The sequence below is a fragment of the Bacillus sp. TCT6 genome, from assembly GCF_056033845.1.
This window is the reverse complement of the sequence record NZ_JBVYHX010000001.1, coordinates 996,544-1,111,886: the sequence shown is the minus strand read 5'-3', so window position 1 is coordinate 1,111,886 and position 115,343 is coordinate 996,544. Positions and strand designations below refer to the sequence as shown.

Genomic DNA, 115,343 nt, shown 5'->3' with positions numbered 1-115,343 from the left:
GGTCAATTGTTTATTCGCCTTATTAAAATGCTAGTTGTTCCTGTTGTATTCATTTCTATCGTACTTGGTGCTGCCGGCCTTGGAGATCCGAAACAACTTGGAAGAATCGGTTTAAAATCAATTTCATTCTTTCTCGTAACAACTGCGGTTGCCATCTCTATAGCGGTTACATTTGCACTTATTATAAAACCAGGAGCTGGCGGTAATTTTAAAACAGAAGGTCTTAAGTATGAAGGTGCAAAAACTGAAACATCTTTCGTCGAAACATTGCTAAATATCGTACCAGATAACCCAGCAAAAGCAATGGCTGACGGAAACATGTTACAAATCATTGCCTTTGCCGTATTGATTGGACTCGGTATAGCTATTTTAGGAAAACGAGTTCAAGGTATCCATTCATTACTTGAACAGGGCAACGAATTAATGATGTATCTTGTTAATCTCGTTATGAAATTAGCCCCAATTGGAACATTCGGTTTGCTCGCTTCATCCGTTGGTAAAATGGGTCTTGCAGGCGTCGCTGCGATGTTCAAGTATATGATTGTCGTTATGTTAGTACTCATTATTCACGGGGTCTTTGTATATGGCGGCCTATTAAAGGTATTAGCAAAAGAAAGTATCGTCCGGTTCTTTAAGCATTTCGGACCGGTAATGGCAATTGGCTTTAGCACATCTAGCTCTAATGCATCTCTTCCATTTGCAATGAAAACCGCACAAGAGAAGCTTGGAGTTCCAAAAGCAATCAGCTCATTTGTACAACCACTCGGTGCAACGATTAATATGGATGGTACCGCTATTATGCAAGGGGTAGCAACTGTATTTATCGCTCAAGTATACGGAGTTGAACTTACATTACCGCAATTAGCTATGGTCGTATTAACTGCTGTACTAGCTAGTATTGGTACTGCTGGTGTACCAGGTGTTGGACTTGTAATGCTTACAATGGTTTTAAATCAAGTAAATCTACCAGTAGAAGGTATCGCTTTAATTATTGGTATTGACCGTATTCTAGATATGTCAAGAACAGCTGTAAACATTTCTGGTGATGCAATTTGTGCAATGATTGTCGCAAAATCAGAAGAAAAATATAATACTGATCAATCGGCAGCATCTTAAATCAAAAAAGGAGTGAATATATTCACTCCTTTTTTGATTTACTTCCTTTTTTCGAACGATATTCTTTCCCTTTATTATCATTACCAGTTTCAAATTCAGTGCTAAATTCCTGATTAAACTGGCCGGACTTTGGTGATCCTTGATTACCGCTCCCTTTACTACCGTTACGATTCGTCATATTTCTCCCTCCCTTCCTTGTATTAGTAGTATGGCGCTCTATCTTTTTTCATACACATTTTATTTTTTAACATCTACTACACACGAAAGAAGACCTTCCATATATAAGGAAGATCTTCTTTTTCATCACGTAAGCGTTTTCTTGTTTATAATCACTTAAATAAGTTTTTTGGAAATCGAAATCATTACACTCATTTCATCTTCTGAAAGTGCAGAGAATCTTTCTTGTAAATATTGTTTTTTCGCATCTTCCATTTTCGCAACTAAATCTTTCCCTTGTTCTGTAATCTCTAAATACACAACTCGGCGATCCGATGTAGAACGTGAACGAGTTACAAAACCTTTATTAATTAATTTTTCTGTAACAGCTGTAATATGACTATTCGACACATTTAATTCATTTGCTACACGCGATACCATTTCTTTATTCGTACGATTTAATATTCTCAGGACGATGAATTCATTCCACGGTATGTAACCACCGAATATTTTTCCGATATCATTACGCAATGTGCGAAACATAGCAAACACATTTGTCGATAGTTCTTCCATTAATTGCTCTCGATTTTGAGACAACTTTGACAGCTCCTTTTATTTCATTTAGTTAAATAAAAACCTTATTAATAATTTTACATGAAATCTTACTTTTTGTCACCTTATTTTCCCATAATTCGTAGTTTTTTAATAGGTATTTCATGATAAAATGAAGTTAACTTCCAGAAAAAGGGGGTATTTTAATGCATGAGGAGGAGAAATTCTCAAATCTCAGCCTAAAAGATAAAACGATTATCACTAGTATTATTGCTCTTTTTCTCATTATCGTTTTTGCATTTATATTTTTTGTATATGTAGGAATCTTTCAAATTACAGGTATAGAGTATAGTTCACGTACTGCGTTACTTCTCTTTTTTTATTAATCACTTTCTTAGACAGTATTACATTTTTCATCTTCAGTTTCTTCAAAGCGCTGCTATATCCACTGACACAAAACATGCCAAATTGGATTTCTATTACTCTTTTCTCGTTCATTGAAATTACACTAGATTGGTTCGTCATTCATACTGCTGATAATTGGATAGAAAGCGTACAAATGTCCAACACAGCTGAATTATGTGTCGTACTATTCTTTTTCCTCTTAAATAAATTATTAAGTGACGAGAAAGAGTAAGAATACAAGCTTTTCTATATAAAAATTGGTACAATGAAAGCAAATCTTACTAAAGAGGTGTTAATTATGAACTTACAACAATGGGCTGATAAAGGTATGTCCTTTGATACATATGTGAATGAAATGCAAGTAAACCAATACGAGCTACTACACATTTACAATAACTTTTTAATTCCAAATGAATTACTTCCTGTATTAGAAGAACGTCAAAATGACGGCTGGCGTGTTATCGTATTAACTGCTGATTGGTGTGGCGATGCTCTTTTATGCGTACCTGTTATGAAACGAATTTCTGAAGTTGCAAATATTGATATGAGTTTATTAATTCGCGATGAAAACTTAGAATTAATGGATCAATATTTAACAAATGGAACAGCACGTGCGATTCCAATCTTTATTTTCATTGATAAAGATGGAAATGAACAAGCCGTCTTTGGACCACGCGCTCCAAAAGTACAAGAATTAGTAACTTCAATGCGCGCTACATTACCTGAAAAAGAAGATCCAACATTCGAAGAAAAACAAAAAGAAATGTATGCTAATTTCCGTGCTACATTAGCTGATGATACTTCTCTTTGGGAGCATGTAATGGAAAATATGGTGGAAAAAATAGTAAAATAAAAAAAACCTGCCGAGCTCGGCAGGTTTTTTTATTACATAATGAAGAAATAGAATACCGCAGCTAAAATGAAACGATAGTAAGCGAACGGTGTTAGTTTTACACGAGATAATAATTTCAAGAATGAAACAATTGCAAGCATCGCAACAACGAATGCAGTTACAAATCCTGTTACAAATAGCGTTATATCTGCTGAGCTTAATACATCCCAGCTTTTAATTAAATCTAACCCACTTGCAGCTACCATCATCGGTACCGCTAAAATGAACGTATATTCAGCTGCCGCTGTATGCGACACGCGAGCTAATAAACCACCACTGATTGTAGAACCAGAACGAGAAAACCCTGGCCAAAGAGCTAAACATTGGAACATTCCAATTGTAAATGCCTGTTTATATGTGATTTCATCTAACGTTCTTGCTGTACTTGGTTTTGAAAACTTCTCAGCAACAATCATTAAAATACCACCGGCTACTAAGCTAATAACAACTGGTCCTGGACCAAATAAAACCTCTTTAATAGTGCTATGGAATAATACGCCAAGTACCCCGGCAGGAATCATCCCGATAATAATATGTAATAAATTTAACGATGGTCCGTCTGTTACTTTTCCTATTCCAACTAACGACCATAGACGCTTCCAGAATATAACAACAACTGCTAAAATCGATCCCAATTGGATAACAACTTCGAAAACTTTCGCTCTCTCATCTTCAAATCCAATTAAATGTCCTGTTAAAATCATATGTCCTGTTGATGATACTGGTAGAAACTCTGTTAACCCTTCAACAGCACCCATGATTAAACCAATTAACCAATCAGCCACAAGTAGTGCCTCCTTAATAACAAATAATATGTAATTTTTTCACACCTTATCATAATACCTTATCCCTTTTCAAAGTGCATCCTTTTTTTATTGGTTTCATATGTTGTAGGCGCGTATTTCTTTTCTAATCTTTGATTAAATTGTATGATAGTAAGAGTTTGTTTTTTTATACGGAAAGGGGATTTTATGAAAGAAACTACTTCATTCTCACAAAAGTTAAAGCAATTTGTATTACTATTTTTTCCGATTTTCGTAACGCAAATGTCATTATTTGCGATGAGTTTTTTTGATACAACAATGTCAGGACATGCAAGTCCAACTGATTTAGCAGGTGTTGCAATTGGAACAAGTATATGGCTTCCAGTTAGTACGGGATTAACAGGAATTTTAATGGCTACTACTCCCATTGTTGCACAGCTCGTTGGATCCAAGAAAAAAGAGGACGTTCCCCACGTTGTCATACAAGCAGTTTATTTAGCAATTTGTGCTAGCTTCGTTGTTATCCTCATCGGTTTCTTCGTCGTTTCACCTATTTTAAACGGCATGCGCTTAGAAGAACCTGTGGAACGAATTGCAGCTCAATTTTTAAGTATTATCGCAATAGGAATTATACCTTTATTCACGTACACTGTTTTACGTGGATTTATTGATGCATTAGGAAAAACTCGAACAACGATGATTATTACATTACTATCATTACCAATTAACGTAATATTAAATTACCTATTAATTTTTGGTAACTTCGGTTTCCCAAAGCTTGGTGGTGTCGGAGCAGCAATTGCTTCCACTGCAACATATTGGTGCATTTTAATTATTACAGTCATTATTATTCAGACGAAAGAGCCTTTTGCCTCTTTTAACATTTTCAAACAATTATATCGTCCTTCTCTTTCGAGTTGGACAGCATTCTTAAAGCTTGGCGTCCCTATCGGATTTGCTATCTTTTTTGAAACAAGTATTTTCGCTGCGGTAACGCTTATGATGAGTAATTTTAGTACGACAACTATTGCAGCTCACCAAGCAGCTATGAACTTTGCTTCCTTGTTATATATGACTCCGCTAAGTTTAGCAATGGCAATGACTATTGCAGTCGGATTCGAAGTCGGAGCAAAACGTTACGATAATGCAAAACAATACGGACTGATTGGAATTGGATTAGCCCTTGCCTTTGCTTTGTTATATTCGATTCTTCTCTACTTCTTTGATAATCAAATTGCTTCTATTTATACGACAGATGCAAAAGTTCATCATTTAGCAAAAGAATTTCTTATCTTTGCGATTTTATTTCAAATTTCAGATGCAATTGCAACCCCTGTACAAGGAGCTCTGCGTGGTTATAAAGATGTAAATGTTGCTCTAATTATGACTTTAATTGCTTATTGGATAATAGGTCTACCACTAGGTTACATACTAGCAACGTATACAGAATGGGCCGCAAAAGGCTATTGGATCGGTCTTATTATCGGTCTAGCATTTGGCGCTGCCTTCCTACTTATCCGTCTCTTTCAAGTACAACGAAAATATGCAACACAAAACAGCCGCTAATAATAAAGCGGCTGTTTTCTTTATGCATATTTTTTCTTGTAACGTGTAATATAATGAAAAAGAAAGGTGGGTACATATGGACGACAAAGAAAAAAAGCAATCATTCGATGAAGAATTTGCCCCTGAAATTTCACCTGGATATCGGCAAGATGTACATAAGCCACCTAAATATAAAAACACTTCGTTTTTAATGGGCATTACCATTTTCGCTGCTGTATTACTCATACTTATCATTTTCGTTTATTTTTGATGAAAGGTGCCTATTATATGAAGAAACAAAATTCGAATCGTTCAAAAAGAACTGTTAAAACACAAAAAGGATATGCAGGAGATTCTGTTCATACACTTAAACAAGTCGAGCAAGGAAATTTATATATTGCTCAAAAAGAACTTGGTCAACAAAATGAAAATCTTTAAAGGCCCTTGATTCCTTGAGGGCCTTTTTATTCCGCATTAAGTAGTACACCCCCAAATGTTCTATTGAGCAATGAATTTCCTTTATTGTACGCGCTGCTTTTGTTCTAGCACCATAAATATATTATTAACCTTTACAATTTTCACTTCATAATTCAATTTCATTTTGCTTCTCTTACCATTTTCAGTACCCGCAACGTACGCTACAGCTTGATAAAGAAAACTCTCATCGGTCTCTTCACGTATCTCCTCGTTTGTAAATTTATACTCTAAATCTTGAAAACGATTTGGATAATAATTTCCCATTAATTGTTCATACCCTCTATTTAAAAATAGTTCTTCACCTTTTCGTTTCACATCTTCTTTATTAGTAAACTCAAACACTGATAGTTGCTCGGTCACAAAATGCTCTCCTACCTTTTTCATTTCATTATGAGTTAAATTTTCTATACTTTTGTTCTTTAATTCCTTATTTAACTCGTACTGATCAATCGGTTTAAAGGTAGCAAAAACCTTCTCTTTATATGACCAAAACAATACAAAAGCGATACATAGAGAAATGATTAACAATCTTTTTTTCGTAATACTCCCGCCCTTCTTCATAATGATAGCTATATTTTAACATATAGAAAGAAAATTCTGATATCATAAAGTAGAATAACTTAACTCAGAAACGAGGAACAATTATGGACTCTTACAAACATTATATAAAAGAAGCTTTGCCTAATCTTTCTATACGTTCATATAAACAAAATAAAGGAGGATGGGATAATGTAGCAGTTATAGTAAATGATGAGCTACTGTTTCGTTTCCCGCGAAAACAGGAATATGCAATGCGAATTCCGTTAGAAAAAGAACTATGCACAATTCTCACTCAATCACTACAAGAAATCAAAGTTCCACAATATCACCTAATTTATAAAAATGAATCTGATGAGGTTCCTCTTTGTAGTTACTATACTCTCATTCATGGTGAACCATTAAAAACAGAAACAATTGCCACGCTGGAGGATACAGAGCTGAAAGCAATTATTACAAAATTAGCTACTTTCCTTGCGGTACTACATAGTATTCCTTTAAACCAAGTTACAACGCTATGTTTCCCTATTAGAAAAACATGTACCTACTGGAAAGAGCTACAAACAAAATTAAACCAATATCTCACTACTAACCTTACTTCATTACAGAAACTAGCCTTAAATCGCTTATTTGAAAATTTCTTTGCATGTTTAGCTACATCCACTTTTCAAAACACAATCATTCACGCTGATTTTACACATCATCACATTTTATTTAACAAGCAGAACAAAAGCATTTCAGGTGTTATCGATTTTGGTGATGCGCAAATTGGCGATCCTGCTTTTGATTTTGCAGGACTATATTATGATTTCGGACATGAGTTTACTACATCTGTATATGAACAGTACAGTACACTTATTTCTCATCATGATCCATTACTCATTCACCGCATTACTACCTTTTATCAATACAGTCCTTTACTACATAATATTATTTATAACTTTGAGTCAGAGAATGAACTCGAATTCATTACAAGTACAGAACAGCTAAAAACGATATTACAGGGATGAGATTACATTCTCTCCCTGTATACTCTTTCCTCATACATCATTAACTTTTTATCCATTTCAACAATAACTTTATACAATTGAAATGCCTGTAAGATTTGCAGTTGAATTTCAAAAGGAGCATTTTGTTCTTTTAACCATTGAAATACTTTCGTTTCATCTTTCATTGATTATTCCTCCCTTTATCCCGCTATTTGCGGGCAGTAAGACCCCCACCTCAAAATTCAGCGGAAGCAAAGAAGTTAGGTGGGGGTCGGGCTGCCCGTTAAAGCCCGATTGGTTAAGGCTAATAATCAGTGGGTGATGAACAAAACCCCACTAATTAAAATTTCACTTTATTAAAATCTGCTACAAATATACCGTAAATGATGAAAAGCTTTTCATGTCAATAACAAAAAAGGATGCAAAGTTGCATCCTTTAATGAACTATATTTTTCTTCTGTTTCGCTTCTTTCTTTACTTCTTCCCTTTGGCATTCACTACGAAACGCACAACTTATACACTCAGAACGAAAATGACGCTCAGTATAATGCTCAGGTTGCTGTAACATTTCTTTCATTCTAGATAAATCAGCCATTCCAGTTATAATATCTTCTTGTTTCGGAATGTACTCATACTTAGTTCCTTCTATTAAATTAATAACTTCAATTTTTCCTGGAAGAACGCCGAAAGCTTTATAACTGAATACTGTCATTAGCTTCTGACAAAGAGCAAGCATTTCCTCATCCGCATCGACAACATACTTTTTAATTACAAACGACTCAGCATTCCACTCACCAACTTCAAATGTCAATGACATGTGGACACCTAACTCTTCCATATATGTTTGAAACTTCTCGTATAAAAACAATGGTGGTGTCTGACTATCATCCCTTTCAACAAACTGTAATAAGTGATCCGTTAGCTTCGCTAATACAATATAGTACTCCGTCTTCGAAGCAAACATATTAATCCTTACTTTTTTCCAATACTTTTCTATTAATATTAAAAGTACAATTTTCGTTTGTTGACCCGCAGGTAGCGTGTAATACTCGTTAATAATTTGATTCACAATCATTTGCGCTATTTGTTGCCATTCAAATGAAGAAGGTTCTCTTCTTTTTATATGACGAAAATAAAATTTATGCGGACACCGCATAAAATCATACAAATGATAATCTGTCATCGTTTTGATTGAGATTTTCTCATGCACTTGCTCTTCAGCTCCCTTCTGCCATTAAGAAAGGTGTTTTACAAATTTAGCTCCAAACTGTAAACATTTTTCTACATCTTCATCTTCTGGCGTTAATTCTACTTTTAGTCCTTCTAACACAACTGCTGCTCCGCGCTCTTGTAGCTTTTCTATTAAAATGTCAACCGCCACTCCGTATTTCGGATAAGCCGAATCACATGATCCGAATACGGCCGCTTTTTTCCCAGTTAAATCAATAGAATCCATTGCATCATAAAAATCTAAGAAATCATCAGGAAGATCACCATCTCCCCATGTGTATGCACCTAAAATAATTCCATCATACTGTTCCAATATAGAAGCTTCTGGTGAATCCATAATATCAATAACTTCAATTTCATTTTCTGTTTCACGAATTACGCCGGCAATATGGTCAGCCATTTCCTCTGTATTTCCACTCATACTTGCAAAAATCATTACTAACTTACTCAACTGAACCTCTCCCTTTACTTTGTATCTCTTTTTCTGTTTGAATGCTCTTCTTCTCATCTACATATTCAGACCGAATTACATTTCGTTGCCATTCCATATGCTGATCAACATCTTTATTTTTATCTTTTAATCCCCTCCGTAGAAGGTGAAATTTTTTTCTCATTAACATGTCGCATCCATCCTATTGATAATAATTATCAATTTCAACTATATTTAGATTAATTGACATTGATTATCAATGTCAACAACTATTTTTAAAAAAATGATTAAAATGTACAAGCTTGTCCGTTAGCTATTCATATACTATAAATGAGCATAGTTCTTTCTCAGCCCTCTCTGACGGAAAGAAATAAAAGCAACTGCGATAGAGCGCAGTTGCCTTTTTTTGTTTTTCTATGATTTTAGTAATCTTATAGTAGTCTCTAAGAATAGCTCCACTCCACAAATTAATGCTGATTCATCCACGTCAAATTTCGGATGATGATGTGGATAACAAGTATATATATTTTCATTACCTGTTCCTAATTTAATGAAACAACCGGGTGCTTTTCTTAAATATGCTGAAAAATCTTCCCCACCCATAGAAGGTTCAAGCTTAACAACACGCTCATTCCCAAACAAATGTAGTGCACTTTCTTCTACTATTTTCGTAATATATTCATCATTAATAACCGGATCATATCCATATCGATACGTATATGTATACGATCCTCCATGTGCTTCTGTAATTCCTTTCACAATTTTTTCGATTTTCCCTTCTGCTTCTATTCTTAATGTTTGATTAAAAGAACGTACAGTTCCCATTAAAGTTGCTGTACTTGGAATAATATTATCAGCCATTCCCCCATGGAACTGCGTAACTGAAACGACTCTTTGCATGAAAGCACTTGTATTTCTTGATACGATATGTTGTAAATTTGTAATAATCTGTGCTCCGATAGCAATAGGGTCAATCGTTTCTTCTGGACGTGCTGCATGTCCTCCTTTGCCTTGAATCTCAACTGTAAATACGTCTGGAGCTGCCATCATTGGCCCATACGCAATACCTATCTTTCCGCTCTCCAATCCAGACATAACATGTAAACCTATTACATAATCAACACCGTCCATAACGCCCGCCTCGACCATTTCTTGTCCACCACCAGGGTATGCTTCTTCTGCATGCTGAAAGAATAGACGAACTTCCCCTACAAACTCTTCCTTCATATTTGATAACATCTCTGCTGTACTTAATAAAATAGCTGCATGAGCATCGTGCCCACATGCATGCATCACTCCTTTATTTACAGACGTATAAGATTTCCTTGTCTCCTCTTGGATTGGTAAAGCATCTATATCAGCTCGAATCGCAATCACTTTCCCTTGCTTCACGCCTCTTTTAATTGCTAGTACACTATACTTCGTCGGTCTCGTTACTTCAAAAGAAGAAAACGAGCATAATGTATCATATATAAATTGCGAAGTTTCTTTTTCATGAAATGATAATTCCGGATACTTATGAAAATGCCTTCTCCATTTCACGATATTTTCTTCCGAAATTAGACTCTTCCACACTCTATTCATGATAATTTCCTCCTTTTCAAAAGAACTAGAAATTTTAAATTTTACTCCGTCTTAAATGATTAATAAAAGCAAATACTGCATTTTTACGTATTCTTATAGTCCACTTTTATGTATTCACACAATCCACTTTCTATTTACATATCAAACCCATTACAAATTCATGCTGAATGTAATATAATTGCTAAGTTAGGGATTTTCTTTTTTAGTATTTAGTGCTAATATCAGAAAAGAGCCTTTTGACTTATTTTTACCTAAAATGTGGGATTTTGTTTTTTTCACAATAATGTAGGACATGATACCTACAAAGAGCTATTATTTCATTAAGAGAGGGAAAGACATGGAAAGATTAAAAGAGATATGGTCTCGACCACTCACACAATGGGTTGCAAAGACGGTTTATTATCTTGCAATTTTATTTGCATTACTTTGGTTGTATGGATTCCATGATACAAACACAAGTACATTTATTTACAATGAATTCTAGGGTGGGAACGTTATGAAGTTATTAGAACTAATTGAAAAGTGGGCTATTGAAACGCCTGATCAAACTGCTTTTGTTTGGCGAGATGCGAAAATTACGTACAAACAATTAAAGGAAGATTCTGATGCGTTAGCACATTGGATTTCTTCTGCGTATCCAGATGATCGTTCACCAATTATGGTGTATGGCCATATGCAACCTGAAATGATTATTAACTTTTTAGGATGTGTAAAAGCTGGACATGCTTATATTCCTGTAGATTTATCTATCCCAGCTGATCGTGTACAACGTATCGCTGAAAATTCTGGTGCGAAATTACTTTTATCGGCAGCAGCAGTAACTGTAACTGATTTACCAGTTCGCATCGTAAGTGAAGACAACTTAAAAGATATTTTCTTTACTCATAAAGGGAACACTCCAAATCCTGAACATGCGGTAAAAGGTGATGAGAACTTCTACATTATTTACACATCAGGAAGCACAGGTAATCCGAAAGGGGTTCAGATTACTTATAACTGCCTTGTTAGCTTTACAAAATGGGCTGTAGAAGATTTTAACTTACAAACAGGGCAAGTATTCTTAAACCAAGCACCTTTCTCATTCGATTTATCTGTCATGGATATTTACCCATCATTAGTAACAGGTGGTACACTTTGGGCAATCGATAAAGATATGATTGCGCGTCCAAAAGACTTGTTTGCTTCTTTAGAGCAATCGGATATACAAGTATGGACTTCCACACCTTCTTTCGCTGAAATGTGTTTAATGGAAGCATCCTTCTCTGAGAGTATGCTACCGAACATGAAAACATTCTTATTCTGTGGTGAAGTATTACCAAATGAAGTAGCTAGAAAATTAATTGAGCGTTTCCCAAATGCAACAATTATGAATACGTACGGTCCAACAGAAGCTACTGTCGCTGTAACAGGTATTCACGTTACAGAAGAAGTACTTGATCAATACAAATCACTTCCAGTTGGCTATTGTAAATCAGACTGTCGCCTTCTTATTATGAAAGAAGATGGCACGATTGCACCTGATGGTGAAAAAGGTGAAATCGTAATTGTCGGTCCAAGCGTAAGCGTTGGATACTTAGGAAGCCCTGAATTAACAGAAAAAGCATTTACTATGATTGACGGTGAGCGTGCCTATAAAACAGGCGATGCTGGCTATGTAGAAAATGGTCTTCTATTCTATAATGGTCGTCTTGATTTCCAAATTAAGCTGCATGGTTATCGAATGGAATTAGAAGAAATTGAGCATCACCTTCGTGCGTGTTCTTACGTTGAGGGAGCAGTTATCGTTCCAATTAAAAAAGGTGAGAAATACGATTATTTATTAGCGGTTGTTGTTCCTGGAGAGCATTCGTTTGAAAAAGAATTCAAATTAACATCTGCAATCAAAAAAGAACTCAATGAGCGATTACCAAACTACATGATTCCACGTAAATTCATGTATCAATCTTCTATTCCAATGACACCAAATGGAAAGGTAGATCGCAAAAAATTATTGAGTGAGGTTACAGCATGACCGCATATGGATCATTTTATTTTTTCGCTATAGTGGGCATTTTATTAATACCTACTATCATAGCTGGATTAAAAGGTAAAATGTTGCGTAAATATAATGCCGTTTTAACATTAGTCATGCTTGCTATTATCTTCTCAGATAAACCAAAGCAAGCAATGATGTTAGCTGCATTTATTATTTGGCAATATGCCCTTATTAAAGGCTATTTAATTTTAAGAAAACAAAATAATAGTACATTCACATTTTGCATAGCTGTTATTTTATCGATTTTGCCTCTTATTTTGGCAAAAATCGCACCATTTGCATCGTTATTACCTGAGTTAAAACTTGTTGTTTTTCTAGGTATATCTTACGTAACATTCAGAGCAGTTCAAATGGTATTTGAAGTTCGTGATGGTTTAATTAAAGAGCTTTCTTTCTTTAACTTCTGGGAATTCGTTTTATTCTTCCCTGCAATTTCAACAGGACCTATCGATCGTTACAGAAGATTCCAAAAAGATATTCAAAAGCCACCTAGCGCTGAAGAATATCAAAATTTACTATATACAGGACTAAATCGTATTTTCCAAGGTTTCTTGTATAAATTTATTATTGCTTACTTAATAAAGCAATATTGTATGGATCCAGCATTCGCTCAACACGATACAATCTTTTCAAATATGATTTACATGTATAGCTATAGCTTATATCTATTCTTTGATTTTGCTGGTTATAGCTCTTTTGTAATTGGTGTAAGTTATATGATGGGAATTAAAACGCCAGAAAACTTTAATAAGCCATTCCTTAGTCGTAATATTAAAGACTTCTGGAACCGCTGGCACATGAGTTTATCATTCTGGTTCCGTGATTTTATTTACATGCGTTTCGTCTTTTTTGCAACGAAGAAAAAGTTAATTAAGAACCGTTACACAATTTCATATATCGGTGCATTTTTAAACTTTTTCATTATGGGAATTTGGCATATCCAAGGAAGCGCTGTTGCGCAGTATATTATTTATGGTCTATATCATGCCGCACTGTTTATTTTATTCGATATTTTCGAACGAAAAAACAAGAAGCATAAGTTTTGGCCAAACACTAAATTTACACGCATCCTTGCGATTGTAATTACGTTCCACGTTGTATGTTTCGGTTTCCTAATCTTCTCTGGACACCTTAACAGATACTTTTAATGCACCCTTCTTATTCCATTAAGAAGTTGCACATATAATATATTTCGGATATAAAGGAGATTTTAAAAATGGCAGAATTCAAAGAGCAAGTATTAGATATTTTAGAAGAAGTATGTGAAAACGATATTGTGAAAGAAAACTTAGATGTTCAATTATTTGAAGAAGGTATCCTTGATTCTTTCGCTGTAGTATCTTTATTAGTTGAATTCCAAGAGCGTTTAGATATTGAAGTTTCTATTTCTGATTTTGACCGTGACGAGTGGGCTACACCAAACATGGTTATTAAAAAGTTGGAAGAAATCCGATGAACAAAGCAAAATTTGGTCCGATGCTTTTAGCATTGGCCCTTTTTGCTGTATTCTTACTTATTCCAACGCGCTTCCTACTTCCACTTTTAAGTGATGAAAAAGTAGAACAAGCTGCTACTTCTTTAAAAGAAGAAAAAATTCAAAGTATGATTTTACAGCAAAAGATGTTAGCAAATCCAAAATATCTTCCGATGTACGGTTCATCGGAATTCGCACGTATGGATGCTTTCCATCCATCTAATTATTTTAAAGTAAAGCCTGAAGGGTTCACACCATTCCTTCTTGGACGCGGCGGAACACAAGACCTTGTACATGTGTTAAACTTCGCATCTACAATGGATCAATTGAAAGATAAGAAAATGGTATTTGTTCTTTCTCCGCAATGGTTTGTACCACAAGGTATTGATGAAACGCACTTTGCACCAAACTTTTCAAAACAACAAGGTTACCACTTCATTTTCAACAATGATTTAAAACCTGAAATGAAAAAACAAATTGCAAAGCGTTTATTAAACTTTGAGATTGTAAAAAAAGAAACTTTATTAAAAATTTCACTTGAAGGTATCGCTTATGATGATACGAAGTATAAAGTAAAAGCACTTGCTGCTAAACCTTTCGCTTATATTTACCGTAACATTTTAGATCGTAAAGATTTATTTACAGCCATGTTTAATATTAAACCGCACAAAGAAAAGCTTGACCCTTCATTAAAACAAATGAACTGGGAAGAGGCTCGTAAACATGCGGATCAAACAGGTGCAGTGGAATCTGGATCTAACGAATACGGTATTGAAGATGATTATTTCAATAGCAAAATTAAGAAAAAATTAAAACAACGTGAAGGTTACTTAAAAAATGATGCTTATGACCAATCGCCAGAATATGAAGATTTACAAATTGTACTTGATTTATTAAAACAATCTGGTGCAAAACCACTCTTCATTTCTGTTCCTGTCAAAGGTCCTTGGTACGACTACGCTGGCTTCCCAAAAGAACGCCGCGAAGCATACTATAAGAAAGTTCATGAGCAAATTGAAAAAGCTGGGTATCCAATTGCCGACTTCTCAAATCATGAATACGATAAATACTTCTTGAAAGATCATATGCACTTAGGTTGGAAAGGCTGGGTTTACATCGACGAGGCCATCCAACAATTTTATAAAGCAAACTAATGAAAAGACCGCTTGAATTACTCAAGTGGTCTTTTTGTATATATTTTGTAATTGCTCGATTGCATTCTCCGCTTCTTTCACAACTCGCTCCACTACATGCTGAGCTGATTCGATTCGAGCTAATGATGCTGCCTGTCCTGCCCAAAGTGACATATATTCTTCCTTATTTTGCTTCGCTGCCTCTTGGCGTATTTTAGAAGTTAATACGTTTTGCACTGGATACATCGGAAGCCCTTCTTCTTTTCCTTCATGTCTCTCTATAAATTCATTCCGAATACCGCGTGCATATTTCCCGGAAAACGCACGAGTTACAGTTGTGCTCGTATCTGTACTATGTAAAACCGCTTCTTTATACACATCGTGCGTAATACTCTCTTCACTTGTTAAAAAGGCTGATCCCATTTGAACACCTTCTGCTCCTAGTGCCAATGCCGCAACAAGCCCTTGTCCGTTCATTACACCACCTGCTGCGACAATTGGGATATGCGGAACAGCCCCTACTAACTGAGGTATTAACGCAAACGTACCAATCATAGCATCTCGTTCTTTCCCAATAAACGTTCCTCTATGCCCTCCTGCTTCGCTACCTTGCCCAATAATAATATCTACTCCTAGCTCAGCAAGTACTTTCGCTTCCTTCACATGGGTAGCTGTTCCAATGACTTTTATTCCACTTCTTTTTAAATCATTTATTTCTTCTTTTTCTAACGTTTGAAATGCAAAGCTAACGACCGGTACTTTTTCATCTAATAGCACTTGTAATTGTTCCTTATAGCTTTTTGGAAGCTTTAACGTTCCTTCTACTTCTATACCTAATTCTCTATTCACTCCGCTTAGTAATACTTTCGCCTCATTTACCTTCTCTTCTTCTATTTGTATCTCTTTCGTTACAAGTAAATTAACACCGAAAGGCTTATCTGTTAGTTCTCTTATTCTATAAATCGCTTCACGAATTTGTTCTGGGCTCATATAGCCCGCTCCAAGCGTCCCTAATCCTCCGCTATTACTTACTGCTGCAACAAGTTCTGGCGTCGTAATCGCGCCTGCCATACCGGCTTGAACAACGGGATACTCAATTTTTAATATGTCTGTTACTCGACTTGTAAACATCATTTTCCCTCCTATTTCCCTTATATCTTCTTTATTTGATAAGCTTTCCCCTGCTTTTGCAAGGGTTGAACTTCATATGAAGCGAATATATTGAAAGAGAAGGAGGCTGAGCTTAATGATTTATCCAAATGCATTAAAACAAGGTGATACAGTAATGATCATTGCACCATCTGGTCCACCTACAATCGAAAATGTATTAAAAGGTGTGAATGTATTACAAAAGATGGGGTTATCCGTAATAATCGGGAAGAGCGTTTACGAGAAATATGGATTTTTAGCCGGAAGTGATCAAGTTCGGCTTGACGATATACATGAAGCATTTACAAATAATGAAGTAAAGGCCGTTTTCTGTGCACGAGGTGGTTACGGAAGTGCTCGTCTCCTCCCTCACATTCAATATGAAATCATTCGGCAAAACCCTAAAATCTTTTGGGGATATAGCGATATTACAGCTTTACATACTGCTGTTTCACGTTATGCAAAGCTTATAACATTTCATGGTCCGATGATTGAAGAACTAGGAAAAGGTATTGATTCCCTATCTTTATCCTCTTTCAATCAGCTATTTCATCCGTATTCAACCATTTTATCTGCATCAGAATGTATCGTACCTAGCTCTCACAGTACAGTTACAGGTACATTAGTTGGAGGAAATTTAGCTGTGTTAACGAGTATAATTGGCTCGCCCTACGAGATAAATACGGACAATACACTTTTATTACTTGAAGACATTGGTGAAGAACCGTACCGCATTGACCGTATGTTAAATCAGCTACTTTTATCTGGAAAGTTTAATGAATGCAAGGGCGTTATTTTCACAAGTTGTCACGACTGCACTCCTTCAAAGCCATCTCAATCATTGCAAACAATATTATATGAATATTTCGCACCATATCATATACCTGTCCTATTCGGTTTACCAATTGGACATATAAGTCCAAACATCGGTATTCCACTTGGAGCTACAGCGACAATAAACACAAATAATAAAACAGTCTCTATTTCTTCTGGTATAGCCACTCCATGTTCAAATTAAAAAGGAAAAGCGATTACGCTTTTCCTTTTACTTATAATAATTAAAAATTCGTCCAGATGCGATATCTGCAATTTCTTCTGGAATAAATGTTTTACTTATATCAGTGCCAACATTTAATACAGCTGTAGCATCTTTCTCAATGCTACCAAATAACTCTTTCCCACGTATCGTAATAAGGGGCGTTCCTTCTGGCAACACATCTTTTACAAATTCCATTTGTGTAAAGAACGGAACGATCCATCTACCTTCTCCTTGGAAATGACGCAAACGAAGTATTCCTTCTGTTGCCCCGTCCTCTGCTTCTAGTGAACCAGCAACATAAAACTCAGTAGATAAGAGCAATTCATAAAATTCCTTTTGCTTCTGTTTATCATCCCCTGCTACAACAAGTACCTCTTCTAATTTCTTTACTGAAATTTGCTCCATATGATGCCACCCCTATTTCAAAATGATTGTACTTAGATTATACGAAATATTCTTATTTTTTTCTACATAATTCGCAATTATTTTTTCAAAATAATTTTAATGCTTCTTTTGTCGTCACAATCGTAGCAAACTCTTCATGTAAATTTACAAGTGTCATATTGTGAATATCTTCTGCACTATACTCTTTACCATCTAAACCTTTACGGTTAAAAGTAGCCGTTGCATCACTCACTAAATACGTTGTAAATCCTAAATTCCCTGCCATTCGTGTCGTAGTTTCCACGCAATGATTTGTCGTTAATCCTACAACTACTACTGCATTACATTTGTCCTCTCTTAATTGCTCTTCTAAATTCGTCCCAATGAACGCGCTGTTAACGAATTTCTGAATAACCACTTCACCAGGTAGTGGTTGCACTTCTTCTTTAAAGTTTACCGTTTCCCCTCTCTCATAAAACATTGACCGAGCATCTTCTTTATTTACATGTTGAATATGAAAAACTGGTCGTTTCCTTTTCCTCCATTCTGCTAACAAAATTCTCATGTTTTCTTCAGCAAAAATATTATTTCTCTCGCCCCAATCTTGTAATTGAAATGCCTTTTGTACATCGATTATGATAAGTGCTATTTGATTTGTCATCATTTCCTCCTTAATTTGGCTGTAATTGAAATAGAAAACCAAGTTGTTGTGACGCAGTAATAAAGCAAACATAGGCGCAAAGCTCTACAATTTCTTTTTCTGTCCAATATTGTTTTAATGCGTGAAACATAGTATCATCTATCGCTTTTCGGTCATGAACAAATGTATGCGCAAAAGTAACGGCTACACCAATCTCCTCTGCCTTTTGCACATCATCAGGTCTTCCCTTTGCCATACAGTACGGACATTCATTCCCATACGCTAATGTTCTTCTCACTTGCTCCTTCAACTCTGCTGAAAGAATTCCTTTATTGTACAGTGTATCCTCTAACGTACTCCACGAATGTAATATATCCGAATTATGCCCTAATAACTTTTGAAACTTTGTATCTCCTACATTTGATAATGAAATTCTCTCCATCATTTCCCCTCCTATTTCCTTCTGTTTTATTGTAAAATAAATAACGTTCACTTTACATTTCATATGAATCTTAATTTATATTTTCCCTTTACAAAAATCATTATTTTACTGGAGGTATATTTACAAATGCAACTAGACCGTGTTGATCGAAAAATTTTAAATGAATTATATAATGATAGTCGCCTTTCTATGCGTGAATTGGCGAAACGAGTAAACTTATCTGCTCCGTCTACTGCAGAACGTGTTCGTAAACTTGAAAGTGAAGGCGTTATTCAAAAATATACAATCGATATCGACTATAAAAAAGCAGGACTAGTTTTAGATTGTATTTTAGAAATCACTTTAAAAAATGGTGATACAACACGTATGCAACAGTTTATTCAGTCTTATCCATCTGCAAGTTTTTGTTACCGAGTAACAGGAAGCTTATGCTACATTGTAAAAATTTCTGTTCCTTCACTCGTTGAACTTGAAGAATTTATCAATGATGTTTCTTCATATGCAACGACAGTTTCTCATATCGTATTATCAGAAGTATCTCTTACTCCTGATATTGAACATATCTTCCCAGAAGATTAATTTATTTTTATTCATAAAATATAAAAAAACCCCTTACAATAAGAATAAAAATAATATATTATGTATTAAAATACATAAAGTTCGAGAAAGGGGCTTTACATTGAAAATCTGGTTTTATGAAAAAACGGCACAATTAGATGACTTACTTGGTATTTGGGACAATGTTCCGACCATCCCGCGAATTGGTGAAAAAGTGGAGATTTTAAAGACAGTCCGTACTGTTACAGATATTAAATATGTAAAGAACGGTAATAATTTTCGTATAGAAATTATTACAAATTAAAAAGTAGCTCCTAAGGAGCTACTTTTTAATTATCTATTATGTGCTTTCTTTATAACGATTTTATCTTCTTCTACTGATACTGTTACATAATCACTTTCTTCTAACCGAAGCTTATTTACAACCTCATCTGGTAACTCTATGGCCATCAATCTATCGGTTACGATCACTTGACTATACACTTCATTTTCTTGTGATGAATTCACTACTTTTTGCTCATTTATAAAACGTACTGGTGGCACGCCAACTTCTTTTACTGTACGCCATTGTTTCCAAACATACGGAATTAACCATAGTAATCCAACAACTGTAAGACCGATACCAATCCATAAATTACTTTGCGCTTGTAATTCAGTAATTGAGATTGTACCACTTTCTTCTCCACCGAAAAATTGCATACTTGTTGCAATCAAATTATTTAGAGCGTGCACAGCTATATTCGTCCATATATTTTTTGTCTTTATGTATAAAAGGCACATAACGACACCAAACATGAACGCACCAATAACATCAAAATGTCCTAGGCCAAAAATAATTGAAGATATAATTACAGCTTTTTTAATTCCCCATTTATGAGCCATTCGCTGTAAGAAAAATCCCCTAAAAATAACCTCTTCCATAATAGGTGCTAACACACATGCTGAAATGAAAGTAAATATCGTCATATATACGTTACTCGTATTAATAACATTTCCGTCTTCTAGCATAGTAACTAAGAAATTCGGTAACGTATGTGCTAATATGTAAAATTGAATCTGAGATATGCCAACTGAAAAAATCATCCCCATTATCGTTGCTAATACAATTAATCCCCAAGATAAACGTCCTGGCTTATCAAAAAAACTGTTAAATACAACATTATTTTTATTTGTTTTTACGTATAGCCAAAGTAACGGAAATACAAAAAATACAGTTATTTGTGAAATAACCTCCATCGTATTCTCAGAAACATTTGCTAGACCTAATGGTATCATTATAAGGAACACCCCTATAATCATCCATCCAAAAAAGCTACGTAGCCTTATACTTGAAAATGCATAGTGCACATGAAACACCCCCAAAGATAGTAAAAAATAAAGTAAAACTTGAATCAATATTTTATAGGCGTCCTTTCCTTATAAATAATTGGATAACTAAATTACAATATGAATCTAGTTGAAATCCTTCCTATTTTTCTCAAATCATTTCAAACAGCATGGCTCTTAAAATACCATATCGCTGTTCTTCAAGTTGCAATCCAAGTGAAATTTATGTAATAAAAATCCCCGTTTTTACAAGCGGGGATTTCTTTTATTATAATACGTCACGTTTTTGGAATAATGCACTTGATGCTACAAGTAACACAACAAAGTATGCAGCTACAAGTAATAATGAAGTTGTAAACGTAAATTCTGTAAATGTTGGTTCTACTCCACCACTAATTAATTTATTACTGTCGTAAGCTCTTAAATCCAAATGGAAGAATACTACAAACTTCGCTACACCTTTTGCAAACATCATTAGTGCCATATTAATTGCTCCTTGTAAGAATAATAGGAACATCGTAATAATTAATGGTAATACAGACTTTCTAAATACGTTTGCTAAGAAAAATGCAAGTGTTGCAAAGAAAAATGGCGATAGCAACTGATATAATATTGTTTTCAAAACAATTCCTAATGTTAATTCAGTTTTACTACCGTCCATTACAATTAATCCAATAATCATGGCAATTAACGTACTAGCAAATACAATAAATAACATCGTTAATAACACTGTAATATATTTAGAAAATAAAACTGTCATTCGTTTTCTTGGACGAATTAATAATTGTTTAATCGTTCCTTTTTGGAATTCATCTGTAATTGTACGAGAAGCTGTTGTAATTCCAAAAATCGTTGTGAATATCATAATTAAGCCGATATCTGAACTTACAAAATCTAAGTAAGATCCACTTAAACTACCAGCTTCACCCCATTTCGCCAGTACTACAGCTCCTAAAATCTCCAATAAAGCAATGACACCAATTAAAATATACATACCTTTTTTCGCATGTAATTTTAAAAATTCATTTTGAATTAATTTAAACATTACGCTTTCACTCCCCCAGTAATCGCTAAGAACTCATCCTCTAACGTTTTATTTTGAACAGTAACTCCGTATACAAGCACATCAGCATGAACAAGTTTTTTGACAAGTTGCGGAATGTTTTCTTTTGTTACAGATGCTACAATCACATTCCCTTTTGCTTTACCTTTAATAATTTCATTCGCTTTCTGAACTTCATCTACTTCAAACGCCACAACGACTGCCTCATCATGCTTCACTTTTTCATGTAAGTTGTACTCTTGTACAAACTCACCTTGTTTAATAATAACAACGCGATCACACATTAATTCAATTTCACTCAATAAGTGACTTGATACGATTACAGCAATATTCTCTTCTTTCGCTAAACGTTGTAAATAATCACGAATTTGGCGAATACCAGCTGGATCTAATCCATTTGTCGGCTCATCTAAAATTAAGATTTTCGGCTGATGAAGTAATGCTTGTGCAATTCCTAAACGTTGTTTCATACCAAGTGAATATGTTTTCACCTTTTTATGAATCGCATGCTCTAATTCAACAAGCTTTACAATCTCAGCAATGCGCTCTTTACTAATTGGAGTGATGGCCATGTTCGCAAAATGCTTTAAGTTTTGCATTCCTGTCATATAATCATATAGTTCAGGATTTTCTACAATCGCTCCAATTTGCTCTAGTGCCTTTTCACGCTCCGAGCGAATACTATGTCCACAAATTGTAATATCGCCCTCTGTCATTGAAATAAGACCTGTCATCATACGGATCGTCGTCGTCTTACCGCTACCGTTCGGCCCAAGGAATCCGTATACTTCTCCTTCACGAACCTCAAATGATAAACCACGAATAATTTCCGTTCCACCAATCCTTTTTCGAACATTCTCTAACTTTACTACTACGTTTCCCAATGCTGATTCCTCCTTTAGACTTCTAGTTTTTTATCGACTATGTAAGCAATTACATATATTATTAGAGCACTAACCATTACCATGAAACTTATATTAAAAATGTTAAATCCATTTTCTTGAAACATATTAATAAACAGACTCTTGCTTTCACTATGATATTCTACTCTTCGTAATACTTGGAAAGCTGGAGCTAATTTTCCTAGCAAGGTTGTCGCTAAAGTAATCGCTATATTTATTACTAGGAAAATAATAACGATTAGTATATTTTGCGCCTTTTTCTTTTTCGTAAGTAACTTTACTAGAGTAATTACCAATATGATTTGTAAAACACTAAACAAAAACTCAAATAAATCGCTTATCGTATATATTAAATTATTAATTATGCCTACTTGCATAATCTCTTTTGCTTCTACATATACAGAAGTCGTAGGAAAAGCTAATACATAACTTACGTAGAAAAGAATTCCACATATCCCATACCATATAGCCATTGCGATAAATGAGAAAATAAGCATAGAAATTACATATTGTTTCCCAGATATTGCTGTAAGTCTTAACATTGGATTAGTTAGTAAGCGTGAATATGATTTCATTGTTTGTATAAACATATAAACAATATAAAAGAAAAATATAATCATAATGATTCCAAATATACCCTCTTGTCTACTGATAGCCGCATCACTTTTTCTTACAATCATTTGTGAAAATAACACAGCTTCAATTAGCACAAAGAATAAAAAAGTAACAATATATCTTTTCTTATTTACATTCCATAAATAGGAAAGTACTGACTTCACTTACTAAACACCTCCTTAAACAATTCATGAACTGCTTTTCCTCTCTGAAAACGAATTTCTTCTACATTTTCATATAGAACCATTTCTCCATCTTTTAAAAAGATCACTTCATCAAAAATATTTTCAATTTCATTTATTAAGTGAGTGGAAATTAATATCGTACAATCTTCCCTATAGAACTGTAGAATTAGATCCAATACATGTTCTCTAGAAAGAGGATCTATCCCGCCCAATGGCTCATCTAGTACATATAGCTTCGCTTTTCGAGAAAACGTTAAAATAATCTGCAGCTTCTCAACCATACCTTTTGACAATGCTGTAATTTTTTCTTCTAGCGGTATTTTAAATTCTGCAATCGTATCTACCGCTTTTTGAATATCGAAGTCTTTATAAAAATCCCGGTAGAAAAATAAAGCGTCTTTTACAGTCATCCAATCATCAAAGATTGGCTTATCGGACATAAATGAAACGATTTCTTTCGTCTGTAATCCTACCTTTTTACCGTCTATTGTGATACTGCCTTCAGAAGGGTGTTGCAAGCCTGCAATCATTTTCAATAACGTCGTTTTCCCGCTCCCGTTATCTCCAACAAGCCCAACGATTTTCCCTTCCGTAATCTCTATGTTTAATTCACGGATCACTGCTTTTAATCCGTATCTCTTCCATAAGTTTTCTATTTTTAATAGCTCTGTCATTGGCTCTCCTCCCTCTTATCATGCAATGAAGAACGAAGAATTGTAAGAATTTCTTCTTCTGAAAAACCTAAATTTTCCATTCCATCTATAAAAGAATGAAGTAATTCTTTCGCCATCTCTTTTCGCAGCTCCATTATTTTCTCCCCTTCATTCGTTACATACCGTCCCATTCCTCTACGTGTTACAACAACTCCATCCCGTTCTAGCTCTTGAAATGTACGCTGAATCGTATTTGGATTCACTTGTAATTCACTCGCTAATTCACGGACAGAGGGAATTTTATCACCAGGCAATAACTGTCCTGTTACGATCTCTTTTTTTATGTATTCCATTACCTGAATGTAAATTGGTATATTTGGAGAAAACTCTATTTTCATTTCTTCCCTCCTTTTGTATCGGTGTACTAGTTAAATAATACACTGATACAAAAAGTTTGTAAATACCCATTTAATTACAAAAAGTTCTATCCGTTAACCGAATAGAACTTCCCAAACATAAATCGCTATATAGAAATAATAGTGTTATGTAAACAAAATTATAAAGAAAAGCTGTCTTATCAATGAATAAGACAGCTTTTCTTTATAATCCTATATTAAAAGTTAAACACGAAGTCATCGTCAGCTAACTTTTCAACGTTCGTTGCTTTTACGTAACCATTTCCTTTTACAGAGAAGAAATCATGGTTTTTCGTATCTGTACGTAAACCATTTAAAACGATTGGGTTAATTTCTTCTTCTTCAAACTTCGGCTCAAGTCCTAAGTTCATAAGCCCTTTATTCGCATTGTAACGAACGAAACGATTTACATCTTCTACAAGACCGATAGAAGTGTAAATTTCTTCTGTATAAGCCATTTCAATTTCATATAGTTCCATTAATAACTCTTGTGTTTCTTTTTGCACTTCTTGTTGCTCTTCTGCAGAAAGTTCTGCGAAGATTTGTTGTGCTAAAATACCGACGAATACGCCGTGAATTGACTCATCACGAATTATCAAGTTAATAATCTCACCACTTGCTGTTAGTTTTCCTTGACCAGCTAAGTAAAGCGGATAGAAGAATCCACTATAGAATAAATAACTTTCTAAGAACACACTTGCTACCATTGCCATATATAGCTCTTTTTTCGTTACCTCAGGCTTTAACAAACGACGATAGTAACCAGTAATAATACCGGCCTTTTTCTCAAGTAATGGATGATTGTCTACCCAGTCAAAAATATCATCAATTTCTTCTTCAGTAGCTAACGTTGTAAAGATATGACTGTAACTCTTCGCATGTACTTCTTCCATAGCTCCCATGAAAGCTAATACACTTTTAGCTTGTAAATTTTCAAGATGAACAAGTACAAGTGGCATTCCTTCGCCACCTTGTTTCGTATCTAAAAGTGTTAAACCACCTAATACACGCTTATAAGCAATTTGCTCTTCTTTCGATAATTGCACCCAAGTATTTTTGTCAGACGAAACCGCAATTTCTTCTTCTGTCCAAAACTGAGCGATGTTTTGCTTCCAAAACATTAAACTAAAATCATCTTCTTTTTTGTTCCAGTTTACCGCACGCATTAAATCGCCCCTTCTCTAAATATGATAACTAAGCATGAGCAGGGTTCAGAAAACCCTGCTCATCATGTCTCACTTTTTATATTAAACGGTACAAGCCACACACTCTTCCACGCTTAATTTACGTGTTCTCGTATAATACAGACTCTTTAAGCCTTTTTTATGTGCATAGATGTAGTAACGTGCTAATTCACGTGTTGAAATATCACTATTAACGTAAAGAATTGTACTAATTCCTTGATCAATATGTTCTTGAATTTCTGCGATTAAATCAATTAATTTAAACTGATTCATATCGTAAGAAGATTTATAGTACCAGAACGTATCTTTTGATAAATACGGCATTGGATAATATGTTGTCGCGTTCGCATATGTTCTTGATTCGATTTGACTTACGATCGGCATTACGCTTGAAGTTGCATTTTGAACGTAACTGATTGATTGTGTTGGAGCAATGGCAAGACGATATGAGTTGTATAAACCATTCTTTTGCACTTGCTCTTTTAAACTTGTCCAATCTTCTTTTGTCGGAATATGAATTCCTTCAAATAGTTGCTGAACTTTTTCAGTTACTGGGCTGTAATCTGTCGTTTCATACTTTTCGAAGTATGTGCCATTCGCATAATCAGATTTATCGAAGTCTTTAAATGTCTCGCCTTTTTCTGTAGCGATTTCCATACTTTTCTCAATAGAATAGTAATTTAACATCATAAAGAATGTACGAGCGAATTCTTTCGCTTCTGCACTTTCATAAGCGATTTTATTTTTTGCTAAATATCCGTGTAAGTTCATTGCTCCAAGTCCAACTGAATGAAGCTCGTCATTTGCTTTTTTCACAGTTGGTGCATTCGGAATAATCGTCATATCAGAAACAGCTGTTAAAGCTTCCATTCCCGCATGAACTGCTTCACGAATTTCTTTATTTTCCATTACGTTTACGATATTTAACGATCCTAAGTTACAGTTAATATCACGACGGATAATGTCATCTGTACCGTAATCATTTATTTCTGAAGTTTCTTGAAGCTGGAAGATTTCTGTACATAAGTTCGACATCTTCACAGTTCCAATATCCTTCAATGGATGTTGATTATTTGCATTTGATTTAAACATTAAGTATGGGTAACCAGACTCAAGCTGAATCATAGCGATTTTAATAAGCATATCACGTGCACTAATATCTAGTGGCTTCTTCTTCACTTTCGGATTGCTCATTAATTCATCGTACATTTCATCAATGTCAATATCATCTAAATGCTTGCCATATTCTTTATAAACCGTATAAGGCGCGAAAACATGGAAAGGTTCGTTTTTCTCAGCAAGCTCAAAGAACTTACTTGGAACGATAATTCCGATTGATAGAGACTGAATACGGCTCTTCTCATCGGCATTTATTTTTTTTGTATCAAGGAATTCAATAATATCCCAATGGAAAATGTTTAAATATACTGCGCCGGCACCTTTTCGTTGGCCAAGCTGATTCGCATATGAAAACGAATCTTCAAGCAATTTCATAACAGGCACTACACCACTTGCAGCGTTGTCGATACCTTTAATTTGCTCACCACGTGCGCGTAGCTTAGATAAGTTTAAGGCTACTCCCCCGCCGATTTTCGATAATTGCATCGCAGTATTAATGTTAAAGCCAATTGAATTTAAGCTATCGTCCATCTCTAACAAGAAACAAGACACCATTTCTCCTCTTCTGCTTCTTCCCGCATTTAAAAAGGTTGGTGTCGCTGGTTGGTAGTTTTGTTTTACAATCATGCTTGCGAATTGTTTTGCCTTCGAAACATCACCGCGTCCTAAGTATAATGACACAATTGCTACACGATCTTCATAGCTTTCTAAGTATTGTTTTTGATCATTCGTTTTTAACGCATAATCTTTGTAGAACTTAGATGCTGCCATATAAGATTGGAACTCGAAGTTTTCACCATAAGCGATGTTATATACTCCCTCTACTTCCTCCAAGCTATACTCGTCCAGAACGTTGTAATAGTAATCATGTTCTTTCATATACTCCATTCGCTCTGCCACGCTATTAAAAGGAACGGTATTCTCTCTAGCTTCTTCCATAAAGACTTCTAATGCCTCTTTATCTTTATGAAGCTGATAAAAACCGTCCTGCATTTGCGTGATTTCATTATTCAGTTCAATGTGTCGCAATCTCCCGCACCCTTTCCTTAAAATATTCTACATCGTTATTTGTTCCAGATAACTCAAATTTTGATACAATAGGCACTTCATATTTAGTAGAAATCTTGTCAGCACTTGCACCGAACATGTCTCCCCAGTTACGATTGCCGCTTGCAGATACGCCTTTTAATTTTTCATTATTGCGCTCTAAAAAGTCTAAAACACGTTCTGGTACATTGCCAAAACCTGTTGTATACGTAATAAGAATAAAGTCTTCATCTATTACTAGATCTTCATCAATTTGAACGGCCGGCATATTTAATTTGTGAATGAAACGCTTCACGTTTCCTGTCATAGAATCATATGCAACTAACATTTCCGACCCTCCCTCTCAAATCTATATTCTCTATATGTTGTTCTTGATTTCTCTATATATTGTATTACGTTTCAAAATAAGACACAAGATATATGTATAAATTCTTTCTTTTTTTAACTTTTACTTTTCGACATGATAGCCGTTTTTTTTCAATACAATGACTATGAAACAACATTCTAAAACTCATGTCAATAAAGTGCTTTTCAAAAAAGTTGTCAACGAATTTAATCTTATTTTAAAAAAAGTTAACAATATATTTTGTCATAAAACGGTAGATGCTGAAGAAATATATTTCTCCAGCATCACGCAAAAAAGAACAGATATGAAACTATAATCTGCTCTAAAAAACGATTACATTTATCAAATTTACCTTATTAAATATATTATACATATACTTTCGTTTTTCGTTACATACTAAAAGATAACTATTATAGAAAAAGATTATTATTATGGAACTTCAATTTATTTATGAAAAGTTTATTCAGAGTGCTCAATACGCAAAATATCTTTTACAAATATGTGATGTGGATTTTCATCTTTATCAAGCATTGTACATACAGGAGCCTCTTCATCAAAGTATACAATCATTCCTTCTACGTACTGATATGTATGTTGAACTTGTACAGTTACTTTAATTTCTATCGCTTCTTCATATGCTCTTTTTATTTTCTGAAGCATTTTTGCTGAACATTTTCGTTTCTCTGGATACATAACCATTCCCATAAATCTATTGCCGGCTCTATCTTTCCACATATAATCCCAATGTGGTAAAATGCCTTGTTTAAAATCGCCCATAATTCCCCTCTCCTTTATCTTTTATTTATCCCGCATTAAACGTTCGATTGGTGTCGGCTACTAATCAGTGAGGGATGCCCTGCTGATCAAAATTCCCCTTTATGAACGTGGCGTTTCTGAATATGTATAAATCACTTGCCCGCCTCGTTGTGCGTTACCAATGAAATGCTTAAAGTCTTCTCTATTTACAACAACTTCTCTGAACGTATAAAATACATCTTTCGTAACAACATACTCCGTTATTTCACCATTTTTCAGCTGATCTAAAATTGTATTTGCTAATTCTTTATCCATGTATTTCACCTCTCTGCAATATTTTATTTTATCGTATATTCTATAGGTCAACAACTGTAAAATTATCCCGCTATTTGCAGGCGGTCCGATTAGTGTTGGCTACTAATCAGTCGTGGAATGAACAAAAGTCTTACTGATTAACGTTTCATTTTATCTCGTTGTTATGCCATGATTTTATTTTCGTTATTTCGCAAACAATATCGTTTTACTATATGTCCACTAAATATCATATACTAACATAGCTACTTCTCTATATCAAACATTTCGGCATTCAATTATGCAAAGTTCCATACCACTATGCTACAATATACAAATAGAACTAGGAGGGATACTATGATTCGGAAAGCAAAAAAGACAGATGCACTGGCAATAGCTCCTTTATTGTATAATGCTCTGCATGAAATTGCTGAAAAAATCACAGGTAGCACAGTTAAAGCAGAAGTATTACTAGGACTTGAGACATGGTTCTCAAAAGAAAATAACCGTCTGAGCTACGAAAACTGTTTTGTCTATGAACAAGACGAGAGTGCAGTTGGAATTATTGTCGCTTATCACGGTAGTGAAGCAACACAGCTTGACGCACCAATTGTACATCACTTAAGAGAATTACATAAAGATGAATCAATTACGTTAGAAAAAGAAGCTGAGCTTGATGAGTATTACATTGATACATTATCAGTTTCAAGTGCACACGGCGGAAAAGGTATAGGTTCTAAATTAATTGAAGCTGCCGAAATCTATGCAACTGAAAAAGGGCATGAAAAAATCGCTTTACTTGTTAATTTAGAAAACACACGCGCCTATTCACTATACGAAAAGTTAGGTTATAAAAAAGATGAAATTGTTATGCTAGTAGGCGAACCTTATGCTCATCTCGTAAAAACATTAAACGTCAAAATTTCTATATCTTAAAAAGAAAGCACACGATTTATATAAATCGTGTGCTTTTATGTTAAATTCGTATTTAATATATTTCCATCCATCGCCTCGTGAAACGTATATGTTGTACATCCCCATGGCTTTCTATGCAAAATAGGAGAACCAGACCATCCCATTGCCCTCAGCTCCGTTCCAATCATCGAATTAAAATACTTATGACCTACAAGAGCAATACTTCCATGTACGAGAGCATAACGATGTAACAGGTAAGCCGCTTGCCTTGCCCTCTCTCTTACTTCCTTATAAGACTCAACATCTTTATGGTAGCCAAGTATCCATAATGTTCGTCCAATGAACATCCATACCTTAATTGTGCATTTCAACCACTTCGGAGCAAAAAAGCATGAAGGAACTTCAGCTTCTCTAAAAAGAGAATTTTGCATAAAAGATAAAGAATCTGTCAATTCAGCTGCTGATTGTACAGCACGCCTTTGATCACTTGTTAAGACAAATTTCGCTGCTTCAATTGCCTCTATTGTTTCTATCGGCATTTTAGCTTTTTGTATCATTGATTCGGAATCATACTGTTTCATCCATTCGTGAAATGAATTAATTGTCATCGGTTCTCTTATACGACCTAAACAACCATGACGAATAAAAGAAATCTTCATTCTTTTCACTCTCCATTCATCACTTACGAACTCTATTATGCACTAGTTCTAAATATCATACCACGCAAGAAAAGAAAGTTATATACCTTTACATCTCCCCACCACTATCATGTGTTATCGAAGCATGGGTACCATCCATCCCATCAAAATATGTATTCGTATCATATTGACGAATCTTTTTTAAATGCATATAAGAAAATAAAAATAAAATTAAAGCTATAACACTCCCCACAAATTCAAACATCATTTTACCGCCTCTAATTTCTCCCACTTCAGCAGGTTATTCTACTTTTTCATTATACCTCGATATAAAGATTTCCGCATTTTTGCTATTTTTTCAAATAACATGGATTTTCTACATATTTTCTTACAAAAAGTGAATTTTTTTCGAATTTTTACTTTGGAAACATTTACAAAGTAGGAAATATGGTTCAAAATAGGAGGAAATAAAAAAACCCAAATTTATTCTTTTTTTGGGAAAACTGTAACAAGGAGAGTTGCTTATGCAGATCGCAGAAACTGGAGATATCATCGAATTTAAAGGTGGAATGCAAGGCCGTGTTCAAAAAGTAAATCAAAACTCTGTTATTGTTGATATAACAATTATGAAGAATTTTAGAGAACTAGATATGGAACCTCTTACAGTTGTAAGTCATAAAAACTATACTGTCATTAATCAAAATGCATAATATAATAGAAAGAAAGGGCCTGTATAGTATACAGGCCCTTTCTTTCTATTAACGATTATCAATTGTTTCCGGATATAGATCGTGGTTCATCATGCGGTAGTCAGCCATTTGTTCATACTTCGTCCCCGGGCGACCGTAGTTGCAGTATGGATCAATTGAAATGCCACCACGTGGTGTAAATTTCCCCCATACCTCAATGTAACGTGGATCCATTAATTTAATTAAATCGTTCATAATAACGTTCATGCAATCTTCGTGGAAATCACCATGATTGCGGAAACTAAATAAATACAACTTTAAAGATTTACTCTCTACCATTTTTTGCTCTGGAATATAGCTAATATAAATTGTTGCAAAATCTGGTTGTCCTGTTTTCGGACATAAACTTGTAAATTCAGGACAATTGAATTTTACAAAATAATCACGGTTTGGATGATTATTATCAAATACCTCTAATATTTCTGGGCTATATTCAAATAAATATTTTGTATTTTGATTTCCTAGTAATGTTACATCTTTTAAATCTTCATCTAATCTTCCTGTCATTTTAAACATCCCTTCTCATTATACGCCGCGTTTATTTCCCCATACTAACGCATGAAGCTGGGGCAATACTTTTGCATCATTCATCTCTTTACAATTTACAGCTTTATCAATCAGCCACTCATACTTATCTAATAATTTTTTAATAAGCATTGCATCATCCACTGTTTTTGTATCATCGTTTCCTACTTGCAAGAAAAATGGTACATCTGGATAACGTTCGTGCATCTTAACTGCATATTCAAAATCATGATCATCGAATACTACTACTTTTAAACTAATATCTTTTCCTGCTAGTTTCTGAATAATAGCATCTAACTTCTGAAAATCTGTTTTCATCGTCGAACTTGGTGGTTTTGGAGAAATTGTTACTTCATCAATTTGAAGTAACCAATCTTGCCATTTACTCCCTTGAGTTTCAATTGCCGTCCGCATTCCATTTTCTTTTAATATAGAAAGAAGAAACTCAATATTTTTCAGCAATGCCGGATTCCCGCCTGAAATCGTAACATGAGAAAATTTTTCTCCTCCAATTGCAACAAGCTCATCCCAAATATCTTCTGCTGTCATCTGTCTAATTTGATTTTTAGCTGATCCATCCCATGTAAAAGCAGAATCACACCAAGCGCAGCTATAATCACAACCAGCCGTACGGATAAACATTGTCTTTTGCCCTACAACCATTCCTTCACCTTGAATAGTCGGACCAAATATTTCTAAGACAGGGATTTTACTCATCGAGCATCCACTCCCGTCTTACTTCCGCATAACTAGTCGGCGTCTCAAATAGACGAACAAATTCTACGCGAGCTCCTTTATATTCGTTCACTCGATTCTCTTTAGTTAGTGCCTCTGCCATCTTTTCATAAATCCAAACGACCATATTTTCAGCAGTCGTATTCATTGCAGGTAACGTTTCGTTTAAATAACGATGATCTAAATAAATTTCGATTTCATTCTTCCAAATCTCTTTTATATCACCAAAGTCAATTGCAAGTCCTATTTCATTTACATATCCACTAATTCCAAATACAACTTTATATGTGTGACCATGTAAGTTTTTACATTTCCCTTCATAACAGTGTAAATGGTGTGCTGCATCAAATGTAAATTCCTTGCTGACCATTACTCTTTTATTATGGTATTTGAGCTGTTTACGCTGAATATCCTTGTCCATTTTTTGCAAATTTTCTACGATGCGAAATCCAAAGAAATTATCCATTAGTTGTTCGCTCCTTCGCGTTCTTGTAGGTACGTATCTAATCCTGCTTTACGAAGTTGGCACGCTGGACATTCACCGCAACCATCACCAATGATTCCGTTATAACATGTTAATGTTTTTTCTCGAACAAACTCAAATGCTCCAAGTTCATCTGATAATTTCCATGTTTCAGCTTTATCAATCCACATAAGTGGCGTGTGAATGACAAACGGGTAATCCATGGATAAATTTAAAGTAACGTTTAACGATTTCACAAACACATCACGGCAATCTGGATAACCACTGAAATCAGTTTCACATACACCCGTTACAATATGACGTGCTCCAACTTGTTTTGCTAATACAGCAGCAAATGATAAGAAGAGTAAATTTCGTCCATCTACAAATGTCGATGGCAATTCACCTTCTTCATGTGTAATCTCCATATCCGTTCTCGTTAACGCATTTGGAGCAAGTTGATTTAATAGACTCATATCTAGTACCGTATGCTTTATTCCTAGCTCTTTTGCAATTTTCGCTGCACAATCAATTTCTAGCTTATGACGTTGATTGTAATTAAACGTTACAGCTTCTACCTCTGCAAACTGCTCTATTGCCCAAAATAAACATGTTGTACTATCTTGTCCTCCACTAAAAACAACAACTGCTTTTTCTTTTTTCATTTCACTCATTCTCCTTCTCTACTATAAATAAGAAGAAAGAACGTTCTTGAACTGTCACAATAAAAAAACAAAACAATACCTAAGGATATTGTTGTTTCCATAGTTTTTTATAGAGGGAGTTCGCGAACCTCTCCCGCGCGGTGCACGGAATTTCTTCTTTCATTGACACAGCTTATTGTAACATATTGTATACTAGCGTAAAAATTTCTGATTTTTCCGCTATTTATTATTTCATTTCTTTCATTTTATAGTATGATTAATTTAATATAAGAAGAGAGGAGGCATCCCACTGAAATCCTTTATTATTTATCTCTTTTTAAATATATTATTCATCCTTATTACAATGCTCGTATATCATTTATTTTGGAATCAAAAAGGGAAACGCTCTCCTAAATTAAATTCAGCTATATTTATTGTATTGTGTTGCCTCGCTACCGTACTCTGTATTACATTTGCAGCAAAAACAAATAATGGTTTTCAATTTGATATGCGCCATATTGTATTAATTGTCGGTACATTAACGGGAGGGCCTATTGCTGGTGGTTCTATCTTAGTTGTATTAAACATATATCGCTTACTATTAGGTGGGGTAGGTGTTTTCCCATCTCTTATCGGTTCTGTTCTTCTATTTATTGTTCTACTATTAACATATAAATTTTTCAATCGAACTTCTAATCGTATAAAAATAACACTTGCTATTATCTACAGTCTCACATACGGATTTAGTTGGATACCTTTCTTTCTTTCAAAGGTTACAAATAAGACTGATTATATACCGCATATTATTGTATATGAGTTATGTTCAATGCTTGGTACGATCCTAATTTTATATTTACTACACATATTACAAACTCAAGTTCGTCTCCAAAACGAACTTATAAATGCTGAAAAGTTTCATTTAATTGGTGAAATGGCAGCGTCTATCTCTCATGAAATTCGCAATCCATTAACTTCAACGAAAGGGTTTTTACAACTGTTACAATCAGATACATGCACTGAGCAGGAACGAAAATTATATATCGACATTGCCATTAACGGCATCGAACAAGCAAATCATGTTCTTACAGATTATTTAACTTTTGCCAAACCAAGCATTGAAAAAGAACAAACATTACAGTTAGAAGAAGAATTACTACATGCATTGTCGTTAATTACACCGCTTGCTAATTTAACAAATGTACGTACTCATTATATAAAGCAAAGCACTTCTTTTTTTATCGCTGGAGAAAAACAAAAACTAAATCAATGTTTATTAAATATTTTAAAAAATTGCATTGAGGCTATGCCAAAAGGCGGTGATCTTTATTTCACATTAGTTCCTGATCATAAGCATATTCAGTTATATATAAAAGATACAGGAATCGGTATGGATTCAGAACAAGTAAAACGTCTTGGTTCGCCTTTCTATTCAACGAAAGAAAAAGGCACTGGACTTGGAATGATGGTCGTATTCAGTGTTGTTCAAGCTATGAACGGAAAAATTGATATTATAAGTGAAAAAGGAATCGGTACAACCTTTTTATTAACTTTTCCACTCATACAAAAAACGTGATGAAATAATCATCACGTTTTTTCTGTTCCTTCAACTAATTCAGCAAAAGCTTTCACTTTTCCGTGCGGTTGTTGATTTTCTTTACGCGCTTTCCAGGCGCGCTCCTCTTCTCGCTTCTTCTTAGACATATTTTTTCAACTCCTTCTTTTCTTTCTCCATGTAGTATTCCAAAATAAGAAAGAAAACTATGCACATATCAAAAAAGAAGTGGTTTCCCACTTCTTCCACTTTAGCGTTGCAAAATTGCATGTTTCGCCTCTTTTAACTGCGTAAGATGTCTTTGTTCATGCAAATCAAGAAATTGAACCCATTGATACAAATTCAGATCATTAAAAACAGGATGCTTTAATCCATTTTCAAATAGATCTTTTTCATCTATAACACTATGAAGCGCGTGTAATAGTTCTTGTCGTGAATGTTCTAGTAATTGAATTCCTTGCTGTTTTTTCATTAAAGTTTCTGTTGGTTGCATTTGCTGAGGAGCTTCTCGTTTATGTGTGCGATCAAGCGTAAGTTGGAGGTCTTTAAATGGAGTCATGTTTCTTTCGTTTTTTTGTAAAGCATATACAAGGGCAGACGTGACAGATTGTTCAACTAAATGCAAGTGGTGTAAAATTTGAGTAATACTCCATTTATCACGGCGTGGCTTTACATTCACTTCTGTATCATTTAACATTTCAATTTCTGATAATAGCGTGCTTCGGGTAGACTGTAATGAGTTTACTAAACTTTCTAAACTCACATCCATATTAGATTGAAGCATACTTGTTCCCCCCTTTTGTTGGTGAAAAGAGGTGCTCCTTATTAGAAACACCTCTTTAGTATTCTGAATTTTCTTTTATTATCTCATCATTTTCCCATTATGTCGATGTTAAACATGTGAAAAAAAGCGCATGTTTTTTACAATTTTGTGTCGTCAATCGCATGTAACCATGCTTCAATTTCTGTAATAACACTTTTCACACAGCCTTCAGCAAATGGTGATGTTAAATTTGCAACTTCTACTAATTCTAAGAACGATTTACTTCCACCTTGTTGGCACAGATTCACATAATCTTCCCACGCCTCTTGTCTATTATCTCTTGCACGTTTCCAAAATTGTAGCGCACAAATTTGAGCAAGCGTGTAATCAATATAATAGAAAGGTGAACTATAAATATGCCCTTGACGTTGCCAAAAACCACCGCGCTCTAAATAATCATTATCCTCATAATCACGATGCGGTAAGTATTTCTTCTCTATGTTACGCCATGCTGTCTTACGCTCTTCAGGTGATGCTTCAGGATTTTCATATACATAATGTTGATATTCATCAACTGATACGCCATAAGGTAAAAACAGAAGTGCTGAACTTAAGTGAGAGAAGTAATATTTATCTGCATCTTCTTCAAAGAATAGCTTCATCCATGGCCATGTAAAAAATTCCATACTCATAGAGTGGATTTCACACGCTTCATATGTTGGCCAATTATATTCTGGAATTTCAAATTTACGACTTTCATATACTTGGAAAGCATGACCTGCTTCATGTGTTAATACATCAATGTCACCAGATGTTCCATTGAAGTTTGAGAAAATAAATGGCGCTTTATAATTCTCAATATATGTACAATATCCGCCACCAGCTTTTCCTTTTTTCGCAACTAAATCTAATAAATCATTATCTAGCATGAAATTGAAAAATTCATCTGTCTCAGCCGATAACTCTTTATACATCGTCTTTCCATGATCAACAATCCAATCCGCATCTCCTTTTGGAGTTGGGTTCCCTGTAGCAAACTCAAAGTTTTCGTCGTAATAAGCTAACTTCTCTACACCGATACGTGCTTGTTGTCGCTTTCTTAATTCCGTTGTAACGGGAACGATATAATCCAGCACTTGCTGACGGTAATTAGCCACCATCTCCGCATTATAATCTGTACGGTACATTCTTGCATATCCAAGTTCAACAAAGTTTTTGAAACCTAAAGATTTTGCGATTTTCGTTCTCACTTTAACAAGCTCATCATAAATACGATCTAGTTCTTCCTCATTTCCAGCTAAAAATCCGTAGTATGCTTCACTTGCTGCTTTACGTTCGCTTCTTTCTTTTCCTTGCATAAACGGAATCAGTTGCGATAACGTTCTTTCTTCTCCAGCAAAGTCAATTTTTGCAGATGCTAATAACTGTGTATATTGCGACGATAATTTATTTTCTAATTGTAAATCTTTCACGACTTCATCTGAATATGTTTTTAAATCACATTCTGCTAGAGCAAATAATTGTTTTTCATAATACGCCTCTAATTCTTCACGAAATGGAGAATTAATGAGTGCCTTATAATATTTTGTACCATATCCTTGTACAACTGGAGAGAATTCATCAAAGAAATCCTGCTCCTCCTTATAAAAAGTATCCGTCGTATCAACAGAATGGCGAATGTAACAAAGGTTTCCCATTGTACCAAAATCGTTGCGAATTTCATTAATTGAATGAATGACTTGTTTTTGTTCTTCTACAGTTTTTGCGTTATCAAACTTCTCTAAAGCAACAGTAAATTTCTCTTTTAACTCTTCAATATTTGGGCGTTTATATTCATAGTCTTTAAATGACATGAACGAGCCTCCTCTCCATTACATACCTTTACTATAATTCAATACGTATTCCCGAATTCCCTCTTAATTTTCAACAAAATTCGGCAGTTACTACCCTGAGTTCATTGCAAATAAAAAAGCCTTGGATTTATTTATCCAAAGCTCCTTTGGAACATATTATTATTTTTCATACTTCCCAATTTTTTTTAATAGATCAAGTAATTCATCTTTTTCATCTTTCGTTAACATTTCAAAAGACTGATGTATAACTTTCTCATGCCCCGGAAAAATAGAAGCAATAAAGTTCTCGCCAGACTCAGTTAATTGCGCGTAAATAACACGTCTGTCATTCGGGCATGGGATTCTCTTTACTAATCCCTTTTTCTCCAGCTTATCTACAACATATGTAATGCTGCCACTGGCTATTAAAATGCGCTCACCAATTTGCTGGAGTGGTTGACCGCCTTTATGATATAGCAGTTCTAATACAGCAAATTCCGTTGGATTTAACCCGTTACTTTGTATAGATTTATTTGTAGTATCCATAACAGAACGATGTACACGAGATAATGCAATAAATACTTTTAAAGATTGAGAAATATCTTCTCGTTCATTATTTGATGTCATACAACTTTCAACCCTTCACTTAAATTCTCAGCAATAAAAAGAAAATGCCACTTCATACTTCATGTGAATTCCGAATGAGCATTCACTCATCCATTTCCTCTCCCCTAATATATTAAGAATCATTCTTGAATAAAAACATGACAATTTTAACATAGTTTATATATAATGATAATAAAAAAAGAAGGAGTACCACATTTGAAAGTCAAATTCCAAAGCATAATTATATATATATTGCTTGTTATCCTACCGACAATAGGGATTGGTGCTACATTTTATTCGTATCATACATATAAAATGAAACAGGAAAACAAATTATCCGCTCATACAGTTCTCTTTTTATATAGAGATTATTTAGATCATCATCTTGGTGAAGCAATTTCTGCTTTAGACATGCTTGCAAAAGTTGTAGGCACCGAGACTGGTAATATAAATGGCATTAAACAAATTGTACATGATACAGATGGAAACGATGCACGCTTTTCTGGTCTATATTACGCTACACCAAAAGGGGTCATTACAATCGCATCTGAAGATGAATCAAAGCCCGTAGATGTTTCAGACCGTAAATATATTCAAGACGTGCTACAAACTAAAAAAACCACTGTATCATCAGTCATTACTGATCGCGTTCTTGGACATAAAGCTATTATGATTGCTGCCCCCATATTCAATAAACAGAAGGAGCTCTCAGGATTATTATTAGCTAGTTTACGCTTTGATTACATTTCATCTTCTTTAAATGCCATTAAACCACAATACCATTTTGAGGTAACTGATAAACATGATGTAGTTTTTCTAACCGATGATAATAATGACACAAGTGATACGCATTCTAATATGCTTACTACTCCACTCCAAAGATTAAATTGGAAGGTCTCTGTTTCACCATTACCTATTCATCAAAAAAACTTATACCAGTGGGTTGCAATAGAGTGTATCGCTACTTTATTTTTAATGTCTATTTTATTTTTACTTGCTCAATATATGTTGTTAAAACGTCAAACAAAACTTGAAAGACAACAAAATGAACTACAGAAAATTGAATTAGTTGGAACTTTTGCAGCAAGTACAGCACACGAAATCCGTAATCCTCTTACTGGAATTAAAGGACTCGTCGCTCTATTAAAAGAGAAATATAAAGATGAACAAGATCAGTTCTACTTTTCCGTAATTGAACAAGAAATAGAGCGAATCAATGAAATTGTAAGTGAATTTCTTATTCTCGGCAAGCCAACCGCCATCATCGAACAAACATATGACGTAAGAACAATTCTAAATGAGGTAGCATTAATTATTCAATCTGAGGCGAATTTACATAACATTGTATTCCATTTACATTTGCCAGACCATCCTGTTCATATCCGTTGTTCGAAAGACCATATGAAACAAGTGGTTTTAAACATTACAAAAAATGCAATTGAGGCCATGACTTCTAGTGATACACTAACCATTGTAGTAAAAAACAATGAAACACACGCACAATTGCAGATTACAGATACTGGAAAAGGGATTCCGCAACATATTCAAAAACACCTCTTTCATCCGTTCTTTACTAATAAAGATACTGGAACAGGTCTTGGACTTGTCATATGTAAACGAATTGTAGAGATGTATAATGGGCATATTTTTATTGACAGTACAGAAAACGAAGGAACGACAGTTCATATCGAAATTCCGTTACACATAGTATAATTATCCTTATCCTATAAGGGTAATTATACTTATTTCATAAAACCAGCGACAAGCATTCGCCAAAAATTATTTGATTTTCCTTCATACCCGATTTGGAAAATTGGTATTTTTATAATTGAAAACCATTTCGGTGTTTGTTTTTCTTTATAACACTGATATTGTAAAATAAGCTTGTCCAATTCTTGACTAACTTGAATTGTCTCCCTACTATTTAGCCCACTTGTTAATCCTAGTTGAATCATTTCTTCACGTTTCATATGAATATCACGTGAAAGCTTTTCTAATGTGTACTTCCTTTTTACAGTAAACATCCATATCCCCCTTATTATACTTCCATGCTCTCAACTTCACTTCTCCATTGACCTTTTTAACTACTTAATCATATACAAATTTGAAGAATCAGAAATTTTAACATTTTCTCCCTGTAATTTACAAATCTTTACCCTCACTTTGAGAATTATTACAAATTATTCTATCTTTGTAAATACATTCGCAATAATAGACATTTTTTTCATCTTCTTTTTTTACAAATTCTACGTAAACCGGGGATTCTTAATTTTCCACCTACTTTTCTTCGACATTTTTTGTTTAATTTATATAAAAAAGCAAAACATAATGATGATTGATAAAGTGAAACTTTAATCAGTGTTTTTTGTTCAGCCCCACTGATTATTAGCATTCACCAATCGTGCGTTTATAGGCAGTGAATCTCCCACCTATCCAACCCAATGTTGAGGTGGGAGTCTTACTACCCACAAATAGCGGGATAACAATAGAAAGGAAATATTTATATGCGAAAATATACGATTACATTGTTCATCATTGTTTTGTTTTTACCGTCCTTCTTATTTCCTATTCAAGCAAATGCTCATACGAATAAAGTTGCTATTGTCATTGATGATTTCGGCAATAATATGAAGGGGACTAATCAAATGTTATCACTTCCCATTCCGCTCACTGTTGCTGTTATGCCTTTTCTTCCTTCCACAAAAGAAGATGCAATAGCCGCCCATAAAAAAGGCCATGAAGTTATTATACATATGCCAATGGAACCTATTAAAGGTAAAAAAGAATGGCTTGGACCGAAAGCAATTACAACCGATTTAAGCGATGAAGAAATAAACAACCGACTTGAACAAGCGATTCAAGAAGTTCCGCATGCAATTGGAATGAACAATCATATGGGGTCAAAAGTAACAGCGGATGAAAGAATTGTTCGCCTTATACTTGCTGCTTGTAAAAAACACGGTTTATTTTACTTAGATAGTAAAACTAATCCTAATAGTGTCGTCCCAAAAATCGGAAAAGAATTAGGAGTTCCTATTATTGAAAACCAACTATTTTTTGATGATGTGTATACAGCAGGACATATTTCAAAACAAGCCCAATTACTCATCAAAAAAATTCAAGAAAAACCTATTATGGTAGCTATCGGGCATGTGGGCCCCCCAGGTGAAATTACATCACGCGTTATTGAAACTTCTATCCCTAAAATTCGTGAGCATGCAGACTTTATTTTTTTATCTGATCTAGCATTATCCCCGCCTCCTGTTTCAAAATAAAGTTTATTACTCACAAAGAAAAGTACCTATCTATATATAACAGATAGGTACTTTTCTTTTTAACTTAAATATAATCTACATGACTCACTCTGAATCCTTTTTTCTCTATTTTTCCGATTAATTGCTTTAATCTTGTTTCATCTAACTCATCTGATATATTTACAATAACGCGGCGGATATATTGATCACCGTTATCGAGTGTAAACAACCCACCGATATTATATGCTTTTAACAATGTCCCAAGCTCTTTAATCGTTCCTTTACAATCTTGTGTTGCAATTGTTAATATATAACCACCTGTCCGCATACCAAATGAATCTTCAATAACATCAAATATATTCGAATGCGTTAACATACCGACAAATTCATTATAATCATTTAGCACGGCTAAAAACGGAAGCCGACGAATCACATAAAAGGCTCTGAAGAAGGAATCCTTTTCAAAAATAAATGCATTGGAATTGTCAAGTATATCTCCTGCACTTACATGCTCTAATCCGCTATTGCATTTTTTTTCTAATAAATCTACTTTATAAATAATCCCCGTGAATTTCTTCTCATCTTCTGCTAATACCGGGATGGCTCGAAATCCCGTTTTGTTCATCGTTTGCAGTGCCTCTTCACCAGAATCATTTATTTTGCAAAATGTTACTTGCTGCTTTGGCAGAAAATGATATTTAACTCGCAAAATATGTTCCTCCTTACATGTCAACATGTAATCTATATATAATAAGGAGACCTATATTTTATGAGTGAAATTATTTTTAAAACGCTTTCATTTATTTATTAACTTGTGGCCATATCACATTCATTTTTATATAACAGAGCTTCTTGCGCCCTTAATCATTAATAATTTCACATGATAGTTCATTAAATATTCTATACCCTCTAGCCATTTTTTCGCTTCTTCTGGCGTTTTTCCCCACACAATCATGCCGTAATTATGAACAAGAACTACTCCTCCACCTTCAATGAAATTCGGAACATTGCTTTCTAATAAATCAGCGAATTTTTTTTCATCTTCTACAATTGGAATGGTCATTTCTGTTATACCTTCTTTTCCGAAAACACGTTCCACACTGCGTTTATCGAACGTTACTTCTCCTTCTTCTCCATATAACTCTGATATTAAATGACTATCTACAGTCTGCACTTGTAAAATACATCCTGCACTACTTTTTTTATAAATATCCGCATGCATAAATGACTCTGCAGCTGGTTTTTCTTCATTTTCAAATACTGACTCGCACATGCAATTTACGACAATAAAATCTTCTTCCGAAAATAGCCCTTTATCTCTTCCCTCAACATTTACTAAAAATGTTAACGGCTCTTTTGACGTACATAGCGACAAACTAATTTTGGTACCATAAAACCAATCACGAAGTGCCAATTCAGATTTCACATCTTTTAATTCATTCCATTTCTTCAGAAAAAATAACATTTCGTCACCCCCGGCATAATATTCATATAAGGTTCGAATCCTTTCTATGTAAAAGGAATATTTTTTGATTATTCCAAAAATTTAATTGAATTATCACATGAGAATGCTTTTTTGTCAATATAGTTTCGCGGTTCTTCTTTAAAATAGGCTATTCATATGTCTATACTCCTATCTATTGCCTATTTCATTTTGTACATAAAAAAATGCACTATTCTTTAATTAAAGAATAGTGCATTTTCCTCACTTTTTATCCCGCTATTTGCTAGGCAGTAAGACCCCCACCTCAAAATGCAGCGAAAGCAAAGAAGTTAGGCAGGGATCGGGCTCTGCCCGTAAAAGCCCGATTGGTGAGGGCTAATAATCAGTGGGGGATAAACAAAACCCCCACTGATTAAAGTTTCACTTTATTTCTTTATTGCATTATATAAAAACTGTGCATATTGTTCACGTGTTACGAAATTATCTCCTAAAAAATTCCCTTCCCCGTCACCTTTTGATATTTTATTATCTACTAGAGCTTTCACATATCCTTTCGCCCAATGGCCATTTGGTATATCTTTGAAATTCTCTGCACTATTTTCATTTTCTTTTAACTGAAATACTCTTTGTAGTACTACTGACATTTCATATCGAGTTAATACTCCATCTGGACGGAATATATCATTTCCATACCCTGTCATAATACCAGCTTGAACCACTGCATCAATAGCCGTTTCATACATATTTCCTTTCGTATCTGTAAATGCCGTTTTTGGTTCTAGATTATTTTCTAATTTTAAATACCTTTGTATTAGAAGAGCTACTTGTCCACGAGTAATGTTATCACCAAATCCAAATTCACCATTTCCATAGCCTATAAATAACTTTTCTTTCGCTAAGTAATTAATTGCTTCTTCTGACCAATGTCCCTTTGGTACATCTTTAAATTCTACCACTTCTGTTTTCTCATCTTCTTTAGATGTATTACCGTCTTTACTTTCTACTACATTTTGAATAACAGACCCTGTAAAGAAGATTCCTGTATCCGCAAATGGATCTTTCACACCAAATTCATATACTTTCTCACCTGGTGTACTCCATTTCACTACACCATTACTATACGTACCGTTATCGCTCTTCAGACGAATTTTCGTAGAAATCTCACCATCTTTTTCATATATAGGTACTTTTACTTCTTTATTTACTTCTGTTTCCTCTAAAAATACTTTTTGGTTTTGGACATTGATATAAGCCGTCTTACTTAGTTCTATAACTGGTCGGACATCACGGATTTCATTTGCAACAAAACTTAGAAATACTAATTTTTTCAAATTGCTCACTGGTGATAAGTCTGTAATATAATTCGCTTCTAAATCAAGCTTTTGTAAGTTTACTAGACTTGATAATGGAGTAATATCTTTTAATTCATTATTGGGTAAATCTAATTCTGTAAGCTGAGTCATTTTAGCAAGTGGTGTCACATCTTTAATTTGATTTTTCCCGACAAATAATTTATTTAATTGATTCATTTGATCAATACCCGATAAATCTTTAACATTATTACGCGTTAATACTAAATCTTTTAAAGGTAATGAATATAACGGTTTAATATCTTCAATTTGATTACCTGCTAAAGTTAAGTATGTTACATTTTTTAAAGCACTTAATGGAGCAACGTTCTTAATTTTATTATTTGCTAAATTCAAGTAATCTAGTTGTTCCATTTTTGCTAATGCTGTTACATCTTCTATTTGGTTGCCTGATAGATATAAAGTTTTTACATTTTTCATTTCAGTTAGTGGTGCAACATTTGTAATTTTATTATTACTTAAATCAAGAGACTCTAAATTATTCATCTTAACAAGTGGCGTTACATCTGAAAATTCATTACCACGCAAAGCTAAATGATTTAATTGCTTTAGGTTCGCAAAGAACGACGGATCTTTTATCTTTGCATTCGCAACTGTTAAAGATTTTAAATTTGGCATATATTTTAATGCACTATAATCAAGTATCTCGTTTGTATTTAAAAACAAATCCTTTACTTGTAATAACTCTTCTTTCGTAATTGGTGTATTTAAATCTTTTCTATTAAATACTTTTTTATTAACAAGTTCTCTTAATTTGTTATCTGTTATCATGTTTTGATTATCAACTGGATTATCCGTTTCCGTATTGCCTGAATTAGAGTTATCATCTGGTTTCTCTGTTTCTTTGTTACCTACAGTTGGATCTTTAATTTCAAATTGAACTTGATATTTGTGATCATATCCAATAGCTGGAATAAGTATATGCATTTGCATATTGTGCTTCTTCTCAAACTCGCCAATTTCAAATTGAACTACTTTCGTTCCATTCTTCCTCTTATCTTCTGACAAAACTTTCACATCATGAAATACACCAGGCTGGTTTCTATCTTCTATTCTAAGATATTGAAAATAATCGCTATCTTGCATTGTTACAGTGACAATTTTTTTGCCAGCTGCAATTGTTACTTTAGGATCTTTTATATATTGAGAAACCATAGATGGCTCGTCTTTTTGATCCTTATATATTTTAATCTCAGTATCATACGTGCGATCACTCGCTGCTGCTACCGATTGATTTGCTTCAACTTTTAGTGCTGCTAATGCTGGAGTAGAGTACGTAGCAAATGGAATTGCTAATGTTGTCGCTACTACTAGCGCCTTCATATAATTTTTTTTCAAAATAATATCCCCTATCATATATAATTTTTATAATTGATAATACTTATCAATTATCCACAAATAAATGATAATGAATCTCATTATCATTGTCAATGAGAATATTACATTAAATTTATATTTTTAAAGATAAATAATAAAAAGCCCTTTATTCAAAGGGCTTTTTTACCTATCGTATGAAGAATTTCACTTTTTTCCTTCTCATTGATGACACCGATTTTTTGCAAAATATTCGCGTACAATACAAGTTTATTATATATTCGTTCTGACATGTTCTCCCTTCTTTCCTTCGACCAACTTTTTTTGTATTGGTAAATTATATGAAAGAGATGAGAAAATGTGTCCACTTTTTGCATAAATGCAAATCTTTTATTTTACGATTTACAGACAATAAAACTCCCTCCTAAAAATTAGGCGGGAGTTTAGGTACTTTCACTGTATTTAACAAACTGTCCACTGAATATTATGCTTCATAAGTTCTTCTTCAAAACTATATGGCATTTTTTTATCACAAATTACATGTTGAATACGTGAAAATGCTGCTATACGATAATTCCCTTTCACGCCTACCTTCGTATGATCACATAAAATATATGTTTTCTCAGCTAATTTCATCATCGCCTCTGACAATTTCGCTTTCTCTAATTCAAAGCTGGAAACTCCAAAACTAGGTAATAGCCCATCAATCGAAACGAACGCTTTATGAAAATGGAATTGCTGTATTACTTGCTGAGAAATAGACCCTGATACACGCGAATGCTTTGGAGATACTTTTCCACCTATAAATAAAACTTCACCGTGAAACATCTTTTTATTAATAGAAGAAATTAATTGTGTTGCGACTGGAAATGAACTTGTTACAATCGTTAAGTTTTTACGATGAACAAGGTATGGAACCATTTGAAGCGGTGTACTTCCATCATCAATTGCAATGACATCACCATCTTCTACAAATGTCGCTGCTTTATAACCAATTCTTTTCTTCTCTTCTATATGTAGCATTTCTCTTTCTAACATTGGTGCCTCTACCCCAGCGCCTGGAAGTTGAACAGCTCCACCATACACTTTTTTCAACTTCTTTTCACGATCTAATTCTTCTAAATATCGACGAATCGTTTCTGTTGATACAGCAAATTCTCTCGCTAATTCTGAAACCTTTACTTTCCCTTTAAATTCTACCTTTTCAAGAATGGTTCGCTTTCTTTCTTCTCCTACTACAGACATAGCTTCACCTCATTTATATCTCCCTCATAAACTTCCTTATTTATACAAGGTTGTAATTTTCTTTATAAGCAGAAACTTTTTCATGAATATGAATACCGCGCTTTGCTAGCTCATCAAAAATCAATTGTGGATTTTCAAAAGCTTCTTCAGGCGTAACAACACCCACCCTATTTACATTTCCATTTGCAATTAACTCTGCAGCAATCCCAAATGGAATACCGACGTTTCTCGTATAAGCTCTTAATTTTTCCCATCCTACAACAGAGCCATCAGATAACGGATGTGTATGATATAATACATGTCTTTGCTTCTCATTATTTTTCATACCTATTACTTCTACATGAAGTGCATAACCATAAACCTCTGTTTCTTGTCCTTCTTTCGATTGTAATAAATACTGCGAAATACAATCCATAATACCAATTTCTTTCCCATTTATTTCAATCTGATCATTACGCAATATGCCGTAATCATATAAAGCATGTACAAGTTGCATATTTTGCTTTGGCCAAGTTCCTCTCGTCTCTATCAGTTTGATACCTTTATTTTCTAGTGCCTTTGCTAACGTAATTGTTTCAGAATGCGGGATTATATACTGCGTTGTCTTACCATAAGGCGCTGGCAATTCTATTTCTCTTGGACGCGCAAACGGAAGTACTTGCTTAAATTCACCATCTTCATACACTGTACGCGATGGTAAATGTGGATCATATTCATATGTCGTTGTCTCTGTAATTGATGCAGAAAAAGCAATCGGACGATACGAACCGTGACTTACGCGGATCGTATCTACAGTATCCAGTTGATTTGCTGCATGCATTGCCATCATTTGCGTTACACCTGGCGTCATGCCAAATCCAGGTAAACATGTTTTTTCGTTTTGAACAAATATAGCATGCGATTCATTTTCTTCACCAAATCCATTTAAGTTCACACCGTGACACCCTGCTTCTGCAATACAGCGGGTCGACAATCCGTTTAGCTTTATCGTCGTACCGTCCATTACAATGTCATAACCAATCATTTTTGCAACCGTATCCTCATGATTCGTTACATCTACTTTTACAAAATCAACACGAGGATCGTTGAGCCATTCTACTACTTTACGGCCCTCTTCCTCGTTAAAATCAGCTACTGTAATCGTCTCAAAAGATGAAAATTGAACTAAATCCAAAATAGCTTCACGACAAATTTTACCTGCTCCACCTAAGCAAAATACTTTCATCCAATAACAGCTCCTTTAGCAATACTATCAACTAAGCGATTAATATCTTCTTCATGTACATCACCGATATTTCCAATGCGAAACGTATCTACTTTCGAAATTTTTCCAGGGTAAATAACAAATCCATAACGCTTTAATTCGTTATATAACTGTTGAAACTCGAACCCCTCTTTTGGATAAATGAAAGATGTAATAATAGGAGATTGATATTTCTCATCTACTAGTGGCTTAAATCCGATTTCTCCCATTCTATTCACTAGTAGTTTTTGATTGTTGTAATATCGATTGTAACGCGCTCTCACTCCCCCCTCTTTTTCTAGTTCAAGTAGTGCTTGATAAAAAGCATGTACAACATGTGTAGGTGAAGTAAAACGCCATTTCCCATTTTGTTTTTCCATCGTTTCCCATTGATCATATAAATCAAGAGATAAAGAACGTCCTTTTCCTTTACACTTCAATAATTCATCACGTTTTGCGATTACAAATCCGAATCCAGGAACCCCTTGAATACACTTATTTGCACTACTAATTAAAAAATCAATTTGTAAATCAGCAATGTCTATTTCAATCCCGCCGAAACTACTCATCGCATCAACAATTGTAACCTTTCCATACTGCTTTCCTAATTTACATACATCTACAATTGGATTTATAATACCTGTCGTTGTTTCACAATGAACAACTGCAATATGCGTAATCTCTTTATCTTCTTGCAATAACTTTTCTACTTCTACAATATTAGTAGGTTCCCACTCTTCTGTTTGACTGACCACTACATCAATCTGTAACATCTCTGCCATTTGCACGATGCGCTTACCGTACGCACCATTTGTACAAACGAGAAGCTTCCCATTTGCCGGAATAACAGAACCAATTACTGCTTCAACTGAAAACGTACCGCTTCCTTGCATTAACACTGTTGTATATTTCTCTTCTTCCTTCGTCGCTAACGATACAAGTTTAGCTCTTACTTCTTGCACCATCGTATTATATTCAACATCCCACGTACACCAATCGTATAGCATAACTTCTTTTACTGATTTTGTTGTCGTTAATGGTCCTGGTGTTAATAATAAATAGTGATTTTCATTCATGATCCAGTGCCCCTTTTATGAAATAATTAGTTCTTGTTTCTCGATATGTTCTATTATATTTTCGAGCTCCTGCATCGTTTCAATCGTAAAATGAGCCCCATTTTCAACAAACCGATTACGAACTACTTCTATTTTTTCACGAAGCTCTACCGAATCCATACTCTCCACTTCCTCTTCCGTTAAACCGAGCTCACTACTTCCAAGAATTACACCAACTGTCCACATTCCAGCATTTCTACCTTCTTTCATATCTGATACTGTGTCCCCTACTTTTATCATATGATTCATCGGATACACATCAAGTTCCATTGCATTTTTATAGCACATCCATGGATATGGACGGCCTGCTGGAACATCATCTGGCGTAACAAGAAAATCAGGTTTATATCCTTGTAACGCTGCTTCCTTTGCAACAATATCCATCATTTCTCTCGTATAACCAGTTGTTGAACCGATTTTAATGCCTCTCTCACGTAAAGAAGCGATTACTTCTTTTACCCCCTCAATCGGCGTAGCATAACTTGGCAAAATAGAAAAGAGAATTTCTTCAAACTCTTCATACATCTCATGAATGTCTACTTCTGTTGGTAATTGACCGAAGACACGCTTCCACTCATCCGCAATACGAGGCATTTCTGTTAGTGCCCTTACATGATCTATTTTTAATAATCCCATTGGCTTACGTGCTTCTTCTACTGTAATTTCAACGCCGCGTTTATGAAAAATCTTCATGAATACTTCTAGTGGTGCAAAACATCCGTAATCAACTGTCGTACCTGCCCAATCAAAAATAACTGCTTCAATTTTCATTCTGTCCATCACCCTTCTTATTTATCTTTTTTGCCATTGCGAAGTTCGGTTACGAAGTGCTTTCGTTCCCCATTCATATACAACTCTCACTACAATATTTGTAATAACAATAAGTACACTCATTGCAGCTGCTGGCGCTACATTTCCTGCATCATCCATATTTACGATTGATACGGCAGCTAGTTTAAAATCAGCTGCATATAAGAATACAACTGCTGACACAGTTACCATCGAATTTACGAAGTAGTACATCACCATTTCTAAAATTGCTGGTAAACACATTGGTACTGTTACTCTAAAGAATGTTTTATAAAACGGAATACCCATTGACTGCGAAACAAGCTCAAACTCACGGTCTAATTTCTTTAAGGCAGTCGTTGCCGTGACAAATGTTACAGAATAAAAATGAATGATATTTACTAGTACTAACACAGCGATTGTTCCGTATAAAGAATGAAACGGATTCGTTACTGATAGTCCCAGAATTTGAATCGTTGGTTGACTAAAGAAAAAGACATATCCTAATCCGAGTACTAAACCTGGTATCGCTAACGGCACTATAGAGAAAAAGTAACCTGTTTTTCTAAAAAATTGTAGCTGGTCTATTTTCTCAATTGCATATGCGAATACAAATGTTAAAATCGCCCCAATAACTGCTGTAACTGCTGAAACAATTACGCTATTTTTAAATGCTTCAAGTCCATCTCCTGTTAAACTCGAAAAATTAAAATGCTCAAATGTAAAACTCATATTATATGGCCATACTTTCACACTTGCAGCAATACCAACTGCAACAAATAATAGAATGATCATAAGTGTAATTACACTACAATATATGAATGAGATTACATCTCTTTTCTTATTAGCTATTATTCTGTATGGTACTGCTTTTGAAGATAAGAAATTCGCCTGCTTTCTTTGCGTAATACGATCAACTACAAATGCGAATATAGCTGGGATTAATAAAATCATTCCGACAGTTGCACCCATCGGCATATTTTGCTGTCCAATTACTTGTTTGTATACGTCAGTAGCAAGCACATTATATTGCCCACCAACAATTTTTGGTGCCCCAAAATCAGTAAAACTAAGTGTAAACACAACAAACATTGCACTAATTAATCCGTACTTTACACTAGGTAAAGTAACCGTGAAAAATTGCTTTGTTTTACTCGCCCCTAACATATTAGAAGCTTCATATAATCGATAATCAGATCCTTGAAAGGCAATTAGCAATATAAGAAATGCTTGCGGAAATGTATACATAACTTCAGCTATTACAATTCCTACTGGTCCATATAAAGGGATTTGTATACCTTCAAATAACCCAAACATCCCTTTCGTTACTAGCCCTTGATTACCAAATAAATATGTAAGTGCTATACCGTGCATCATCGTTGGTGCGAACAATGGTAATAACGCTACATACTGAAATACACGCTTTCCAAAAACATTCGTACGGGCAATTGCATATGCGTAAACGAATGCGATTGCAACTGAAATAATTGTTGTTGCGCCCGAAATCCATACTGTATTTTGTAAAGACTGAACTAAAGTTGGTGTTGTGAAATATTTACTGAAATTCGCTAAACCAATGAAAACTCCATCTTTATTATAAAAAGCTTGTGTAAATATTTGTAATAGCGGCAATACAAGTATGATAAGGAAGGAAAGGATCATACCGATAATTACGAGCCTTTGGATCCATTCCTCTTTCCCAATACTTCTCTTAATCTTTTTTTTCGTACTTTCTACCTTATAGTTTTCTAACATCTCCATCTATACAATGACCTTCTTTCCATATGACAACATATGATTTTCTGAGAAAGAGATTTGAATCGGCTTTCCTTTTCTAATAGCGGTTGCTTCTACTTCTGATGCTAATATATCCACTACAATTTTCTCATTATAAAGGTGTGTGTTTTCTTCTATGACTCGCACTTCCGTCCGATATACGGATCCGCGAAATTCCATACTTTCCACAACTGTTTTAATACCTTCCTTTTGTACAATTGTTACATGTTCAGGACGAATTGCATGTTCTTCGTTATTTTTCGAAAAGAAATTAATAGAACCAATAAAATCTGCCACAAACGGATTGGCTGGTCTTTGATAAATCTCCTCTGGTGTTCCAATCTGCATAATTTCCGCATGATTCATTACAACAATTTTATCAGCCATCGTTAATGCCTCTTCTTGATCATGCGTTACCATAATCGTCGTTATTCCTATTTCCTCTTGCAAATCACGCATTTCTCTACGTAATTTTTCACGCACTTTTGCATCTAAAGCTGATAACGGCTCATCGAGTAACAAAATATCTGGAGACAGAGCGAGCGCACGTGCAAGTGCTACTCGCTGCTGTTGTCCACCAGACATTTGAGCAGGATATTTATCTTTTACATTCAGCAAATCTACAAGTTTTAACGCATCTAGCGCTTTCTCTTTCACTTCTGCTTTCCCATATTTTTTTGTCTTTAAGCCGTATTCAATATTTTCAAGTGCTGTTAAATTCGGAAATAAAGCATACGATTGGAAAACCATTCCGAAGTTTCTCTTTCCAGGAGGCAATGCTGTAATATCTTTTCCATTCACAGCTATACTGCCAGTCGTTGGTTCCTCTAGTCCCGCTAAAATGCGAAGCAACGTCGTTTTCCCACAACCACTTGGGCCTAATAAACAAACAAACTCATTTTTGTTCACAGTAAAAGAAATATCTTTTAACGCTGTAAATGCATCAAACTGTTTTTGAATGTGTTGAATTGATAAATATTCGCTCATTTTTCTCTCTCCCACTCACTTACTTTTTCGGTTCTGCTTTTTGACCAAACTCTTTTTCCCATTTTTCTAAAATTTTGTCACGATTTTCTGCTGCCCATTTAAAGTCATTCTTTTTATATAATTTTTCAGTAACATCTTTCGGGAATCCCTCTGGAAGTTTATAGTCATTTTTAATTGTCGCAAATCCATTTTTCTCAAAGTATAACTTCATTACATCATCAGTAATTGCCCAATCTAAAAATGCTTGCGCTAATTTATCATTTTTCGCATTATCTTTCTTAATAAGTGCGTTCGCTTCTACTTCCCATCCTAATCCTTCTTTCGGCAGTACAACTTCAACTGGGGCACCTTTTTGTTTTTCTTTTAAAGCACTATAAACCATTGATACACCGACTGGATATTCACCTGCTCCTGCTAATTTTGCTGGTTTTGATCCTGAATGCGTATAACTTGCCATATTATCATGAAGTTTCTTCATGTAATCCCAGCCTTTATCTTCACCCATGATTTGTAGCCATGCAGAAACTGTTAAAAACCCTGTTCCAGATGATGCTGGATGTGGCATAACAAGTGTTCCTTTATACTCTGGTTTCGTTAAATCTTCATATGATTCTGGCATCGGTAAATTTTTCTTCTTTAATTCTTCTTTATTTACAGCAATCCCCGTCATAAATGCAGTATTTCCTACCCATTTTTCAGGTTGCTTATCATCTTTAAATTGCGGAAGAACACGATCTGTTCCTTTTGGAGAGTATCCTTTTAACATATCTTTTTTATCTAAAGCTAATAGACTTGATGCCGCAGTTCCCCATACAACATCTGCTTGTGTATTTTTCCCTTCAGCTAGCAATTTCGCAGTAATAACTCCTGTTGAATCACGTACAATGTTTAATTTCACATCAGGATATTTCTTTTTAAAGGAATCAAGATAAATTGGTACAAGCTCTTCTTCAATTGCTGTGTAAACAGTTAATGATCCAGATAATTTTTCATCTTTCACTTTCGCTCCAGCACTTTCTTCCTTCTTTGCACCACACCCCATTAATAACGAAAATACCATTCCAGTCGCTACAGCTTTAAAGATTGTTTTTTTCACTGTTTCTCTCTCCTTTTACAAATCTTATGTACAACTCAAATATAAACAACTAGTGTAAAAGCAGTATTAAACCAACATTAATCTTTTGTTTGTTGTTTGTTTTTGTGTAATACGTTGCTACTTCTATGTTTTTTCGCATTTTTCTGCTAATAGAAAACACTAAATTTACAAATAATTAAAAAAACCTTTATAATCCCACAAAAAAATGAGGCGTTTGTAAAAACGCCTCATTTTTGTTTCCCTTTTTTTGAATTACGATTAGCATACTTTGCGCTATTTTCTCCTTCATACTCTAATGCAAATTCTGCATCCGGTAAGCTTTCTTTCGGAGTTTTATTATTATTGATTGCCGCATTTTGTTTTACTTTTCTTTTTACCAATACATTCACCTGCTCTCAAGAAATCACTTTCTACTCTAGTTTGAAACAATTTAAAATAATTATTACTGGCAAGTGTTAACAAGTACATAAGAGGCGTTCGATGGAAATACTACGTATGAAGAAATCATTATAAAAAGGAGCGATGATTTTGAAGAAAAAAGAAAAGATTCAATCACCAATTTTAGACGAAACGCTCCCGCATCAAATGAATTTTCCATCTTTTAAAGGAACAGGAAAAACGATGCAACAACCTTTTGTGAATCCATATGATGTTGTAATTGGAGACAGTAAATATAATTCCGAGAACAGTCCACTTAACAATTGGAGTGATGAAGTAGATCCTGCCATTATGGCTGGTGATGAGTGGATCCATCCTACAAATGATATTGGGTGGATTTCAGAAGAAAATCAAGAGTTGCTAAAAAACGAATCAGATAATAAAAATGAAGCTTTTATGCATCCACAATTTGGCATTAACGACTAAAAAACCATTCTACCTAACATAGGTAGAATGGTTTCATACTATCCAATAATAATCCGTTCTTTCGGGTATTTATAGCGAGGTGGTTGTTCCCTTCCACCACTAGCTAAAATAAATGTTAAAATACCAACGCGTCCGATAAACATAAGCACAATGAGTACAAGTTTCCCAATAGTTGTTAAATCAGGCGTAACACCTGTTGATAGTCCTGTCGTTCCGAAAGCAGAACAAACCTCAACAATTAAGCTCATAAGCGGTACATTTTCCGTAATAGATAAAACGAATAGCGCAGTAGCACATAACAAAATCCCCATCGTCATAACGACAGATGCTTTCAGTACATCCTCTTCATGTAACTGACGTTTGAAGACTCTAACTGTTCTACCGCCCCTTGCAAAGGTGTATAGTGACAATATACTAACAGCAAATGTTGTTGTACGTATTCCGCCCCCAACCGAACTTGGAGATGCCCCTATAAACATTAATATACTCATAAATAAAAGCGTCGGTTGTGACAATTCACGTATATCCATTGTAGCCAGTCCACCACTTCGCGTCGTCACAGATTGGAATAATGTATAGAAAACTGTTTCATGCCATGACTTTCCTGCTAAAAACTGATTTCGTTCTAGTAGAAAAATCATAATTGTTCCAACGATAACGAGTGCAAAAAATGTCGTTGTCGTCAATTTTGTAAATAACGAAAAGCGGAATAGTTGCTGTCGCCTTTTACTAAAGAATTGTTTTACTTCCATTAACACCGGGAAGCCAATCGCTCCTAAAATAATAAGCAACATATGAATCATTTGCACAATATAATCTTTTTTGTACGGAATTAGTGATTGTCCAGTTAAATCAAATCCTCCGTTCGTAGTTGCACTAACAGCGGCAAAGAAACCGTGGAAATAAGCTTCTTGCCAAGTTGGAAAATAAAGTAGAAATCTTGTACCTAATAGTATTGCTCCAATAAGTTCTATCGAAATAATTACAATTAAAATAGAACGCATCAATTCTACAAGGCCTGATAAATTCCCTTGATTATGATCTGCCATAATGAGTCTTCTTCTCTGCAAACCGATTTTTTTCCCCGTTATAATCCAAACAAACGTACCAAGTGCCATAATCCCTAAGCCGCCTAATTGTAAAATAAGGGCTAAAACAATAATTCCTGCTGTAGTAAACGTATCTGAAATCGTAATAACAGACAGTCCCGTAACACTTACCGCACTAACCGATGTAAAGAGGGCATCTATAAATGTCCATTTCACACCAGCCTTCGTAACAAACGGTAAACTAAGCAATATTACCGATACAACTACCGCTAATAAATAAAACAAAACGATGAGTTGTACAGGACGTAATTTTTGTAAAAACTTTTTTATATCTCTCATTCCATCACTTCGCTACCTTTTTTCTATCGATTAAATAAAGAAAAATCTTTACTTTCTTTATTTGTAAATAACTGCTCAAATAATTTGGCAAAGACCATTCCATATACAGTTCCATTACCTCCATACGGCAATGCGTAAAACAAATTATGTATCTTTTCGTCTTCTTTTAAAATGGGGAGACCATCATGAGTACCACCAAATGCGGCTGCCCAATAGTAGTCTGCCTGTATATTTTTATACTGCGGGAACAGTTCTTTTACAATATTAATAAGGATATCACGCTTATGCAATAATTTCGTATCACCGATTGTTTGAATTTGCATCGCTTCATCTAATCCGCCTACAATAATGCGGTTTCGATACGTTCGAAAATATAAGTAGGGCCGTGCCGTTTCCCAAATTAACGATCGCTCATGCCAGCCTTCAAACTGATCTATTTCATTTGTTACAATTGCATAAGAAGTTTCTACTGTTGTATTCTTTTCTTTCTTTCCAAAAAGCGCTTCATAACCTGTCGCCATAATAATATTCTTTGCTACAATTTGATTTCCTGTTTTCGTGTAACAAATTAAATCATTTTGGTGTTTTTTTATATGTATTGCCTCTGTATGTTCATATATATTAGCTCCCATTTGGTTTGCTTTATGCAAAAAACTATGCGCTAGTAAATACGGATTCACCTCAGCATCACCTTGCATATATAACGCTGCTTGTTTTGCAAAAGAATAACGTTTCTTAATATCAGCTTCTGTAAAATATTCAACTGGAAATCCATAATTCTGTAACGTATTATATTCCTCTTGTAAAAATGAGACATCCTTACTTTTACTTGCATAATATAAACTATTTCGCGGAATAAAATGGGGATCAATATCAAGAGTCGGTATAACCTCTTCCATTGTTCTTAGCGCTTCATAACAAAGCTTATATGCTCGTACCCCTTTTTCTTTACCAAATGTATGGATAAGAGAAGTTAACGATTTATCATGAAGAAATTGTAGTAAACCTGTATTAGCAGCTGTGCTACCACACGCAATTGCTCTTTTTTCAATAAGAGTAACACTCATACCAATTTTCGCTAACGAATGCGCTATATGAGCACCTGCTTCGCCACTTCCGACTACAAGTACATCACATATCATATCACTTTCTAACGGTGGATAACAAGGTACAGAAACTCCTGTATTCCAAAACAACTTACCGGTCATAAGTTTCATAATCATACTCCTAAAATATAAATTTCTCCTTTCTATGTTTTGTTATTTTCCATAAAAAAATCCAACTAACATAGGCTAGTTGGATTTTTTTATTTTTAATTAGAACGCTCTTCAAGCCAATTTCCAATCGTCGGATATGTTTGTTTTACAGCTGTTCCACCGTAAACAATAGACATATGCCCTGTCGGTAAACATACATATTGTTTATCTGTGCTAGAAATATGGTCTAGTAACGCTTCTACTTGACATGGCAAAGCGATATGATCACGTTTCCCGGAAATATTTAAGACATTCGCCTTAATATTTGCAAGGTCTACCTTTTGTCCGCGAATAACAAGTTCACCCTTAACCAGTTTATTATTTTGATAAAAATCACGAATCCACTGTCTGTATGATTCACCTGGGAACGGAATACCATCACCAACCCACTTTTGAACCAATCTCCAGCTTTCGACGAAGCGCTCATTCTCTGAACGATCTACTAAAGCAACATATGGACCAACAAAGTTCGTAATTGGTTTTAACATTTTGTTTCCGAAATCAATCATTTCTGGCGGAATATTTCCAAATGTATCAACCGCTTTATCTAAATTGAAGTATTTCTCATCTAATAAAGGACCATACAATCCTGTTTCAGAGAAATCAAAAGGACTTGTCATGAAAATTAAATTACGAATTGGCATGTGCGGATGAAGTGCTGCATAAATGGAAGTTAGCGTTCCACCCATGCAATAACCAAGTAAAGAAATCTCGTCCGCTTTTGCAGTTCGCATTACTTTTTTTACTGCTTTTGCAATATAATCAAACACGAAATCATCAAATTTCAAATGACTATCTTCTAAACCAAATGTGCCCCAATCAAGCATATACACATCAAAACCACGATCCACTAGATATTCCACTAAACTATTTCCAGGAGTTAAATCCATAATATATGGTTTATTAATAAGAGCATATATTAACAGAATTGGAACTCTTTGTGTTTTTTCTTGTTTTGGAATGTAGCGATAAAGCTTCGTCTTATTCTTCGTCCAAATAACCTCTTTCGGCGTTAATCCTACTTGCGGCTCTGGTTCACGTAATAAAATTTCACTCGCCCTTTTCACTCGGCGGTATGCTTTTCGGTACTCTTCTGGGTATAGCTCTAATTGCTTTTCCCATTCTGTTGCGAATGTAGTCATTTTCCTATCTCCTTTTTGGTCGATTTCCTTCTAAAAAAAGAAGTGCATTCCTGCTATGGATATGCACTTTTTTCTTACTTCATTACATATATAATCCGCCGTTAATGTTTAATTGCTGACCTGTGATATACGCACCGTCACGGCATAGGTATACTACACCTTTTGCAATTTCATCAGCTTGACCAAAACGTTTTTTCGGGATTTTTGCAACGATTTTTTGACGTACTTCTTCTGGTACTTCTGCTACCATTTCAGTATCAATAAATCCAGGGCAAATTGCATTTACAGTGACATTTGTTTTTGCAAGTTCTAACGCTAATGATTTTGTAAATCCTAACATACCCGCTTTTGCTGCTGAGTAGTTTGTTTGGCCAAATCCACCTGCTTGGCCAATAATAGAAGAAATGCTAATAATTCTTCCTTCTTCCGCTTCCGTTATGTATGGAAGAACCGCGCTTGTCGTATTAAATACGCTACTTAAATTCACGTCAATTACGCGCTCCCAATCTTCACGATTTAACTTTTTGAATGTACGATCTCTTGTAATACCAGCATTATTAACAAGAATATCAACTTTACCAAAATGATTCACAGCTTCTTCTACAAGTCGGTTTGCATCTTCTACTTTAGAAACATCCGCTTGCACTGCATAAACGTCATGTCCATCTTTTCCTAGTTCATTTACTAAATTTTCAGCTGCTTCTTTACTGCTATTATAGTTAATAACTACTTTCGCTCCCTCTTGTGCTAATGCTACTGTAATTGCTTTTCCAATCCCTTTTGCTCCACCTGTTACGATTGCTACTTTGCCATTTAATTGAACCATTTCTTTTCCCCCTTAAATGAATTTGTGAACGATTGTTATGAATCATTTTGGTACTCATACTGTAGAGTCCCTATATAATTATGTTTCGCCGTTTACACGTGAAAGAGATTCTCCCTCTCTCTTTTACCTGTTATAAACAAGCGCTTTTATCATTTTTTATTTTCCGGCTTATTCGCAGGCTTTATCTCTTCTTTTACAGGTACTTGTAGTTTAGCTAGTACTGCATTTTGCTTTTCTAGCAATTCTAAAATTTGATCTACTTTTGTTTCAAGCGTACGAATATCTTGTTTCACTTTCGTCACATCACGCTTTAATGTAGGAGCTTGTCCTAAAGAATCTACTTTCTCCTCTAGAAACTCCTCAATGTTATCTACTTTATTTTCTAAGTTAATAACAAGCGTAGCCACTCTTGCGATATCCTCTTTCGTCGGCACATTTACTTGTTCTAAATAGTTTTTTGTCGTATCATTTAATGCTTTTTGATAAAACAAATTCAAATCTAGAACGCTGCCCATCCAAGCAGAATATTCTTCTGTTTTAATTGTTTCATTGAGCGCTTTTCCCCAAAATGTTTCGGTTTGTTCATAAGCATTTTTCCATGCTTGTAGTGGATCGAATTTTTGATCAATCACTTTACCTACACTCCCTTTTTCGTTTTTGAAACAATTCAACCTATTCACTATTTTCTAATATTCTGAATAAAACTTCAAGTCTATATTTTATTTTTTTCTATTTTCTAACAAATGTGTTGACTTTAAAAACAGATAGGTGTAAATTGCACTTATAAGCAAAAAATTCCATCTAACTGATTCATGAGGTGATGCACAATCATGCTACAAAATGAACCAGAACAACGCGAAAGTTTGGAGAACAACCAAGCGAAACAACCAAACTCCATGCCAAAAAACTTCTTAGTTCCCTTCTTACTTCTCTGTCTAAAAGACTGGAGTCTTCATGGTTACAAACTTATTCAAATGCTAATGGATATCGGCTTTTCTTCTGTTGACCAAGGTAATGTTTATAGAACACTACGCAAATTAGAAAAAGAAAACCTTATTTCTTCTACTTGGGATACAAGCGATGGAGGGCCGGCAAAAAGAATTTATTCTTTAACTGAATATGGAGAGCAATATTTAACAACATGTGCGACTTCTTTTGAACATTATCAAAATATGTTGCGAACGTTTTTCACGTTATACACCAATGCATTCTTTCCATTTTCTACTTCTCCAGAAAAGGATGAAAAGGATTCTTCATCTTCACCTGGTGGTACAGCAGAGTAATCTGCGTTCACAATATGCAAAAAAACATTTGGGGGTCAAACAATGGAAACTAAACCATACGAATTAGTCGATGCATTTTGGAAAAACTGGTCTCAATCACTTTCCCTTTTCTCTTCAGCTGGAAAACAATTAGAGCAACTTACTTTAGAAACATTAAAACAACAACAAGACGCTTTGCATAAATTAACATCAGGAGTAGATGAACTAGAAAAAGAACTACAACAACTCACTGCTCAGTTCAATAACCAATATACAGATTACGTGAAACAATTAACTGGAAACTCCTTAAATGATCAAATTAACGAGTGGCAAGACAAGTGGAAGGAACTTTCTGCTCATATGCAGCAACTTACTGTTTCTCCTACAAAAACATCTTTGTCAATCCTTACACAAACAAGCGGTCAATTTGAAGAAACAACAAAACAATTTATTGAGCAACAACAATTACAACGTGAAGAGGCTCAAAAACAGTTAGAGGGTTTTTTGGAAGAGTTCAAGTCAAAACAGTTGGAACTCGCAAAAAAGTTCGAGGAAAATTCAAAAAATCTATTTACTTCCATCAAGTAAGAAAAATGTGGGAGCTAACTGCAGCACAAACAAAACTCTTTCTTCCTCCTACTACATCAAGATGGCTAGCATTTTTCGATATGGAAAAGAAGGAGGACAAAATGAATCCATTTCAAGAAGCACAAACTGTTCCGGAGCTTCGTTATGATGAGATTCAAGTCGGTGATCAAGCATCCCTTACAAAAACAATTACGGATGAAGATGTTATCAATTTTGCAAAATTGACTGGAGATGTGAATCCTATTCATATTTTAGATTCTTTTGCAAAAACAACAATGTTTAAAGAACGTATTGCTCACGGTATGCTCGTTTCGAGTTTTATTTCTACCATCCTTGGAACGAAACTCCCAGGCAAAAATACGATTTATTTATCCCAAAATGTTTCATTCCGTGCCCCTGTCAAAATCGGTGATACACTTCGTGTTGTGGCAGAGGTTATTAAGAAGCGTGACGATAAAAAAATCATTACGTTGCAAACAAACATATATAATCAATCAGATGATATTGTCGTGGAAGGAACAGCGACAATACTAAAAAAAGAGTAGCAAATTTGCTACTCTTTTTTCTATCCAAGAACTTCTAATCGCACCGATTACTTCCGCGTATGACTACGTCATTTCCACATAAAATAACGTTACCAGTTTAGATAAGAACTTAGCTGAACTGGACTACTCATAAGGATGTGTATCAACATGGTAAAAACAAACAAATTATTAGTTCCAGGTGCAGAGCAAGCGCTTGAACAATTTAAATATGAGATTGCACAAGAATTTGGTGTAAGCTTAGGGTCTAATACAGCATCTCGTTCTAACGGTTCAGTTGGCGGTGAAGTAACAAAACGTCTTGTTGCTTTAGCACAACAACAATTACGTGGATAATAATATAACATATGGCTTAGAGGCAGATATTCTCTGCCTCTTTCTATTTTCAACATACATAATAGTGCTTTTTCACATACTAATCAAAGCAAAATGAAAGGAGCGATATGTGAAATGAAACGGATTAATATTAGCATGAGCCCTCCCCGCGTTCTTACTTTATCTTTTCTTCTATTATCAGTTGTCGGCACATGCTTATTAAAACTGCCCATTGCTACGACAACGTCCATTTCATGGCTCGATGCCTTATTTACAACCGTTTCCGCTTGTACTGTTACTGGGCTTGGTGTTGTAGATACCGGAAAAATGTTTACTTTATTTGGACAATGTGTCATTTTAGCGCTTATACAAGTTGGCGGGCTTGGCATTATGAGCTTTGCTGTCTTAATTGCGATTATGCTCGGAAGAAAAATCGGTCTTCAAAACCGTATTTTATTACAACAAGCATTAAATCAAACGAATATCGGCGGCGTCATCCGTCTTGCCAAATCGTTATTTTTATTCTCTTTTACAGTCGAATGTATCGCTACTTTAATTCTTTCTTTTGAGTGGGTACCAAAATATGGGGTTACCAAAGGGATCTATTATAGTTTTTTCCATTCAATCTCAGCCTTTAACAATGCTGGTTTTTCTGTGTGGAGCGATAATTTAATGTCCCATTCTCATAGCATTCTTGTCAATTTCGTCATTTCCTCTCTCATCATTTTAGGTGGAATAGGTTTTACAGTAATCGTAGACATAAAAAGAAAGAAAAACTTTAAAAACCTTACACTACATTCAAAACTTATGCTTTCTTCTACTCTAATCGTCAACATTATTGCTACCCTTTTTATTTTTATATTCGAGTTCCATAACTCCCTTTCTATGAGAGGTTTTACCCCATTTGAAGAAGGAATAGCCTCTTATTTTCAAGCAATTTCAACGCGAACTGCCGGGTTTAATACAGTTGATATTTCTACATTGTCAAAACCTTCCCTCCTATTAATGATGCTCCTTATGTTTATTGGTGCTGGTAGCGCTTCAACGGGTGGTGGGATTAAGTTAACAACATTTTTAATCATATTTTTTGGCGTATTTAAATTTCTACAAGAACAAGAGGATATTGTCGTATTTAAAAAGTCCATTAAAGATACTCTCATTGTCAAATCATTAACTATTACTATTATTTCCATTTCATTTATCTTTTTTGCTATTTTAATTTTGAGTATTACTGAGCGAGTTCCTCTATTGATGAGTGCTTTCGAAGTATTTTCAGCATTTGGGACTGTTGGCCTCAGTATGAACTTAACACCCCACTTAACTATAATCGGAAAAGCTATTATTATCTTTATGATGTTTTTTGGGAAAATGGGTCCTTTAACATTGGCTTTTTCATTTGCTCGTAAAAAGAACCGGAAAATAAAATATCCGAATGAAGATATTTTAACAGGTTGACAACCGTAGAAATTATCCATATAATGAGAATACAATAGCATATCTCCAAAGGGGAGTAGCGTCCAAGAAAATTTCTTGGAAACAAAGTCGTCATTACGTAGAACTTAGTTCTTCCGGCTTTGTTGGCATTTTCATTACATATGTCTAGCAAGACCTTTGCCTATTAACGGCAGAGGTCTTTTTTGTATTCATTTCCAGATTCTTCCAAAGTTAATAGGCAGGAGTATGGGGAAACTAAATAGTGGGGAAATTCTTCACTTATTTAGAACTTATAGAAATGAGAGGAGAATGTACATGGATGTATCATTATTATTGGAGTATGGTTGGGTATTACTCATCCTAATTGCACTTGAAGGAATTTTAGCGGCTGATAACGCTCTTGTTCTTGCAATTATGGTAAAACATTTACCAGAAGAAAAACGAAAGAAAGCACTATTTTATGGATTAGCGGGGGCATTTGTTTTCCGATTCGGATCGTTATTTATGATTTCGTTCTTAGTCGATGTATGGCAAGTGCAAGCAATCGGTGCCATCTACCTTATGTTTATCGCTGGTAATCACTTATTTAAAACGTATGTTAAAAAGAATACGGATGAAGAAACTGAAGAAAAAGAAGCAAAGAAAAAACAAGAGAACTTTTGGTGGACTGTATTTAAAGTTGAGGTTGCTGATATCGCCTTCGCAGTTGATTCAATTTTAGCTGCTGTTGCACTAGCAATGACTTTACCAAAAACAGGATTAGGTACAATTGGTAGTCTTGATACTGGGCAATTCGTTGTTATCTTTGTGGGTGGACTTATCGGATTAATCATTATGCGATTTGCAGCAACTGCTTTCGTACAAATCTTAAAACGTAAACCAGGACTTGAAACTGCAGCATTCTTAATTGTAGGTTGGGTTGGTGTAAAGCTAGCAGTTTATACATTAGCACACCCTGCATTAAATGTAATTCCACATTCATTCCCAGAATCCACTCCGTGGAAGCTTACATTCTGGATTGTATTAGTCGGAATCGCAGTTGGTGGTTGGTTCTTCTCAAAAGAAGTAGAAGTAAAAGTAGAAAAGAATTTAGACGAAAAAGCGCTGTAATTACAGCGCTTTTTCTTTTTGCTTTCTTCCTCTCAATATCCAGAAAAAATTCCATTATACTATCTTTTGCAAACGCTTTCTCAATATATGTATGTCCTTTTTGTGAAACATTGCACAAACTTATTGAAAGTGAGAACAATTCCATGTACTTTATTCATATAAGGAGTATTTATAGAAGATTTACTAAAGGAGCGTATTACTCATGCTAGAACAAGGACTAGATTATGTTGTCAAACTGGCTAAAAGCAAAAAGAAAATGCTAGATATAAACCCAATGCAATATTTCATTCGTGCTGCACTTGCGGGTATTTATATCGGTTTTATTATTGTACTATGTTTTAAATTAGGTAATTTTTTTCACATTGCAGATTCACCAGCAACTTATTTAGCTGCTTCTATGTTTTTCGGGATTGCTCTCGTACTTATTATATATGGTGGTGCTGAATTGTTTACTGGAAACACAATGTACTTTACTGTAGCAACTTTAAGAAAGGAAACAACGATTTCTGATACACTGCGTAACTGGGTTGCTTGTTACGCAGGTAACTTAGGTGGCGCGTTATTCTTTGCCTTACTATTTTACGCAACTGGAATTTTTGAAGCAATTGATCACGGTCACTTAATGAGTAAAGTCGTTGAAGGAAAGATGAACACACCTACAATGCAGTTATTCTTTAAAGCCATTTTATGTAACTGGCTCGTATGTCTTGCTTGCTTCTTACCTTCTCAGGTCAAAGGTGACACAGCAAAAATAATGGTCATGATGCTACTTGTTTTCACATTCTTCTTATCTGGTTACGAACATAGTATTGCAAACTTATCACTCTTTGCTTTATCTTTAGTTTCACCGCATCCTGAGACAATTTCTTTTTCAGGTGCTATTCATAACTTAATTCCTGTTACAATCGGTAACATTATTGGCGGATCAGTATTTGTCGGTATGGTATACCACTACTTAACTAAGAAAACACCTGACGTTCAACAGGAAGAAACTGAAATCGCAGCAGCTCAACAAGAAGAGATTATTCCTTTACAAGCACATATGAAACATTAAAAACTCCAAAGTTTTACTTTGGAGTTTTTAGCTTCCCACATATTTAACAACAAGGTGAGGATTAATTTCTCCTTCTTCCTTTCCCTTATCCAATCTTTGTTTCATCTTATGCATACCGATGATATCATTCGTATGAAGGTGAATTTCATTTACATATAACCCTTCTGTACAAAAGGCTTCTACAAAATCTAGTCCACTTTTTTCTCCCCATCCCATATTAAAATCAAGGGAAAGAATATTCACACCATAATCCCGAACCATTTGTAAGGTACATTCTACTGTAGTTGCCGGCACATACCCGAACGGACAACTTCTTTGATCATCCATATATACGTTCATTTTCTATTCCCTCTCTACTTTGAATATGCGACCAATACATAACATATTGCCCCAAGGCTAATAAAAGGACCAAATGGAATGGGCTTTCGTACTTCTATACGCTTTAATACGATCCCAATCCCGAAAAAACAAAGACTAAAACAAGATGCTAAAAATAAAATGATAAAAACTCCCTTCACTCCTACTATAAACCCAAGCAACGAAAGTAGTTTTATATCTCCACCGCCAAGCCCTTCTGGATACATCTTTTGCATGCAATATAACAAAATGAATATAACACCACTACCAACTATACTATCTGTCCAAGTAACTAATTGTACAAAAACACTTTCGAGAATGAGTAAAACGGCAAATGAAATTAAAATACAATCAGGAATTAACATATATAAGTAATCTGTAAGTGAAATAATAAGAAGTAGCGAAAAGAGGGATAAAATGATAATAAGCTCTCGTTCTATTCCAATCATATACACGGTAAGAAGAAATATACTTCCTGTTATACATTCAAATGCTACATACATAATCGGAATTTGCCTCTTACAATTCGTACAACAGCCTCTTTGTATATAAAATGAAATGATGGGGATTAGTTCTTTTGGCCTTAGCACATATTTACAATAATGACAATGTGAACGCGGGGTAATGATAGACTCCCCTAATGGAACCCTCATCGCAACTAACATAAAAAATGAACCAAACACCATCCCTGCTAACAGTGCATATAAATAAGTGAACATCCCTTCCTCTCCTTTCCCAAAAAACATAGCAAAAAAAGGAGAGAACTTCTACTTCATATTATCCATTATTCTACTAAAAAAGCAGGCCATTTTCTGGCCTGCTTTCCCCTCTTTTATACGATGAAATATATTGCTTTTAATGGTCCATGTACTCCGACAACAAGATTCATCTCAATGTCAGCCGAGTTACTTGGTCCTGTAATAAAGTTAATACAAGATGCCGCTGTCTCGCCATCTTCTACACGTGAGTTCATATCCTGAACTGCTTGTGTAATACGAGGCACAAGTGTTTCACGTGGAATAATAGCTAAATATACAGTCGGTAAAAAATGTAAAGAACGTCCTTGTCCTTTATGACTTTGTACAACAATTGTACCAGATTCAGCTAATGTATAATCACTAAATGCAATACCAATATTCGCTTTTTCAGCTAAACGCATATTTCCGTCTTTTCTCTCTGGATCCCATACGTTTACTTCAACGTCTCGCTTTGGAAGTTCTTCTTTAAATAAAGATGTTAAACCATATGCATCAAAACGCTCATCCGCTGATAATAAAATAGGTCCTCCGCCGTTTTCCATGATTACTTGTTGAAGGTCTTCACGTAAACGTTCATTTGTCGTTTCTACTACAGTTGTATGAATGTTTGTACATTGATTTTTAAACACTTCTAGTAATTCTTCTTGTGAATAATCTTTTAACGTTTCTATATTCACATTACTTTTCCATACTGGACGCTCTACACCTTCTGTTTTACGCGCGCGCCCAAGTTCTTTTGCAATGTTATCTAGAAAGGCATCACGGTTTTGAATTAATCCTGTCATTATTTATCCCCGCCTTTCTTATGATCTTTATACCAATCACGGAATCGTTCTTTACTTGGAGCTGGGAATTCACGAATATCCGTCCAGTTTTTAAGTGGCCCAACACCTTTTGATACACGATTACCAGATGTAAATGGACTCATTGCCGCTGGTGCCATTTTTGAACCCATTTTATATAAAGCAGCTGAAGAAGCACCCATACTAAACATTTTCATCGCTAGTTTTTCTGCAAGTGGTGCACGACCTTCTTGCTCAACGATGACTTGACGATGTTTTAATAATAAATCATGCAATGGAATTTTTACTGGACAAGCTTCTGTACATGCTCCGCATAAACTAGATGCATAAGGAAGCTCTTTATAATCATCATATCCACCTAGAAGCGGTGTTAATACCGCGCCGATTGGTCCTGAATAAATCGATCCATATGAATGTCCACCAACGTGACGATATACAGGACATACGTTAACACAAGCAGCGCAACGAATACATTGTAATACTGAACGGAATTCAGATCCAAGAATTTGAGAGCGACCATTATCAACAACAACTAAATGGAATTCTTCAGGTCCATCAACTTCCTCTTCTTGAATTGGTCCTGCTACTGTTACATAACTTGTTAATTTTTGACCTACTGCACTACGACATAGTAAACCAACTAAAACATCTAATTCTTCCATTGTCGGAACCATACGTTCCATACCCATTACTGCAATTTGTGTTTTCGGAATTGACATAACAAGATCTGCATTACCTTCATTCGTTACTAAACAAAGGGAGCCCGTATTTGCAACAGCAAAGTTACAACCAGTTACACCAATTTCTGCATCCATAAATTTCTCACGAAGTTGTTTACGAACAAACTTTGTCATTTCATACGGGTCATCAGAATTTTCATAGCCTAGCTTTTCTTTAAATACATCGCGAATTTGCGTTCTATTTTTATGAAGTGCAGGTGCAATAATATGTGAAGGTGGATCGTTATCTACTTGCAAGATATACTCTCCTAAATCACTCTCTAACACTTCACAGCCAATCTCTTCAAGCGCATGGTTCATACTGATTTCTTCTGTTACCATCGACTTTGATTTTACTACTTTTTTCGCTTGTTTCTTTTTGGCGACGTCTTGAATATACTTTGCTGCTTCCTCTTTCGTCTTCGCAAAGTACACGTGTCCGCCTCTTTTTGATACATTTTCACTTAACTGCATTAAGTAATAATCAAGATTTTCTAACGTATGTTGACGGATTTGTTCACCTAGTTCACGCCACTCTTCCCAGTTTCCTAATTCATCTGCGGCTTTTAAGCGATTCGTATATAAGCGCGTTTGTGCCGAAGATACTGCTCCGCGCATAAACGAATCTTGAATTCCATCACCAACGCGATCATTAAATTTTTTCTCACTGATTTTCATAGACATAGCTTATGTTCCCCCTTCATGAGCGACTATTCAGTACCTCAGCAATATGCATTACTTTTACTTCTTTTCCTAAACGCTCAATACGTCCGCCAATGTTTAACAAACACCCACAATCTGCACCGATTAAATAATCTGCACCTGTTTCCATTACACTATCTACTTTTTCATCTACCATTTGCTCAGAGATTGGAGTCATCTTAACTGAAAACGTTCCCCCAAACCCACAACAATTTTGCACGTTTGGCAAATCTCTCACAGTTAATCCTTTTACATTTGATAATAAAATCCCTGGTGCTTCTTTTACTCCGAGCATACGTGTCATATGACATGATTTATGAATAGTAGCTATCCCTGATAAACTTGCACCAACATCTGTAACTTTTAAAACATCTACAATAAACTGTGTAAATTCATAAGTTTTATCAGCAACTTTTTGTGCACGTTTAGCCCACTTTGGATCATCTTTGAAAACATGCGGATACTCATGAAACATTGTCGCACACGAGCCAGATGGTGTAACAATATATTCTGCATCTTCAAAAGTTTCAATCATATGTTTCATCGCTTCTTTTGCTGCTTCTACATGGCCGCTATTATAAGCAGGCTGACCACAACAAACTTGTGCTTCTGGAAATTCAATTTCACAACCTAAACGCTCCAACACTTCAACTGTTGCTTTACCGACATTTGTTTCAAACATATCGACTAAACAAGTAACAAATAAAGTAACTTTCATAACTATTACTCCCCCTTTTTACAACTTCGCCAACAAACATATGGTCATCAGATGACTGAGTAGAGAAGAAATAGGCTCAACCATGGCCTATCCTCTCCCTCTCCTAAAGAAAACGCTTACTTAATCTTTCTCTATTTTATCAGAAAATTAAATTTTTAAAAGATTAAATTACGAATTTATATCGTTTTTACCTGTGACAATATGTTCTACATTTGTTAAATGATCTAGCATTGCTTGCTGCGCTAATTCTACATCTTGTTTTAACACCGCATCATATATAACTTGATGCTCTTCTATAAGTCGTTCTGATGTCGTTTGTTCACCATATAAAATAATGCGTCTTGATTCACCAATTGTTTCAGCAATCATCTCTGAAACATGATTCATGAGTTCAAGCAAAATGTTATTATGCGAAGACTCTGCAATTCCCATATGAAATTGAAAATCAGCTTTTTCGCCAGCCTTTTCATCTCCAATGCTCTTTGCCATTTCATCTAACCAATGTTTCATATTTTGTAAATTATCTTCCGTACGTTTTGCCGCCGCTACTCGAACTGCCCCCACTTCAAGCACCTTTCGTACTTCTAATAAATTCAAAATATCTTCTTTCTTCATTAATAATCTATTGTTTAATGATTTTGTTAATGAAGAAGAATCGAAGTTCTTCACATATGTACCTTCTCCTTGTTTCATCTCAATTAAGCCCATCGCTCTTAGCGCACTTAGCGCTTCACGAACAGCAGATCTGCCAACTTGAAACTGCTCAGCTAATTGATGCACAGGGAGTAGTTTGTCACCAGGTTTTAACGTACCATTTTTAATCATTGTTAAAATAGCTTCAGATACTTCTTCGTAAATTTTTTTCGGTTTAATAGATTTGTACTCCAGTTAAATCACCTCAGTATCTTCCAAACAACAATTGAAACGATTTATAAGAACTTTGCATCATAACTATTTTAGACCGAATTGATAAGAAGTACAAATGTTTTGTTCATAAAATAGTCAAATTTCCGATATTTATTACATATTAATTTATATTTTTACGTATAAAGTGAAACTTTAATCAGTAGGTTTTTTTTCATCCCCCACCTAACTTCTTTGCTTCCGCTGAATTTTGAGGTGGGGGGCTTACTGCCCGGCAAATAGCGAGATAAATATTCCCTTCAATATAAAGAACATGTCCTAAAAATTAGAACATGCCCACCTCATCCTGTACATTCAGTTTAATAATAACCGTTGTTCCCTTATCTTTTTCACTTTTAATTTTCCACTGTCCACCATGTATATGAACAATTTGTCTCACAATAGCAAGGCCTAAACCTGTTCCACCATGTTGACGACTTCTCGCTTTATCAACTCGGTAAAAGCGCTCGCCAAGATTTTCTAAATGCTCTATATCAATGCCAATTCCTGTATCTTTTATTTTTAATTCACAGTAATCATCGATTTGCTCTAAAGTTATAACGATATTTCCTTTTTGATTTGTATATCGTATCGCATTATCTAACACATTATGAAGCACTTGTTGCATACGATCCTCATCAATCATGACAATGACCTCTGGATTTAAATTGGTTGAAATATGAATTTCCTTTTCTATAAACTTAATCTCATACGTATCTAATACGTCTTCAATCAGCTGTGAAAAAACGATAGGTTGCTTCTTTAACGGAAAGTGCTCACCTTCTAATTGTGCTAAGTCTAACAAGTCATGAACGAGACGCTGCATACGACCTGCTTCTTTATGAATTAGCTGGGTTACTTTTTCCTGCTGAGCTCCCTTTGCAACACCATCTAAAATAGCCTCGCTATACCCTTTTATATAACTAAGTGGTGTTCTAAGTTCATGCGAAACATTTGCTAAAAATTCCTTACGCTTTACATCTTCTGTTTCTAATGAATTTGCCATTTTATTAAATGCTTTTCCTAATCGTCCAATTTCATCCTCTGAAGAAACTGTAATCCGCTCCGAAAAATCTCCCGTAGCCAAATGATTTGCAACCCGCTCCATTTGCGAAAGTGGCTTCGTAATTGCAATTATAATTTTTCTTCCAACCCATATCGTAATTAAAATCATAGCAATTGCTAGTGGTGCTAAAATAAGACCCATATCATATATTAAGTCTTTTATACTTTTTAAAGGAATATAAGAATATACAATTCCGACTAATTTTTTATTTTCCAATACAGGGATGACAACCCCCATAATATTACGTTCAAAATGTTCTTCATATCCTATCTTTGTCACAGTTTTCCCATCTAATAGCGTTTGCCTATCTCCTTCACTTATAAGAGAATGATGATGCACATCAAAAGGTAAACATGCACTTAAATCACGCGGATTAGACACGAAAAGAACGTCTGAACTAGATATTTGATCAAATGATCTTACTTTCCCTTCAAAAATTGATATTCCTTCGCGCTTATCATACTGAGCAGCAAGATTTTTCCCTTCCATTACTAATGAACCTTTTAAATTATCAACGTATAGTTTTTCATATGAGTATAAAGATACGAAATAAAGAAAGGACACTGTTACACATACTGCACACACTACTGTAAGCCAAAGTTTTTGTACCATCGTAAACATACGTTACACCTCGAATTTATAGCCTACACCCCAAACAGTTTGAATGTAGTTTCCACTTTCTCCAAGCTTCAAGCGCATCGTTTTCACGTGCGTATCTACTGTTCTTGTACTTCCCGCATAATCATATCCCCATACCTTTTCAAGTAATTGTTCCCGGCTAAATACTTGTCCTGTATGCTGACAAAGAAAATATAGTAAATCAAACTCTTTTACTGTAAGAGAAATCGGCTCACCATCCGCCTCTATTCGTCTACTTTTTTCATTGATAAGAATTGGTCCAAATTGAATCTCTTCTTGCTGTTCTTGCTTTGTATATCTTCTTAACACAGCTTCCATACGGGCAACCAATTCACCAGGACTAAACGGTTTTACAATATAATCATCCGCTCCCATACGTAAGCCGTTCACCCTATTCCACTCTTCACCTTTTGCGGTTAAAAATATAATCGGCACATCTGACGTTTTTCTAATTTCTTTACAAACTGAAAGTCCATCCATTTCTGGCATCATAATATCTAATACAACGAAATCATAATGATCTGTTTCTAGTTTTTTAAGAGCCTCTTTTCCATTTTCAGCTTCTCCCCACTCATATCCGAAGTTGTCCAAATACATTCCAACAAGCTGCCTCATATCACTTTCATCATCTACAACTAGCACTCTATATTTATTCATTATCCTTTCCTTCCCTCTCTATGAGTTGAAACGGTCCTTTTCCGACTTTAATTGTTTGTTTTATTTTCAAATTCTTCATATCCATAACGCACACTTCATCACTATCATAACTTGCTACATATCCTTCTGCTCCGCTCTCCAAAAATGCAAATGGATTCGATCCTACTTCTACAGAAGCTATTTCTTTATATGTGCTAATATCAAACTTTCTAAGTGTGTTCGAACCATGACTTAGTGCATATACGTACTTACTATCCTTCGTTATATTCACAGGCATAAATGGAGCGTGTAAAGAGCGCACCATTTCTCCCCCCTGTAAAGAATACACTAACACTTTCTCATTTACTTGATTTCCATCACCATGTCCGCCAATCCATATTTCTTTCCCATCAGGACTAATCGTTGCTCCGGTTGATGCTGGCGGAATCATAAAGGATTGAACAACTTCTTTTTTCTTCGTATCAATTGTCGTTAGTTTCGTATCATAAAAGTTTAGTACAGATAACCGATTATGATACTCTACCATCGTTATAGGACCTTTTCCTGTTGAAACATTTCCTGTCTCTTTCCCATTTATCGTAAAGAACCTTACCTTTTGAACATTTTGATCGGCAGCAAATAATTGCTTTTTATCTTCTGATACGACCACATTTACAATGCCCTTTCCAGTTTTATATTTTTCCACTTGCCTTCCTTCCGCCAATGAATATACATACATATATTCTAATTGCTTACCGTATACAAGGATTTCCTCACCGTTTGGAAGCAGTGTGATTCCGGCCATTGGCTCATTTAGTTCCCATGTCGTGATTAACTTTTTATTTTTTTTATCAATAAAACTAATGCTGCCTTCTTTTATATTCGTTGTTATAATAACATTTTTATCTTTAGCAATTGGTGTATATGAACTTCCTTGACACCCTACTAATAGAAATAAAAAACAGAGAAGAAAAACATACTTTCTCAAAAGATTCCCTCCATCTTCGGATGATTTCGTTATAATTGTAAAATAACAAATAAATGTGTGGAAAGTGTGAAATTTTCCTTTCTTACTCAATTTACATATATAATGTACAACAAATAGAATTTGAGGTGTGTCAATTATGCTATTTCCTGATTTAGCGAATAAAATTGTACGAGAAGTACGCAGACTAATTACAGAGAATATTATTATTATTAATATACAAGGCGTTATTATTGCAAGTACAGATACAGAAAGAATTGGTCAATTTCATGAAGGTGCACTCCGCTGCGCTAACCAAAAGAAAACTGTCATCATTACAACAGAAGATGAAAGGCAGTTGCAAGGTGTAAAGGCTGGAATGAATCTTCCTTTATTATTTCATGACGAAGTAATTGGTGTTATTGGAATTACAGGAGAACCTGAAAATATTTCACGCTATGGAGAAATATTGCGTAAGATGACCGAGTTATTAATTCATGAAAACTACTTTTTAGAGCAACTAGAACTTGAGCACCGTTCTTATGAAGCTTTCGTCTTTGATTGGCTTCAAAATACAGAATGGTCTCCAAGTTTTCTCGATCGCGCCAAAACACTTGGCATTGATTTATATAAGAAGAAACAACTTATTTTGTTTTCTATTGGAAAAAATGACACGATGCTCCAGCGTAAAATATGGCAACATATACGCAATATATTAACAAAAGAGCATCTATTTGTTCGGTGGGGAAATGATCGTTTTATTTTATTTACAGCGATGAGCTCCAACGAGCAAACATACCAATTTTTAAAACGATTAAAACAAGAATGCGAAGCTTTATTTTCTATTCCTTTATATATCGGGATTGGACAAACAGTTACCCCAAACAATATGAACATATCTTACGAACAAGCATTACGTGCTCTTTCTGTATCATTGGAAACGAAACAAATTGTATTTAATGAAGATTTACGTTTAGAAATGTGTTTACAAGATATTTCTGCCGAAACGCGTGAACAATTTCTAGAGCGTACCATCGAAAACTTACTATCATCTCCTGAGCTTATGCACACCTTACGCTTATTTATCGATTATAACCAATCTTATAAACAGACAGCTAAACAATTACATATACACATTAACACATTACATTACAGGCTAAAAAAGATTGAAGAGCATACAGGACTTGATCCAAAACAATTCAAAGACTTAAACGTTTTATACTTCGCACTCCTCCTATTAGATAATCATACAAAAAAGAACGATAAAACAGATTAATCTTTAGATGATTACACATAGAAAGAATCCCTTTACTTTTTTATCATTATAATGAAAGCACTGTTACCACGTTGTTTATTATAACTAAACACGTTAACAGTTTGAGGGGGATTTCCAATGTTAGAAAAGCAAATTATTCATTCATTCGTATCTATTGTTGGCGAAGATAATGTAGATACATCCAATATGGGGCGTTTAACTTATAGTTATGATGCCACTCCAAACTTCCAAGCAATGCCTGATGCAGTCATTGCCCCACGTAATACAAATGAAGTAGCTGAAGTGTTAAAGGTATGTAACACTCACAAAATTCCTGTGTATGTTCGTGGGTCTGGAACAAATCTTTGCGCAGGAACATGTCCACTTGAAGGCGGTATCGTCCTTATTTTCCGCCATATGAACAATATTTTAGAAATTGATGAAGAAAACTTAACAATTACTGTACAAGCTGGTGTCATTACACTTGATATTATTAAAGCAGTAGAAGAAAAAGGTTTATTTTATCCGCCAGATCCAAGTTCGATGAAGATTTCTACAATCGGCGGCAATATTAATGAAAATTCAGGTGGGTTACGCGGCTTGAAATATGGCGTAACACGTGATTATGTAATGGGGCTTGAACTTGTCTTACCAAATGGTGATATTATTCGTACTGGCGGCAAATTAGCAAAAGATGTAGCTGGTTACGATTTAACTCGTTTATTTATCGGCTCTGAAGGAACACTTGGCGTGGTAACAGAAGCGATATTAAAACTTGTTCCTATGCCCGAAACAAAGAAAACAATGCTTGCACTCTATGAAGATATTAATGAAGCTGCACGTGCTGTTTCTTCTATTATTGCAAATAAAATTATTCCAGCAACTCTGGAATTTTTAGACCAACCGACAATTGAAGTAGTAGAAGAGTTTGCACAAATCGGTTTACCTACAGATGTAAAAGCAATTTTATTAATCGAACAAGACGGCCCGCCCGAAGTAGTCAATCGAGATATTGAAAACATGGCTAACGTTTGCCGCTCTATGAATGCAGTTGATGTTCGCATTGCAAAAGATGAAACGGAAGCAGATGCACTTTGTACCGCTCGCCGTAGTGCACTATCAGCGCTCGCACGATTAAAACCTACTACAATATTAGAAGATGCAACTGTACCACGTTCACAAATCGCTCCGATGGTTGAAGCTATTAATGCCATTGCAAAAAAATATAATATTCCTATTTGTACGTTTGGACACGCTGGTGACGGTAACTTACATCCAACTTGTATGACAGACGCTCGTAATGCAGAAGAAATGCACCGAGCTGAACAAGCTTTTGCTGAAATATTTACGAAAGCAATTGAACTTGGTGGCACAATTACTGGTGAACATGGTGTTGGTGCGATGAAAGCTCCATATTTAGAAATGAAATTAGGTAAAGAAGGTATTGCAGCTATGCAAGGAATAAAGCAAGCTTTCGATCCAAATAACATTATGAATCCTGGAAAAATGTTCGCGAAAGACACTCGAAAAAGAGTGGTGGTTGAGCGATGACCACATTAAATAAAGAAAATATTCAAAAAGAATTTAAAGAACGATTAAGTGAAGATGAATTACTAAACTGTATGCGATGCGGTTTTTGTTTACCTACTTGTCCTACCTACATTCAATCCGGATATAAAGAGTCACATTCACCGCGCGGACGTATCGCATTAATGAAAGCTATCGTTGATGGTTTAATCGAACCAGATGAAGATGTTGAAAATACATTAAACGTTTGTCTTGGTTGCCGTGCTTGTGAGCCTGTTTGTCCATCTGGTGTAAATTATGGACATTTATTAGAAGAAGCTCGTGATATTATTAATCAAAATAAAAAATTCTCAATGCCAGTGAAAGCTGTTCGAAAAGTCGTTTTTGAAGGATTGTTCCCCCATCAAAATCGAATGAGAACATTAACAGGACTAATTGGATTTTATCAACGTTCTGGTTTACAAACACTAACACATAAAACAGGTATTATGAAGTTATTCCCTGAAACACTTGCAACGATGGATCTCATTTTGCCAAAAGTGCCAAAAATGAAAGCAATGAAAGATCGTCCTTCATTTTTACCTGCAGAAAGTACAAAGAAAAAACAAGTTGCATTCTTCACAGGCTGCTTAATGGATACTATGTTTTTAGAAACAAATAACGCAACGATGAAACTTCTTCAATTAGCTGGTTGTGATATCGTTATTCCGAAAACACAAAGTTGCTGCGGTGCATTGCATGGACATGCTGGTGAAAAGAGTGGAGCAAAAGAATTAGCAAAGCGAAATATAAAGGCATTCGAAGATTTAAACATCGACTATATTATTACGAATGCAGGTGGTTGCGGAGCTTACCTCGTAGACTATGATTATCTTTTAAAGGATGATCCAGAGTGGGCTGAACGTGCTAAGCAGTTTGTTTCTAAGATTAAAGATATTACTGCTATACTAGTAGAACTAGACTTCCATAAGCGAACTGATTTACGACTCACGCAGCAAATTATTACGTATCAAGACTCTTGTCATTTACGCAATGTTATGCGCACAGCTTCTGAACCTCGTATGTTACTAGAGGCTATCCAAGGTGCAACATATCGTGAAATGAAAGATGCGGACCGCTGCTGTGGCTCTGCTGGTATTTACAATATTGTTCATTCAGAGTTATCAATGGAATTTCTAGATTACAAAATGGACCGTGTGCATGAAACAGACGCAGCAACCATTGTTACTGCAAATCCAGGTTGTTTATTACAAATGAAATTAGGAATTGAGCGAGAAGGGCTTTCTCATAAAATGAGAGGAATTCACATTGTAGATTTATTATTAGAAGCAATTGAAACTAACTCGTAACATACGTAATAATAGGAAAACGGCTATCTCCTTCGTCTATGTAAAGAGATAGCCGCTTTTTTGTCTGCTACAACATTAAAAATATGTTACTTTATTATAAAAAAGAACAACAGAAACATTACAGTTTTGTAAAAATCAATCCATTATATTCCTCAAAAAATCGCTCAAACCATTGATACAATAGGATTCTTTATTTTCTATTTAGGTAAATTTATCCAAAAACCCCTCTTAAAATCAAGTATAAAAACACTATAAATTCCTTTTATACTCTATATTTCTCTTATTTTTGCTCACTTCTTCTCTTAGGATAAATTAGGTAATTTTAAAGTCTATGAATTTTTTTCCATCTTTTTTCTCGCAAATTGTATGCTACGATGAATTTGTCAGTCAGACAGGCTGTCAAAAACAAATCGTGTGAAAACAAATTAAAACTTTATATAGGGGGACACACATCATGAAAAAGCGTGTTTTATTATCTGTAGCTGCTGCAACAGCTCTTACTTTAGGAGTATCTTCTCTAGATGCACAAGCTGCAACAGTACAACCATCTAACATTAAGGTTCAAAATATTCAGCATTCAAAAGTAATGATGAAACAAATGAACCAACAAGAATTACAAGCATTCTTACAATCTATGGGCGTTGAGTCATTAGCGCAATGGCAACAAGGAAACTTCCAACCAAATTGCATTATTCCTGGTCAACAACCTACTGAAAATGTTGTAACTGAGCAACCAACAGCTAAGCCAGAAACTCAAAAGCCTGCTGAGCAAAAGCCTGCTGAAGAAGTTCAAAAACCAGAAGCTCAAAAGCCTGCTGAAAACAACAATACTCAAAAACCTGCTGAACAAAAACCTGCTGAGCAAAAGCCTGCTGAAGAAGCAAAATCTTTAAGCGAGTTCGAACAACGTGTTGTTGAATTAACAAACGCTGAGCGTACAAAGCAAGGCTTACCAGCACTAAAAATCGATACTGAATTAAGCAAAGTAGCACGTATTAAGTCTGAAGACATGCAAAAAAACAACTACTTTGATCATAACAGCCCTACATACGGGTCTCCGTTTGACATGATGAAGAAATTTGGTATTTCTTATACATCTGCAGGTGAAAACATCGCTCAAGGCCAACGTACACCTGAAGAAGTAGTACAAGCTTGGATGAACAGCGCTGGACACCGTGCAAACATCTTAAATAACGGCTTCACTCACATCGGTGTTGGTTATGTAGAAAGCGGCAACTACTGGACACAACAATTTATTACAAAGTAAATAGATTAAAAGAGTCTTCTCATAATGAGAAGACTTTTTTTCAAGTTTCATAGCTTTCTATTATGTATGAATAGAAAATATAGAACATAAACAACATAGATCCACAGCTTATTACACTAAGCAATATATAAAATCCCCACTCTAAGTTCAAAAACAATGAAAACAATATGCCACATGCCATCACTTGAAAAATCCGTCTACTTACTAAACGAATTTTTTGTAATTTAATTGGATCTTTTTCTTTGCCTTTTATTTTCTTAAATTCTTTACTCAGCATAAAAAGAAACATACTAATCCCAATCGTTAATCCTGTTTGAAAGAATATAAAATCTCCAAAATTAATCAAGAGAATAAGCATATGAATAAACAACATAAATAATGTAATTTTCTTTATAAATCCGCCTATAATACAATGCTCTCTTTCATTAAACTTAAATATATTATGTGAAATAATATACAAAAATCCATATGAAAAAATAATAAAACAAGGAATAAATGCTACAACAACTTGTTTACTCATAAACTCGTTTGGCTCACCATTTACGTTCCAATGTACTGCCATACGATTTGGTAAATAGGGGTAAAGACATAGAGTAACTAAAAGACAAGCGAAAAATATCCCAAGTACATACTTATATTTGATCAAGTAATTCTCACCTCTCTTTTCTCTTAACGGCTTCGCTTCTTTTAGAGAAATCCCTGCAAAAATCTACTTTTTTCAAATTAAAACTTATACTTTACGCATTTTCTTTTTGAAATTCTTTTATTTTATTATTTAATTTTGTAGGAAACGGCACATCAACTTCAATCGCTTCTTTCGTAATTGGATGCAAGAAATTTATCTTCATCGCATGTAATGCTTGACTGGACATATATTTTGTTTGCCCACCATATAATACATCCCCAACTAGTGGATTACCATTATGACTCATATGAACACGAATTTGATGCGTTCTACCCGTTTCTAATTGTAACGTTACGAAAGTCGTGTTTTGCTTCTTAAAATACTTTTCTACTTTATAATATGTGATAGCTTGGTCACCTTTTGGAGAAATACGACGCCTTGTAGCATGATGGCGATCCCTTCCGATAGCAGCATCAATCGTTCCTTGTTTCTTCTTTACTTTCCCTTCAACGAGCGCTGCGTACGTTCTTTTAATTTTTCGTTCCATTAATAAACGATCCATAATTGCACCAGCAATTCTATGCTTAGCAAACACGACACCACCTGTCGTATCTTTATCTAAACGATGAATATGACGAACCTTCGTCTCTAAACCTTGCATTTGAAAATGAAAAGCAACAAGATTTGCAAGCGTCCTGTTTCCACCTTTTTCAGCAGGATGTGTGTCCATTTGCTCTGGTTTATTTACGATGAGTACGTGATCATCTTCGTATACTACATGTAATTCACCATATTCTGGATCTACACCGTACTCTTCCTCCGCAAACATATGAACTTGTAACTTATCGTTCTCTTTTAAAAGCTCATTCCATCTTCTTTGTTCCCCGTTAACCGTAACACCTTTTTCCATACGAAGCTGATGTAATAGCTTTTTCGGTATTTCCCATTCTACTTTTAATACCGATTCAATACTTATACCATTCCATTTAGCTGGAATGGTAATTTCACACCATTCGCCCTTTTTCTTTGTTTCCATACTGTTTATCACCTTATTTCTATTGATTCTCTCATTGTAACGGAAAACACACTTTGATGCACCGTCAAAAATAGAGGACAGTCTTATAATAGACTGCCCCTCAAGCTCTAAGCCTTTTCATTTCTAACAATACTTCTTCAGCTTTTTGTTCATACGATAAATCTTTAAAGAAATCTGCCAACCTTTTATAATCATTGTAAGCATCTAATAAATCGTCCATCCTTTCTATTTTCATCACTTGTTGTTTTTGTTTCATTTTTACTGGATAACGATAACCTGATACTTCTTGTATTTTGTAATACTCATCCTCTACTTGAACGACCTTTACAAGTTCTTCCTCCTCTGCATCCATCGTATACCCGTCAAATTCTCTAAGTAGTTCATAAATGATATGAGTCCATTCATCTTTTGGATAAAATCCCTTTTCTAACCGATAACCGACAATGCGATACATATGCCCATCGTTTTCTGCAAACTGTACTGTATCATTTAACTTAAACTTAAAATAACGAAACATTGCCTTCACCTACTTGTATGTAATGTTCTTATCACATACTATTTGCAAAATGTAGGTCTTGCTATTCATAAAAAAATGCTCATCAATATGATGAGCATTTTTTTATGATGACTTTTCTCGTTTTTTTCGAAATGGCAACCACCAGTTCCAGTCTCCAAATAACTTCATTAAGCTTGGTACGAGCATAAGACGAATAATTGTTGCATCAAGAAATATTGCTAATGCGACGCCAAGCCCCATCTGCTTTACTGGTAAAATATCAGTAAATGCGAATGCACCCGTTACAACAATCATTATTAAAGCAGCTGATGTAATGATTCTACTTGTTGAAACGAGCCCTTCTAACGTTGCTTGATCGTTATCTCCTGTTTCTTCATAGAGCTCATAAATGCGTGAAATAAGAAATACTTCATAATCCATACTAAGCCCAAATACGAGGCCAAAAATGAAGATTGGTAAGACAAACAGAACCGGACTCGCTTCTAAACCGAAATGACCACCTTCAAATAACCAAACAACAATTCCAATAGTTGCACTTAAACTAAGTATATTCATAATAATTGCCTTAATTGGAATGAGTATAGATCGGAATGCAAATAATAATATAACAAAGGTCGATCCAAATATAACAGACATACCAATTACAACTTTATCTTTAATTTCATCTTCTAATTCTTGTTGAAACGTCGTCATTCCGCCTAGATAATACGTAACATCCGTTTCTTTATAGTTCTTTTTAAAGTCACGCACCCACTGTTTTGCAGTCTCTGTACGTGGTTTTGTTTTCAAAAAGACTTCTATCGTCGTCTTATTCCCTTTCGTGTATGCTTCAAATACAGGAGTTAGTTTCGCTGACTCTGGCGACTGCAATATTCCAACAACTTGATCTGCTTTCATTCCAGTTAACCCGTCGTATAAACTTCTTACTTCATGTACTTTCTTATCATCTTTTAACTTTTGAACGAATTCTTCTATCTTTTGTAGACTTTCTTTTTCTTTCATATCTTCTTTCGTCTCTACAACTAACATAACATCAGCGTGTGTTTTGACAGTTTCATTAAATGCTTCTTCATACTTTTCATATGCAATCCTTGTATCACTCTTTTCAGGTAAAGCTTCAACACCAGGGAACTGCAAATTAGCTGTACGTAACGGCAATAAGCAAATAACAATAAATGTTGTAACAACAATAATCATTGCGATTGGATGTTTCATTACAAATTGTGCAAATTTACGCCATGCTTTTGCCGGCGTATGTGCTACTTGATTCTTTTTTAATATTCTTTTACCTATTAACGATAATAGCGCTGGAAGAAGTGTGAGTGAGAATAAAATACTCATAATCACAACAATCATTCCGCTAATCGCGACAGATTGAATATAATCTATCTTAAAGAAAAACAAACCTGACAACCCAACAAATACGCATAATCCTGAAAATACAATTGCACGTCCTGCCGTCTGATATGTAATTGCTATCGCTTCTTTTACCGTTCGTTTAGCAACTTCCTCTCGAAAACGGTTCACAAATAATAGCGCAAAATCAATAGATAGTGCAAGTCCAATCATCGGTGCAACGTTTAACACGAAAATAGAAAGTTCTTTATCCACACCGATAAAATACAATATACCCATCGTGCTAATAACACTAAGCGCCCCATTCAAAATCGGTAAAATTGATGCCAAAAGGCTACCAAACGAAAATAGTAATACAAGAAACGCAATTGGTAATCCAATCATTTCTGCTACTTTTAAATCATTTTGCGTTCTTTCATTAATCTCTTGATTAATTTTCGGAAATCCTGTAGGTGTTACTTTTAATGCTACATTACTTTCTTTCTCAATCTCATCAGCAAATTGTAATGTCTTTTCCATTCTTTCTTTATTTGTTTTCCCGGAAAATAAAATTGTCGCATAACCGATATCACCTTGTAGCATTTCTTTATTTTGGATTGGGTGATGGAAAGATTCATAGTTCTCTTTCTCTTGAACATTCTTTACAATTTCATCTATTCGTTTTTTAAATTCCTCATGCGAAGCATCTTTATTTTTCTCAAAAACGAGCAGAAGCGTATCTTGAGACCTCTTAAAATCTTTATCTAAAATTTCTTTTGTTTTTTGATAGTCGCCTTCCGTTTGGAAACCGTCACCACCTAATACTCCCGGTAGCTTTGGAGCAAAAATCCCAAGTGCGATTGCGAGCAACAGTAACGCTACAATTACTGTATAACGAAATTGATACAAAAAAGCTCCTAACTTGCCCCACTTATCAACTTTATGAACATTTGTCTTCACACATTTTCACCTACTTTAAATAATTCAATTGTCACTTATACTGTATCATATCTTTATACAAACAAAAAACGCCTAGGAACACTATAATGATAGTTTTTCCAGGCGTTTTTTCTATCTCTCTTTATTAAACCCCAATCTCTCAGTAAGTAAACGATGATAGTAAATAGCGATAACTAACAAAATACCACCTACGCAGTAACCAGCTAAAATATCAGTTGGGTAATGTACATTTAAAATGACTCTACTTAATCCAATCGATAGAATTACTGTGCCCATCAAAATCGTTGTGACACATTTCCCAGCTATGCTTTTCAAATTAGCAGCAATGATATAAGCAAGAAATCCAAATGTCATAATTGATAGCATTGCATGTCCACTAGGAAAACTATATCCAAGTGCATCTAGCGCTTCATTTAATGACGGACGTTCTCTCTGTACAATCTCTTTTATCCCTTTATTCACAAGATGTGTTATTAAAATTCCCAGTGGATACACAATCATCGTAGCATAATAACGCTTCTTCCAAAAAACAAGCAAACTTATAACGAGCGTAGCGACTATCCCAATTGCTGATCCCAATTTTGTAAAGTACGAGAAAAATGTAAGGGAACTCTCCGTTTGTAGCCCTTTTACTAATCCACGGACATATGTATCCATCACGGTAACGCCACCTGCATGTACGCGCCAAGCAACAATACCAAATACAGCAAATAATAAAGCAATACACATTATCTCATATTGATGTAACTTCTTCTTCAAACGATTTCCTCCTACTATGAAAAAATGCGATTTCTACTTTAGAAACCGCATTTCCTTACTTATTTACCTTTTGTTTTTAGCTCTGTCCAGTAACGATCATAGTCTTTTAACTTATCATCTACATCAACAAGCCATTCTGTACGATCTAACTCTTCTTTCGTTAAGAAAATCATGTGATTATCACGGTATTCTTTACTATGAAGAGGATGAGCTTTTTCATTTGGATTACTGTAACCAATTGACTCGTAGTTTTTCACACTTACTTTTTCATCTAGTAAGTAGTTCATAAATTTCTCAGCAAGCTCTTTATGTTTTGCACCTTTTGGAATTGCTAACGTATCAGCCCAAATTGTGCCGCCTTCTTTTGGTACAACGTATTCTACATCTTTATTATCTTTTGCGATAAATGCTGCATCTCCAGACCAAACTGTTCCGATCCAAGCATCTTCTGTAATGAATTTTTGTTTAATGTTGTCTGTATCAAATGCTAATAAGTTTGGAAGCAGCTTCTTTAAATCATCTGCTGCTGTCTTTAACTCTGCATCTTCTTTCGTACTGTTTGAGAAACCGTGCTTCTTAAGACCCATTCCTAATACTTCACGAGAATCGTTTAGTAACGTTACATGTCCTTTATATTTCTCATTCCATAAGTCAGCCCAGCTTGTAGGTGCTTCTTTCACATACTTTTTATTGTATGCAATCCCTGTTACACCCCAAGTGTACACTAAAGAATATTTATTCTCTGGATCAAACGCCGGTGTTTTGAAATTAGAAACCATGTTTTCGATATTTGGGATATTCTTTTTATCTAACGGCGCTAATAAATCCATTTTCGCCATTGTTTTAACCATGTAATCAGATGGCTGAATTAAATCATACTTTGCGCCACCAGCTTGTAATTTCGCAAGCATTTCTTCGTTACTTGCGTACTTATCATAGTTAATTTTCACATTATATTTCTTTTCAAAATCTCTTAGCACTTGCTCATCAAAATTGTCAGCCCAGCTATAAATATTTAATTCTTCTTTTTTTTCACCACAACCAGCAAGTACACCAGCAACAAGGCTAAAGCTAATTGCTGCGCCAGCTATTCTTTTCATTAATTTCATCGGTTTATTACCCCCTCGTACTTTCTATATCATTCGTATTATAAAGGAAGGTGTCCTCCAGAGTTTTCTTCACCATCTGCACCTTTGTTACGAAAGATTTCAGATAGAACCATTAATCCTACGATAGCAACAATTAAAATTGTAGAAAGAGCATTAATTTCTGGTGATACTCCGCGCTTAACCATACTGTAAATGTATAATGGCAATGTTGTTGATCCTGGTCCTGATACGAAGAAACTAATTACAAAATCATCAATTGATAATGTGAATGTTAATAATGCTGCCGAAATAACTCCCGGTGCAATTGCTGGGAACGTTACATAACGAAACGTTTGCCAAGGCGTTGCTCCTAAATCATTTGCAGCTTCTTCTAAGTCACGTCCCATACTTGAAAGACGCGCAGCTAAAATAACAACAACAAACGAAATACTAAATGTAATATGTGCAATAATAATCGTTGTTTGTCCAAGTTCCATTCCTAACTGACTGAAAAGAATTAGTAAAGATAATCCCATTAAAATATCAGGAATTAAAATTGGTAAATATACAAGGCCATTAATAGCCCCTTCGAAACGATATTTATAACGATGTAAAGCAATCGCAAAGAATACGCCAAGTACCGTTGTCACAATCGTTGTTATAACTGCAATCGTAATACTATTTACAAATGCATCAATAACATCTTGTTTTTGAAATAAATCTGTATACCAATGGAATGTAAAACCTTCCCACTCCGCATTAATGCGAGAGTCGTTGAAAGAATAGACCATTAAAACCATCATTGGAAAATACAAGAATAACAAAATTAACCAAGAATAAGAAACTAAAAACTTCTTCATCTTTGCCTATTCCCCTCCGTTCTCATTATATTTATATACTTTCGTTGCACGATAATATAAGTAAATTAACAGAACAGAGAATAGAACAACGATAATCGATAACGCAGATCCAAACGGCCAGTCACGTGCACCTAAGAATTGGTTTTGAATAACGTTTCCGATTAATGCTACTTTCGATCCGCCCATCACGTCTGATACAACAAACATTCCGATAGAAGAAACGAATACTAAAATAGAACCAGTCGCAATTCCTGACATTGTCATCGGCACTGTTATATTCCAAAATGCCTTTATTGGTGTTGCTCCTAAATCATAAGCCGCTTCTAGCTTACGCTTATCTAGCTGCTCAATTGCTGCATACACTGGTAAGATCATAAATGGTAATAAAGAATAGACCATTCCGAGTATTACAGAAGGGGTATTATATAATAAATTTAACGGTTCACTAATAATACCAAGCTTTAATAACAACGTATTCACAAGGCCTTGTGAACGTAAAATAACAATCCATGCGTATGAACGAACAAGAAAGTTAATCCAAAACGGGATCGTTGCCAATAATAAAAGAATAGAACGATATTTGCGGTCAACAATTGTAATTGTATACGCAAATGGATAACCAATTAATAAACATATTACTGTAGTAATAACTGCGATTTTAACAGTTTCCCATAATGTCCCTAAGTACAATGGATCAAACACACGGGATATATTCTCCAGCGTAAATTGCATTTCTACTGTCCCGTAAGCTCCGCGCTGCATGAAGGCGAATCCTAATACGAATACGAGCGGGATTAGGAAGAAAATTAATAACCACGCGACTGTAGGTAGTGCGAGTAATTTCCCTTTTTTCAATTTAAGGTCACCTCGTCCTCTTGCTCCCAGCCTACATATACATTATCTCCAATGCTCCACTGCGCTGCCTCTTCAGCAGTTTGATATGCCATTAGTAATTCTGATGTTTTCTCATCACGTACATAAAGCTTCTCCATATTTCCGACAAACTCTATATCTTCAATATGTCCAAGATGGTATTCTTTTAAAATTGGTTCTTCAACCGAACGTACTTTTACATTTTCAGGGCGAATTGCTACATAGCCTTCCCCGTTTTTCACAATATTATTTTCACCGATGAATGTCGCAACGAACAACGTTTTCGGCTTATTATAAATTTCTTTCGGCGTTCCGATTTGTTCGATATGTCCTTTATTCATAACCACGATACGATCGCTCATGCTCATTGCTTCTTCTTGATCGTGCGTTACGTATATGAACGTAATTCCTAAATTACGTTGTAAGTTTTTCAATTCACGTTGCAAGTCTTTTCGTAACTTAAAGTCAAGCGCTCCAAGTGGCTCATCTAATAGTAATACACGCGGATTATTTACAATTGCTCTTGCAATTGCAACACGCTGCTGTTGTCCACCAGAAAGCTTCGCAGGTTTACGATTACGGAACTCAAGTAACTGCGTTAAACGCATTGCCTCTTCAGCACGCTCTTTCTGCTCTGCTGCTGATACTTTCTGCATTTTCATACCAAAACAAATATTCTTCTCCACTGTCATATGTGGGAATAGTGCGTAATGTTGGAACACTAGGTTCATATGACGCTTATATGGCGGTAAATCGTTAATTCTTTCATCATCTAATAAAAGATTCCCTTTAGTTGGAGTTTCAAATCCTGCGATCATACGAAGTAAAGTCGTTTTCCCGCAGCCACTCGGCCCTAAAATTGTTAAAAACTCTCCCTCTTTAATATCTAAAGAAAGAGGTGGGATAATCACTTGATTTCCAAAATGTTTTTCAACTGCTTCAACTTTAATAATCTTTTTCATTTTCCCGTCCTATCTACCTTAAATTTTAAATTTTTATATTCATGAATAAATATTTATGTTCTATAGACTATTTTTTGTTTCGATCCAAACAAAAATGGTTATTTAGCAAGCGTTCGTTTCTATTCTTTATGTAGTATGTTTGATTCATTTTCGCATGATACATAACGTCGAACAGAAAAACCCCTTCCATTGCGAAGGGGCTATTATCATACGGCTGCGCCTACTGATAAACACCATCATCATTTTAACAACTTTCGTATGAATTTTAAAGCACTTTTTGTAGAAGAGTAACGAATTTTCATGTCGAATGCTGTAGATTGGGCTAAAATGCTTTTATAATGTGAAAAAGTCCGAAAACTTTCTTTCCCATGATAACCCCCTAATCCACTACTTCCAACACCCCCAAAAGGTAAATATGGCGTGGCAAGATGATAGACAACATCATTAATACAGCCTCCACCATATGAAATATTACTCGTCACTTTCTTTTGTACTTCTTTATCTTCAGAAAATACATATAACGCTAACGGCTTCGGATGTTGCTGAATTGTGCCAATTACATCTTCTATATTGTCGTACTCTATGATTGGTAAAATCGGGCCAAAAATTTCATCTTCCATAACAGCATCTTGCCATGTAGTATCCGCTAGTACTGTCGGCTCAATATGTAATGTATCTTTCTTATAGTTTCCACCAATTACGACTTGACCATCTTGTAAAAATCGACATAATCGTTCAAAATGACGCTCACTTACAATACGCACGTAATTTTCATTTTGCAAAGGTTCTTTACTATACTGCTCTGTAATTTCATGTCGCATTGCCTCAATTAGCTTTTCTTTCACGGAAGAATGCACGTACATATAATCAGGCGCTACACACGTCTGCCCTGCATTTAAAAACTTACCCCAAACAATTCTTCTTGCTGTCATCTCTATCTTTGCATCTTTATGTACAATACAAGGACTTTTCCCGCCAAGTTCTAACGTAAGCGGCGTCAACTGTTTCGCTGCTGCTTCCATTACAACTTTTCCAACGCCAACACTACCAGTAAAGAAAATATAATCAATCGGTTCCCTCAGCAAAGATGTACTCTCTTCAACGCCACCTTCTACTACCGCTACAAGCTCTTCTGGGAATAACTCACCTAACATTCTCTTAAGCACTTTTGAAACGCTTGGCGTTAACTCTGACGGCTTTAAAACGATTGTATTTCCAGCTGCCAGTGCTCCTACAAGTGGTGCAATTGCTAATTGGAACGGATAGTTCCACGGTGCAATAATAAGCGTAACACCATACGGTTCTGGCACTACTTTTCCTTTTGATCCAAAATGAGTCAGTGCTGTTCGAACTCGCTTTGGTTTACTCCACGATGACATATGTTTCAATTGAAAAGAAATTTCTTTTAATACATATCCAACTTCCGTTGTAAACGACTCGTGAACTGACTTATTTAAATCTAATTTCAATGCCTGAAATATTTCTTCTTCAAAACGCTGAATGCCTTCATAAAGCCTCTTCAAATTATTCTTTCTCATTTCGATGCTTCTCGTATGCCCTTTTAAAAAATATTCCTTTTGCCTACTTACAATAGAGGAAATACTCATTCACTCACCTTCTCCCACTATTTTTATCCAGTTCTTTCATTATTTATATAGACTTCATATATAATAAATTTCTATTCTTAAAGTTACATTATATATGACTTTTTCAACTATATAAAATTCATTGCTCACAAAAAAACTACCGAAAGAAAATCTCTCGGTAGTTTCACAGTATTAACGATATAAACGAACAGCACCTGCAGAATTATCATCAGCTTGTCCTACTACTTCAAACTTCAGACCAAGCTTCGGTAAAATACGTCCTGCATCTGGAATCTGTTGATTAATATACGTTTTCGAATCATCAAACTTCGCTACACCCGCTAAGCCATCATACGTATACGTTCCACGCGTTGGAGATACAACTTTCCAAGCTGGCGTTTTATCGAATGAGAATGCCGCATCAGCGATTTGGAATCGTGTACTACTATCAATTGTTGGTTTACCATTTAAAGTTCCTACAATTGCTTCTGGATGAGAATCAACTACACCAAGGAAACCATGTCCTGGATGTAAACCAACCCAGTTATCTGCGTAAGCTGAGTCTGCATACCATACAACCATACCTGAGTTATATTCTGGACCGCGAGCAAATTTCAATGCGCTATCTGATCCAGTATGGTTTCTCCACTCTACGTAGTAGTTATGTTTTTTCTTCTCTGTTCCGCTAGATACAACGAAACCATCTAATTTTAATTGTGGTGTACCTTCAGCATCATCTGAGAATGTAACTTTACCATCTACTGTTAATGACGCATTATCAAGTAGGAAACCATTTAATGCTAAACCACCATCCGTAATGTACTCAAACGTTAATTTTACTTTTTTACCTTTGAATTGACTTAAATCATATGATTTGTCAATCCATTTTCCATTTGTCGAATCTGCATTTCCACTATTTGCTTTCTCGCCAAGTCTTTCAATTAACGTTTTTTGACCATCTTCTGTTACAGCATGTACTTCAAGGAAATCATACTCTGCTTCGATTTCATATAACGATTTGAAATCAAATTTCGCATTCGTTGCATTCGTTAAATCGAACAGTGGTGTTTCTAACGTTGTATGAAGATTATCACCTTTTGTGCTGTAGTAATACTGCTTACCAAATGCTGGTGCAATTGTTTTTACATCTTTATCTGGTAAGTTAACACGAATCATACCTGGACGGTTAGATTTCGTAACACTTTGGTCTAAATATGTTGCTAGACCGATACCTTTATTTAATTTCTCGTAATCTACTTCTACGATATTTGCCCAGTTACCACCAATTGTTTTTTGGAAAAACTCTTTATTTTGTGGTGAGAAACTCGTTGGTGTTGTTCCAGCGATTTTACCAGCCCAGCTGCCGCCACTCATAACAGACCAAGCTTGAATTGGCTCACCATGACCCGTATAGTCTGTATCATACTCATCTGGTAAACCTAAATCATGGCCATATTCATGCGCGAATACACCAACTGCGCCATCTTCTGGTTCAATTGTGTAGTCGAATGCTGCCATCTTTCCGCCCCAATACGGAACTTTCGCTTGTGTGCCTTCAATTGCGAATGGTTTTGGTCCAACTGTCCAGCGATGTGACCAAATTGCATCATCACCTAATTTACCACCGCCAGCTTCTTGTCCAACACCCGCATGAATAATCATTAAGTGATCGATTAAACCGTCTGGTTGATTTTGATTTCCATCACCATTTACATCGTATTGATCGAACTGATCAAACTGTGATAAATCAAGACCGCTATCTACAGCTGCTTTTAATGCATCTTTTACTAGATCACGTGGTCCTTTTGGTCCTTTATTATCATGACCTGTAGCAGCATCTGCACCATAATCAGCAGCTTTACCAGGAACTGTTAACCATTTTGTAACTGTTCCGTCCACTGTGTAACTACCACCGGATTGCTCTTCGTAATATTGTTTAAATGTTTCGATTTTGCTTCCATCCTCTAACGCGAATGGCTCATCACCGAATAACATTTTTTCATAGTGTTCTTTGTTAAAGTCTTCCGAATACATATAACCAGGTTCTTTATCGATGTTGTTATGTTTAAAATCAGCGTACTCTACAAGTAAAACAAGTACCTTATCTTTACGAACATCGCCGTTATATGCTTTTTGTTTTGCTGGAGAAGTTGGTACTTTACCATTTAGTCCGCCTTTAACTGGTCCTGTCGCTGCAGGTGTCCCTGTTGCTGGCTGATTTAGTTTTTCTTTCGTATCTGCTTTCGCATCTTTCACTTTCTTTAAAAAGTCAGATGCTTCTTTCGTAAGTTGATCCCCATTTGTTGCTTCTTTCCCAGGATTTTCACCCTTTTTGTCCTCTACATACTTTTCAACAGCTTTCTTTGTTTCTTTCTCTGAAGCTGAAGAATCAATTACCCCACGTTTTTTCAGTGCATCTGCTAAACGCTCTTCTGGAATTAAATGATCATCCACTGGGCTCGTAGCTGTTTTATTCACAGGTGTTTCAGCATATGCCGATTGAGTGCCAGCTCCGAATGAAAGGCCTAATACAGCTGTCAAAGCGATTGATGACAAAACTTTGAACGGTTTCTTGTTCATCCCTTATTTCCTCCCCTAATAAATAATATGTATTACAAATTAAATTTTATTAAAAATTCAATATTTTTTCAATATTTAGTCATATTATGTAATGTTTTTAATATATTTGTAAAAATTTCATAGTTAGCATACGGATATATCACAATTCAACAATGTTTTCTGAAAATATTGAAAGTTTTTATCGAACAATTTATAATTTCCATAGAGGGAGTTTAATGGGGATTTTATCTTTGTTTCATCTACAAAGTATTTGATAATTCACTATATAAAACACAAAGTCCGATTGCATTATCATGTATTCTGTAGCAGCAATTATGACCGATAATTAGGGAGGAATTACATTTGTACAAAGATAAGACAGACGCACTGGATCAAGAATGGATTGATTTAATACTTGAAGCTCTAGATGCTGGTATCGCCATGCAAGACATCGAGCAATTTTTCCAACGTATGAAGCCATCCAGTCAGGCTCAATAGGTTTGTTCTTTTTAACGAAGTTTATGTTATAATAATGACATCATAAGACAACTACATATTGATAGAAAGGTGCGCAAATATGATTGGAGAACGTATAAAACGCCTTCGTTTACAAAAAGGTATTTCATTAACTGAACTTGCCGAAAAAGCTGGCGTTGCTAAATCTTACATTAGTTCTATAGAACGAAATTTACAAAAAAACCCTTCCATTCAGTTTCTTGAAAAGATCGCAGCAGTTCTACAAATTCCAGTTGATACTTTACTTCATGATGAAACAACAAAGGCAACTAACCTAGACTCCGAATGGACACAACTCGTTAAAGATGCAATGAACTCTGGTGTCTCCAAAGAACAATTTCGTGAATTTCTTGAATTTACAAAGTGGAAGCAAAATCAAAAATAATAATAGAAAGAAGTGCTTACAACCAGCACTTCTTTTTCTTTATAAAAAAAAGCGGGAATACCCGCTTTTTTATTATTTTTCTTCCCCAGCTTCTTGGTTAGCATTGAATGTCCATTCTAAATTCAATGTATCACCTTGGAAGATATTTTGGTCTTTTCCATCATCTACAAATTCAAATTGTACCCATAGATAATCCTCTGTACCAGCTGCTAATCCACCCTTTTCTCCCCACTCAGGAGCAAAGATGTCTTTAGCTAAAAGATCTGGATCAACTTTTTGTAAGTCTGCTAAAGTTGTTTCGTATACAGGCTCACTTTGTTTATCCCAGTTCCAAAGGAATTTTACTTTAACGTGCTTACCAAAGTCTTCACCAGCATTATCACCTTTTGCATCTTTAACAGTATACTTTGTTGCTAATTTAACGTCTTTAATAGTTAACGAACCGCTGTTTTGTAATAAGAACTCTTTCTTAACAGAATCCCCTGGTTTTAAATCTTTAATATCTACAAGCGTCTTAGGGTTTAATGTAAGGTCTAACGTCCCAGCTGCAAATGTATTGTTTGATACTTCTTTATCGCTAAAGAATGCAAATGTTCCTCCACCAATTAAAGCTAACCCCAATGCTGCTGATGCAACTCCCATACCTAATTTCTTTTTCAGACTCACAATCAATTCCCCCTAGCTTTTTTTTATATTTTTATCACTTATTTTTCAATAAGAGATGTAAAGAAAACTATATTAGCTTAGCTAATATGTGTTCTTTTTTAAAAACCTTATGTTCATTATAACGAACAACCCTATATAAACACAACACATATTTATTAATATTTTCAGTTATTTTTATTTCTCAATATTATTTAGATTTTTCAGAAAAAAAGAATGATGATTTATATCTTTTTTCACACTCAAATGCATTTAATACTATAAGAAAAAAGAAAAACAAAGAGGTGAGGGCTAACGTTCCCTCACACTCATATAAATATTACTAGTTTTGCTTATTCGTTCATTATCTCTTGCACCACATTCTTGTTTTCCAGCCGTTTCACTACAGCAGTTACTCCGCTTTTTTCTGTTCTTCTGCTTTCTTTTGCTCTTCTACTTTCTTTTGCTCTTCTACTTTCTTTTGCTCTTCTATTTTCTTCTGTTCCTCTACTTTCTTCTGTTCTTCTGCTTTCTTCTGTTCTTCTACTTTCTTTTGTTCTTCTGCTTTCTTTTGTTCTTCCGCTTTCTTCTGTTCTTCTACTTTCTTTTGTTCTTCTGCTTTCTTCTGTTCTTCTGCTTTCTTCTGTTCTTCTACTTTCTTCTGTTCTTCCGCTTTCTTCTGTTCTTCTACTTTCTTTTGTTCTTCTGCTTTCTTTTGTCCTTCCGCTTCAATTGCAACGTTTAATTGTTGCTGAAGAGCCTGAATTTGCTCATCAATAGCTTTCAAGCTAATTTCTTTCTCAATATAGTCATGTTTCTCTTTGATACTGCGAAAGCCTTCATTTACATATACGGACACTTGCTGCATCGACTCATCTTTATTTACCTTTAATTCTTCTTGTATTTGATTGTAAGGAGCCTCTATTTCAGTATATACATTTTGCAGAGCTTCCTTCTCAGCAACAATTTTCTCACGCCCTTGTTGCCATACAGAAATCGCCTGTTTTATTTCTTCAATAGAAGTTGCTTTCGATTTCCCCTTCATCGTTCCATACTCACGCTCAATAAACTGTTTATGTTTCTCAGATTGCTCTTTTAACGTATTAACTGTTTTCGGAAATATAATTGCTGTAGAAAGCGTCGCTTCCACTTTCGTTTCATGAATGAACACCGCTTCTGTATACGTCATAATTTGAGATCCTAAATAAAACGTAATAGAACACATACACGGCAATATAAGCATCTTTTTAAAATTCCGCGGTCTTTTCAGCATCTTAATCTCCCCCATCGAACATTACGTTCTTTATACAGAACATTATCTATATTATAGTAAAGAACTATTAAAATTGATAGACAAATACTAGAAAAATAGAAAAAGGGCTATCCATGTGATAGCCCTTTTTGTTATTATCTTTCTTCACCTGCTGTTTGTTGTGCATCAAACGTCCAATTTAATTGTAACTTATCGCCTTGGAATTGATTTTGATCTTTTCCATTATCAACGAACTCAAATTTCACTTTGAATTTATCAGATTTACCTGCTGAAATACCTTTTTCATCCCAGAACCAAGCCGATAAATCATTATCTACAGCTGTAAGTGTGTCACCTTTTAATTTATCTAAAGTAGTTTGTTTCACAATTGTCTCATGCTTATCTACATTTTTTAAGAATGTTACTTTAATATGTTTACCAAAATCATCTTTATTATCTTTCTTTACATCTTCTACATTATAATCTGTTTTCAGTAGAACCTTTTTAATATCTAAAGAGCCTTTATTTTCTAGTTTAAATTCTTTTTCAATTGTATCCCCAGGTTTTAAATTCGATACGTTAACAACTGTTGATGGATTTAATGCTAAATCCAGTGTCCCAGCCGCAAATGTATTGTTTGACACTTCTTTATCACTGAAAAACGCAAATGTTCCTCCACCAACTAACGCTGCTCCTAGTACTGCTGATGTAATACCCATTCCTAATTTTTTCTTTAAAGTCATGTCCATATCCCCTTAATATATATTTGTTAACTTCCTAAACGGAAAGTATAACCAAACGAACTAGACGGATTGTTCTACTTTTTTATCTTTCTTTTCTCCGTCAATACTACGAATAGCACCAAAAATAGAAATCGCGGAATAACCAAGTAAAAAGACTCCTGGAATAATAAGAAGTAATGCTGCTCCCGCTTTTGAATTCGCATAATTCAGTAAATACCCAACATACGGAACTGTAATATCTGCATACTTTCCAACTACATTTTCTGCAAGTACTGGCTCTAAATCTGGTCCGTTGTTGTTATCCCCTTTTGTTTCATACACTACTTTTCCATTTGTATCTTTTACACCGATAATACGGTGAGTGATAATTTTTTGATCTTTCTCTTTAAAGGTAATAACATCACCTTTTTGATATTTAGAACCATCTTTGTTTGGTTCTATTGCAATGATTGATCCTGTTAAAAACGTTGGCTCCATTGATCCTGAAAGAACGCTCTTAAATTGATATCCCATCACTGTGGGATCACCACCGCTCGCTTTTGAAGAAATAACTACAAAAGCTAAAAACACCATCAATGCAAATAAAACAAATGAGATCGCGTTGCTAATTACCTTCCAAATTAATTTCATCGACTCTCTCCCTCTCCGTTGTTTTATATTATTTGAAGTATGCAATGTTCATTGCGTTCTTTAACAAGAACACAAGTAAATGATATAACGAACTTTAGGTTATTGCAATAAGAAAATTTACAATTATTAGTTAAAAGTATTTTTAGCATAGAAAAAGACTGTGATAAAATCTCCACAGCCTTTTTACTAATACGTTATTTTTCTTCTGTTTTCATTCCTTTTGTATTTCGGCGTAGCACTACATATAAAATGGCTCCAAATAGTACAAGTGCGCCTACCCCAACACTTATTACTTTCACATTTGACTCTTTTTCTTCTGATACAATTGTATCTTTTTTAGGCATCGCAAAAGTGACATCTTCTGTTGAAAGAACATTTACCGTCGCAATTGTTTGATTATTTTTCGTAATATCAACTGCACCAACTACCTCACCACGATGAATTCCTTTATGATACAAAGATTCTTTATCTAATGAAGCTGCCCGGAAAATAGTTTTCACATTTTTCCCTTCATCTTTCTTAAGCATAAGTTCTGCACTTTTTTCAAGTTCACTATTAATATCTTTATTTAAATATGTTGTTTTTTGATGCCAACTATGTTTATCTAGTACAGTTTGCTTCACAAATTGACCAAAAGAATAGTCCGCCATCTGCTTCAAATCTTCATAAATTTCAGGTCTTTGAGAAGCCATTACTACATTTATAATACGATTTCCATCTTTCTCATTTAATAAAACAAGTGTATTACGCGCTTCATTCGTAAACCCTGTCTTACCGCCAATGCTATATGGATTTTCAAAAAAATTAGATTTATTAAAAATAGACACCGTCTGCCTAGACGTCGTAACTGTCGTTCTTTTCGTATTCATCGCTTGTAAAATTTCAGGATAATTTTGCACACCTTTCGTAATCATAGCCATATCATATGGCGTCGTATAATGATTCGGATTATGCAATCCATTCGGTGTTACAAAGTGACTATCTCTCGCTCCTAATTGCTTCGCTTTCTCATTCATCATATTGGCGAAATTTTCAACACTCCCGCCAATCCGCTCCGCAATCGCATACGACACATCATTCGCACTCAGCACCATTAAAATCATAAGCGCAGTATTTCTATTAATTGTCTCTCCAGGTTGAAACTCAATTTGATAATTACTCTTCTCTTGATCTAATGCTAATTGTGAAAATGTAAATTGATCCTCTGGCTTTGTATGCTCCATGAGTAGAATCGCTGTTAACACTTTCGTCGTACTAGCAGGATATGCGCGGTGATATGCGTTTTTGTCATACAAAACATCTCCTGTTTTCGCATCAATTGTCGTTGCAAACTGACTAAAAACATTTGGTCCTTCCGCAGGTGGTGGTGCAACTTGTTCTGGATTTACTCCAATATTCGTCTCAGCACGCAATGTCATAGGTGTCAACAAAAACAAACAAATAACTGTAATAAAAACCAAAATTTTCTTAAAATTTACCATATGACTCTCCCTTTTCCATTTAATCCCTTAACAAAATAATATATCTACCAATCATATGTAATTTGTATTAAACTGGAAGAAATTTCACTATTTTTTACTATATCATATTTTTACGATAAAGAACATAAATATACAATAAAAATAAGAAGGAATTACTCTTTCTTATCCTTCTCATCAATCAACGAATCTATTAACTTTTGACTAGCTTCCTCGGGCGTAATCTCATCCGTTATCCCCATAAACGACCAACCTTTAGAATCAACCCACTCAACAAACTCTTGTAAAAATTCATCATGTGTAACATCCACATCAAGAATCGATCCATTAATCGAAATCGTTCTATTTCTAGACACGCGCATCTTGAACGTTTTTCTTACCATTACAACTTTTCTCCCTCTACTCCTGAATATTTATAAAATAATCTTGTATCTCTGTTATACATGATTTTCAGTAAATTGTAAAAAGGATATATTGGCCAATTTAAATAGTAAAAATGAAAATCTCTTACCTACGTAAACGTAATACGGCATACAATTGCTCATAAATTATTAAATAAATTCATAAAAACATACAGTTTAAAACATAATTGAGTAAGCCATTCTAGTGTTTTGGAAGATATTATCTAAAATAGTATACTAAACGGATAAAGGATATTTGAATACAGAAACTGAGGCTTTCTATTTAGCTGGACTCTTAAGTGGTAGACTTAGAGACTGATGCCGAAATTCATATTTAATTTCTATTTCTGTACATAATATTGTAAGAAAGAAGGTAGTACTGTGAAAACAACAGAAAATTTTACTGACAGGGCCGATATATATGCACAATATCGTCCTAGTTATCCTAATGAATATATTGATTACTTACTTTCAGCTAACCAACTGAAAGGAAATCCGATTGTAGCTGATATTGGTTCAGGTACGGGTACGGGGATATTTAGCCGCCAGCTGCTTGAAAGTGGTTTACATGTTATTGGAGTTGAGCCAAATGATGATATGAGGAAGATGACTGAGCAATCGTCAAAACTATATTCTCGTTTTCAATCCATAAAAGCAACTGCTGAAAATACCACTTTAAAAGAAAATAGTGTAGATTTAGTAACTGTTACCCAAGCATTTCATTGGTTTGATAAAGAGGCTTTCAAAATCAAATGCCAACGAATTTTAAAACAAAAAGCAAACGTTGCTCTTGTTTGGAATAGTAGAGATTTAACTAGTCCACTTATTAAAGAGAACGCAGAAATTTGCCACATCAAATTCAAATGACTTTCGTACAATAAAGTAGAATATATTAGAAAACACCTTAAAATGAGGAGGAACTCAATGGCGCGTTGTACGTATTGTAAAACGAAGTGGAAAGTAAAAGACGTATGGTCGCTTCTCATAACATTTGAAAAAGATTGTCCGTATTGTTTTGGAAGACAATATATGTCTAATGATACTTTTCATCAAGCTAACGCCGCTTTACCACTGTTATTTTTATGCCCTTTAATTGTTGATTTAAGCGATGAAAATCCTTTAGATAAATACCGGAAATAATATAACGGCTACATTCAAAAACTACTTTTCACTGAATTTTCTTCTTATCATTATCCCTTCATACATTACTAGCATAATCGCTTATACTTTCCCTTTTGAAGATTCCGTAGCCCAGCAGGAATAGCGTCCTCTGAACAAGGTTTATCAATTATGACTAAAAAACAGTGATATATGTATACTGTTAAACATAAAAAATTAGCATTAGGTTCCAATCAAATATTAATTGAAACTCAGCACCGCTTGTATTCTGTAATTCAGAATACAAGCAGTGTTTTTTATTATGCATTTTTGCATACAGTATGATTTTCTCTTGTAAATAGATAATAATGGTATATAATAAAATCAACGTTTTACCAATAAAAGGTAATAAAAAGCAGTGTGATAAGTAAATAACCAAAACGTATTAACAGATTTGCTCTATGTAAATCATGATACATATATGGAATCAAAACTATGAAATTATATGTAGAGGTTAGATTACTACAAGATGAAAGATTCATAGCGAATACACTCGAGGAAAAAAGCGTTCGATTAGATTAATGTTATAAAACTACTTAATGTGGTATCTATGGAACGAATTGAGAATATACTTAGGGGGAATTTCAAGTGAAAACATTTGGTAAAGTATTATTAACAGGAGCTTTAGCTTTAGGTGGTTTAACAGCTATGAACATTGATACACCGAAGGCACATGCTGACGGAGCAAGCGAGTTCTGTCGTTATATTTGTGGTCCTAGCGAAACGGTGAACGGTGTTACAGTTCAGGTACACTCTACACAAGTTACTTTTGGTAACAGCGTAATTGCAAGAATTACAAATGACCGAGCGGAAGAAATTCATTACAATGTCAGCCTTGAAAAGAAATATGGCGATAGATGGGGAGAATTTGAAACCAACTTCCGTTGGCAAAATCAATGGGTCCCAGCTGGAAGCAATGATGAAATTGCAACTTTCACAGGATATGGCGATGATATTTATGAGGATGGAACATATCGTTATAAAGTCGAAATAAAAGACGCTGACGGTTCTATTGATACAATTTACACAGCAGGAATGACAGTTACAGGGCGATAGCTCATGACTGAGTTCCATTATTTATGATTTTATTTTTGATAATATCATTGATAATTGCGGTAATATTATTATTAAAATAAGCTCTTCGGAGCTTATTTTTTTATATAAAAATTGGAATGATAATATTCAGAAAATTACATCTTTACACTATTAAAGTTTGTTGCTATTATAGGAATACATCAAATGTTACAATATTCAACAGATTATACAAATCCTCCGATTACACGAATGAAATGAAAACACATTGCTGGTGGTAATATTTATAGTTGGGATCCCGTAGCTCAGCAGGGAGAGCGCCACCTTGACAGGGTGGAGGTCGTGAGTTCGATCCTCTCCGGGATCATATGAAAAACCCCTTGATAGTCAAGGGGTTTTCTTTATGTAGCAAATAAATGATTATTATTAAAACTAAATTTTTTCCCTACTTCTTTTCTCCATTTTGGAGAAAGACATAAATTATATTAATCATCGCTCTGCGTTGTTCGCTAGAACTCGATTCTTTACTCTCTTTTGAGAGCTTTTTAAAATTCTCTTTGAAAAATAGCCTAATACGGCAATTTTTATATTTATTTATATAAATTTCTCAACAAAAAAGATCTACACAGTTTAACTATGCAGATCTTTGTAAATTTAAGTTTAAAAATGAATAGACGAATCCTATTTTTGCCCTAACTTGATTGCCTTTTTGATATTACTAAATGCACCTTTACCATATATTAATACGCCACCGCGGTAAACACGACTCGTTAAACCAATCATTATACATATTGTTGCGATTAGAATCCCTAATGCTAGCGCAATCTCCCATACTGGGATATTAAGGAATCCAATTCGTACAAGCATAACTATAGGAGTAAAGAAAGGTACATAACTAGTAATGGTAACAACCATGCTGCTTGGATTTGACATTCCATAAATTGCAATATACAAAGCAGCAAGTAACATAAACATCAGCGGCATAACAGCTTGAGAAGATTCCTCTATACGCGTAATGATAGAGCCAAATAGACAAGATAATGAGCCATATAATAAGAATCCTAATGTGAAGAATAGAATCCCATAAAACACTAGAGTTGGAGCAACAGAATTTAAATCAATACTATTTAAAATATCATTTTTCGAATCATTAATTGCTGTTTTATATCCAACAGTTGCGACCAAGCCCCAAATTATGATTTGCGTAATACCAGCCAATAATGTCGAGAATAGCTTCGCATATAAATGTTTGGTAGGCGAAATACTTGAAACAACTAACTCCATAACACGAGAAGATTTCTCTGTTGCAACATCTGTTGCTAATTGTGCAGCATACATTAATATCATTAGATAATTTAGCATGATAAAGACATTAATTAAAATCCCTACACCCTCAGTATGTTCTCCATCTTTAACCTTATCTGAAACCGTTTTGGTATGAATTTCTACTGGCGTTGTTAACACCTTTAATTCATCTTGCGATAGATTCAATTGCTGGGCGAAGTTAGAAGATTGTATTTGAGATAAAATCGTTTGAACCTTGCTAACATCTTGCTGATTTACATCCGTCTCAGTTATATACGTAGCCTTTAATTGTTTATTATTCAATTCCTCTACAACGATTGCATATGTATAATCACCATTTTTAACACCTGATTCTGCTTTTTGTTTATCCGTGCTACGTTTAACTTGTATCTTACTATCGACATTTTTAAACACTTGATGAATGGTTGAATATAATTCTTCTTTTTCTGTTACAACAACAACTTGATCGTCCTCGTTACCTGCAAACAAGTTATAAATCTTGTCAAAATTCATCAATCCTATAATTAACATAGAAACTATTATTGTAATAGCAAAATATGATTTTGATTTCACTTTAGATTTATAGTTTTGTAAAAAAATTGTCCAGAAACTACTCATTTTGTGCACCTACTTTCGCAATAAAGATATCATTTAATGTAGGCTCTTCTACTGCAAACTTTTTAACATACCCTAATTTTGTTATCTCTTTAAATAAAACATGTGACACTTCTTCATATGAAATTTTAAGAGTAACTGCATTTTTACGTTTCTTCATACTTTCTACACCTTTTATTTCTTTCAAATGGTCAAAGTCATGATCGCCAACGATTACAACGTTCTTTTTACCAAAATCACTTTTAATTTTGGCAATGTCACCCTGAACAACAGGTACACCTTTGTGCATAATACAAATGTGTTGGCATAACTCTTCCACATGTTCCATACGATGTGAACTAAAAAGAATTGACGACCCTTGTTTTTGCATATCAAGAACAGCGTCTTTTAACATTTCAACATTTACTGGGTCTAAACCACTAAATGGTTCATCTAAAATTAAGAGTTCAGGCTTATGTATAATCGCTGTTATCAGCTGGATTTTTTGCTGATTCCCTTTAGAAAGTTCTCCTACCTTTTTGTTCAGATGCTCAGTAATATTAAAACGCTCCAGCCAATAGTGAAGTTCTTTTTCTGCATCTTTACTTTTCATGTTCTTTAGTTTTGCAAAAAAGTTAACTTGTTCTTTGACAGTCATTTTCGCATAAAGACCACGTTCTTCTGGTAAATACCCAATTTTATCTGTAACACCATAATTTATAGGTTTACCATTCCATGAAATGGTCCCACTTGATTTCGATAAAAGTCCAAGTATCATTCGAAATGTAGTCGTTTTACCTGCTCCATTCCCGCCCAAGAATCCAAATATTTCACCTTTTGGTATCTCGATATTCAAATTATTCACTGCAACATGCTCGTCAAATTTCTTTGTTAAATCTTTAATTAGTAAACTCATTATCCACACCCTTAAATCCCAAGATGATTTATTTATACAATTGTATATCCATAGTCAACCACAATATTTTGCCCTCTAATGGCATCGCTTTTATCAGACATTAAAAATAAAATGACATTTGTTACATCTGAAATTTCAACAAATTTTCTATATGGAATCTTTTTTAATAACTTATTTCCTTCAAAGGACTTCAAATAGCTTTCGTTATTATCGTTTATGCTATAGGACAGTGAATTGTATACCACTGTAATGATTCATTTTTTATCTTTCAAAAATGAATCATTACCAACAAATGTTATATTTCGCATTATAAGGTTAGCATAAGATTTTAAATATTTAATATGCAATTCTGCATATTTTAATACTCTCAATTATTTACATAGTGTTTGACCATCTTTATTTAAAGCAGCCCCCACATTTACAAAATTCACTTAAAACAAGAATTTGTTTATCCATACTTTTTCTATAATTTTTCATGGAAGAACTGAAATTAATTAGTACCCCTGTTAAACACCTAAATCTGATACTTAAACTAACTAATCTTCCTCTAATAAATTGTTTTCTTATTTAACTTCACAATTAATAGTATCCAGCAGGCATAGTCACAACATCTTCGTACACCTCCTCATTAAAGCTGAAGGAACACTAATTAAAATCTGGTCCAGAAATTTTACCTTTCTACGTTACAGGATCCGCATAAGAAAACATAGAATACAGTACCTCCTCTGTTACAACTAGCTTTATGTCTTGAATTCAAAAAACATAATATCTAATTTATATAATTATTTTCGTGAGTTCAAACCTCTCCAGGTTCATAAAAAAGAGACACCATATCAACCTTCTACGTGATATGGTGTCTCTTTTTTATCTAATTCAATTACTTCCCACCAAACATCTTCTCCAAAGACTTTGCATTGGCAAACAATACTTCTTTCAAGTTATCGTCAGCAACGATTTTATAGTCGCCATCTTTGTCTTTCTTTAAGTTCAATGTAACTTCGCGAGTTGCCATTGCTGCATCTTTATCCGTTAAGTTTTTGATGATAGTTGAGGTCATTGTTTTTTCAATCGCTTTTTCAGATTGTTCTTTGTCTTCGCTAAATGCGCTAGCGAAGGCCATTGGCATAACTTCTCCCACTGCTTTTGTTACAGCAACGGATAGATCAGCAGATGTAATTTTCACTTTCACTTCTGCTTTGTCATCCTTTTTCGATACTTCTTCTAGCTTTTCAAATTTAAAGTTCTTTGTAATTGCACTTAGCATTGCTTTTGCCTCAGCATCATCTGTTTTTTCATTTAGTTTATTAAATTCCTTGTCACTCTCAACAAATGTACGAGCCTTTTCTACATCACCTTTTTGTATCGCTGTTAAAAATTCTTCTGTAGTATCTTTCGGATTTGCACACCCTGCTAAAACAACCGCTGTTAATCCTACTACCATCATTAATAGCAATAATCTCTTTATCTTTTGCACGCTCATTCTCCTCATTATCTTTTCTAGTAAGTCAGTATCATACAATATTATGAAACTGACATTACAAACATTTTTTAGTATAGCATTTATATGATTAATTTTCTATTAATTCCCAAAAATATAAAGAGCCTTGCAGCATTCCTACAAGGCCTCTCTTCTATCAATCTGTATCCGTAGCACAAATGAACCACATTTTCTGTTCCCTACTACCATCCATATAGTCCGATCAAAGATCATAAGCGATAACCAAAGTGATATATTAATAGCAGCAAATAATAAATATAAAATGAAGTCTCTCTTTTGTAGTGCCCCTCTATTCATTACAATGTAAAATGCACCGATAGGAGGCAAAATAAAGCAAAGGAAAAAGTTTTTCTTAACAACCATAGATACGCAGTTTCTTTCTGCATATGAATCCCCTTTTCATCATAATACTTGCTTCAACATCGGCCTCACTACCCTATATTCATCACTATAAGCTTCCTTTATGATTAAAGGCGGATATTCACTTTTTTCTTCCTCAATCATTGTAAACACTTCTGTTTTCTCTTGTAATGTATTAGATTCTCTATTTTTAGTAGGGTTTTTACTTGTTTTAATTTTCTTTGTTACTTCGCCAAGTTTTTGCCCAACTTCTTCTACTTTGGCAGGTTCATTCGTAACATAGTATTCTTGTTCGTCCCATACTAATATAGGTGGCACTTGTTCTCTTTTGTTACATATTATATAAGTAGTACTAGCTACAAGTAGTATACAAGTTAATAAATAGAAGATAGTTTTTTTATTCATATACTACACTCCTTATCTATCAGTTCATTGGATTATATAACACAATTTATTTACAGTAAATTGATTTAGAGGTAATTTTTAGGTTTAACAATAAAGAAAAACCTTACCGAAGTAAAGTTCCGTTTTTACATTCTATAGTGACTGATTAATTAATACGATCATTACAATAATCGCTATAAGCATAACAACTAAACAGCCGATTAATTTATAAAATCCTCGCTTCGTTAATGTCCCACCTTGAACATCTTTACGAATAAATAAGAATACGGCTAAAAATAATACAAGCCCAATGCCAAAAGCATACATCATTTGCATATGTTAATCTTCCTTTCTCTCTTCCATCTTAATATCTTTTTGCCAAAACAACAAATGAGATAAAGACGGTACTCATCGTAAGTGCCATAAGTATATTCAATAATTCAGTAGCAGATAGTGTAAGTATTTTTAAGTTTAAGCCAATAGAGAAAAGAAGATAATATACTGTTAATGCAAAAAAGGTTACAAACATTCCTTTATAACGAATGAGTTTCATTCGCTCATCTTTTTCTTTAAATTGTGGGTGTAAGTAGCTTAGGCAGAAACTCATAATCATCATCCCAAGCAATGGATACGTTATAGCCGGCGGTGCAGAATGCGTCATTATACCTGTTAATATCATAAATCCACTCATAAATAGAAAGATAATTCCCATGATTACAAAGTACTTTTGTGAATAGTTCATTCTTACTCCTCCCCTTCTTTTCCTTCATAAATAAATACATGTTCTATCGTTGTCTGAAATGTTTTTGCTATTTCAAATGCTAGCGGAAGTGATGGATCGTATTTCCCTTTTTCAATTGAGATAATGGTTTGTCTGGAAACCCCGAGTTTCTCGGCCAGTTTTTCTTGAGATAGTCCAAATTTCTTTCGGTATTCGACCATTTTATTTTCCAAGGAAATTTCTCCCTCCTTCCATATATCGAGTATATATGTAAAGTAAACTTTACGTCAAGGTTCCTTTACATTTATTTCAATCAGTTTTCGTTCTATTTATAATAGAAGAAACTTGTTCGATTTCAGCACGTCTATTTTGTAATAAAACATGGAACACTGTATGTAATCGTTACTATATTTCCTCCTCACTTTTTTAAAAATTTAATATCTTCATATTTGTTTTATCCTTTTAAAATATTTCATTCTCTGCTTTATTAGATGCAATGTGTTATTTGTTTTACGGTGTTTTTTGGCATATTTATAGAAACTAACGGGTTATAAAGCATTTTTTATGTTTAACCACTTTTTTTGTAGAAATCCTTCATTTTCCTTTCGATATTTAACACTATCGAAATAAAGTTTATGGTAAATTCATAATTTTTTATTTTTTATACTATATTCCGTTATATTGTTGTATAATATCTATGAAAGCGCTTATTATTTCAATATACATAATTCGAATCAACTTTTATCAAAACATTCCAATGATTATACTTATATTTACATGTAACAATTCTAGTTTTCAATGTAGGTATACCAAATATATCCACCCCATTTTTCTGTAAAATTACTTTATAAAGTGAAAGATTAACTTGGGTGATAAGTTATTGTGAATGTTTTTTTAAAAAACAGATAAGTAATAGTGTTTGGTATTATGTAAATTATTGTAATAACATAAGAGTAAAGAAAACATTTACATTGATTATTGGTTCATCAATTATTGAAAAGAGCAAAATGCACCTTTTGTATGGAAAAGGATTATATGCATTGGGAGGTTTAAACAAATGACGAGGAAGAATACAACGACAAACCCTTGGGCCAAGTTCCACGGTCCGAACCTTGGTTATGTGATTGAACAGTATGATCTTTACGTAACTGGAGCAGGTTCTGTTGATCCGGAATTACAAGAGCTTTTTGAAATTTTTGGAGCTCCTTCGTTTCAAGATGATGTCGTAACAGGGGACAACACAGCAACACATTTTTCTCCTCAAAACACAGGTAACATTGAAAAAATTCTTAAAGTCGTTCAACTTGTTGAGCAGATTCGTTCTTTCGGGCACACGTTGGCTCACATCAACCCGATGGAAGATGCTGCAAATGGACAATCTCTTCTTGAGAAAGCAATGAACGAACTGAGCGATGCTGACTTGAAAGCGATTCCAGCGAAAACAGTATGGCAAGATGCACCAGAAGGTATTCACACTGCACTTGATGTAATTCATAGATTAAAAGACGTTTATACAAAATCTTTAGCTTATGAATTTTCTCATATACAAGATAGTGAAGAACGCACGTGGTTGCATCAAATGGTGGAATCAAATTCATTGCGTCAACCACTATCAAATAAAAAACGAACTGCTCTTTTAAAACGTTTAACAGCTGTTGAAGGTTTCGAGCAATTCTTGCATAAAACATTCGTTGGGCAAAAACGTTTCTCTATCGAGGGCGTTGATATGCTTGTGCCTGTTTTAGATGAAATTGTTCTAGAAGGTGCTAAGAACGGCGTAGAGGATGTCATGATTGGTATGGCTCACCGCGGTCGTCTAAGCGTACTTGCTCACGTATTAGAAAAACCATATAGTCACATGTTTGCTGAGTTCAAACATGCAAAAATAGAAGGCGCAGTAGCCAATTCTGGCTGGACTGGCGACGTAAAATACCACCTAGGTAGAGAACAAGTCGTTAGTAACGAAGAAGTTAGCACTCGCGTGACATTAGCAAATAACCCGAGTCATCTTGAGTTCGTGAATCCTGTAGTAGAAGGTTTCGCACGTGCTGCTCAAGAGAATCGTAAAAAATCTGGTCTTCCAGATCAAGATATTTCAAAATCATTCGTAATTTTAGTTCATGGTGATGCTGCATTCCCTGGTCAAGGTATTGTATCTGAAACGCTCAACTTAAGCAGATTGAACGCGTATCAAACAGGCGGAACGATTCATGTTATCGCAAACAATGCAGTTGGTTTTACAACTGATAGCTATGATTCTCGTTCTACGAAATATTCAAGTGACCTTGCAAAAGGTTTCGATATTCCGATTGTTCACGTGAACGCTGATGATCCAGAAGCTTGTCTTGCAGCTGCTAACCTTGCGATTCAATATCGCATGTTGTTCAAAAAAGACTTCTTAATCGATTTAATCGGTTACCGTCGATATGGTCATAACGAAATGGATGACCCAGCGGTTACGCAACCACAAGTGTACAAAAAAATTAAAAATCACCCAACTGTAAGAGCAATTTATGCAGATCAATTACAAGCTGCTGGTGTTCTAAATGCAGATGAGGTTGAAACAATTACTCAGTTTACGCAAGAACAATTAAAATCAGATTATGCACAAGTACCGCCAGCTGATACGAGCGATGCAACAATTCACGTTAAAGTGCCAAATGTTGTTGCAAAAGGCATTCAACCAATTGATACTGGTGTTGAGATTGACTCACTTCGTGCAATTAATGAAGGTCTACTATCTTGGCCAGAAGGCTTTAACGTATATCCGAAAGTGAAGAAAATTCTTGAGCGCCGTAAAGATGCTTTAGAAGAGAACGGTAAAATTGAATGGGCACTTGCTGAGTCATTAGCATTCGCTTCTATTTTACAAGAAGGTACGCCAATTCGTTTAACTGGTCAAGATTCACAGCGTGGTACATTTGCGCACCGTCATATCGTATTACACGATACTGATACAAATGAAACATATTCACCATTACATCGCTTACCAAACATTAATGCATCATTCTCTGTTCATAACAGTCCGTTATCAGAGGCTGCTGTTGTTGGTTACGAATATGGTTATAACGTATTCGCTCCAGAAACTCTTGTTATGTGGGAAGCGCAATATGGTGACTTTTCAAATACTGCGCAAGCATTATTTGATCAATATGTTTCAGCTGGAAGAGCAAAATGGGGTCAAAAATCTGGTTTAGTTCTTCTATTACCACACGGTTATGAAGGTCAAGGACCAGAGCACTCTAGTGCACGTCCAGAGCGTTTCTTACAGTTAGCTGCTGAAAATAACTGGACAGTTGCAAACTTAACGAGCGCGGCACAGTACTTCCATATCCTGCGTCGTCAAGCATCTATCTTAGGAACAGAAGCTGTTCGACCATTAGTACTGATGACGCCGAAGAGTTTATTACGTCACCCACTTACGCTTTCAACTGCTAGTCAGTTAAGCGAAGGACGTTTCCAACCTGCTTTAGAACAAGAAAACCTTGGCACAAAACCAAATAAAGTAAAACGTCTTGTTTTAAGCACAGGTAAAATGGCGATTGACTTAGCAGCAGAAATCGAGTCTGGTAAACATGAGTACAACTTAGACGAAGTTCATGTCGTTCGTATCGAGCAATTGTACCCATTCCCTGCTGAGAAAGTTCAATCTATTATTAAACGATTTAAAAACTTAGAAGAAATCATTTGGGTTCAAGAAGAACCTCGTAATATGGGCGCATGGCATTACATGGCTCCAATTCTGTTCGAACTTGCTGGAGATAAAGTGAAAACAGGTTACATTGGACGTCCTGATCGCTCTAGTCCATCTGGCGGCGATCCATTCGCTCACAAAGCTGAGCAAGAACTAATTGTTGCACACGCTTTAGATGTGAAGTATAACTTCCGTCAAGATAAACAAGAAATTGAAGTTTTCAGCAACTAAAAAGTAATAATGAAGGTTTCTAGCTTGTTCCCTGGGCAGATATTCTGCCCAAGGCCAGGCTAACAAATGGAGATTACCGAAGACAAAAGAAGAAAAAACACACCGTTAGGCAAATAAGGGGAGGACATTTAAAATGATCGAAATTAAAGTACCTGAGCTTGCAGAATCTATTACCGAAGGAACTATTTCACAATGGCTTATCAACGTAGGCGACAAAGTTGAGAAAGGCGGCAGCGTTGTTGAGCTTGAAACTGATAAAGTCAATGTAGAAATCATTGCAGAAGATTCAGGTATTGTATCGAAGTTACTAGGCGAACCTGGGGATACAGTTGAAGTTGGCGCAACTATCGCAATTTTAGATGCTAATGGAGCACCAGTTGCAGTAAGTACACCTGCACCACCTGCTGAGCAAGCAAAACAAGAAACAGCTGAAGCACCGAAAGCTGCGGCTCCAAATGCTGAACAAACTACGAGTCTACAAGGCTTACCAAATACGAACCGTCCTATCGCATCACCAGCTGCTAGAAAAATGGCTCGTGAATTAGGAATCGACTTAAACGACGTACGTAGTACAGATCCACTTGGACGCGTGAGACCACATGATGTACAAGCTCATGCTGCCGCACCAAAAGAAGCACCAGCTGCTCCAAAAAGTCCAGCTCCTGCTCCAGTTGCAAAAACAGAATTCGAAAAACCAGTTGAGCGCGTGAAAATGTCCCGCCGCCGTCAAACAATTGCAAAACGCCTTGTAGAAGTTCAACAAACATCTGCAATGTTAACAACATTTAACGAAGTTGATATGAGTGCGATCATGGAATTACGTAAAGAGCGTAAAGACGCTTTCGAGAAAAAACATGATGTACGTCTTGGCTTCATGTCATTCTTCACAAAAGCAGTTGTTGCAGCATTAAAACAATTCCCATTATTAAATGCTGAAATTCAAGGTGACGAGCTTATCATCAAAAAATTCTATGATATCGGTATTGCAGTAGCAGCTCCAGATGGATTAGTTGTTCCAGTTGTACGCGATGCTAACCAATTAAACTTCGCTGAAATCGAAAGTGAAATTCGTAATTTAGGTATGAAAGCACGCGATAACAAACTTTCATTAAAAGAACTACAAGGTGGTACATTTACAATTACAAACGGTGGTGTATTCGGTTCTCTAATGTCAACACCAATCCTAAATAGCCCTCAAGTTGGTATTTTAGGAATGCATAAAATCCAAGTACGCCCAGTTGCAATTGATAACGAGCGTATGGAAAACCGCCCAATGATGTACATTGCTTTATCTTACGATCACCGTATTGTTGATGGTAAAGAAGCAGTTAGCTTCCTTGTTGCTGTTAAAGATATGCTTGAAGATCCAAAATCATTATTATTAGAAGGTTGATAGATTAATAATCTAATATATAAAGGCTGTAGAATACATCATTCTACAGCCTTTTTTTGCGTTCATACGGGACAAATTTCATGACATAAGATAATAATGTATGCCTAAACGTAAGGAGGATTAAAATGAATAACCTTCCAATTCATGCAAAACTTAAAGTAAATAAGGATACTTTCTTCCTGCCCGATTCAAACGGGGGTGTCTATTTTCGAAATAACGCCAGTTCATTTCGCATGGACGGTGATGGAATTTATGACTGGATTGAAAAATTAATGCCAATGTTTAACGGTAATCATTCTTTAGCAGAAATAACTGATGGTCTCCCTCTCCCCTATCAAAATCGTGTATTTGAAATTGGAGAGGTTTTATATGAAAATGGTTTCGTTCGCGATGCAAATCAAGATGCACCTCATGAATTAAACAGTACATTACTCGACAGATATGCTTCACAAATTGAATTTTTAGAAGCTGATTCTCATTCAGGTGCTTTAAAATTTGAAACGTACCGCGGAGCAAATGTCCTTGTACTTGGCTCCGGAGATATGCTTACTTCTTTAGTTTCTTCTTTATTAGAATCTGGTTTACCTACATTTCATTACCTCGTTACAGATCGAGATGAAACAAACTATGACAGAATACATGAGCTAATAGAACGTGCATATGAAGTTGATAACGGTGTACTCATTCAAGAAATCGATACTACAATTGACCGTCCCTTGCATGAAGTATTCGAACCTTTTGATTGGATTTTATATGTTTCTCAAAATGGAGACATTGACGGTTTAAAAACAGTTCACACTATTTGTAGAGAAACGAAAAAGAATTTTATACCAGCTATTTGTTTATCAACACTCGGTATAGCTGGACCTGTCGTAACGGAAAATCGTGATGAATGCTGGGAATCCGCATGGCATCGGCTACATGAAACGACTTTGCAAAATGAAAATTCATCAGATTCCTTCTCACCAATTACATCTGCAATGTTAGCAAATGTAATCGTTTTTGAATTGTTTAAACATGTCGCGGATGATTTATATCGTGAAAAAGAATTACAATTCTTTTTATTAAACTATGAAACACTTGAAGGAACGTGGCATCCTTTTATAAAACACCCTCTTGCAACTGATGAAAGTTTTACAATTGATACGATAGAAAATCTTTCTGAAAAACTTGAGCATCGGTCCAACCAACATACTTCAACTGATGTATTCCGCTTTTTCGACTCATTAACTTCTAAAGAAGCCGGTATATTCCATGTATGGGATGAACAAGATTCATATCAATTACCGTTATCACAATGCTATATTCAAGTAGCCAATCCATTATCAGATGGCCCAGCTCCCCTTCTGCCTCTTATGACTCGCAGTGGATTAACTCATAATGAAGCACGCCGAGAAGCTGGTTTAACAGGAATTGAAACATATGTAGCAGAAATCATTCACCGCCTTATTCCTGAACATAACGATATCGGTATTGGCGCTGGAGAAACGATGACAGAAGGATTTTACCGGGCACTACAACAACATTTAAATAATAAATTGTATGAACGGCAGTCACATATGCTAGAAGAACTTACAACGATTGATTTAACTGATATTCACGATAAACATTGTAGATTTTATTACGATGCCCTTGCTACAATTCATGAAACACCTAAAATCGCAATGAGTGAAGAGATTCTCAGTTTTCCAGTCGTTTGGGTTGGTATAAATGATAAATGGTACGGTGCATCTAATATTAATATGACGTTAGCGTTACGGAGCGCACTACAACTATCACTGCTCCACATTCAAAGTGAAGAGACTCCTTACAGAGCTAATATCTTGCCTGAATCATCTATTATTTTATATGACACGGATTCTTTTAGGGTGGAAATACAAGCGGAAGAAGAAATTCCAAGTGTGCAATCTTTACAGCTTGCCTTACAGCATTTAGAAGAACATAATTTTTATCCCTTCGTGTTTGATTTAGCAATCGAACCATTTTTGAAAGAAAACTTAGACGGTGTGTATGGGGTATTAATTGCAAAGGAGGACGGTCTATGACTCAAAATATATTGCTTATAGGGGATGGCCTTCTTGCAGACTATGTACATGATCAATTATGCAAACAATATTCCATCATTCGTCAGCATACCCTTACAGAAGAACTTCCTGAAAATATTTATCTCGCTCTCGTATTACATGATGGATCTCCTTCTACTATTCATCATGATGCTGAGCTAATTTTTCGCTCAAATCATATTCCGTGGCTTCGTGGTTTCACTTCATTTGGCGAAGGTATTATCGGTCCTTACATTCATCCTCTTACGCCCGGATGTTCCCATTGTTCTGATGGACGCCGTTTTATCGCTGGCTTTGATCAAAAAGAAATGTGGGAACTACAGCGGAAATATGCCTTTAAAGCCGAAAATGGAACGAGGCGTGATGTACGTGCCACCCAAAATGGCATGTTACAAATGTGCCATCTTATTTGCGCAGAAACAGAAAAAATATTAACTCATAACCATTCTTCTTTAGAAAATGAACTTATTTTACTAAACTTACAAACATTACAATGTACGCGGCATTCTTTTCTTCCAGATCCTCTCTGTCCTGTATGTAGTAGTTTACCTGATGATACTGCGGATGCGGCGGAAGTTTCTTTACAACCGAGTTTAAAAGTAAGCACCGAAACATATCGCTGCCGTTCCATTCATGAATTAAACACATTTTTAACGAAAGACTATTTAGATTATCGGATCGGTATGTTGAACGGCAAAATGCAGCATTCTTTATTGCCATTCGCTGACGTCATTATAAACATGCCATTAATGTTTGGAAATGAAGGTGTTGCAGGCCGAACTCATTCATTTGCAGTGAGTGAAGCAACTGCTATTTTAGAAGGTTTAGAACGATATTGCGGTATGTCGCCTCGC

The 115,343-nt window shown here is 35.0% G+C and carries 124 protein-coding genes, 1 tRNA gene, 3 pseudogenes and 2 riboswitches (2 of these 130 only partly in view); of the genes and pseudogenes, 42 read left to right on the top strand and 86 right to left on the bottom strand.

The annotated features are described in order from the left end of the window. On the top strand, nt 1-1,116 hold the 3' portion of the coding sequence (locus AC0ONG_RS05640; RefSeq protein WP_000814811.1) for a dicarboxylate/amino acid:cation symporter. It extends 120 nt beyond the left edge of the window; 1,116 of the gene's 1,236 nt are visible here — the last part of the coding sequence; the start codon falls outside the window, past its left edge; it ends in the stop codon at nt 1,114-1,116. A 22-nt stretch (nt 1,117-1,138) separates the two neighbouring features. Here the strand turns inward: AC0ONG_RS05640 and AC0ONG_RS05635 are convergent, their stop codons facing one another. Together AC0ONG_RS05635 and AC0ONG_RS05630 are read right to left on the bottom strand one after the other, a co-directional pair. Beyond that, nucleotides 1,139-1,294: a hypothetical protein gene (locus AC0ONG_RS05635; protein ID WP_000184928.1), complete on the bottom strand. Its 156-nt coding sequence runs from the start codon at nt 1,292-1,294 to the stop codon at nt 1,139-1,141. A gap of 155 nt (nt 1,295-1,449) precedes the next feature. Further along, complete coding sequence (locus AC0ONG_RS05630) at nt 1,450-1,869, bottom strand: MarR family winged helix-turn-helix transcriptional regulator (protein ID WP_000081433.1); 420 nt, start codon at nt 1,867-1,869, stop codon at nt 1,450-1,452. A 161-nt stretch (nt 1,870-2,030) separates the two neighbouring features. Between AC0ONG_RS05630 and AC0ONG_RS05625 the strand changes: the two are divergent. Beyond that, a pseudogene (locus AC0ONG_RS05625) lies at nt 2,031-2,461 on the top strand (regulatory YrvL family protein). A gap of 33 nt (nt 2,462-2,494) precedes the next feature. Further along, nucleotides 2,495-3,082, top strand: coding sequence for a thioredoxin family protein (locus AC0ONG_RS05620; protein ID WP_003260458.1), 588 nt, complete (start codon nt 2,495-2,497; stop codon nt 3,080-3,082). A gap of 32 nt (nt 3,083-3,114) precedes the next feature. Here the strand turns inward: AC0ONG_RS05620 and uppP are convergent, their stop codons facing one another. Continuing rightward, nucleotides 3,115-3,906: a bacitracin resistance undecaprenyl-diphosphatase gene (gene uppP / locus AC0ONG_RS05615; RefSeq protein WP_000796263.1), complete on the bottom strand. Its 792-nt coding sequence runs from the start codon at nt 3,904-3,906 to the stop codon at nt 3,115-3,117. A gap of 186 nt (nt 3,907-4,092) precedes the next feature. Between uppP and AC0ONG_RS05610 the strand changes: the two genes are divergently transcribed. From AC0ONG_RS05610 to AC0ONG_RS05600, 3 genes are all read left to right on the top strand, one after another. Next, a complete protein-coding gene (locus AC0ONG_RS05610; RefSeq protein WP_000665558.1) occupies nt 4,093-5,451 on the top strand; it encodes an MATE family efflux transporter in 1,359 nt (452 codons plus the stop codon). 76 nt (nt 5,452-5,527) lie between these two features. Then, nucleotides 5,528-5,701, top strand: coding sequence for a hypothetical protein (locus AC0ONG_RS05605; protein ID WP_000341062.1), 174 nt, complete (start codon nt 5,528-5,530; stop codon nt 5,699-5,701). A 17-nt stretch (nt 5,702-5,718) separates the two neighbouring features. Further along, nucleotides 5,719-5,868: a hypothetical protein gene (locus tag AC0ONG_RS05600; RefSeq protein ID WP_000744623.1), complete on the top strand. Its 150-nt coding sequence runs from the start codon at nt 5,719-5,721 to the stop codon at nt 5,866-5,868. 81 nt (nt 5,869-5,949) lie between these two features. Here AC0ONG_RS05600 and AC0ONG_RS05595 read toward each other — a convergent pair whose 3' ends face one another. After that, nucleotides 5,950-6,468 carry a hypothetical protein gene (locus AC0ONG_RS05595; RefSeq protein ID WP_002083113.1) on the bottom strand — a complete coding sequence of 173 codons (519 nt, stop codon included), beginning with the start codon at nt 6,466-6,468 and terminating at the stop codon, nt 5,950-5,952. A gap of 83 nt (nt 6,469-6,551) precedes the next feature. On the opposite strand from AC0ONG_RS05595, the gene AC0ONG_RS05590 reads away from it, so the two are divergent. After that, a complete protein-coding gene (locus tag AC0ONG_RS05590; protein WP_000378990.1) occupies nt 6,552-7,454 on the top strand; it encodes an aminoglycoside phosphotransferase family protein in 903 nt (300 codons plus the stop codon). Nucleotides 7,455-7,456: 2 nt separating this feature from the next. Here the strand turns inward: AC0ONG_RS05590 and AC0ONG_RS05585 are convergent, their stop codons facing one another. From AC0ONG_RS05585 to AC0ONG_RS05565, 5 genes are all read right to left on the bottom strand, one after another. Continuing rightward, on the bottom strand, nt 7,457-7,618 hold the full coding sequence (locus AC0ONG_RS05585; RefSeq protein WP_000651086.1) for a hypothetical protein: 162 nt from the start codon (nt 7,616-7,618) through the stop codon (nt 7,457-7,459). 251 nt (nt 7,619-7,869) lie between these two features. Then, entirely contained in the window at nt 7,870-8,643 is a 774-nt protein-coding gene (locus AC0ONG_RS05580) for a hypothetical protein (RefSeq protein ID WP_000544580.1), read from the bottom strand. Between the two features lie 24 nt (nt 8,644-8,667). After that, complete coding sequence (locus AC0ONG_RS05575; RefSeq protein WP_000041154.1) at nt 8,668-9,114, bottom strand: flavodoxin; 447 nt, start codon at nt 9,112-9,114, stop codon at nt 8,668-8,670. Further along, on the bottom strand, nt 9,107-9,283 hold the full coding sequence (locus AC0ONG_RS05570; RefSeq protein ID WP_000929009.1) for a hypothetical protein: 177 nt from the start codon (nt 9,281-9,283) through the stop codon (nt 9,107-9,109). The genes AC0ONG_RS05575 and AC0ONG_RS05570 overlap by 8 nt, the downstream gene beginning before the upstream one ends. Nucleotides 9,284-9,507: 224 nt before the next feature. Then, nucleotides 9,508-10,677 (bottom strand): amidohydrolase, encoded by a 1,170-nt coding sequence (locus AC0ONG_RS05565; RefSeq protein WP_001082809.1) that lies wholly within the window; start codon nt 10,675-10,677, stop codon nt 9,508-9,510. 337 nt (nt 10,678-11,014) lie between these two features. On the opposite strand from AC0ONG_RS05565, the gene AC0ONG_RS05560 reads away from it, so the two are divergent. The 5 genes from AC0ONG_RS05560 (at nt 11,015) to dltD (ending at nt 15,340) form a co-directional block, all read left to right on the top strand. Next, nucleotides 11,015-11,161 (top strand): teichoic acid D-Ala incorporation-associated protein DltX, encoded by a 147-nt coding sequence (locus AC0ONG_RS05560; RefSeq protein ID WP_000440293.1) that lies wholly within the window; start codon nt 11,015-11,017, stop codon nt 11,159-11,161. A 12-nt stretch (nt 11,162-11,173) separates the two neighbouring features. Continuing rightward, nucleotides 11,174-12,688 carry a D-alanine--poly(phosphoribitol) ligase subunit DltA gene (dltA, locus tag AC0ONG_RS05555; RefSeq protein ID WP_000770497.1) on the top strand — a complete coding sequence of 505 codons (1,515 nt, stop codon included), beginning with the start codon at nt 11,174-11,176 and terminating at the stop codon, nt 12,686-12,688. Next, nucleotides 12,685-13,860, top strand: a complete 1,176-nt coding sequence (gene dltB, locus AC0ONG_RS05550; RefSeq protein WP_000127955.1) for a D-alanyl-lipoteichoic acid biosynthesis protein DltB — start codon at nt 12,685-12,687, stop codon at nt 13,858-13,860. The genes dltA and dltB overlap by 4 nt, the downstream gene beginning before the upstream one ends. 68 nt (nt 13,861-13,928) lie before the next feature. Then, the gene (gene dltC, locus AC0ONG_RS05545; protein ID WP_000807310.1) at nt 13,929-14,168 is read left to right on the top strand and encodes a D-alanine--poly(phosphoribitol) ligase subunit DltC; all 240 of its coding nucleotides are present in this window, start codon (nt 13,929-13,931) and stop codon (nt 14,166-14,168) included. Continuing rightward, the gene (gene dltD, locus AC0ONG_RS05540; RefSeq protein WP_001030287.1) at nt 14,165-15,340 is read left to right on the top strand and encodes a D-alanyl-lipoteichoic acid biosynthesis protein DltD; all 1,176 of its coding nucleotides are present in this window, start codon (nt 14,165-14,167) and stop codon (nt 15,338-15,340) included. Before dltC ends, dltD begins: the two co-directional genes overlap by 4 nt. 21 nt (nt 15,341-15,361) lie before the next feature. Here dltD and AC0ONG_RS05535 read toward each other — a convergent pair whose 3' ends face one another. Next, entirely contained in the window at nt 15,362-16,450 is a 1,089-nt protein-coding gene (locus tag AC0ONG_RS05535; RefSeq protein ID WP_000495283.1) for an NAD(P)H-dependent flavin oxidoreductase, read from the bottom strand. Between the two features lie 115 nt (nt 16,451-16,565). Here AC0ONG_RS05535 and AC0ONG_RS05530 point away from each other — a divergent pair, with 115 nt between their 5' ends. Next, a complete protein-coding gene (locus AC0ONG_RS05530; RefSeq protein WP_016077944.1) occupies nt 16,566-17,486 on the top strand; it encodes a S66 peptidase family protein in 921 nt (306 codons plus the stop codon). A 27-nt stretch (nt 17,487-17,513) separates the two neighbouring features. Here AC0ONG_RS05530 and AC0ONG_RS05525 read toward each other — a convergent pair whose 3' ends face one another. The 3 genes from AC0ONG_RS05525 to AC0ONG_RS05515 all read right to left on the bottom strand — a co-directional run bounded on the left by AC0ONG_RS05525 (nt 17,514) and on the right by AC0ONG_RS05515 (nt 18,973). Beyond that, the gene (locus tag AC0ONG_RS05525) at nt 17,514-17,912 is read right to left on the bottom strand and encodes an SseB family protein (protein WP_000435265.1); all 399 of its coding nucleotides are present in this window, start codon (nt 17,910-17,912) and stop codon (nt 17,514-17,516) included. A gap of 85 nt (nt 17,913-17,997) precedes the next feature. Continuing rightward, nucleotides 17,998-18,552 carry a cysteine hydrolase family protein gene (locus AC0ONG_RS05520; protein ID WP_000184442.1) on the bottom strand — a complete coding sequence of 185 codons (555 nt, stop codon included), beginning with the start codon at nt 18,550-18,552 and terminating at the stop codon, nt 17,998-18,000. 10 nt (nt 18,553-18,562) lie between these two features. Next, a complete protein-coding gene (locus AC0ONG_RS05515; RefSeq protein WP_000439752.1) occupies nt 18,563-18,973 on the bottom strand; it encodes a carboxymuconolactone decarboxylase family protein in 411 nt (136 codons plus the stop codon). Nucleotides 18,974-19,099: 126 nt separating this feature from the next. Between AC0ONG_RS05515 and AC0ONG_RS05510 the strand changes: the two genes are divergently transcribed. Both AC0ONG_RS05510 and AC0ONG_RS05505 read left to right on the top strand, forming a co-directional pair. Next, nucleotides 19,100-19,552 (top strand): Lrp/AsnC family transcriptional regulator, encoded by a 453-nt coding sequence (locus AC0ONG_RS05510; RefSeq protein WP_001175498.1) that lies wholly within the window; start codon nt 19,100-19,102, stop codon nt 19,550-19,552. Nucleotides 19,553-19,652: 100 nt separating this feature from the next. After that, a complete protein-coding gene (locus tag AC0ONG_RS05505; RefSeq protein ID WP_000707106.1) occupies nt 19,653-19,835 on the top strand; it encodes a DUF3913 family protein in 183 nt (60 codons plus the stop codon). Between the two features lie 29 nt (nt 19,836-19,864). Here AC0ONG_RS05505 and AC0ONG_RS05500 read toward each other — a convergent pair whose 3' ends face one another. The 11 genes from AC0ONG_RS05500 to AC0ONG_RS05450 form a co-directional block, all read right to left on the bottom strand. Beyond that, a complete protein-coding gene (locus AC0ONG_RS05500; RefSeq protein WP_002162875.1) occupies nt 19,865-20,878 on the bottom strand; it encodes a CPBP family intramembrane glutamic endopeptidase in 1,014 nt (337 codons plus the stop codon). Between the two features lie 247 nt (nt 20,879-21,125). After that, nucleotides 21,126-21,902, bottom strand: coding sequence for an ABC transporter permease (locus tag AC0ONG_RS05495; RefSeq protein ID WP_000475436.1), 777 nt, complete (start codon nt 21,900-21,902; stop codon nt 21,126-21,128). After that, nucleotides 21,902-22,804, bottom strand: coding sequence for an ABC transporter ATP-binding protein (locus AC0ONG_RS05490; RefSeq protein WP_000528821.1), 903 nt, complete (start codon nt 22,802-22,804; stop codon nt 21,902-21,904). Before AC0ONG_RS05490 ends, AC0ONG_RS05495 begins: the two co-directional genes overlap by 1 nt. Nucleotides 22,805-22,818: 14 nt before the next feature. Then, nucleotides 22,819-23,601 (bottom strand): hypothetical protein, encoded by a 783-nt coding sequence (locus AC0ONG_RS05485; protein ID WP_000843922.1) that lies wholly within the window; start codon nt 23,599-23,601, stop codon nt 22,819-22,821. Continuing rightward, nucleotides 23,598-24,296 (bottom strand): ABC transporter ATP-binding protein, encoded by a 699-nt coding sequence (locus tag AC0ONG_RS05480; protein ID WP_000137741.1) that lies wholly within the window; start codon nt 24,294-24,296, stop codon nt 23,598-23,600. Before AC0ONG_RS05480 ends, AC0ONG_RS05485 begins: the two co-directional genes overlap by 4 nt. Continuing rightward, nucleotides 24,293-24,673 (bottom strand): GntR family transcriptional regulator, encoded by a 381-nt coding sequence (locus AC0ONG_RS05475; protein ID WP_000687507.1) that lies wholly within the window; start codon nt 24,671-24,673, stop codon nt 24,293-24,295. The genes AC0ONG_RS05480 and AC0ONG_RS05475 overlap by 4 nt, the downstream gene beginning before the upstream one ends. A 215-nt stretch (nt 24,674-24,888) precedes the next feature. After that, nucleotides 24,889-25,857 carry a class 1b ribonucleoside-diphosphate reductase subunit beta gene (gene nrdF / locus AC0ONG_RS05470; protein WP_001203025.1) on the bottom strand — a complete coding sequence of 323 codons (969 nt, stop codon included), beginning with the start codon at nt 25,855-25,857 and terminating at the stop codon, nt 24,889-24,891. 81 nt (nt 25,858-25,938) lie between these two features. Beyond that, nucleotides 25,939-28,023 carry a class 1b ribonucleoside-diphosphate reductase subunit alpha gene (gene nrdE, locus AC0ONG_RS05465; protein ID WP_001215843.1) on the bottom strand — a complete coding sequence of 695 codons (2,085 nt, stop codon included), beginning with the start codon at nt 28,021-28,023 and terminating at the stop codon, nt 25,939-25,941. Continuing rightward, nucleotides 28,010-28,369 (bottom strand): class Ib ribonucleoside-diphosphate reductase assembly flavoprotein NrdI, encoded by a 360-nt coding sequence (nrdI, locus tag AC0ONG_RS05460; RefSeq protein WP_000959447.1) that lies wholly within the window; start codon nt 28,367-28,369, stop codon nt 28,010-28,012. The genes nrdE and nrdI overlap by 14 nt, the downstream gene beginning before the upstream one ends. Before the next feature lie 477 nt (nt 28,370-28,846). Further along, nucleotides 28,847-29,164, bottom strand: coding sequence for a hypothetical protein (locus tag AC0ONG_RS05455; protein WP_000502199.1), 318 nt, complete (start codon nt 29,162-29,164; stop codon nt 28,847-28,849). 99 nt (nt 29,165-29,263) lie between these two features. Beyond that, entirely contained in the window at nt 29,264-29,458 is a 195-nt protein-coding gene (locus AC0ONG_RS05450) for a hypothetical protein (RefSeq protein ID WP_000356686.1), read from the bottom strand. 333 nt (nt 29,459-29,791) lie between these two features. Here AC0ONG_RS05450 and AC0ONG_RS05445 point away from each other — a divergent pair, with 333 nt between their 5' ends. Then, nucleotides 29,792-30,370 carry a GNAT family N-acetyltransferase gene (locus AC0ONG_RS05445; protein ID WP_000619541.1) on the top strand — a complete coding sequence of 193 codons (579 nt, stop codon included), beginning with the start codon at nt 29,792-29,794 and terminating at the stop codon, nt 30,368-30,370. 35 nt (nt 30,371-30,405) lie between these two features. Here AC0ONG_RS05445 and AC0ONG_RS05440 read toward each other — a convergent pair whose 3' ends face one another. Both AC0ONG_RS05440 and AC0ONG_RS05435 read right to left on the bottom strand, forming a co-directional pair. Then, nucleotides 30,406-31,008: a phosphoglycerate mutase gene (locus tag AC0ONG_RS05440; RefSeq protein ID WP_000703092.1), complete on the bottom strand. Its 603-nt coding sequence runs from the start codon at nt 31,006-31,008 to the stop codon at nt 30,406-30,408. Nucleotides 31,009-31,096: 88 nt separating this feature from the next. Continuing rightward, the gene (locus tag AC0ONG_RS05435; RefSeq protein WP_002083105.1) at nt 31,097-31,252 is read right to left on the bottom strand and encodes a hypothetical protein; all 156 of its coding nucleotides are present in this window, start codon (nt 31,250-31,252) and stop codon (nt 31,097-31,099) included. Between the two features lie 259 nt (nt 31,253-31,511). Here AC0ONG_RS05435 and AC0ONG_RS05430 point away from each other — a divergent pair, with 259 nt between their 5' ends. Beyond that, complete coding sequence (locus AC0ONG_RS05430) at nt 31,512-31,697, top strand: YkvS family protein (RefSeq protein WP_001165082.1); 186 nt, start codon at nt 31,512-31,514, stop codon at nt 31,695-31,697. A 48-nt stretch (nt 31,698-31,745) separates the two neighbouring features. Here AC0ONG_RS05430 and queF read toward each other — a convergent pair whose 3' ends face one another. The 4 genes from queF to queC are packed head-to-tail and all read right to left on the bottom strand — an operon-like array spanning nt 31,746 to nt 34,124. Beyond that, entirely contained in the window at nt 31,746-32,243 is a 498-nt protein-coding gene (queF, locus tag AC0ONG_RS05425; RefSeq protein WP_001986050.1) for a preQ(1) synthase, read from the bottom strand. An 18-nt stretch (nt 32,244-32,261) separates the two neighbouring features. After that, complete coding sequence (queE, locus tag AC0ONG_RS05420) at nt 32,262-32,978, bottom strand: 7-carboxy-7-deazaguanine synthase QueE (protein WP_000036303.1); 717 nt, start codon at nt 32,976-32,978, stop codon at nt 32,262-32,264. After that, nucleotides 32,971-33,462 (bottom strand): 6-carboxytetrahydropterin synthase QueD, encoded by a 492-nt coding sequence (gene queD / locus AC0ONG_RS05415; RefSeq protein WP_000368414.1) that lies wholly within the window; start codon nt 33,460-33,462, stop codon nt 32,971-32,973. Before queD ends, queE begins: the two co-directional genes overlap by 8 nt. Further along, the gene (gene queC / locus AC0ONG_RS05410; RefSeq protein ID WP_000711598.1) at nt 33,462-34,124 is read right to left on the bottom strand and encodes a 7-cyano-7-deazaguanine synthase QueC; all 663 of its coding nucleotides are present in this window, start codon (nt 34,122-34,124) and stop codon (nt 33,462-33,464) included. Before queC ends, queD begins: the two co-directional genes overlap by 1 nt. Nucleotides 34,125-34,217: 93 nt before the next feature. Further along, a riboswitch (PreQ1 riboswitch) is annotated at nt 34,218-34,261 on the bottom strand. A 206-nt stretch (nt 34,262-34,467) separates the two neighbouring features. On the opposite strand from queC, the gene kinB reads away from it, so the two are divergent. After that, nucleotides 34,468-35,676: a sporulation sensor histidine kinase KinB gene (gene kinB / locus AC0ONG_RS05405; RefSeq protein ID WP_002083096.1), complete on the top strand. Its 1,209-nt coding sequence runs from the start codon at nt 34,468-34,470 to the stop codon at nt 35,674-35,676. A gap of 11 nt (nt 35,677-35,687) precedes the next feature. Here the strand turns inward: kinB and AC0ONG_RS05400 are convergent, their stop codons facing one another. The 4 genes from AC0ONG_RS05400 to AC0ONG_RS05385 form a co-directional block, all read right to left on the bottom strand. Continuing rightward, nucleotides 35,688-35,804, bottom strand: a complete 117-nt coding sequence (locus tag AC0ONG_RS05400; protein ID WP_000038355.1) for a DUF6254 family protein — start codon at nt 35,802-35,804, stop codon at nt 35,688-35,690. Nucleotides 35,805-35,905: 101 nt separating this feature from the next. Next, the gene (locus AC0ONG_RS05395) at nt 35,906-36,439 is read right to left on the bottom strand and encodes a DinB family protein (protein WP_000941975.1); all 534 of its coding nucleotides are present in this window, start codon (nt 36,437-36,439) and stop codon (nt 35,906-35,908) included. 137 nt (nt 36,440-36,576) lie between these two features. Then, nucleotides 36,577-38,271, bottom strand: coding sequence for a M3 family oligoendopeptidase (locus tag AC0ONG_RS05390; protein ID WP_016077948.1), 1,695 nt, complete (start codon nt 38,269-38,271; stop codon nt 36,577-36,579). A gap of 159 nt (nt 38,272-38,430) precedes the next feature. Next, a complete protein-coding gene (locus AC0ONG_RS05385) occupies nt 38,431-38,877 on the bottom strand; it encodes a MarR family winged helix-turn-helix transcriptional regulator (RefSeq protein WP_000203336.1) in 447 nt (148 codons plus the stop codon). 195 nt (nt 38,878-39,072) lie between these two features. On the opposite strand from AC0ONG_RS05385, the gene AC0ONG_RS05380 reads away from it, so the two are divergent. Beyond that, entirely contained in the window at nt 39,073-40,569 is a 1,497-nt protein-coding gene (locus AC0ONG_RS05380; protein ID WP_000865060.1) for a DUF3149 domain-containing protein, read from the top strand. A gap of 29 nt (nt 40,570-40,598) precedes the next feature. Here AC0ONG_RS05380 and AC0ONG_RS05375 read toward each other — a convergent pair whose 3' ends face one another. Then, nucleotides 40,599-40,880: an aspartyl-phosphate phosphatase Spo0E family protein gene (locus AC0ONG_RS05375; RefSeq protein WP_000495536.1), complete on the bottom strand. Its 282-nt coding sequence runs from the start codon at nt 40,878-40,880 to the stop codon at nt 40,599-40,601. 480 nt (nt 40,881-41,360) lie between these two features. On the opposite strand from AC0ONG_RS05375, the gene AC0ONG_RS05370 reads away from it, so the two are divergent. Continuing rightward, complete coding sequence (locus AC0ONG_RS05370; protein WP_001234134.1) at nt 41,361-42,131, top strand: divergent polysaccharide deacetylase family protein; 771 nt, start codon at nt 41,361-41,363, stop codon at nt 42,129-42,131. Between the two features lie 64 nt (nt 42,132-42,195). On the opposite strand, the gene cbpA is transcribed toward AC0ONG_RS05370, so the two are convergent. The 11 genes from cbpA to AC0ONG_RS05315 all read right to left on the bottom strand — a co-directional run bounded on the left by cbpA (nt 42,196) and on the right by AC0ONG_RS05315 (nt 54,869). Next, nucleotides 42,196-42,819: a cyclic di-AMP binding protein CbpA gene (gene cbpA / locus AC0ONG_RS05365; protein ID WP_001264213.1), complete on the bottom strand. Its 624-nt coding sequence runs from the start codon at nt 42,817-42,819 to the stop codon at nt 42,196-42,198. Between the two features lie 126 nt (nt 42,820-42,945). Then, complete coding sequence (locus tag AC0ONG_RS05360; protein WP_000896006.1) at nt 42,946-43,575, bottom strand: class II aldolase/adducin family protein; 630 nt, start codon at nt 43,573-43,575, stop codon at nt 42,946-42,948. Nucleotides 43,576-43,979: 404 nt separating this feature from the next. Next, nucleotides 43,980-46,262: an NEAT domain-containing leucine-rich repeat protein gene (locus AC0ONG_RS05355; protein WP_000742628.1), complete on the bottom strand. Its 2,283-nt coding sequence runs from the start codon at nt 46,260-46,262 to the stop codon at nt 43,980-43,982. A gap of 438 nt (nt 46,263-46,700) precedes the next feature. Then, the gene (locus AC0ONG_RS05350; protein WP_000117666.1) at nt 46,701-47,483 is read right to left on the bottom strand and encodes a DeoR/GlpR family DNA-binding transcription regulator; all 783 of its coding nucleotides are present in this window, start codon (nt 47,481-47,483) and stop codon (nt 46,701-46,703) included. 40 nt (nt 47,484-47,523) lie between these two features. Further along, nucleotides 47,524-48,708, bottom strand: coding sequence for a saccharopine dehydrogenase family protein (locus tag AC0ONG_RS05345; RefSeq protein WP_000862157.1), 1,185 nt, complete (start codon nt 48,706-48,708; stop codon nt 47,524-47,526). After that, nucleotides 48,705-49,802, bottom strand: a complete 1,098-nt coding sequence (gene phnW, locus AC0ONG_RS05340) for a 2-aminoethylphosphonate--pyruvate transaminase (protein WP_001004779.1) — start codon at nt 49,800-49,802, stop codon at nt 48,705-48,707. Before phnW ends, AC0ONG_RS05345 begins: the two co-directional genes overlap by 4 nt. A 15-nt stretch (nt 49,803-49,817) precedes the next feature. Beyond that, complete coding sequence (gene phnX / locus AC0ONG_RS05335; protein ID WP_000687386.1) at nt 49,818-50,612, bottom strand: phosphonoacetaldehyde hydrolase; 795 nt, start codon at nt 50,610-50,612, stop codon at nt 49,818-49,820. 21 nt (nt 50,613-50,633) lie between these two features. Next, nucleotides 50,634-52,391 carry a putative 2-aminoethylphosphonate ABC transporter permease subunit gene (locus AC0ONG_RS05330; protein ID WP_000425527.1) on the bottom strand — a complete coding sequence of 586 codons (1,758 nt, stop codon included), beginning with the start codon at nt 52,389-52,391 and terminating at the stop codon, nt 50,634-50,636. After that, a complete protein-coding gene (locus AC0ONG_RS05325) occupies nt 52,392-53,393 on the bottom strand; it encodes a putative 2-aminoethylphosphonate ABC transporter ATP-binding protein (RefSeq protein WP_000006195.1) in 1,002 nt (333 codons plus the stop codon). A 19-nt stretch (nt 53,394-53,412) separates the two neighbouring features. Further along, complete coding sequence (locus tag AC0ONG_RS05320; protein ID WP_000750915.1) at nt 53,413-54,489, bottom strand: putative 2-aminoethylphosphonate ABC transporter substrate-binding protein; 1,077 nt, start codon at nt 54,487-54,489, stop codon at nt 53,413-53,415. A 227-nt stretch (nt 54,490-54,716) separates the two neighbouring features. After that, nucleotides 54,717-54,869 (bottom strand): hypothetical protein, encoded by a 153-nt coding sequence (locus AC0ONG_RS05315; RefSeq protein WP_000240799.1) that lies wholly within the window; start codon nt 54,867-54,869, stop codon nt 54,717-54,719. A gap of 148 nt (nt 54,870-55,017) precedes the next feature. Here AC0ONG_RS05315 and AC0ONG_RS05310 point away from each other — a divergent pair, with 148 nt between their 5' ends. After that, nucleotides 55,018-55,353, top strand: coding sequence for a DUF3905 domain-containing protein (locus AC0ONG_RS05310; protein WP_000726020.1), 336 nt, complete (start codon nt 55,018-55,020; stop codon nt 55,351-55,353). 38 nt (nt 55,354-55,391) lie between these two features. Here AC0ONG_RS05310 and AC0ONG_RS05305 read toward each other — a convergent pair whose 3' ends face one another. From AC0ONG_RS05305 to phaR, 5 genes are all read right to left on the bottom strand, one after another. Continuing rightward, nucleotides 55,392-56,741, bottom strand: coding sequence for a TrkH family potassium uptake protein (locus AC0ONG_RS05305; RefSeq protein ID WP_016077949.1), 1,350 nt, complete (start codon nt 56,739-56,741; stop codon nt 55,392-55,394). Nucleotides 56,742-56,764: 23 nt separating this feature from the next. Beyond that, nucleotides 56,765-57,958 (bottom strand): NAD(P)/FAD-dependent oxidoreductase, encoded by a 1,194-nt coding sequence (locus tag AC0ONG_RS05300; RefSeq protein WP_016077950.1) that lies wholly within the window; start codon nt 57,956-57,958, stop codon nt 56,765-56,767. Between the two features lie 95 nt (nt 57,959-58,053). Next, nucleotides 58,054-59,139 (bottom strand): class III poly(R)-hydroxyalkanoic acid synthase subunit PhaC, encoded by a 1,086-nt coding sequence (gene phaC / locus AC0ONG_RS05295; RefSeq protein WP_000206331.1) that lies wholly within the window; start codon nt 59,137-59,139, stop codon nt 58,054-58,056. Nucleotides 59,140-59,221: 82 nt separating this feature from the next. Further along, entirely contained in the window at nt 59,222-59,965 is a 744-nt protein-coding gene (locus AC0ONG_RS05290) for an acetoacetyl-CoA reductase (RefSeq protein ID WP_000250407.1), read from the bottom strand. Nucleotides 59,966-60,114: 149 nt separating this feature from the next. After that, nucleotides 60,115-60,597: a polyhydroxyalkanoic acid synthase subunit PhaR gene (phaR, locus tag AC0ONG_RS05285; RefSeq protein WP_000566941.1), complete on the bottom strand. Its 483-nt coding sequence runs from the start codon at nt 60,595-60,597 to the stop codon at nt 60,115-60,117. A gap of 198 nt (nt 60,598-60,795) precedes the next feature. On the opposite strand from phaR, the gene phaQ reads away from it, so the two are divergent. The 7 genes from phaQ (at nt 60,796) to AC0ONG_RS05250 (ending at nt 66,270) form a co-directional block, all read left to right on the top strand. Further along, nucleotides 60,796-61,248 carry a poly-beta-hydroxybutyrate-responsive repressor gene (gene phaQ, locus AC0ONG_RS05280; protein WP_000939954.1) on the top strand — a complete coding sequence of 151 codons (453 nt, stop codon included), beginning with the start codon at nt 60,796-60,798 and terminating at the stop codon, nt 61,246-61,248. A gap of 42 nt (nt 61,249-61,290) precedes the next feature. Continuing rightward, nucleotides 61,291-61,815: a polyhydroxyalkanoic acid inclusion protein PhaP gene (gene phaP, locus AC0ONG_RS05275; RefSeq protein WP_000448596.1), complete on the top strand. Its 525-nt coding sequence runs from the start codon at nt 61,291-61,293 to the stop codon at nt 61,813-61,815. 101 nt (nt 61,816-61,916) lie between these two features. Next, nucleotides 61,917-62,360, top strand: a complete 444-nt coding sequence (locus AC0ONG_RS05270) for a MaoC family dehydratase (RefSeq protein WP_001067916.1) — start codon at nt 61,917-61,919, stop codon at nt 62,358-62,360. Between the two features lie 147 nt (nt 62,361-62,507). Beyond that, nucleotides 62,508-62,693: an alpha/beta-type small acid-soluble spore protein gene (locus AC0ONG_RS05265; RefSeq protein WP_000241212.1), complete on the top strand. Its 186-nt coding sequence runs from the start codon at nt 62,508-62,510 to the stop codon at nt 62,691-62,693. A 114-nt stretch (nt 62,694-62,807) separates the two neighbouring features. Further along, nucleotides 62,808-64,127 (top strand): TrkH family potassium uptake protein, encoded by a 1,320-nt coding sequence (locus tag AC0ONG_RS05260; protein WP_000822358.1) that lies wholly within the window; start codon nt 62,808-62,810, stop codon nt 64,125-64,127. Between the two features lie 38 nt (nt 64,128-64,165). Further along, nucleotides 64,166-64,339, top strand: a riboswitch (yybP-ykoY riboswitch). 82 nt (nt 64,340-64,421) lie between these two features. Next, nucleotides 64,422-65,216 carry a TerC family protein gene (locus AC0ONG_RS05255; RefSeq protein ID WP_000383326.1) on the top strand — a complete coding sequence of 265 codons (795 nt, stop codon included), beginning with the start codon at nt 64,422-64,424 and terminating at the stop codon, nt 65,214-65,216. Nucleotides 65,217-65,418: 202 nt separating this feature from the next. Beyond that, a complete protein-coding gene (locus AC0ONG_RS05250; protein WP_016077951.1) occupies nt 65,419-66,270 on the top strand; it encodes a formate/nitrite transporter family protein in 852 nt (283 codons plus the stop codon). A gap of 27 nt (nt 66,271-66,297) precedes the next feature. Here the strand turns inward: AC0ONG_RS05250 and AC0ONG_RS05245 are convergent, their stop codons facing one another. The 9 genes from AC0ONG_RS05245 to AC0ONG_RS05205 all read right to left on the bottom strand — a co-directional run bounded on the left by AC0ONG_RS05245 (nt 66,298) and on the right by AC0ONG_RS05205 (nt 74,559). Next, on the bottom strand, nt 66,298-66,609 hold the full coding sequence (locus AC0ONG_RS05245) for a cyclic-phosphate processing receiver domain-containing protein (protein WP_001103766.1): 312 nt from the start codon (nt 66,607-66,609) through the stop codon (nt 66,298-66,300). 14 nt (nt 66,610-66,623) lie between these two features. Then, complete coding sequence (locus tag AC0ONG_RS05240) at nt 66,624-67,346, bottom strand: prepilin peptidase (protein WP_016077952.1); 723 nt, start codon at nt 67,344-67,346, stop codon at nt 66,624-66,626. Nucleotides 67,347-67,459: 113 nt separating this feature from the next. Further along, nucleotides 67,460-68,170 (bottom strand): LutC/YkgG family protein, encoded by a 711-nt coding sequence (locus AC0ONG_RS05235; protein WP_000147194.1) that lies wholly within the window; start codon nt 68,168-68,170, stop codon nt 67,460-67,462. Beyond that, nucleotides 68,170-69,591, bottom strand: coding sequence for a LutB/LldF family L-lactate oxidation iron-sulfur protein (locus tag AC0ONG_RS05230; protein ID WP_000061930.1), 1,422 nt, complete (start codon nt 69,589-69,591; stop codon nt 68,170-68,172). Before AC0ONG_RS05230 ends, AC0ONG_RS05235 begins: the two co-directional genes overlap by 1 nt. A 16-nt stretch (nt 69,592-69,607) precedes the next feature. Then, nucleotides 69,608-70,327: a (Fe-S)-binding protein gene (locus tag AC0ONG_RS05225; protein WP_000869152.1), complete on the bottom strand. Its 720-nt coding sequence runs from the start codon at nt 70,325-70,327 to the stop codon at nt 69,608-69,610. 168 nt (nt 70,328-70,495) lie between these two features. Next, nucleotides 70,496-71,185, bottom strand: a complete 690-nt coding sequence (locus AC0ONG_RS05220) for a FadR/GntR family transcriptional regulator (protein ID WP_254904515.1) — start codon at nt 71,183-71,185, stop codon at nt 70,496-70,498. 331 nt (nt 71,186-71,516) lie between these two features. Next, on the bottom strand, nt 71,517-72,917 hold the full coding sequence (locus AC0ONG_RS05215) for a sensor histidine kinase (RefSeq protein WP_016077953.1): 1,401 nt from the start codon (nt 72,915-72,917) through the stop codon (nt 71,517-71,519). 3 nt (nt 72,918-72,920) lie between these two features. Continuing rightward, on the bottom strand, nt 72,921-73,592 hold the full coding sequence (locus tag AC0ONG_RS05210) for a response regulator transcription factor (RefSeq protein WP_001046396.1): 672 nt from the start codon (nt 73,590-73,592) through the stop codon (nt 72,921-72,923). Further along, nucleotides 73,585-74,559 (bottom strand): YncE family protein, encoded by a 975-nt coding sequence (locus tag AC0ONG_RS05205; protein ID WP_001234158.1) that lies wholly within the window; start codon nt 74,557-74,559, stop codon nt 73,585-73,587. Before AC0ONG_RS05205 ends, AC0ONG_RS05210 begins: the two co-directional genes overlap by 8 nt. Before the next feature lie 127 nt (nt 74,560-74,686). Here AC0ONG_RS05205 and AC0ONG_RS05200 point away from each other — a divergent pair, with 127 nt between their 5' ends. The 4 genes from AC0ONG_RS05200 (at nt 74,687) to AC0ONG_RS05185 (ending at nt 79,933) form a co-directional block, all read left to right on the top strand. Continuing rightward, complete coding sequence (locus AC0ONG_RS05200) at nt 74,687-75,811, top strand: CdaR family transcriptional regulator (RefSeq protein ID WP_074789367.1); 1,125 nt, start codon at nt 74,687-74,689, stop codon at nt 75,809-75,811. 117 nt (nt 75,812-75,928) lie between these two features. Continuing rightward, entirely contained in the window at nt 75,929-77,341 is a 1,413-nt protein-coding gene (gene glcD, locus AC0ONG_RS05195; protein WP_136997181.1) for a glycolate oxidase subunit GlcD, read from the top strand. Further along, nucleotides 77,338-78,666: a (Fe-S)-binding protein gene (locus AC0ONG_RS05190; protein WP_000209615.1), complete on the top strand. Its 1,329-nt coding sequence runs from the start codon at nt 77,338-77,340 to the stop codon at nt 78,664-78,666. Before glcD ends, AC0ONG_RS05190 begins: the two co-directional genes overlap by 4 nt. Before the next feature lie 454 nt (nt 78,667-79,120). Beyond that, nucleotides 79,121-79,933 carry a CAP domain-containing protein gene (locus AC0ONG_RS05185; RefSeq protein WP_000747571.1) on the top strand — a complete coding sequence of 271 codons (813 nt, stop codon included), beginning with the start codon at nt 79,121-79,123 and terminating at the stop codon, nt 79,931-79,933. 40 nt (nt 79,934-79,973) lie between these two features. On the opposite strand, the gene AC0ONG_RS05180 is transcribed toward AC0ONG_RS05185, so the two are convergent. From AC0ONG_RS05180 to inhA1, 11 genes are all read right to left on the bottom strand, one after another. Further along, entirely contained in the window at nt 79,974-80,579 is a 606-nt protein-coding gene (locus AC0ONG_RS05180; RefSeq protein WP_000599007.1) for a DUF1648 domain-containing protein, read from the bottom strand. 91 nt (nt 80,580-80,670) lie between these two features. Further along, nucleotides 80,671-81,594: an RluA family pseudouridine synthase gene (locus AC0ONG_RS05175; RefSeq protein WP_000448328.1), complete on the bottom strand. Its 924-nt coding sequence runs from the start codon at nt 81,592-81,594 to the stop codon at nt 80,671-80,673. 100 nt (nt 81,595-81,694) lie between these two features. Continuing rightward, a complete protein-coding gene (locus AC0ONG_RS05170) occupies nt 81,695-82,111 on the bottom strand; it encodes a hypothetical protein (RefSeq protein ID WP_000490302.1) in 417 nt (138 codons plus the stop codon). Between the two features lie 102 nt (nt 82,112-82,213). Beyond that, nucleotides 82,214-84,406: an MMPL family transporter gene (locus AC0ONG_RS05165; RefSeq protein WP_000856413.1), complete on the bottom strand. Its 2,193-nt coding sequence runs from the start codon at nt 84,404-84,406 to the stop codon at nt 82,214-82,216. Between the two features lie 111 nt (nt 84,407-84,517). After that, nucleotides 84,518-85,165: a phosphatase PAP2 family protein gene (locus AC0ONG_RS05160; RefSeq protein WP_000727779.1), complete on the bottom strand. Its 648-nt coding sequence runs from the start codon at nt 85,163-85,165 to the stop codon at nt 84,518-84,520. Between the two features lie 59 nt (nt 85,166-85,224). Next, entirely contained in the window at nt 85,225-86,274 is a 1,050-nt protein-coding gene (potD, locus tag AC0ONG_RS05155) for a spermidine/putrescine ABC transporter substrate-binding protein PotD (RefSeq protein WP_000772489.1), read from the bottom strand. Between the two features lie 38 nt (nt 86,275-86,312). Then, entirely contained in the window at nt 86,313-87,113 is an 801-nt protein-coding gene (gene potC, locus AC0ONG_RS05150; protein ID WP_000714192.1) for a spermidine/putrescine ABC transporter permease PotC, read from the bottom strand. Nucleotides 87,114-87,119: 6 nt separating this feature from the next. Further along, the gene (gene potB / locus AC0ONG_RS05145) at nt 87,120-87,968 is read right to left on the bottom strand and encodes a spermidine/putrescine ABC transporter permease PotB (protein WP_000715500.1); all 849 of its coding nucleotides are present in this window, start codon (nt 87,966-87,968) and stop codon (nt 87,120-87,122) included. Then, nucleotides 87,965-88,948 carry a spermidine/putrescine ABC transporter ATP-binding protein PotA gene (gene potA, locus AC0ONG_RS05140; protein WP_000720333.1) on the bottom strand — a complete coding sequence of 328 codons (984 nt, stop codon included), beginning with the start codon at nt 88,946-88,948 and terminating at the stop codon, nt 87,965-87,967. The genes potB and potA overlap by 4 nt, the downstream gene beginning before the upstream one ends. Nucleotides 88,949-89,187: 239 nt before the next feature. Continuing rightward, nucleotides 89,188-90,555, bottom strand: a complete 1,368-nt coding sequence (locus AC0ONG_RS05135; protein ID WP_000028385.1) for an aldehyde dehydrogenase — start codon at nt 90,553-90,555, stop codon at nt 89,188-89,190. Nucleotides 90,556-90,726: 171 nt separating this feature from the next. Continuing rightward, nucleotides 90,727-93,114, bottom strand: coding sequence for a M6 family metalloprotease immune inhibitor InhA1 (gene inhA1, locus AC0ONG_RS05130; protein WP_001035950.1), 2,388 nt, complete (start codon nt 93,112-93,114; stop codon nt 90,727-90,729). A 342-nt stretch (nt 93,115-93,456) separates the two neighbouring features. On the opposite strand from inhA1, the gene AC0ONG_RS05125 reads away from it, so the two are divergent. After that, complete coding sequence (locus AC0ONG_RS05125; protein ID WP_000276219.1) at nt 93,457-93,591, top strand: anti-repressor SinI family protein; 135 nt, start codon at nt 93,457-93,459, stop codon at nt 93,589-93,591. A 79-nt stretch (nt 93,592-93,670) separates the two neighbouring features. Further along, a complete protein-coding gene (locus tag AC0ONG_RS05120) occupies nt 93,671-93,994 on the top strand; it encodes a helix-turn-helix domain-containing protein (RefSeq protein ID WP_000578875.1) in 324 nt (107 codons plus the stop codon). Nucleotides 93,995-94,066: 72 nt separating this feature from the next. Here the strand turns inward: AC0ONG_RS05120 and calY are convergent, their stop codons facing one another. The 6 genes from calY to AC0ONG_RS05090 form a co-directional block, all read right to left on the bottom strand. Beyond that, the gene (gene calY / locus AC0ONG_RS05115; RefSeq protein ID WP_000053713.1) at nt 94,067-94,660 is read right to left on the bottom strand and encodes a biofilm matrix protein CalY; all 594 of its coding nucleotides are present in this window, start codon (nt 94,658-94,660) and stop codon (nt 94,067-94,069) included. A gap of 388 nt (nt 94,661-95,048) precedes the next feature. Continuing rightward, nucleotides 95,049-95,909: a DUF4047 domain-containing protein gene (locus AC0ONG_RS05110; protein WP_431143770.1), complete on the bottom strand. Its 861-nt coding sequence runs from the start codon at nt 95,907-95,909 to the stop codon at nt 95,049-95,051. A gap of 134 nt (nt 95,910-96,043) precedes the next feature. Then, the gene (locus tag AC0ONG_RS05105) at nt 96,044-96,631 is read right to left on the bottom strand and encodes a CalY family protein (protein ID WP_000172852.1); all 588 of its coding nucleotides are present in this window, start codon (nt 96,629-96,631) and stop codon (nt 96,044-96,046) included. Nucleotides 96,632-96,691: 60 nt separating this feature from the next. Further along, nucleotides 96,692-97,261, bottom strand: a complete 570-nt coding sequence (gene sipW, locus AC0ONG_RS05100; protein WP_000767804.1) for a signal peptidase I SipW — start codon at nt 97,259-97,261, stop codon at nt 96,692-96,694. Between the two features lie 194 nt (nt 97,262-97,455). Beyond that, on the bottom strand, nt 97,456-98,742 hold the full coding sequence (locus AC0ONG_RS05095; RefSeq protein WP_000247025.1) for a D-alanyl-D-alanine carboxypeptidase family protein: 1,287 nt from the start codon (nt 98,740-98,742) through the stop codon (nt 97,456-97,458). A 152-nt stretch (nt 98,743-98,894) separates the two neighbouring features. Next, nucleotides 98,895-99,122, bottom strand: coding sequence for a hypothetical protein (locus AC0ONG_RS05090; RefSeq protein WP_000251862.1), 228 nt, complete (start codon nt 99,120-99,122; stop codon nt 98,895-98,897). A gap of 399 nt (nt 99,123-99,521) precedes the next feature. Here AC0ONG_RS05090 and AC0ONG_RS05085 point away from each other — a divergent pair. From AC0ONG_RS05085 to AC0ONG_RS05070, 4 genes and pseudogenes are all read left to right on the top strand, one after another. Further along, nucleotides 99,522-99,989 (top strand): annotated as a pseudogene (locus AC0ONG_RS05085) (class I SAM-dependent methyltransferase); the annotation flags it as partial. 75 nt (nt 99,990-100,064) lie between these two features. Then, nucleotides 100,065-100,280 carry a hypothetical protein gene (locus tag AC0ONG_RS05080; protein ID WP_000090226.1) on the top strand — a complete coding sequence of 72 codons (216 nt, stop codon included), beginning with the start codon at nt 100,065-100,067 and terminating at the stop codon, nt 100,278-100,280. A 606-nt stretch (nt 100,281-100,886) separates the two neighbouring features. Continuing rightward, nucleotides 100,887-101,354, top strand: a complete 468-nt coding sequence (locus tag AC0ONG_RS05075; RefSeq protein ID WP_000846651.1) for a hypothetical protein — start codon at nt 100,887-100,889, stop codon at nt 101,352-101,354. A gap of 270 nt (nt 101,355-101,624) precedes the next feature. Continuing rightward, nucleotides 101,625-101,697: transfer RNA gene (locus AC0ONG_RS05070), tRNA-Val, on the top strand. 314 nt (nt 101,698-102,011) lie between these two features. Here the strand turns inward: AC0ONG_RS05070 and AC0ONG_RS05065 are convergent. The 9 genes and pseudogenes from AC0ONG_RS05065 to AC0ONG_RS05025 form a co-directional block, all read right to left on the bottom strand. After that, nucleotides 102,012-103,253, bottom strand: coding sequence for an ABC transporter permease (locus AC0ONG_RS05065; RefSeq protein ID WP_000094236.1), 1,242 nt, complete (start codon nt 103,251-103,253; stop codon nt 102,012-102,014). Beyond that, on the bottom strand, nt 103,246-104,145 hold the full coding sequence (locus tag AC0ONG_RS05060) for an ABC transporter ATP-binding protein (protein ID WP_000054722.1): 900 nt from the start codon (nt 104,143-104,145) through the stop codon (nt 103,246-103,248). Before AC0ONG_RS05060 ends, AC0ONG_RS05065 begins: the two co-directional genes overlap by 8 nt. Nucleotides 104,146-104,177: 32 nt before the next feature. Beyond that, nucleotides 104,178-104,390 carry an SDR family oxidoreductase gene (locus tag AC0ONG_RS05055; protein ID WP_003258596.1) on the bottom strand — a complete coding sequence of 71 codons (213 nt, stop codon included), beginning with the start codon at nt 104,388-104,390 and terminating at the stop codon, nt 104,178-104,180. Between the two features lie 632 nt (nt 104,391-105,022). Further along, a complete protein-coding gene (locus tag AC0ONG_RS05050) occupies nt 105,023-105,619 on the bottom strand; it encodes a DUF4878 domain-containing protein (protein WP_001169502.1) in 597 nt (198 codons plus the stop codon). Nucleotides 105,620-105,760: 141 nt separating this feature from the next. Further along, a pseudogene (locus AC0ONG_RS05045) lies at nt 105,761-106,029 on the bottom strand (hypothetical protein). Between the two features lie 16 nt (nt 106,030-106,045). Next, nucleotides 106,046-106,408: a hypothetical protein gene (locus AC0ONG_RS05040; protein WP_001036577.1), complete on the bottom strand. Its 363-nt coding sequence runs from the start codon at nt 106,406-106,408 to the stop codon at nt 106,046-106,048. A gap of 132 nt (nt 106,409-106,540) precedes the next feature. Continuing rightward, complete coding sequence (locus AC0ONG_RS05035; protein ID WP_001178294.1) at nt 106,541-106,723, bottom strand: DUF3976 domain-containing protein; 183 nt, start codon at nt 106,721-106,723, stop codon at nt 106,541-106,543. Between the two features lie 28 nt (nt 106,724-106,751). After that, complete coding sequence (locus AC0ONG_RS05030) at nt 106,752-107,129, bottom strand: hypothetical protein (RefSeq protein WP_001109904.1); 378 nt, start codon at nt 107,127-107,129, stop codon at nt 106,752-106,754. 2 nt (nt 107,130-107,131) lie between these two features. Further along, the gene (locus AC0ONG_RS05025) at nt 107,132-107,341 is read right to left on the bottom strand and encodes a helix-turn-helix transcriptional regulator (RefSeq protein WP_000428510.1); all 210 of its coding nucleotides are present in this window, start codon (nt 107,339-107,341) and stop codon (nt 107,132-107,134) included. 824 nt (nt 107,342-108,165) lie between these two features. On the opposite strand from AC0ONG_RS05025, the gene odhA reads away from it, so the two are divergent. The 4 genes from odhA to AC0ONG_RS05005 form a co-directional block, all read left to right on the top strand. Next, nucleotides 108,166-111,033 (top strand): 2-oxoglutarate dehydrogenase E1 component, encoded by a 2,868-nt coding sequence (odhA, locus tag AC0ONG_RS05020; RefSeq protein WP_000197143.1) that lies wholly within the window; start codon nt 108,166-108,168, stop codon nt 111,031-111,033. 133 nt (nt 111,034-111,166) lie between these two features. After that, entirely contained in the window at nt 111,167-112,426 is a 1,260-nt protein-coding gene (odhB, locus tag AC0ONG_RS05015) for a 2-oxoglutarate dehydrogenase complex dihydrolipoyllysine-residue succinyltransferase (protein WP_000569919.1), read from the top strand. Between the two features lie 125 nt (nt 112,427-112,551). Further along, on the top strand, nt 112,552-114,471 hold the full coding sequence (locus tag AC0ONG_RS05010; RefSeq protein ID WP_001061548.1) for a putative thiazole-containing bacteriocin maturation protein: 1,920 nt from the start codon (nt 112,552-112,554) through the stop codon (nt 114,469-114,471). Further along, a protein-coding gene (locus tag AC0ONG_RS05005; RefSeq protein ID WP_136996600.1) for a TOMM precursor leader peptide-binding protein crosses the window boundary here: on the top strand, nt 114,468-115,343 show its 5' end (the start). Its footprint extends 1,074 nt past the window's final position; 876 of the gene's 1,950 nt are visible here — the first part of the coding sequence; it begins with the start codon at nt 114,468-114,470; its stop codon lies beyond the right edge, outside the window. The genes AC0ONG_RS05010 and AC0ONG_RS05005 overlap by 4 nt, the downstream gene beginning before the upstream one ends.

Excerpts from the sequence above, each read along its gene's own strand:
- AC0ONG_RS05635 (WP_000184928.1), bottom strand. The coding sequence starts at position 1,294 with ATGACGAATCGTAACGGTAGTAAAGGGAGCGGTAATCAAGGATCACCA.
- AC0ONG_RS05620 (WP_003260458.1), top strand. The coding sequence starts at position 2,495 with ATGAAAGCAAATCTTACTAAAGAGGTGTTAATTATGAACTTACAACAA.
- AC0ONG_RS05610 (WP_000665558.1), top strand. The coding sequence starts at position 4,093 with ATGAAAGAAACTACTTCATTCTCACAAAAGTTAAAGCAATTTGTATTA.
- AC0ONG_RS05605 (WP_000341062.1), top strand. The coding sequence starts at position 5,528 with ATGGACGACAAAGAAAAAAAGCAATCATTCGATGAAGAATTTGCCCCT.
- AC0ONG_RS05600 (WP_000744623.1), top strand. The coding sequence starts at position 5,719 with ATGAAGAAACAAAATTCGAATCGTTCAAAAAGAACTGTTAAAACACAA.
- AC0ONG_RS05595 (WP_002083113.1), bottom strand. The coding sequence starts at position 6,468 with ATGAAGAAGGGCGGGAGTATTACGAAAAAAAGATTGTTAATCATTTCT.
- AC0ONG_RS05590 (WP_000378990.1), top strand. The coding sequence starts at position 6,552 with ATGGACTCTTACAAACATTATATAAAAGAAGCTTTGCCTAATCTTTCT.
- AC0ONG_RS05585 (WP_000651086.1), bottom strand. The coding sequence starts at position 7,618 with ATGAAAGATGAAACGAAAGTATTTCAATGGTTAAAAGAACAAAATGCT.
- AC0ONG_RS05570 (WP_000929009.1), bottom strand. The coding sequence starts at position 9,283 with ATGTTAATGAGAAAAAAATTTCACCTTCTACGGAGGGGATTAAAAGAT.
- AC0ONG_RS05565 (WP_001082809.1), bottom strand. The coding sequence starts at position 10,677 with ATGAATAGAGTGTGGAAGAGTCTAATTTCGGAAGAAAATATCGTGAAA.
- AC0ONG_RS05560 (WP_000440293.1), top strand. The coding sequence starts at position 11,015 with ATGGAAAGATTAAAAGAGATATGGTCTCGACCACTCACACAATGGGTT.
- dltA (WP_000770497.1), top strand. The coding sequence starts at position 11,174 with ATGAAGTTATTAGAACTAATTGAAAAGTGGGCTATTGAAACGCCTGAT.
- dltB (WP_000127955.1), top strand. The coding sequence starts at position 12,685 with ATGACCGCATATGGATCATTTTATTTTTTCGCTATAGTGGGCATTTTA.
- dltC (WP_000807310.1), top strand. The coding sequence starts at position 13,929 with ATGGCAGAATTCAAAGAGCAAGTATTAGATATTTTAGAAGAAGTATGT.
- dltD (WP_001030287.1), top strand. The coding sequence starts at position 14,165 with ATGAACAAAGCAAAATTTGGTCCGATGCTTTTAGCATTGGCCCTTTTT.
- AC0ONG_RS05535 (WP_000495283.1), bottom strand. The coding sequence starts at position 16,450 with ATGTTTACAAGTCGAGTAACAGACATATTAAAAATTGAGTATCCCGTT.
- AC0ONG_RS05530 (WP_016077944.1), top strand. The coding sequence starts at position 16,566 with ATGATTTATCCAAATGCATTAAAACAAGGTGATACAGTAATGATCATT.
- AC0ONG_RS05525 (WP_000435265.1), bottom strand. The coding sequence starts at position 17,912 with ATGGAGCAAATTTCAGTAAAGAAATTAGAAGAGGTACTTGTTGTAGCA.
- AC0ONG_RS05520 (WP_000184442.1), bottom strand. The coding sequence starts at position 18,552 with ATGACAAATCAAATAGCACTTATCATAATCGATGTACAAAAGGCATTT.
- AC0ONG_RS05515 (WP_000439752.1), bottom strand. The coding sequence starts at position 18,973 with ATGGAGAGAATTTCATTATCAAATGTAGGAGATACAAAGTTTCAAAAG.
- AC0ONG_RS05510 (WP_001175498.1), top strand. The coding sequence starts at position 19,100 with ATGCAACTAGACCGTGTTGATCGAAAAATTTTAAATGAATTATATAAT.
- AC0ONG_RS05495 (WP_000475436.1), bottom strand. The coding sequence starts at position 21,902 with ATGTTTAAATTAATTCAAAATGAATTTTTAAAATTACATGCGAAAAAA.
- AC0ONG_RS05480 (WP_000137741.1), bottom strand. The coding sequence starts at position 24,296 with ATGACAGAGCTATTAAAAATAGAAAACTTATGGAAGAGATACGGATTA.
- AC0ONG_RS05475 (WP_000687507.1), bottom strand. The coding sequence starts at position 24,673 with ATGAAAATAGAGTTTTCTCCAAATATACCAATTTACATTCAGGTAATG.
- nrdF (WP_001203025.1), bottom strand. The coding sequence starts at position 25,857 with ATGCGTGCGGTAAACTGGAACAAAAAAGAAGATGATTTTAGTTTAATG.
- nrdI (WP_000959447.1), bottom strand. The coding sequence starts at position 28,369 with ATGTTAGTTGCATATGATTCTATGACAGGAAACGTGAAGCGTTTCATT.
- AC0ONG_RS05455 (WP_000502199.1), bottom strand. The coding sequence starts at position 29,164 with ATGGGCGATTTTAAACAAGGCATTTTACCACATTGGGATTATATGTGG.
- AC0ONG_RS05450 (WP_000356686.1), bottom strand. The coding sequence starts at position 29,458 with ATGGATAAAGAATTAGCAAATACAATTTTAGATCAGCTGAAAAATGGT.
- AC0ONG_RS05445 (WP_000619541.1), top strand. The coding sequence starts at position 29,792 with ATGATTCGGAAAGCAAAAAAGACAGATGCACTGGCAATAGCTCCTTTA.
- AC0ONG_RS05440 (WP_000703092.1), bottom strand. The coding sequence starts at position 31,008 with ATGAAGATTTCTTTTATTCGTCATGGTTGTTTAGGTCGTATAAGAGAA.
- AC0ONG_RS05435 (WP_002083105.1), bottom strand. The coding sequence starts at position 31,252 with ATGTTTGAATTTGTGGGGAGTGTTATAGCTTTAATTTTATTTTTATTT.
- AC0ONG_RS05430 (WP_001165082.1), top strand. The coding sequence starts at position 31,512 with ATGCAGATCGCAGAAACTGGAGATATCATCGAATTTAAAGGTGGAATG.
- queF (WP_001986050.1), bottom strand. The coding sequence starts at position 32,243 with ATGACAGGAAGATTAGATGAAGATTTAAAAGATGTAACATTACTAGGA.
- queE (WP_000036303.1), bottom strand. The coding sequence starts at position 32,978 with ATGAGTAAAATCCCTGTCTTAGAAATATTTGGTCCGACTATTCAAGGT.
- queD (WP_000368414.1), bottom strand. The coding sequence starts at position 33,462 with ATGGATAATTTCTTTGGATTTCGCATCGTAGAAAATTTGCAAAAAATG.
- queC (WP_000711598.1), bottom strand. The coding sequence starts at position 34,124 with ATGAAAAAAGAAAAAGCAGTTGTTGTTTTTAGTGGAGGACAAGATAGT.
- kinB (WP_002083096.1), top strand. The coding sequence starts at position 34,468 with ATGCTCGTATATCATTTATTTTGGAATCAAAAAGGGAAACGCTCTCCT.
- AC0ONG_RS05400 (WP_000038355.1), bottom strand. The coding sequence starts at position 35,804 with ATGTCTAAGAAGAAGCGAGAAGAGGAGCGCGCCTGGAAAGCGCGTAAA.
- AC0ONG_RS05395 (WP_000941975.1), bottom strand. The coding sequence starts at position 36,439 with ATGCTTCAATCTAATATGGATGTGAGTTTAGAAAGTTTAGTAAACTCA.
- AC0ONG_RS05390 (WP_016077948.1), bottom strand. The coding sequence starts at position 38,271 with ATGTCATTTAAAGACTATGAATATAAACGCCCAAATATTGAAGAGTTA.
- AC0ONG_RS05385 (WP_000203336.1), bottom strand. The coding sequence starts at position 38,877 with ATGACATCAAATAATGAACGAGAAGATATTTCTCAATCTTTAAAAGTA.
- AC0ONG_RS05375 (WP_000495536.1), bottom strand. The coding sequence starts at position 40,880 with ATGTTTACTGTAAAAAGGAAGTACACATTAGAAAAGCTTTCACGTGAT.
- AC0ONG_RS05370 (WP_001234134.1), top strand. The coding sequence starts at position 41,361 with ATGCGAAAATATACGATTACATTGTTCATCATTGTTTTGTTTTTACCG.
- AC0ONG_RS05360 (WP_000896006.1), bottom strand. The coding sequence starts at position 43,575 with ATGTTATTTTTTCTGAAGAAATGGAATGAATTAAAAGATGTGAAATCT.
- AC0ONG_RS05350 (WP_000117666.1), bottom strand. The coding sequence starts at position 47,483 with ATGTCTGTAGTAGGAGAAGAAAGAAAGCGAACCATTCTTGAAAAGGTA.
- AC0ONG_RS05345 (WP_000862157.1), bottom strand. The coding sequence starts at position 48,708 with ATGAAAGTATTTTGCTTAGGTGGAGCAGGTAAAATTTGTCGTGAAGCT.
- phnW (WP_001004779.1), bottom strand. The coding sequence starts at position 49,802 with ATGAATGAAAATCACTATTTATTATTAACACCAGGACCATTAACGACA.
- phnX (WP_000687386.1), bottom strand. The coding sequence starts at position 50,612 with ATGAAAATTGAAGCAGTTATTTTTGATTGGGCAGGTACGACAGTTGAT.
- AC0ONG_RS05330 (WP_000425527.1), bottom strand. The coding sequence starts at position 52,391 with ATGGAGATGTTAGAAAACTATAAGGTAGAAAGTACGAAAAAAAAGATT.
- AC0ONG_RS05325 (WP_000006195.1), bottom strand. The coding sequence starts at position 53,393 with ATGAGCGAATATTTATCAATTCAACACATTCAAAAACAGTTTGATGCA.
- AC0ONG_RS05305 (WP_016077949.1), bottom strand. The coding sequence starts at position 56,741 with ATGAGAGATATAAAAAAGTTTTTACAAAAATTACGTCCTGTACAACTC.
- AC0ONG_RS05300 (WP_016077950.1), bottom strand. The coding sequence starts at position 57,958 with ATGAAACTTATGACCGGTAAGTTGTTTTGGAATACAGGAGTTTCTGTA.
- phaC (WP_000206331.1), bottom strand. The coding sequence starts at position 59,139 with ATGACTACATTCGCAACAGAATGGGAAAAGCAATTAGAGCTATACCCA.
- AC0ONG_RS05290 (WP_000250407.1), bottom strand. The coding sequence starts at position 59,965 with ATGGTTCAATTAAATGGCAAAGTAGCAATCGTAACAGGTGGAGCAAAA.
- phaQ (WP_000939954.1), top strand. The coding sequence starts at position 60,796 with ATGCTACAAAATGAACCAGAACAACGCGAAAGTTTGGAGAACAACCAA.
- phaP (WP_000448596.1), top strand. The coding sequence starts at position 61,291 with ATGGAAACTAAACCATACGAATTAGTCGATGCATTTTGGAAAAACTGG.
- AC0ONG_RS05270 (WP_001067916.1), top strand. The coding sequence starts at position 61,917 with ATGAATCCATTTCAAGAAGCACAAACTGTTCCGGAGCTTCGTTATGAT.
- AC0ONG_RS05265 (WP_000241212.1), top strand. The coding sequence starts at position 62,508 with ATGGTAAAAACAAACAAATTATTAGTTCCAGGTGCAGAGCAAGCGCTT.
- AC0ONG_RS05260 (WP_000822358.1), top strand. The coding sequence starts at position 62,808 with ATGAAACGGATTAATATTAGCATGAGCCCTCCCCGCGTTCTTACTTTA.
- AC0ONG_RS05255 (WP_000383326.1), top strand. The coding sequence starts at position 64,422 with ATGGATGTATCATTATTATTGGAGTATGGTTGGGTATTACTCATCCTA.
- AC0ONG_RS05250 (WP_016077951.1), top strand. The coding sequence starts at position 65,419 with ATGCTAGAACAAGGACTAGATTATGTTGTCAAACTGGCTAAAAGCAAA.
- AC0ONG_RS05245 (WP_001103766.1), bottom strand. The coding sequence starts at position 66,609 with ATGAACGTATATATGGATGATCAAAGAAGTTGTCCGTTCGGGTATGTG.
- AC0ONG_RS05240 (WP_016077952.1), bottom strand. The coding sequence starts at position 67,346 with ATGTTCACTTATTTATATGCACTGTTAGCAGGGATGGTGTTTGGTTCA.
- AC0ONG_RS05235 (WP_000147194.1), bottom strand. The coding sequence starts at position 68,170 with ATGACAGGATTAATTCAAAACCGTGATGCCTTTCTAGATAACATTGCA.
- AC0ONG_RS05230 (WP_000061930.1), bottom strand. The coding sequence starts at position 69,591 with ATGTCTATGAAAATCAGTGAGAAAAAATTTAATGATCGCGTTGGTGAT.
- AC0ONG_RS05225 (WP_000869152.1), bottom strand. The coding sequence starts at position 70,327 with ATGAAAGTTACTTTATTTGTTACTTGTTTAGTCGATATGTTTGAAACA.
- AC0ONG_RS05215 (WP_016077953.1), bottom strand. The coding sequence starts at position 72,917 with ATGTTTACGATGGTACAAAAACTTTGGCTTACAGTAGTGTGTGCAGTA.
- AC0ONG_RS05210 (WP_001046396.1), bottom strand. The coding sequence starts at position 73,592 with ATGAATAAATATAGAGTGCTAGTTGTAGATGATGAAAGTGATATGAGG.
- glcD (WP_136997181.1), top strand. The coding sequence starts at position 75,929 with ATGTTAGAAAAGCAAATTATTCATTCATTCGTATCTATTGTTGGCGAA.
- AC0ONG_RS05190 (WP_000209615.1), top strand. The coding sequence starts at position 77,338 with ATGACCACATTAAATAAAGAAAATATTCAAAAAGAATTTAAAGAACGA.
- AC0ONG_RS05185 (WP_000747571.1), top strand. The coding sequence starts at position 79,121 with ATGAAAAAGCGTGTTTTATTATCTGTAGCTGCTGCAACAGCTCTTACT.
- AC0ONG_RS05175 (WP_000448328.1), bottom strand. The coding sequence starts at position 81,594 with ATGGAAACAAAGAAAAAGGGCGAATGGTGTGAAATTACCATTCCAGCT.
- AC0ONG_RS05170 (WP_000490302.1), bottom strand. The coding sequence starts at position 82,111 with ATGTTTCGTTATTTTAAGTTTAAGTTAAATGATACAGTACAGTTTGCA.
- potD (WP_000772489.1), bottom strand. The coding sequence starts at position 86,274 with ATGAAATTAATGAAAAGAATAGCTGGCGCAGCAATTAGCTTTAGCCTT.
- potC (WP_000714192.1), bottom strand. The coding sequence starts at position 87,113 with ATGAAGAAGTTTTTAGTTTCTTATTCTTGGTTAATTTTGTTATTCTTG.
- potA (WP_000720333.1), bottom strand. The coding sequence starts at position 88,948 with ATGAAAAAGATTATTAAAGTTGAAGCAGTTGAAAAACATTTTGGAAAT.
- AC0ONG_RS05135 (WP_000028385.1), bottom strand. The coding sequence starts at position 90,555 with ATGAGTATTTCCTCTATTGTAAGTAGGCAAAAGGAATATTTTTTAAAA.
- inhA1 (WP_001035950.1), bottom strand. The coding sequence starts at position 93,114 with ATGAACAAGAAACCGTTCAAAGTTTTGTCATCAATCGCTTTGACAGCT.
- AC0ONG_RS05120 (WP_000578875.1), top strand. The coding sequence starts at position 93,671 with ATGATTGGAGAACGTATAAAACGCCTTCGTTTACAAAAAGGTATTTCA.
- AC0ONG_RS05110 (WP_431143770.1), bottom strand. The coding sequence starts at position 95,909 with ATGCTGAAAAGACCGCGGAATTTTAAAAAGATGCTTATATTGCCGTGT.
- AC0ONG_RS05105 (WP_000172852.1), bottom strand. The coding sequence starts at position 96,631 with ATGACTTTAAAGAAAAAATTAGGAATGGGTATTACATCAGCAGTACTA.
- sipW (WP_000767804.1), bottom strand. The coding sequence starts at position 97,261 with ATGAAATTAATTTGGAAGGTAATTAGCAACGCGATCTCATTTGTTTTA.
- AC0ONG_RS05095 (WP_000247025.1), bottom strand. The coding sequence starts at position 98,742 with ATGGTAAATTTTAAGAAAATTTTGGTTTTTATTACAGTTATTTGTTTG.
- AC0ONG_RS05090 (WP_000251862.1), bottom strand. The coding sequence starts at position 99,122 with ATGGTAAGAAAAACGTTCAAGATGCGCGTGTCTAGAAATAGAACGATT.
- AC0ONG_RS05080 (WP_000090226.1), top strand. The coding sequence starts at position 100,065 with ATGGCGCGTTGTACGTATTGTAAAACGAAGTGGAAAGTAAAAGACGTA.
- AC0ONG_RS05065 (WP_000094236.1), bottom strand. The coding sequence starts at position 103,253 with ATGAGTAGTTTCTGGACAATTTTTTTACAAAACTATAAATCTAAAGTG.
- AC0ONG_RS05060 (WP_000054722.1), bottom strand. The coding sequence starts at position 104,145 with ATGAGTTTACTAATTAAAGATTTAACAAAGAAATTTGACGAGCATGTT.
- AC0ONG_RS05040 (WP_001036577.1), bottom strand. The coding sequence starts at position 106,408 with ATGAATAAAAAAACTATCTTCTATTTATTAACTTGTATACTACTTGTA.
- AC0ONG_RS05035 (WP_001178294.1), bottom strand. The coding sequence starts at position 106,723 with ATGCAAATGATGTATGCTTTTGGCATTGGGCTTGTATTATTTTTAGCC.
- AC0ONG_RS05030 (WP_001109904.1), bottom strand. The coding sequence starts at position 107,129 with ATGAACTATTCACAAAAGTACTTTGTAATCATGGGAATTATCTTTCTA.
- odhA (WP_000197143.1), top strand. The coding sequence starts at position 108,166 with ATGACGAGGAAGAATACAACGACAAACCCTTGGGCCAAGTTCCACGGT.
- odhB (WP_000569919.1), top strand. The coding sequence starts at position 111,167 with ATGATCGAAATTAAAGTACCTGAGCTTGCAGAATCTATTACCGAAGGA.
- AC0ONG_RS05010 (WP_001061548.1), top strand. The coding sequence starts at position 112,552 with ATGAATAACCTTCCAATTCATGCAAAACTTAAAGTAAATAAGGATACT.